The following is a 99342-nucleotide window of genomic DNA, read 5'->3' as shown; positions in this document are numbered from 1 at the left end:
AACTGATCAGGGGTGAACTCCACGACCGCCTCCACCAACGCCATCTCCTGATCCGGTGTCAGTTTCCGCAGCACACCCGCTTTACGCCCCGGCCGTCGCGACTCCAAACCAGCTACACCACCGAACGCGTAGCGGGCCTTCCAATTGCGGATCGAGTTCTCCGACACCCCGAACACCCGCACCGCCTCCGCCGCGGACATCCCCTCATCCAACGCAGCCACCACCCGCATCCGCAACGCCTCCTGCTGGCTCGGCGAAAGCCTGCGCATATCCACCCTCAGATCATCACCCACCCCGCGGGTCTACACGAACACCACCCACATCCGCAAACATTCAGTTCCGGGTCAATACTACTTACATGTCGTGCACGGAAACCGCAGCTGGAACCCCGTCGAGGGTATCTACTACTCTAAGTAGGAGCACGGCTCCAGCGGGAGAAGTCCAGACACTTCCCCTCGAAACGGCCCAACGACTACAGACGGAGAATGCGGCCCAGCGCACGCCGCACCAGATCCAACGGCATACCTTCTGTTCTCGCTATGTGACCGAGTAGGCCGATTGCCAAATCGGTTCTGGCAGGCGTGTTACGAATCGGCTCGATCGGTCGAACGCTGTCTGCGACTTCAGCACCAGGACGTCGAGGCCAATGTGCCTGTGGTGGTGGGTAACACCACGCCTGGACCAGGCTAGTCGTCGCGGTTGCCCCCGCGCAGTTGCTCAGCGACGTTTCGACGTGAAGGGTGCAGAGTCGGGCTGCTGAGGGACTGCGGGGGTACAGGATCGGATGGCGGCAACGTTGCGGTTCATGATGGGCCGGATGTGGTGGTTGAACAGCCATGCGCGTAGGCCGCGGACGTTGGTTCCGTGTTGGCGGTAGAAGGTGTCGGGATCGTCGTAGGTGCCGTAGTCGTTGTTGACGCCCGTGGATTGGATGGCGGTGTCGGTGCCGTTCCAGTCGATGGGTGGTTCGGTGAGATTGGTGGTGCCGACGCCGTAGCCGAGGAAGCAATCGCGTTGGTCGGGGAATCTGGCGCGCACTCCGCCGAGGTATGGGCGGTCGAGGATGACCCCTTCCAGACCGACCCACCCTCGCTCGTGCCGCACTTCGGCCCAGCTGTGGATGATGTCGCGGGGTGCGATGCAGTAGAACGCGCCGGTGAGGATGCCGCGTTGCAGGCTTTTGTGGATGGTCGCGCCATGGAAGCGTGTGGGCACGTCGAGGGCACGCAGCAGCGCCATGAGCAGGGTGGTTTTGGTGTTGCATTGGCCGTAGCCGTCGGCGAGCACGGTGGAGGCGGGGATGTCGTCGGAGGCGTTGTAGCCGAAGGGGATTTCGTCGCGGACGAAGGTGTAGACGGCGGCGATGCGGTCGGGTGTGAGCAGGTCACTCCAGCCGCGCTCGCCGATGAGTTGCTGTAGCCGGGGGTGGTTGTAGTCCAGAATCGGGGCGGGGCGCAGGTGGGGGTTCATGATCTGACCGTAGGTCGCGGCGGGTTGTCGGGGCTTGAATGTTGCGGTCGTTGTGGGTGCGTCCAGCTGCCGCCGAGGAGTGTGGTGCTGTGGAGCAGGGTCGAGGGTGCCAGCCCGAAATTGGTGCGGAACACCCGGCTCAGGTGTGCCGAATCGCTGAACCCGGCGTAGGTCGCGCCGGTGGTGAGGTCGGCGCCGCGGCACAGTTCGTCGACCGCGCGTTGGATGCGCATCCACAGCACGTAGCGGCGGAAGGGGATACCGATCTGCCGGGAGAAGGTGTGGGTGAGCCAGGTCGGTGAGACGTTCGCGTGCCTGGCGGCCGCGGACAACCGTGGTGTGCCAGAGATGTCGCCGCGGAGGTAGGCGAGGGTTCGTTCGACCGGCGGCGCGGGCGGTGTCGCCGGGATGGCGTCGATGCCGAGGGCGGTGATCAGACCCTCGCACCAGGCGGTGGCCTCTTCGGCGGTCATGTCGGTTTCGGGTGGCGCGAACGTCGCGAGCTGGTGCGTCAAATCGGTGCCCGCCAGGTCGACGGCGAGGTGCTGTAGCTCGGTGCCGTAGCGGCCGGAACGGTCGATCAGCACCAGGGCGATTCGCTTGCCGTGTGCGTCGAATCGATGTGCGGTGTCGGCGGGTACGAGGGCGGCTCCGACGTGGCTGCGGTGGTCGCCCAGTGCGATGTCGAACCCGCCGTCGAGACCCCAGACGAATTGGATTGCGTGATGGGCATGCTCGTCAGCGGACGAACCTGGGCCGAGATAAACGATGAGGCCGGGAGCGACGATGACCCGACCCGCCCACCTCGACGGGCAGCCGACGCGCCGGGTGGACGGCTCGTGCGGGCGGGAGGTTGCGGCAGGCCCGGTTGTGGCATCGCATTGGCCGCCTGTGGCGTGTGCGGTGGGCTGATCGGTCATCCGAGCCGGGGACGCTACCAGGACAACCGCTTGCAGCGTTCGGCCATGCTGGCGACTTCGACCTGCAGGGTGGCGTGGTTGAGGTGGTAGGAGTCGGCCAGGAGTTCTTGCGCCGCGACCAGCACCGCGTCCGGGTTGGCGTCCTCGTCGATCGCCAGGTGCGCCGAGGCCACCTCCATCCCGGACGTCAACGTCCACACGTGCAGGTCGTGAACCTGCTGCACGCCGGTGAGACCTTCCAGGGAGGTGCGGACCCGATCGACGTCCATCCCGGCCGGAGCATGCTGGAACAGGATCCGCAGCGCGTGCTTGCCCAGATTGTAGGCCCGGGGCAGGACGAACAGGCCGATGCCGATGCCGATGAGCGGATCGGCATAGCGCCACCCGAAAAGCAGGGTCACCAGGCCGCTGATCAGCACGCCGATGGAGCCGAGCATGTCGGCCAGCACTTCCAGGTAGGCACCCCGAACATTGAGACTTTCTCCCGCCCCACGGCGCAGCAGCAACAGGGCCGCGACATTCATCACCAGGCCCACCACGGCGACAATGGTTACCGGAAGGCCCGGTACCTCCGGTGGTTCGGCCAATCGGCCGATCGCTTCAAACAGCACCCAGCCCGCCACCGCGAACAGCAGCACCGCATTGAACAGTGCGGCAAGCACTTCTGCGCGGTACATCCCGAAGGAACGGTCGACCCGCAGGGACGCGCGGCGGGCCACCAGGATCGCCACCAGCGCCATCACGACACCGAACACGTCGGTGAACACGTGCGCGGAATCCGACAGCAACGCCAGCGACGAGGTCGACAACCCAACGACGAGCTGAGTCACGAGCGTGACCAGACCCAAGCCGATCGCCAAGATCAGCCGCTGCACATATTTCCCGGAGGCACTACCTGCATCCGCCACCGACACCCCGTGATCATGCCCTTGCCCCACGTCGACCTCCCGCTCACCCGTGCCGACATCTGTTGGCACATCGCTTTCATCGTGCCGCGACGGAGCACCCGCCTTCGATTCCAAACTATAGTAACATGCGCATACAACCATGTTTATGGTGGGTGTTCATGGGGGGTTCAGTGGCAATTCGCGGTCGGCGCTGCATTCCACCTCGCGGCATAGTTCGGCGACTACTCGCCGGGCATGGTCACCGCCGCGACGGTGTCGCTGCCGGTGGCGGTGTTCCATTCGCGTGGATGCGCCGCGACCGTGCGGTGGCCTTCCGCGCCGGGTGGGGTGACGGTAGCCTGTGCGCGTGCTCGCGAAATTTCCGATTTGTCCTTTTTATCGCGGTGGTATGTGGTGACCCGCCCGGCCCGTTCCTCTTCTCGTATGTTCCGGATCCTGACCACCCTGGCCGTGGTGACCGCGGTCGTGGTGACCGCGATCCTGCTGACGGATGCCCGCGAGGACGCCAGCCGTGGCAGCGGTGCAGAGGCGCGCGCCGGTGGGATGTCGGCGGTGGGTCCGGACAGCCATCGGCTCTCCACTGCGGCGGATGGGCGGGTGACACTGGTGGAGTTCCTGGACTTCGAATGTGAGGCGTGTCGAGCGATGTTCCCGACCGTGGAGCGGCTGCGTGAGCAGTACCGCGACCGCGTCACCTTCGTGGTGCGCTACTTCCCGATCCCATCGCATTTCAACTCCGAACGCGCCGCGCGCGCCGTGGAAGCCGCCGCGCAGCAGGGTCGGTTCGAGCAGATGTATCAGCGCATGTTCGAAACCCAGGCCGCGTGGGGCGAACAACGCGTCGCCCTGGACGGGGTCTTCCGGGGCTTCGCCGCCGAGCTGGGCTTGGAGATGGCCGCCTTCGACGCCGCCTACGACAACCCGGCCACCGCCGCCCGGGTCCGCGCCGATTTCGACGACGGGCTGGCCCTCGGCGTCCAGGGCACCCCCACCTTCTTCGTCAACGACACGAGGATCACCACCAATAGCTACCCCGACCTGGCCGCCGCCCTCGACACCGCACTGGGCTGATCCCAGCTCGCTCGCGCGAGCGTGACCGGCTCCGCGAAACTATCGACCGATGAAGCGGAAGAACTCTCGGATATCGGTGACGAGTTCGGTGGGAGCCTGGAGTGAAGCGAGGTGCCCTCTACGGGGTACTCGTTCCAGCGCACGATGGTGTTGGCCCATTCTGCGAGGCCGCGCACGGCGCGGTCGCCTTGGAAGTTCGCGACGGCGGTCGGCACACCTGAGGGCGCGGGCTTGCTGCCCCACGACGCCCCGGACGCCCGATAGATACGTGCGGCCGAACCAGCGGTGCCGGTGAGCCAGTAGGTCGTAACGTTGGTCAGGACGACGTCGCGGTCGACGGGCGCTTGGTCGGTGGCCGTCGGGTCCCAGTCGACGAACCACTCCAGGTTCCAGGCCAGCTGACCGCCCGGCGAGTCGTTGAGAGCGTAGGCAATGGTCTGCAATCGCAAGGCCATCTGGGTCGCATAACCATTGCGCCCGTACCACCACACCTGGTTCGCGATCGCCTTCGCTCGGTCCGCCTCCGACAACTCGGTGAGTTCCTGGCCGGAGCCGGTTGCTGTCGCCGCATCGGCGAGCGCATTCACATGCACGCCGATGACCTTGTCCGGTACGACCCGCCCCAGTGCGGGTGAAATGAGGCTGCCGTAGTCGCCGCCCTGCGCGCCGTAGCGCTCGTAGCCCAGCCGCCGCATCAATTCCGCCCAAGCTCGCGCGATCCGGGCCGCGTCCCAGCCGGTGTCAGTCGACCCCATAGGACCAGCCGACACCCGGCAGGGCATCGGGCCACCGGGTGTGGCCGAGTCGATCATTCAGCTCGTCGAGGTCTGCCTGCGGAATGTCGACGCAGAAGGGGATGATCGCGGAGGATGCCTCGGGCATAGGAATAGTCTCCAACCTGTATAGGAAAGATCGAGTCCTATACAGGCGGGATGATCGATCCATGTCGGAAACCGCCCCCACCCGCCTGCTGCGGCTGCTGTCGCTACTGCAGATGCACAAAGACTGGACTGGTACGGAGTTGGCCGCCAGACTCGACGTCACCACCCGCACCATTCGGCGCGACGTGGATCGGTTGCGGGAGTTGGGGTATCCGGTGCACGCGGTGTTGGGACCACTCGGGGGATACCGTCTCGGACCGGGCGCGTCACTGCCGCCGCTGCTGCTGGACGACGACGAGGCGGTCGCCGTCACGCTGGGCCTGCAGACCAACACGACCGGCAATATCGCCGACATCGAGGAAGCGTCACTGCGCGCGCTGACCAAAGTCGAGCAGGTGCTTCCGACACGACTACGCTACCGCGTCGACGCCCTACGTGGGGCGATCGTGGCCATGCCGCCCCGATACGACCCCGGTCCCCCGGTCGACGTCGACTCGCTCACTGCTATCTCCGCGGCCATCCGTACTGCCGAGACCCTACGCTTCGACTACCGAAGCCATACCGGCGACGAAACCCGGCGCACCGTAGAGCCGCACCGCATAGCGCACTGGAGCCACCGGTGGTACCTCGTCGGCTGGGACACCGTCAGGTCCGACTGGCGCACCTTCCGCATCGACCGAATGTCGTTGCGGACACCGAACGGTCGACGCTTCACCCACCGTCCTTCCCCCGACGGGGACGTCGTCGCCTATCTTCGCCGCACAATGGACTTCGCCGTCCGGCCCTACCAGTGCGTGGTGCGCGTGCATGCCCCGGCCGAGGAATTCGCCGGCCGCGTCGAAGGTATCGTCACCCCTATCGACGAGCGAACGTGTCGCCTCGAAATGGGATCGGACTCCTACGCGGTGGTCGCACTGGTGATCGGCATGTTGGACGTCGAATTCGAGGTCGAATCCCCACCGGAACTGGTTACCCACATCCAGAGTCTGGTGGGCCGGTTCACCCGTGCGACGAACCGAAAATAGCCAGCATCGAGCCCACGCTGCCTGTCACACAACCACATTCGCTTCCGACTCGTGTGCCGGCCGAGCCGGCTACAGCATGCAGGACACGCAACCCTCTACTTCGGTTCCCTCCAAAGCCATTTGGCGCAGACGAATGTAGTAGAGCGTCTTGATCCCCTTGCGCCACGCGTAGATCTGGGCACGATTCAGATCGCGAGTCGTAGCGGAATCCTTGAAGAACAGCGTCAGCGACAAGCCCTGGTCGACGTGCTGGGTAGCCGCTGCGTAGGTATCGATGATCTTCTCGTACCCGATCTCGTACGCGTCCTCGTAGTATTCGAGGTTGTCGTTGGTCATGTAGGGCGCGGGGTAGTAGACCCGCCCGATCTTGCCTTCCTTGCGAATTTCGATCTTCGACGCCACCGGGTGGATGGAACTGGTGGAGTGATTGATGTAGGAGATCGAACCGGTCGGTGGCACCGCCTGCAAGTTCTGGTTGTAGATCCCATGCTTCTTGACCGACGCCTCGAGTTCGCGCCAGTCTTCCTGGGTGGGAATGCGAACCCCGGCATCGGCGAACAACTGCCGCACTCGATCAGTTGCCGGCTCCCATACCCGATCGGTGTACTTGTCGAAGTATTCACCGCTGGCGTACTTCGATTCGGGGAAGCCGCCGAAGTAGCTGCCGCGCTCCTCGGCGATCTGGTTCGACGCGCGAATCGCGTGGTAGACAACGGTGTAGAAGTAGATATTGGTGAAGTCGACACCTTCCTCGGAGCCATAGTGGATCCGCTCGCGCGCCAGATAGCCGTGCAGATTCATCTGCCCGAGGCCAATGGCATGCGCGGAGTTGTTGCCGTGTTCGATGGATGGCACCGAGGAGATGTGAGTCTGGTCGGACACCGCGGTCAATGCTCGGACCGCCACCTCGATGGTCCGAGCGAAGTCGGGTGAGTCCATCGTCTTGGCAATGTTCAGCGAGCCGAGGTTGCAGGAAATGTCCTTGCCCACCTGCGCGTAGGACAGATCGTCGTTGAACTCCGATGGGGTGGACACCTGCAAGATCTCCGAGCACAGGTTCGAGTGCGTGATCTTGCCGGCGATCGGGCTGGCCCGGTTCACCGTATCCTCGAACATGATGTAGGGATAACCGGACTCGAACTGCAGCTCGGCGATGGTCTGAAAGAACTCTCGCGCCTTGATCTTCGACTTGCGGATCCGTTTGTCGTCGACCATCTCGTGGTACTTCGCCGAGACGTCGATGTCGGCGAACGGCTTGCCGTAGATGCGTTCGACATCGTACGGCGAGAACAGGTACATGTCCTCGTTCTTCTTGGCCAGTTCGAAGGTGATGTCCGGGATCACCACGCCCAGTGACAGAGTCTTGATCCGAATCTTCTCGTCCGCGTTCTCCCGCTTGGTGTCCAGAAAGCGATAGATATCCGGATGGTGCGCATGCAGGTAGACCGCACCCGCACCCTGGCGGGCGCCGAGCTGATTGGCATAGGAGAACGCGTCTTCGAGCAGTTTCATGATCGGGATGACACCCGAGCTCTGGTTCTCGATCTTCTTGATCGGCGCGCCGTGTTCGCGAATATTGCTGAGCAACAACGCGACACCGCCGCCACGCTTGGACAACTGCAGCGCAGAGTTGATCGAGCGACCGATGGACTCCATGTTGTCCTCGATACGCAACAGGAAGCACGACACCGGCTCGCCGCGCTGTTTCTTTCCCGAATTGAGGAATGTCGGCGTGGCCGGCTGGAACCGGCCGTCGATGATCTCGTCGACCAAGCGCGAGGCCAACTGCTCGTCGCCGGCGGCGAGGGTGAGCGCGACCATGCACACCCGGTCCTCGAACCGCTCCAGATAGCGCTTACCGTCGAAAGTCTTGAGGGTGTAGGAGGTGTAGTACTTGAACGCACCGAGGAAGGTCGGGAACCGGAACTTCTTCGCGTAGGCCTGCTTGAACAGCCTCTTGACGAACTCGCGGGCGTAGGGCTCGAGCACCCCCGCTTCGTAGTAGTTCTCGCTGATCAAATAGTCCAGCTTCTCGTCCAGGTTGTGGAAGAAGACGGTGTTCTGATTGACATGCTGCAGGAAGTACTGGTGCGCGGCCTCACGGTCCTTGCTGAATTGGATCTTGCCGTCCGGCCCGTAGAGGTTCAGCATCGCGTTGAGGGCGTGGTAGTCCAGAACCTCGCCGGCCTCGGCGCCGCGGACCGGTGGTTGCTCTAAGCGAGCTGCTTTTCCGGTCGGTGCTGACGTTGCTGTTGCCAAAACAATTCCAATCCCTCGCGGACGCGTTCGACGTCCTCGGCGGTTCCCATGAGTTCGAAGCGATACAGGTACGGCACACCACACTTGCGCGAGATCAGCTCGCCCGCGTAGCAGTAGGTGTCGCCGAAGTTGGTATTGCCCGCCGCGATGACGCCACGCAGCAACTGCCGATTGTGCGGATCGTTGAGGAACTTGGCGACCTGTCGCGGCACGAAGTCCTTGTCGGAGCGGACTGCGCCCAGCACATGCCTACCACCCCCGTAGGTGGGCACGATCAGCACATAGGGTTGGTCCACCCGCAGCGAGTCGGCGAGGTGTAGGGGTATTCGAGTGGCCGGTAGGTCCAACTTCTCGACGAAGCGATGAGTGTTTTCCGAAGCGCTGGAGAAGTAGACCAACGCCGCCGTCTCCGACATGATCCACGCACCCCTCTCGGCAGCATCGCGCCGGACCGCTTTCGGATCGAGCGCGTTCGGTGGAAGACTCAGGCCGCCACGGTGGCCAGCGACTTGATGCGGTCGGGCCGGAATCCGGACCAGTGATCGTCCCCGGCCACGACGACCGGCGCCTGCAGATGCCCCAAAGCCATCACATAGTCGCGCGCTTCGTCGTTCTCGGAGATGTCGACGACCTCGTAGTCCACCCCAACCTTGTCGAGCGCCTTGTACGTGGCATTGCACTGGACGCACGCGGGCTTGGTGTACACGGTGACGGTCATCGTTGTCCTCTCCTGGTGCCTGTTCCACGGCCGGTTATCTGTACGGATGCACGATCCGACGCACGTTGCGCAAACTCCTGGATTCGGACTCGACTTCCCGATCAGGCGCCGGGGGACCGACTCGTAACGATCGAGATTTCGTGTCGCCTTCCAGTACTCAAGACACTACACCTAGTGGCCGACAGAGTCACCCGACACGACATGTAGCGAGTCACATCGATGAAATTCCACTGATAGAAGTACCAGCGCACTCGATTCGAGCCGAAACAGACAGCGACACAGATCACATCTCTACACATCAGCTAATAGCTAGCAACAGCTGCGGGTCGAGATCCCCGGCGCCGGCCTCCCGCGGCGTGAACCGGGGGTGAAGCTTACACCGATACCCGGTCGCCGCCAGTGCCGACCCAACACGACCGAGCGTGCGGCGACGACCGAGCCCGGAGGGCCGAACGACACCCCAACCGCTCGTGATGTTGTCCGCCGTTGGATCGTCATTAGACTCGAGTGACATGCGGAATATGCGGGAACAGATCATCGAGGAGTTGGGCGTCCAGCCCACGATCGAGCCGAAGATCGAGGTGCGTCGGCGCATCGACTTCCTCAAAGACTGCCTGAGCGCCACGTCCGCACTGGGTTTCGTCCTCGGCATCAGCGGCGGGCAAGACAGCGCTCTCACCGGCCGACTCTGCCAACTCGCGGTCGAAGAGCTGCGCGCAGAGGGGAAGAACCGGACATTCCTCGCCGTCCGGCTGCCCTACGGGGTCCAGGCCGACGAGGCCGATGCGGAGATAGCGATGAACTTCGTCCAGCCCGACCGCCACGTCGTGGTGAACGTCCGCCCCGGCGCAGACGCCGTCGCCACAGAGACCGCGTCCGCACTCCACCTGGATACGCTGCGCGACTTCGTGCGCGGCAACATCAAAGCACGCGAACGTATGGTCATCCAATACGCACTGGCCGGGCAGGAGAATTTGTTGGTGGTCGGCACCGACCATGCTGCCGAGGCCGTCACTGGCTTCTTCACCAAATATGGTGACGGCGGGGTCGATCTGACTCCGCTCACCGGCCTGACCAAACGCCAGGGTGCAGCACTGCTGCAGGAGCTGGGCGCGTCCGCGAGCATCTATTCCAAGGTGCCGACCGCGGACCTCGAAGACGATCGGCCTGCCCTACCCGACGAGGAGGCCCTCGGGCTGAGCTACACCGAGATCGACGACTACCTGGAGGGTCGGAATGTCACCTCCGATGTCGCCGCCAGGATCGAATCTCTCTACCACACCACCCGGCACAAGCGAGCAGTCCCGGTGACACCGCTGGACACCTGGTGGCGCCGCTAGCGTCAGAGGCTCATCACGACCTGCCTGGCTGTCGTGAGCTGTGCTGTGGCGCACTCGAGATATCGCGCCCGCCGGCCTGCGGCGCTTCTGGACAGGCGACCACTTCTCCCCCGTCCCGATGACGATTCGACATGTGGACAAATTTCGCCGAAGGTACGGTGCCAAAAAAATTGATTGCGCACATGCCGGCTCCGTGATCCGGAGCCGGGTAGCGCGGCACTCGAGAAGTGGAATGGCATGAGGAATTCGAGAATCAAGCGACGAACCGGCATGCGAACCATCGCGGCAGTCGGCCTGGTGGCACTTGTCGCATCGGCAGCCGCAGCGTGCGGTTCCGGACGAACCGGCGACGGGGAAGCCGCAGGACTGGTGGTGGGCACCACGGACAAAATCTTCGCGCTCGACCCCGCAGCTGCATACGACAACGGGTCGTATACCGTCATCACGCAGATCTATCAGCACTTGCTCAATTTCGCGCCCGGCTCCACGACCCCCGAGCCGGATGCGGCCCGCAAGTGCGAGTTCACCGAGTCCACGGTGTATACCTGCGTCCTGAAAGAGGGCCTGACCTTCGCCAACGGCAATCCGTTGACCGCGACCAGCGTCAAGTTCTCCTTCGATCGGATGCAGCGGATCAACGATCCGAATGGACCTGTATCGCTGTTGGAGAACCTGGACAAGACCGACGTCGTGGACGAGCGCACGGTCACGTTCACCTTGAAGGAGTCCAACGACCAGACCTTCCCCTCGGTGTTGGCCACGATGGCCGGACCGATCGTCGACGAGCAGGTGTACTCACCGGACACGGTGATGCCGGACGAGGATGTGGTGCAGGCCAAGGGGTACTCCGGTCCATACACCATTGGAAGCTACGACAAGAACAAGTTGGTCGAATACCAGGCATTCGATAGCTACGACGGAATCCTGGAGGCCCCGAAAACCACGCGCGTATCGACGAAGTACTACGCCACTGCCGACAACATGAAGCTGGACCTGCAAAACGGATCGCTCGATGTCGGACACCGGTCCTTCACGCCCACCGACATCGAGTCACTACGCAACGACGGCGACGTCGACGTGCACGAGGGCCCTGGCGGCGAACTGCGCTACATCGTGTTCAATCTCGAGACCATGCCGGGCGACACACCGGAGCAGAAGCTGGCCGTGCGCAAAGCAGTCGCTGCGTCCGTCGATCGAGAAGCACTGGCCGCGGGCGTCTACAAGAATACGTATATGCCGGCGTACTCGTCCGTGCCGTCGGGCATTCCAGGGGCGGTGGAGCCATTCAAGGACATCTACGGAGCACAGCCGAACAAGGATCGGGCCGCGAAGTTTCTCGCCGATGCTGGTGTCCCGACTCCGGTCGAGCTGAACTTGCAGTACAACCCGGATCACTATGGTTCCAGCAGTTCCGAGGAGTACGCGGCGATCAAGTCGCAACTGGAAGCCACCGGACTGTTCCGGGTCAACCTGCAATCCACCGAGTGGGTCACCTACCAGAAGGAACGAACCCAAGATGCCTACCCGCTCTATCAGTTGGGCTGGTTCCCCGACTTTCCGGATCCGGATACCTACCTCACCCCGTTCTTCGGTCCGAACAACTTCCTGCAATCACACTTCGAAGACCCGGGTATCTCCGCCCAGCTGATCGCCGAAGTCACCCAGCCCGATCATGACAAGCGGATGAATCAGATCGAGCAACTGCAGCGTGATCTCGCGCAGAACTTCCTACCGATCATCCCGCTGCTGTCCGGCAAGCAGATCGCCGCATCGGCCGCAGGGGTACAGGGGGTGGAACAGACGCTCGACGCGGCGTCCAAGTTCCGCTATTCGGTACTGAGCAAGTGACTTCTGATCACGTAGCCGAGCCTGGGGCAACGGCTGCGGATACGAAGCCGAATCGGACCCCGACCCGAACCCGGCGTCCGATTCGGCCACGCTTGCGCAAGGGCGGCGGCGATTCGCGTCACTTGGCCTTGCTGCGCTACCTCGGTGTTCGACTGCTGTTGATTCCGGTGACTGCGTGGATTCTGGTGACAGTCGTGTTCTTCCTGATGCGGGTGATCGGCGACCCGATCAGCGCGGCGTTGGGCGCGCATTTGAATCAGCAACAGATCGAGGAGCGCAAGGAGGCAGCGGGACTGAACCGACCGATCCTGGTGCAGTACTGGGAGTACCTTTCGGGCCTCCTGCGCGGGGATCTCGGTCGTTCCCAGGACAACCGGGAGATCAGTGAGGTCGTCGTCACCTACGGCGCGGCCTCACTGGAACTGGTGTTCTGGGCGCTGATCGTCGCGTTCGCAATCGGCGTCCCACTGGGCAGGTATGCGGCCACGCACCGGGATTCGGCCGCCGACATCGGGTTGCGGCTGTTCGCCATCCTGGTGTACGCGGCGCCGGTGTTCTTCGTCGGCTTGCTGCTGAAGCTCGTGTTCGCGGTACAGCTGGGCTGGCTGCCGGTAGCAGGTCGGGCCAGCACCAACGTCGAGCTCCAACTGCAGCACGTCTCACCGAAGACCAACATCATGGTGATCGACGCGATTCTCTACGGCGATGCCGGATATTTGGTGGATGTGCTGAAACATGCCGTGCTGCCCGCGATCGCGCTGGGTCTGTTGGTCGCCGGCGTCTTCCTGCGGCTGGTACGGATCAACCTTATCCAGACCCTTCAGGCGTGCTACGTGGACGCTGCCCGGGCACGCGGCCTGTCGCGTCGAGTGGTGACCGGACGGCACGCTTTCCGCAACGCGATGATTCCGATCGTCACGGTGATGGGCATGCAAATCGCCACGATGCTCGGCGCCTCGGTACTCACCGAGACGACGTTCGAATGGAAGGGGCTCGGCTACCAACTCGCTGCCTACCTGTCGGCACGCGACTTCATCGCTGTTCAGGGCATCGTCGCGTTCATCGCGCTCATTGTGGCGGTGATGAGCTTCGTCGTGGATGCCCTGGTGGCACTGATCGATCCGAGGGTGAGGTTCTGATGAGTGCTACCGAACTGCTGACCGAACCGGCCACCCCGGCGCCGCGACGGCGCCGGGGTGTGCCCGGCCTGGGTCTGTTGTCGATGACCGCGGGAGCACAGCGCGTGACCCTGATCGTCGGCCTCGGCCTGGTTGGATTCTTCGTCCTCGCCGCGCTCTTCGCTCCGCTGATCGCGCCGTACGGGTTCGCCCAGACCAGCGCGGACGGCGTCGACTTCGTCCGCCAGCAGGCACCGTCGGCCGAGCACTGGTTCGGCACCTCCGTACGTGGGGAAGACGTATTCTCCAGAGTGATCTACGGTGCGCGCACCGCACTGTGGGTGATCGCGATCTCACTGGTGCTCTCACTGCTGATCGGCGTTCCGCTCGGGCTGCTGTCGGGCTATGTCGGCCGGTGGCTCGACCGCGTGCTCGTTCTGATCATGGACGCCATGTATGCGTTTCCCTCGCTGCTGCTGGCGATCGTGGTGTCCATTGTGGTCGCGGGTGGTCGCTCGACCAGCCTGGGCGGAATGCTGGCTGCGGCGGTGGCGATCACGGCGGTGTTCGTACCGCAGTACTTCCGGGTGGTACGCAACGCCACCGTCGCGGTGAAGCACGAGCCGTATGTCGATGCTGCACGGGTGACCGGGGCCTCGACCCCGCGCATCCTCTTCCGGCACATCCTCGCCAATGTCGCACAGTCACTGCCGGTGATCATCACGCTGAACGGATCGGAGGCCATCCTCACCCTGGCCGGACTCGGCTTTCTCGGTTTCGGTATCGAACCGACCCAGGCTGCCGAGTGGGGCTTCGACCTGAACAAGGCGCTGCCGGATGTCTCCAACGGCATCTGGTGGACCGGCGTCTTTCCCGGCGTCGCCATCGTGCTCGTCGTGCTCGGCATGACCCTGGTCGGCGAGAGCCTCAACGAGGTGTTCAATCCGGTCCTGCGCACCCGCCGTGCCGCTGCGGTGGGCGCCGACGAGGGGCTCGAAGGCGGGCCGAAAGCAGGAGACGAAGCAGACGTCGCCGAAAAGGATACGAACAATGCCTGAAACACCTGTGGCCGAGCGGGATCGTGCCGCTTTGACCATCGAATCGCTGTCGGTCACCTTCGCCACCGACGCGGGGCCGGTGCACGCGCTCACGAACGTGTCCTACGAGGTATATCCCGGCGAAGTGCTGGCCATCGTCGGAGAGTCCGGCTCGGGCAAGTCGGTGTGTTCGCGCACAGCGATGGGGTTGTTGCCCGAGACCGCTTCGGTGCGCGGCCTGGTGACCCTTGGCGCCGAACCGCTCACCGCAATGAGCAAGAAGCAACTCACCGCATTGCGCGGCGGCGCGATCTCGATGGTGTTCCAAGAGCCGGGCCTGGCCTTGGACCCCTTGTTCACCGTCGGCTTCCAGATCTGTGAAGCGCTGCAGGCGCATACCGGCTTGCGCAGGAAGGCTGCCAAGGCGCGCGCGGTGGAGTTGTTGCGCATCGTCGGTTTGCCCGATCCCGAGCACCGGGTGGACTACTATCCGCACCAACTGTCCGGCGGGCAGAAGCAGCGGGTGGTGATCGCGATCGCCATCGCATGCGAGCCGAAGGTGATCATCGCCGACGAGCCGACCACGGCCTTGGACGTCACGGTGCAAGCCGAGATCCTGGCGCTGCTGCGCGACCTGCGTGACCGGATCGGCAGTGCGATCGTCCTGATCACGCACAACATGGGCGTCGTCGCCGATATCGCCGACCGTGTTGTGGTGATGCGTGCCGGTGCGGTGGTCGAGCAAGCTCCTGTCGACGAACTGTTCACCAGGCCGACAGCGGAGTACACCCGTGCTCTGCTGGCTGCCGTGCCGCACCTGGGTACCGAACAGATCGGGCACGGCCCCGCCGAGGAGACCGAGGTCGCCGCCGATCCGGTGCTCGAGGTGCGCAATCTGGTGGTCGAGTTCCCCGGAACTCTCGGCCACCCACGGTTTCGAGCGGTGGACGGGGTGAGTTTGCGGATCGGGCCGGGCGAGACCCTTGGCGTGGTCGGCGAGTCGGGCTCGGGCAAGTCGACCATCGGCCGTTGCGTCGCAGCGCTGCAACGCCCGACTTCCGGAGCGGTCCTGGTGCAGGGGCAGGACATCGCGGGGCTGTCGCAGCGCCGGCTACGGCCGATCCGGCGACGCTTCGGCTTCGTGTTCCAAGACCCGGCCACCTCGCTGAACCCCAGGCTCACCGTCGGTGAGTGCGTAGCCGAACCGCTGATCGTGCACAAGGCGGGCAGCGCGGCCCAGATCCGTGCCCGGGTGCGCACGATGCTCGACGACGTGCAGCTGCCCGCTGGTGCCGAACGCCGCTATCCGCACGAGCTCTCCGGTGGGCAACGTCAGCGCGCCAGCCTGGCTCGCGCCTTGGTGCTGTCCCCGGACCTGTTGGTCGCAGACGAGCCGACCAGTGCGCTGGATGTCTCCGTGCAGGCGGCGGTGTTGGAGTTGTTCGGGCAACTCCAACACGAGTGTGGTTGGGCGTGCCTGTTCATCAGCCACGATCTTGCGGTCGTCGACACGCTTGCCGACCGCATCGTGGTCCTGCGCGACGGGGCGGTTGTCGAGCAGGGTGATCGAGATCGTGTCCTGCGCGCTCCGCAACAGCAGTACACGCGACGGCTCGTCGCTGCGGTTCCGGTACCCGATCCGGTGCAGCAGCGGCGGCGCCGGGAACAGATGGCCGAGTTGTCCGGCGAGAACGTGGTGGGCCGATAGTCGCCCAGGTCGAAAGTTCGGCTATCGCAGGAAAACTCGATCGACCGACGCCTCGCCCTCGATCAGTCGGAATGCCACGACACCGGGTCGGCGGTCGAGAATCGAGCTAGCCACCGGCGAACGGCGGAAGGACATCCACCGTGCTGCTCAATGGCGCCTCGGGGTCGCGGGTGAGTTCATCACCGATCAAATAGGCGCACACCGAGAGCATCTTGTCCACATCGGGGCCATAGGTGGCCGACAGGGTCGCACGCAGATCGGCCACCGTGGCGCCGGCGGGGAGATCGAGGGCCTCACCGGTCCTACCGACCGCTTCGGCGATCGCGGCGAAATAGCGGATCTCAACCACCAATAGCTCCCATCGTTCGCTCCGGAGGAACGAAGCCCACGGTATCGATACCGTGGCCCGCCCATTTGTTCCACATCGCGCCGCGCCAGATGGTTGCGAGCTCTTCGTCGTCGGCCCCGGAGCGCAATGCTCGGCGCACGTCGAACTCCTGATCACTGAACAGGCACGAACGCAGCATTCCGTCGGCCGTGAGCCGGGTACGGTCGCAGGTGTCGCAGAACTTCCGCGTCACGGTCGCGATGATGCCGACTGTGCCGGGCCCGCCATCGACCAACCATTTCTCCGCAGGCGCCGACGGGTCGGAGCGGCCCACCGCGGTGAGGTCGAACCGAGCGCCGAGTACGTCGAGCAACTCGGCTGCGGTGACCATGTTGTCGCGAGCCCATTCATGGTCCGCATCGAGCGGCATCTCCTCGATGAATCGGAGCTCGCAGCCTTCGTCCAAACACCAACGCAGCAGATCCGGTGCACCCGACAGCGTCGGGCGCATCAGCACGGCATTGACCTTGACCGGAGCCAACCCCGCACCTCGGGCGGCCCTGATCCCGGCGAGTACCGATTCCAGGCGGTCACGCCGAGTCAATTGCGCGAACCGAATCGGGTCCACGGTGTCCAGCGACACGTTCACTCGATGCAATCCGGCGGCAGCCAGCGCGTGGACACGACGGTCGAGGCCGACGCCATTGGTCGTCATGGCCAAGGGAACATGCGGCACCTGGGCATGACAGCCGGCGATGATCTGTTCCAGATCACGGCGCATCAGCGGCTCACCGCCGGTGAAGCGAACTTCACGCACCCCCAGTTCGCGAACTGCTAGGCACACCAGCCGGATGATCTCATCGACGGTGAGCAGCTCATGCCGGGGAATTTCTGGCAACCCTTCTTCCGGCATGCAATAGGTGCAACGCAACGAGCACTTCTCGGTGATCGACACACGCAGGTCCCGAGCCACACGACCGAAACGGTCCACGAGAAATGGAGTGTCGGGACGACCGTCCAGGTCCGGATATCCTGGACGCACAGTAGGAATTCCCATCTCGACCCGAGTCACACGCCTATTATGAGCGCGGCATTGTCGATCCGTCGAGCACCCGCCGGCTCACTGCGAGCACACGGCAACGGTGAGCCGGGCGTGTCCCTCGTCCGGACCGAGACGCCGAATCGTCAGGCCGCGCTGCCGATGACAGCAACCTCACCATCGAGGGCAGCGAAGCGGAATGCCGGCGCGGCGGGGCGCTAGGCTGACTGCTATGAAACCTCGGTCCGCGAGTGTCTCGGCAATTCCCGTCGACGACTACCGTGACAGTATCGAGCAGCTGTTACGCCCGCTGGCTGCACGCCCGGCCGAGGTGGTTGCGCTGGCACAGGCGCTGAGCCGCCAACTGGCCGAGGACGTGCACTCGCCGATCGACCTGCCGGTGTTCCGCAACTCCGCAATGGACGGATACGCTGTGCGCGCGGAATCGGTGCCTGTCGCGCCGGTCACTCTGCCGTTGAGCGCCGTGGTCGCTGCGGGTGCGACCAGCGCTCGCCCGCTGCCGCACGGGGCGGCGATGAAGGTGATGACCGGGGCCCCGCTGCCCCTCGGCGCGGACTGTGTGGTCCCGGTGGAACACACCCACGCCGACGATACGACGGTCACCTTCGAACGCCGTTGTCGTGCGGGTGAATTCGTCCGTGAGCCCGGAACCGACGTACGCGCCGGCGACCTGCTCGTACCGGCGGGAACCACCGTGGCGCCGCGACACGTCGCTGCACTGGCTGCGGTCGGCCGGTCGTCGGTGTCGGTGTTCGGCGCAATCCGTGCAGCAGTCATCACCAGCGGCGACGAGCTGGTACCCGCGGGTAGCGTCCTACGTCCCGGGCAGATCTACGACTCCAACGGCCTCGCACTGGCGGCGGCACTCACCGCGAACGGAGTCGATGTCGTCGCGGTCGCACACAGCACCGACGATCCGGTGCGCTTCCGCACGGCGCTTGCGGCCGCGACCGCGGCGGCGGACGTGGTGTTCACCTCCGGTGGAGTGTCCATGGGCGACTTCGAAGTGGTCAGAAACGTACTCGAACCGTTGGGTGGACATTTCGGCTCGGTAGCGATGCAGCCGGGCGGTCCCCAGGGACTCACTGTCGTCGATGGCGTACCGGTGCTCAGCTTTCCTGGTAATCCGGTCAGCACGATGGTGTCGTTCGAGGTGTTCGCCCGCCCGATCCTGCGCCACCTCGCCGGCCTTCCCGACGTGGACAGCTACGAGCTTCCGTTGCTCACCGGGCTGCCGCGCTCTCCGGAGGGCAAGCGACAGTTCTTGCGGGGCAAGATGATTTTCGCCCAGGAGGGGGACCAACCCGCGGTACACCGGCGCGCGAACGCGGTCGAGTTGGCATCCGGTCCCGGCTCACATCTGATCGCCAGCATGGCGAGGGCCGATGTGCTGATCGACGTACCCTCCGAGGTCACCGCATTGCCAGCGGGCGCACATGTGCGAGTGTGGTCACTATGAGTGAGCTGTCGCATGTCGACCGTGAAGGTCGCGCCCGCATGGTCGACGTGAGCGCGAAGATCGACACCACCCGGGTGGCCGTCGCTGCCGGCGAGCTGCGCACCACAGCCGAGGTGGTCGCCTTGGTGCGAGCCGACGATCTTCCGAAGGCGGATGTGTTGGCCACCGCGCGCATCGCGGGAATCACCGGAGCGAAGAAGACCTCCGAGCTCGTTCCGCTGTGCCACCAATTGGCGCTGTCCTCGGTCCGAGTCGAGTTCGGCTTCACCGACACAGCGATCACGATCGAAGCCACTGCCAAGACCAAAGGACCCACCGGCGTCGAGATGGAGGCCCTCACCGCGGTCGCAGTGGCCGGTCTCACCCTGCACGACATGGTGAAGGCCGTCGATCCCGCTGCGACGCTGAACGACGTGCGGCTACTCACCAAAAAAGGTGGCAGAAGCGGACATTGGGTACGTCCGGCCGACAGCACCCGCTCGAACGACACCCAGTCGGACGATGTCACGCGTGCGCACCCACGGGACGCCGAGAGCGACATCGGCCGGGCCGAACGTTCGGCCGTGGTCCTGGTCGCCTCCACCGGGGTCGCCGCGGGCACGCGTACCGATACCACCGGACCGGTTCTGGCGCAATGGCTCACCGGTCTCGGCTTCTCGGTCCGTGGCCCACTGGTCTACGCCGACACGGAGATCGCCCTGGGCCTGTCCGACGCGCTGCGCTTCGGCCCCGCACTGGTGATCAGCACCGGAGGAACCGGCGCCTCCCCGACAGACGCCACACCCGAAGCCACCCGGGCCGTGCTGGACCGTGAACTTCCTGGGATCACCGAAGCGATCCGGCAATACGGCGCGGCGAAGTTTCCGCTCGCCGCCCTGAGTCGCGGGGTGGCCGGACTCGCGGGCCACTCGGTGATCGTCAACCTGCCCGGATCACCCGGAGGCGTGAAGGACGGCATCACCGTGCTGGAACCGCTGCTGGATCACCTCCTCGCGCAAGTAGTCGGAGGAGGCCGACATGACGACAACTGACACCATGGTCCGACTCGCCCGGATCACCGATCAGCCGCTCGATGCCACCGAAGTCGAGCAGGCGGTGACCGACCCGACCTGCGGCGCCACTGTGGTGTTCACCGGCACGGTGCGCAACCATGATGGCGGACAGGCGGTCTCGGCACTGGAGTACTCTGCACATCCGCACGCCGAGCGATTTCTGCTCACCCTCTGCGCAGAACTCGCCGCGGCCCACAATGTGCCCGTCGCCGCCGTGCACCGAATCGGTGCGCTCGGCATCGGTGATCGCGCGGTCGTCGTCGCGGTGGCCGCCGCCCACCGCGATGCCGCTTTCGCCGCCTGCAGCCAACTCGTCGACCGGATCAAGCACGAAGTGCCGATCTGGAAACGGCAGTTGTTCGCCGACGGCTTGTCCGAATGGGTGAATGCCGGCGGGTGATCGGCCCCCGACACGCACGTGCGGCCTGGCGAAGTCACCTCAGTGCGGGATGTAACGCCAGACGCCGAGCATGCTCGGGGGATCCAGCAGACCGGTCGCATCGTGTACGGCTTCGCGCAGTCGAACTCGAATTGCCTCGGGGCGCAGGCCGACCCCGATGAGTACCACCTGCGCGCCTCGTCGCTCACCTCGAGACCATGCTCTGGGTTCGACAACGATATGGCGACCGACCAGCTGCACGACGAACTTCCTGCGCTCGCCTTCCACGCCGAACGTGACAAACCCCTTGGCCCGGAACACCCCCGCCGGCGGATCCTCCAGAAATTCGATCATCTTGCGCGGATCGAGCGCACGCTCGGTGCTGAAGGAGACGCTGGTGTAGTCGTCGTGCAGATGACGGTGGTCGAACGCGTCGTCGTGCTCGTCGTCAGCGAGCAGGGCGTCGAAGCTCAATTGCTCGGGTACTTGCCGCGGCGCGCGTAGCGGCTCGTCGAACAGCAGCCCGGGATCGATCCGCCCCTGCGTCGTGGCATACACCGGCGCCGGAGCGGCGATCGCGCCGATGTCCGAGCGCAGCCGAGTCAGCTCTGCGGGGGATACCCGGTCGACCTTGTTCACGACCACCAGATCGGCCAGTCGCAGGTGCGTGGTCAGCTCCGGATGGCGTGCGCTGCTGGCGGGGAACTGCTCGGCGTCGACCACTTCGACCAATCCCCCATACCGAATGCGCGGGTTCTCGGTGCCGAGCACCATCCGAATGAGATTGCGCGGTTCGGCCAATCCGCTGGCCTCGACCACGATGACGTCGATGTTCGCCCGTGGCTGGGCAAGCCGAGCGAACAACGCGTCGAGTTCGCTGACGTCGACCGCGCAACAGACACAGCCATTGCCGAGTGAAACCATCGCGTCCACGTGACCGGCGACCAGCATCGAGTCGATGCCGATCGCTCCGAAGTCGTTGACCACCACCCCGATTCGAGTTCCACGATTGTCTCGCAGCAGGCGGTTGAGCAGCGTCGTCTTCCCGGAACCGAGAAATCCCGCGACGAGCACAACAGGAATCGGGCCGACCATTCCGGCCACCCTACTGCCCCGCACACCGGCACGGCGACCGGACGCCGCCGGCGCGCCTCGGCGCCCGATGACGTCCGGCGTACCGACTAGCGCTCCGGGCCCAGCAACATCGCTACCACGCTGTAGGCGAAGTCGATCAGGTCCGCGGTGATGGTGGCGGTGTCGAGGCCGAGCAGCTGCGCCAGTGGCTGCAGCAACTCCATGACCGTTCCAGGGTCCAGCGGCATGCTCGGTGTCCCGTCGAGGTCCGGCGCATCCTGCGCCCCGGGCGGAGCCGGAACCGTCGCATCCGGAGTCGTGGCAGGCGGGGCTGCACCCGGCGGCGGTGGGATCGGTTGCTCGCTGCCGTGTCCCGTCGACCGATCGGATGACGTTCCCGGGATCCCCAGCAAGTAGTCGACGAGTCCGGTGGTCAACGCGATAGCGTGCTTCAATTGGCCTTGCGGGGTTTCCAGCAACGCCGCGTCCTCGGGATTCGCACCGTTGCCCATCTCGAGAAAGACGACAGGAACGGTGGTCAACGCCGGCCCGGCGATATCTGCGCGGGTCTGTAGCCCGTCCACGGCGCCACCATAGTCGGCAGGTGCGAAGCCCGCGTTCCGGTAGGCGTCACGCACCGATTTCGAAGCGGAGAGTCCGGACCCGGATTGTGCCCGATCGATAATCGTGTTCGGGATGGGCAGTTGCGGAACGATCAGATGAAACCCCCGATGCTGCGCAGGCGCACCATCGGCGTGGATGCTCACCGCGACAGCGGCACGGGACTGGCTCGCTGCCCGGGCGCGGTCGTCGATGCAGCCACCCCACCCCGAGTCGTCCTGGCGGCTCAGCACGACATGCGCACCGAGCCCTTCCAGCGCAGCCCGGACCAGCTGCGCGACGTTCCAGGTGATGGTGTGTTCGGGAACACCGTTCAGTGTGGTCATCCCCGTGGTCTGGCAATCTTTGGTACCGCCCCGACCATCACCGACCTGCCTGGTCAGGTCCTCGGAGTGGTTCGGCCCCTGATGTCCGGGATCGAGGAATACGGTCTTGCCGGCGAGTTGGTTCGACGCGGCGAATACTTTCGGTGCCGCCGGCGCGGTGGCACCGAACACGCCGGACAAGGTCATCGTGACCGCAGCCGCGACGGCGGTGCGGATGCCGGCCTGGACGATACTTGGCTTCATGTGCGGTCGGCGCCCCGCAATGGAGCACCCCTCCCTTCCCACGTGTCACACCAAATCCAGTAGCTGACGTTGGCAACACTCGTGCCGAGACGGCTCGTCTCGAGACCGTGCGTCTCGACAACGGCCCGCTCGACACCGCTGGTCTCGACAGAGCAATCGGTGTATCGCGATGGTGCCCGCATTGACGGCCGGATGCCGTCACGTACGCTGCGAAAGTTTGCGCAGAGATTGCAGAGCGTAATGCACGCGGGTCTTGACAGTGCCCACCGGCACGCCGAGATCGTGGGCGACCTCGCGATAGGCCCGGTCGTGCAGGATCACCTCACGCACAGCTGCACGCTGAGCCGCCGGGAGTACTGCCAGTAGCTGAGCTACCAGCACTCTGGCGACCAGGCCTTCGGAGAAGTCGGGGCACGCGTGCTGGGACTCGGCGACGTCACAGATGTCGTCCCAGCCGGAATCTCCCGGTCGCGCAACACGGGCGCGCAGCATGTCGATGAGAACGTTGCGCTCGATCGCCAGTAGCCACGTGCGGACCGCACCCTTGTCCGCGTCGAACTGTCCACACGAGCGCCATGCGCGCAGAAAAGTCTCCTGCACCGCATGCTCGGCCAGCCCGCGGTCACCGAGCGCCCGGACCGCACGCCATTGCAGTAGGGCACGGTCGGCCGTGAGTACAGCGCCGAGGCCATCGTCGGTGCACAACCGCGCGCATCGCCTGCCGCACCGCGCCGACCGGCGGATTACGCGAGTGGATTGCGCACCTGTCATACCCGGGATATCGCAGCGCACCGGCCCAATGACAACATGGCCTGTCGTCGGGCGACGATAGGCTCCTCGACCCACCCGCGGCGGCCGACGAATTCCCGAAAAAACCCGAACCGGGCAGATGCCGACCGCCGATCCGTGCGACGAACTCCATCGCGTTCACCGCACGGACAGAATTTCCGTGGCGCGCGCCACTCACACGATCGAAAGCCGTATACCAATTGTCCGAATTCATACTTTCTTAACGCCGATTACGCCAAATTTATATTTTTACTGGGGAGTTCGTTACGCTCTCGTAATAGATTGCCAGCAGTCTGCTATATGGCTCCACTGGTGAGCCACTCCGAGACAGATCCTCGGATCTCAAAGGTTGCTCCTGCTGAGGAAAGTGTTCGAGATCAATGAAAGCCACAAAACTCACCGCGGCCTCTCTGCTCGTCGTCGCGGCTGTCGGAATCACAAGCGGCGTCGCCTCTGCTGCACCGGGCCATATCCCGGCCACCGGCAGCAGCGCTCGGACCGACATGCAGCCCGGAATCCATTACCGGGCGAATATCGAAGACGATTCGGTGATTTTGCACACCGACGCGGGTTCGCTGACCACCAAGGGGACGCAATTCCAGGTCCTCGACGATGAAGGACGACTGGTCGCGGCGATGCCGCTGACGTACCTCAAAGACGGTATGGAATGGCCGATCGCCGCGGAGATCGACGGCAACACCGCGGCGTTCACCCCCAGCACCGACCCGACCGAAGCTCGGCCGGCGACCATGCTGGAACCGGTGGATGCCGCGTCGATCACCAACGCCGACACCAAAGCCAGCTCCAGAACCAAAGCCAGCGCTACCACCAGCTCCAGCGCCAAAGCCGGCTCCACCACCAAAGCCAGCACCGAGGCCGAGGCCGTCGCTGCCGACGCGAAAGCGATCGACTCTGCGGAGTACGACGACGCACTGGGCTCGGCGGCTACGCTGTTCGGCCTGGGCACAGCGGTCGGCACACTGCTGGGCACTCTCGCCGGCGGTGTACTCGGGTGTGTCGCGGGTGCAACCATCGGTGCGCCGTTGGCCATTCCCACGTTCTTCGCCGGTCCGATCGGGTTGTGCTTGACCGGTGCCGCCGCCGGCGCACCGCTGGGCGCCGCCGCCGGGATGGTTCTGATCGGTGGCCCGGTGGGCATTGCCAGCGCCCTCCAGTTCTTCGATCGAGTCAACTGACACGGGGCTCGAATCCGGTGCCCGGTCCCGCATCATGCGCGGGCCGGGCACCGGCATGTCGCACCACGCGCAGACACCGCATCCCAGTCCCCTTGGACGCTCACTTCACCATGGTGAACTGCATGACATTGATCCGACCGGCGCGGAACTGCTCTGCGGCGCCGGTCAAATATTTCAGATAGCGTTCGTAGACTTCCTCGGATGCCAGAGCGATCGCCTCGTCTCGGTGTGCCTGCAGCGACTCGGACCAGCATTCGAGGGTTCGCACGTAGTGCGGCTGGAGCTCCTGAATCTTCTCCGTACCCAGCCCAGCGCGCCCGGCCAGCCGCGTCACCTCCCCGGGCTGCGGCAGTTGTCCGCCCGGGAAGATCTCCCGCTTGACGAAGATGTGAAACAGCGCATCGTCGCGGTTGACGGGAATGTTCATCCGGTGCATGTCTTTGAGCGTGTAACCGATGATGGTGTGCAGCAACATCCGGCCGCCTGATGGCAACATGCGGTGGCACTGGTCGAAGAACACCTCATAACGCTCGCGCCGAAAGTGTTCGAACGCGCCGATGCTCACGATCCGATCGGCTTCGTCATCGAACTCTTCCCACCCCTGATGCCGGATCTCCACGCCGGTGAGGTGCTCGCGATCGATCAGGTCTTTGACGTAATCGTATTGGTTTCGGCTGAGAGTGAGCCCCACAACTTTGGCCCCGTATTCGGTCGCGGCGCGTAACATCGTTGCGCCCCAACCGCACCCGATATCGAGCAAGGTCATTCCCGGCCACAGGTCCAGTTTGTTCAATGCCAAGTCGATCTTGGCGCGCTGGGCTTGTTCGAGCGTCATGTCCGGACGCTCGAAGTAGGCACAGCTGTAGGTCATCGAGGGGTCCAGAAACAATGCGTAGAACTCGTTGGACAGATCGTAGTGTGCCTGAACTTGCTGATAGAACGGCTGCAAATCGGTCATCACGTTCTCCTGCTCATCGAGGTTACGAGCTGACACGCGAACACCTTCTCGGTAACCGTACGCCTCGACGCATGCCGAACCGATGCCCGACGCTTGTGTCGCGCGGCCGCGATGTGACCGGGCACCCGTCGTGGTCGGAACCCGACCATGACGTGCGAAGTAATCGACACGACGGGCACGATCGGTCAGGATCGCCCCATGATCGACGAACCGGGCACCGAACTCTTCCGTAATGCCATGCCCTTCACCGAACTGTTGGGCATCGAGGTCCTCGCGCACGAGCCGAAGTCGGTGCGCAGCCGCATAGCCTGGGCCGAGTCGCTGTGCACCCTCGGCGGTGTGATGCACGGTGGGGTATTGATGTCGCTGGCCGACGCCAACGGCGCGGTCTGTGCGTTTCTCAACCTGCCGGAGGGAAAGCAGGGCACCACCACCGTGGAGTCGAAAACGAACTTTCTGCGCGCGGTTCGTTCCGGCCATGCCACCGCGTCCTCGACGCCCCTACACGTCGGACGCTCGTTGATCGTGATCGAGACCACGATCCGCGACGACGCCGACTCGCTGGTTGCGAAGGTGACCCAGACCCAGGCATTGCTCTGAGCTGTGTGCAGTAGTTCGAACCGGTGATGTGTCCGAGTCGCTGCGGCGTGGCAACTTCCCGCTCAGCCGACGAGGACGACCACGCAGGCCAGGATGAAACCGCCTTGCACCGCTGCCCGTAGCGGCAGAGGCATGGTCGTGATTCCTCGTCCAGCGCGAGCGGCCCGGATATTGGCCGGAAACATCACGACCAACAGTGCGATCAGACCGGCAGCGGCCAGTGCAGCGGTGGCGGGGACGAGCAGACCAACCGCACCGACCAGTTCCAGCACACCGGTCAGCGTGACCAATGCCGACGGGCTCGGCAGCCGAGCCGGCACCATGGCGATCAGCGCACCTCGGCGCGGCTGGAGGAAATGCGCGCTCGCCGTGACGACGAACATCGCGGCCAGTCCGGCAGCGGTCGCGCCCGCCCATGAATCGAGGGGGTCGACGCCGGCCAGCCACCCGATGAGCCGGGTAATCGCAGCAGTCGTGACCAGGACGATCAGCGGCGCCATCGAATCTCCTTCATTGTGGAACCCAATCTTTCCACTGGAAAGATTAAGAAGGAGGCGTGCAACTTGTCAATGTCTAGATAATCGTCCATGATCGACACATGGCGAAGGATGGCTACCATCACGGCGATCTGCGTGCGGTACTTCTGACCGCGGCCGCGGAGCAGATCGCCACCGACGGCATCGGCGCGTTGTCGCTGCGCAACCTCGCGCGACGAGCGGGTGTCTCACACGCGGCACCCGCGCACCATTTCGGCGATCGCGCCGGCCTGCTCACCGCACTGGCCATCGAGGGCTTCGAGTTGCTGACCACCCGACTCGAGCACGTCGCCGGCGACTTCCGGGAGGTTGCGGTGACCTATGTGCGCTTCGCCCGCGAGCATCCCGGGCACTTCGACGTGATGTATCGAGGCGACGTCCTCGATGGCGACGACCCGACGCTGCGGGCGGCGCGGGAACGTTCGGGAATGGCGCTGCGTTCCGGTGTCTCCGCGCGTACGCCGGGACACAGCGGGCAACGCAGACGGGCAACGGAGCTCGCCGCATGGTCACTCGTCCACGGCTTCGCCTCGCTGTGGCGCGAGGGCGCCCTGCGCAATTCGGCACTGGCCACCGATTCCGATCCGGAGATACTCGTCCGAAAGATGCTGTCCACCATCCATTTCGATTGACCTCGACCGGTCGGGCGGGTCATCCGGATGCGCGACAGGCGCGCCCTCGATCCCGGGCGCGGCGTGCACCGACCATCTCCCCCGCATCCGGAACTGCGGTACCACCGAGCGATGTGCCGACAGTTTCGCGCAGGAAATACCAAGCGATCAAGCCGATCAGGCAGGCGCCGACCATATAGAAGGCAGGGAACAGCACCCAGCCGGTCGCCTCGATCGTGGCCTCGTTGACCAGCGGGGCAGTGCCGCCGAAGACGGCGGTAGAGACGTTGTAGCCGAGCGCGAAGCCCGTATAGCGGACATGGGTCGGGAAGATAGCGGGGAAGGTGGAGCTGATGGTCGACAGCTGCGCCACGTAGAACAGCCCCAACACGACGAAGCCCACAGCAGCCCACGCGGCGCCCCGACCCATCAGCGCGTACATCGGCACGGCCAGCAGGGCGAGCCCCACCAGTGACACCAGCCACATCGGTCGACGCCCCACCCGGTCCGACAACCGACCGAACAGCGGCAGAACCAGCATCATGACCAGTTGCCCGACCAGCATCATCGTGGTGGCGGCCGATTCGGTCATACCGATCGTGTTCTGCAGATACGTGGGTTGGTAGGTCAGCAGGGTGTAGTTCACCACATTGAGCGCGACGACCAGCCCCGCAAGTGTCAGGACCTCACGACGGTAAGTGGTCACCACTGTTCGCATGCCGCTCGGTGGATGGTCCTGCTGGTCCATCTCACCGAACACGGGGCTCTCGTCGAGTTTCGCCCGCAGATACCAGCCGGTCGCGCCGAGCGGAACGGCGACCAGGAACGGCAGGCGCCAACCCCAGTCGTACATCGCGTCCGAACCGAGAGTGAGTTGGCAGGCCAGAACGGTCGCGGAACCGCCGACGAAACCGGCCACCGTACCGAATTCCAGAAAGCTACCGACGAACCCGCGGTCCCGGTCGGGCGCGCACTCGGCCAGATACGTCGCGGCGCCGCCATACTCACCGCCGGTCGAAAATCCCTGCACCATCCGAAGCGCGATCAAGAGAACAGGGGCGAGCACGCCGGCGGTCGCATGGGTCGGGAGCAGGCCGATCGCGCCGGTCGCAGCGGACATGAGCACGATCGTGGCGGCCAACACCGCCTTGCGCCCCACTCGGTCTCCGAGCGGTCCCCACACCATTCCCCCGAGCGGTCGCAGTACGAACGACACGGCGAAGCCGAGCATGGTGCCGAGCGTGCCCAGCTCACCAGGGAAGAAGGCCGCGGTGAGATAGCTCGCGGTGGCGGCATAGACCCCGTAGTCGAACCATTCGGTGGCATTGCCCAGGGCGGAAGCCGCCACGGACCGCCGCAGTGGGAAACTTTGCGATGCCTGGTCGCTCACGTGCACGTCCTCTCCAGTCGGACTGCAGACCTCGACGCGTTGCACCCGCCGGGTGTCGAATCCGACGGTCGATCCGACACGAGGCACTGTTCAGTGTGGCATTTAGCAAATATCAGGCACCTGGCAGGATCCACTGTGGCTCGCCCGACCAGGTGCTGTGCGGTGGACGCGCCTACAGCGGCGTGACGTACGCACCTGCGATACCGCCATCGACGAGGAATTGCGAAGCGGTGATGAACGAGGCGTCGTCGCTGGCCAGGAAGGCAACCGCAGCGGCGATCTCCTCCGGCTCGGCGAAGCGCCCCAGTGGAACATGCACCAGGCGGCGAGCGGCCTGCTCGGGGTTCGCGGCGAAGAGGTCACGAAGCAGCGGTGTGTTCACCGGTCCCGGACACAACGCATTGACCCGAATACCATTGCGGGCGAACTGCACTCCGAGTTCGCGGCTCATCGCCAGCACCCCGCCCTTGGAGGCGGTGTAGGAGATCTGCGAGCTCGCCGCGCCCATCACCGCCACGAACGACGCGGTATTGATCACCGAGCCCGTGCCACGCTCGAGCATATGCCGGATGGCGAATTTGCTGCACAGGTAGACCGAGGTCAGATTGACCTCCTGGACACGGCGCCAGGCGTCGATGTCGGTGAGCAGGATGGAATCGTCCTCCGGCGGGGAGATACCGGCATTGTTGAACGCGATGTCCAACCCGCCGTAGGCGTCGACCACGGTCTGGAACAGCGATTCGACCTGCGCCTCGTCGGTAACGTCCACCGGAACGTATCGGCCCCCGACCGCTGCGGCGGCTGCGGCGCCGGTCTCGGCATCGATGTCCGCGACGACCACCGTCGCTCCCTCCGCCGCGAAACGGCGGACGGTGGCCAGGCCGATGCCGCTGCCACCGCCGGTGACGACAGCAACTCGATCGTGTAGGCGTCGCATCGGGCCTCCTCTGGGGTGGGGTCGGGTCACCGTGATGCAAGAAAGACGTTCTTGGTTTCGGTGAACGCCAGCGCCGCGTCGGGGCCGAGCTCCCGCCCCAACCCGGACTGTTCGAAGCCGCCGAACGGCGTCCAGTATCGAACGGCGGCATTCGAATTCACCGACAGGTTGCCTGCCTCGATACCGCGGGCGACTCGCAGCGCCCGACCGACATCTCCGGTCCAGATCGAGCCGGATAAACCGTAGTGCGTGTCGTTGGCGATGCGCACCGCGTCGGCCTCATCGTCGAACGCGAGCACCGCGACCACCGGGCCGAACACTTCTTCGGTGAGCACCCGGTCGGTGGGACCAGCGGGCAGCACAACTGTCGGTGGATACCAGAAGCCGGGGCCCTCGGGAACGCTTCCGGTGAAAGCCACCGCTGTCGTCGGTGGCACGAATCCGGCGACGCGCTCACGATGCGCTGCCGAGATCAGCGGTCCCATCTCGGTGGACTCCAGGCCCGGATCACCGACTCGAACCCCGTGCACCGCGGGTTCCAACAGCTCGAGAAACCGATCGAAAACACTGTTCTGCACCAAAATTCGCGACCTGGCGCAGCAGTCTTGGCCAGCATTGTCGAACACACCGTAGGGCGCCGTCGCGGCCGCCCGCTCCAGATCGGCGTCGGCGAAGACGATATTCGCCCCCTTGCCGCCGAGTTCCAGCGTCACTCGCTTCACCTGCTGGGCGCAGCCCGCCATGATGTGCCGACCCACCTCGGTGGAGCCGGTGAACACCACCTTACGAACCGCGGGGTGAGTGACGAAGCGCTCCCCGACCACCGCACCCCTGCCGGGAACGACCTGGAATACGCCTTCGGGTAGGCCTGCCTCGAGTGCGAGCTCGCCGAGCCGCATCGCCGTCAGCGGAGTGAGTTCGGCCGGCTTCAGTACGACGGTGTTGCCCGCCGCGAGCGCGGGCGCGAACCCCCATGCCGCAATGGGCATCGGAAAATTCCACGGCACGATGACCGCAACCACGCCGAGCGGCTCGTGAAAGGTGACGTCGACCCCACCCTCGACCGGGATCTGATAGCCCAGCAAACGTTCTGGCATTCCGGCGGCGTAGTGCAAGACATCACGGACATTGCCTGCTTCCCACCGGGCATTTCCGATGGTGTGCCCGGCATTGACCACCTCGAGCTGCGCGAGATGCTCGAGGTCGCCTTCGACCGCTTCGGCGAACCGACGCAGGAGCCGACTTCGGTCGCCGGGCGACACCTCGCGCCACGCCAACCAGGCCCGCCGGGCCCGGGCCACGGCCACGTCGGTTTCCGCCGGTCCGGCCAGCTCGACGGCGGCGATCACTTGCTCGGTCGCCGGGTTGACCACCTGCGCTGTTGTCACGAGTTCCGCTCCCTTCGGTAGCAGTCCGCAACCCGCCCCTTGGATGGCATCGAGTGTGCACCGGGTCGACGGCCGGCCGTCAGGGGGCGACCGCACACTCAGAATCGCTCGAACCCACGAACGCGCTCCCAGTCGGTGACCACGGCGTCATAGGCATCCAGCTCGACCCGAGCGAGGTTGCAGTAGTGCTCGACGACATCGTCGCCGAACGCCTCGCGCGCCACCGGGCTGCTGCCGAAGAGTTCGGCCGCCTCGCGCAAGGTACGCGGCACTCGGGGTCGCTGCGAGCGGTAGGCGTTGCCGTGGAATTCCGGTTCCAGAGGAAGACATCGATCGATTCCGCGTAGTCCGGCCGCGATCACCGCGGCAACTGCCAGATAGGGATTCACGTCACCGCCGGGCACGCGGTGCTCCAATCGCAACGAACGGTCCTCGCCCACTAGGCGAATCGCACACGTGCGATTGTCCCGGCCCCAAACGATCCTGGTAGGAGCGAAACTTCCGGACGTGAAACGCTTGTAGGAGTTGATGTTCGGAGCCAGAAGGTAGGTGAACTCTCGCAGGCAGTCCAACTGACCAGCAATGAAGTGCCGCATCAGAGTCGAGGTTGCGCTCGGTCCGTCCCCGGCGAACACCGCCTCGCCCGAGTCGTTGCGCAAACTCAGATGGATGTGGCACGAATTTCCCTCCCGGTGATCATATTTCGCCATGAAGGTGAGGCTGTGCCCCTCCTGCATCGCGATCTCCTTCGCACCGGTCTTGTAGATGCTGTGGTTGTCGCAGGTGACGAGAGCATCGTCGTAGCGGAACGCGATCTCGTGTTGACCCGGATGGCATTCGCCTTTGGCCGACTCCACATACATCCCGGCGCCACCCATCTCGCGTCGGATGCGTCGCAACAGCGGTTCGACCCGCGCGGTGCCCAGCATCGAATAGTCGGTGCTGTAGTAGTTGACCGGCGTCAGGTCACGATAGCCACGGTTCCAGGAGTCTTTGTAGCTTTCGTCGAAGACCATGAATTCGAGTTCGGTGCCCACGAGCGCTCGCAGTCCACGCTCGGCGAGCCGGTGCAGTTGCTTGCGCAGAATTTGGCGGGGCGACACCGTGATCGGCCGCCCCTGCGGGATCACTTGCTCGACATCACACAGCACCAGCGCGGTATCCGGCCACCAGGGCGCCATACGCAGCGTGTCCAGATCCGGTCGTAGTACGATGTCGCCGTAGCCTGTGTTCCAGGACGACAGCGCGTAGCCATCGACGGTCGCCATCTCCACGTCCACCGCGAGCACGTAGCCACAGGCCTCGGTGGCGTGTTCGACCACCTCGTTCACAAAATATCGTGCCGAGCACCGCTTTCCCTGTAGTCGTCCTTGCATGTCGGTCATCGCGACGAGGACGGTGTCGATCTCCCCCGCATCGACCCGGTCACGCAATCGGGCCAGACTCAGCATCCCGCTCCGCATCCACCACCCCTCTCGACGGCGACCGTGCTCACGGTAGAGCACGACGACCGCGAATGTGCCGGGACGCACGAATCTCGATCCCACCGCAACGACCCGAACAGTCGTGGCTGCTCGGCATGGGCAGAGCTCAGAACGACGACGTAGGCACGGCCACCGAGCGAAGGGACGGGCGAGGCGCGTCGGAACGCCGCGCCCCCGTCGAGCGTGGGGCGCGAATGGGCAAACCGAGTCCCATCCGGACGAGCAGGGTGGCGAAACGCATGTGACCGGTCACACCGACTCGGGTAAGAGCAAGCGACCAGACCGTCTCGGTTCCGGCGCTGGACAACTCCCGGCCGGCGAAACGCGCCGCGAGCCAATCCACCATGACCGGCAATGCCAGAAACTGCAGCAGAATATGGGTACTGAGTCGATCACGCAGGTATTGCACGTGAACTCCAGCGCTGGTATATCGCGCCACGTGCTCGTCGACATCCTCGACCGCGATCACTTCGTCGTTCACGCCCTGCAGCATGAGCATCGGCATGGCGGGGGCCTGCCGGCCCGGGCGAATGTCATCGAGGATACGTTGCAGCACTGGATGAGCGAGCAGGGCGTCCACGCCTCCTCCGATATGTTCGTCGACATTGCGCCGGGCGAACCGGTACAACAGAGGGAAAGTCGCCATCGTCTCGGTTTCGGCCAACCAGCGCAGATACTGCGGACGCAGGTGTGCACGGAGTAGGCGATCCAGGTCGGAATACCCGCGACGAAGCCCCGCGGTGAACACAGCGGCGAATCCGGCGAACCAGGTGGCGTTGAGACGCACGAATGCGGCAGCGGGGTCGCCGACCGGTGAGCCGGCGACCGCACCGACGATGTTCAACTCGGGTGCATACTCGGCGGCCACTTCCGCCGCCCAACTGGTAGCCAATCCGCCACCCGAATACCCCCACAGTGCAACGGGCGTCGTGGCCTCCAGTTCCAACGGGTCGAAGGCAAGGCAGGCCCGAACACCGTCGAGCGCACGGTATCCCGGTTCCGTCGCAACGCCGAACCGGTTGGCCGTTCCGCCGTGATCCGGGACCGACACCGCCCAGCCCCGCGCGAGCGCGCTGGCGATCAGCGGAAGTTCGATCTGCGGAATGGACCCGGCTGCGCGAGCCCCACGCCGCAGGGCATAGGAAGGAAGGCATTGTTCCGCAACCGCGTCGATAGCACACTGGAACGAGACCACTGGCCGCTGCTCGGCGAGATTCGCCTCCCACGGCAGCAGGACGGTGGTCACCGCCACTTCCGGCACACGGTCGAGATCACAGGTGCGAAACAGCAATTGCCACGCCGAAACGCGCTGAGGCACAAGCCCGAAGAACCCGATCTCCACTCGACGCGCACGCACGATTGCGCCGGGCCGTAGCCTGTCGAGGTTGGCCGGCGGGAGGTAGAACGGATCGTCGTGCGGCACCACAGGGCGCGGCACGAACGTGGGCGGATCCGGTGAGACCGCATATTCGTCCCACGCACGCTGGGCACTCATTCCGATTCATCCTCTCCGCCGACGCCGGGGTTGTTTCGGGCTCCGCTGCCTGCGGAAACAGCGGAGCCCATTCCAGCAAACCAAGATCGGAGCCGGAAGAGAATTGTCCCGAGCACCAATTAGCCGACCGTGGATTCTCCGGTCGATGCAGTGACAACGCCCTCACAGGCCGCCGCCACCCCCGATCAGCCAAGGATTGAAGCTACAGCGCAATGCCGGATGACCGATCGGGTCGAGCGCACGCAGAACGATGGACACCGCACGCGGGGAGTACATCATCGTCAGATGGTCGGACAAATCCCGTTCACAGCCGTCCTGCAACGTAACGTTGTCCACTGTGGCGCCGGGGCCTGCCTGGAGGAAGGTCCAATGGTATGGGTTGGTGATCTGGTCGTATCGGGAGCCGATCGACGTGTAGGCCACGCCGGGTACGGTGTCGCCCCGAGCATTCAACGTGGCATAGAACGGCGACCCCACCGCCTGCTGGACATTCGCGATCCCGACGACGGGTTCGCTGAACCCGAGAATGTCGACCCCGAGGTTGTTGATGGTCCGGCCCAATGTCGCGATTCCCAGCAGGGAGGTGCCATGGTGCGTGGAGCCGAGGCTGACCAGGTTGCCGACGTTGCTCGCGCCTGCCTCGAATTTCAGGTAGTGGTTGGCGACGGTGCCGCCTTGGGAGTGCGCGACGATATCGACCTTTCGTGCGCCGGTCGCCGCCAACACGCGGTCGACGAATTCCCGCACCTGACGCGACGAATCCTCGATCGGGCCGACCCCGTAGCGGCCGGGGAGAAGCGGACCCACCCCACCACCATCGAGCAGGCCGGACCGTCCGAAATTGACTGCGAACACACAGTATCCGGCCCGAGCCAAACGCGGGGCCAGGTAGGCAAAGCTGTCGTAGGCGTTCAGCCAGGAGCCGTGCAGCAGGACCACAGGCCGCGGGTATCGGGGTGATGGGACACAGTCCCATCGGTTGGCGCCGGGGGGCGCCGCGTCGGGATGAGTGAGGCCATAGGCGAACGCAGGCAGATACGCGGACATCTCCGGACCCTCCCCCCGGGGGTCGGAAGCCACGCTGGTCGGCCTGCCCGCCGAGCCACCGACGTCCACGATCGCGCGCGGCTGCCTACCATCCGGAGCGGGGTCGAGCCCGGCGCTGATGTAGTCCGCGAGCGCTTGCTGGGTCGGCGCGATCTCCTCCTGCGCCTGCGCTGTTCCGATACCGAGCGCCATCGCAACGGTCATTCCGGTGATCAGTGCGACCCCGAGAATGGCCCGCCCCACGTTGTGCGTCATTGCCAACATTCAGTTCACTTCCACTCACGCCGAACACGGGGGCGCGCGGACAGCCCACTGTCACAGTCTGTTTCTCATGCCACATTCGAATAAATATGTGATCAGAACCACACTCGCATCCCCCAGTTCGAATGTATTCCGGGCGCGAGGCATATGTCACTGCACTCCAAGGAGAAGATTCAGGATAGATCATTGTCATCAGAGCCAAAGTTCGCGCTCGGTGATCCAGCGCCTTGCCGCACGTTCTGTGGTCGGAAACAATCGCCCCATGTCCGTCGCGTTGTCCCCGATTGCCGGAGGGTCCCCGCTCGTCACCCGGTTGCTCGCCCAATGGCCACAGATCGCCGAGCGTATGTTCGTCGCGGGGCTGGGCACCACACCGCCGGCGGCGGACCTCCCGGACGGCCACTTCACTGCCGAGGTACTGCCCGCGATCTACGCGTGCGGCCGAGCCGTGCTCCAAGCGATGGCCGACCAGCGCAGGTTCACCAAAGCGGAGGTCGCGACGTTCGTGGCCCCGGTAGCCGAACGGCATGCCGAGGACCGATTCCCGTTGCCCGTTCTGATCGAAGCCATCCACGGTTCCGCGCAATCGGTGTTGCAGGAGGCCGCCGCCGTCGCAACCCGTGACGAACTCGACGACCTCGTCCTGCTCGGCCGGCATTTGCTCGACCTGCTGATGCAGGTCAACATCATCGTGGTCGAGACCTACACCGAAGTCGAGCAGTCCATCTACAACGCTGAACGCGAGGCACGACGCGCGCTGTGCTCGGCGCTGCTGCACGGGGCGGCCGCATCGGAGCTCGCCGCGCGCGCAGATACCACCTTGGCCGAGCGCTACACCATCCTGGCCATCCACATCCAGCCCAATGATCAGCCGAGCACCGTGGCGACCCTCGTCGGGAGACGCCGCATCCGTATCCTGCAACGCGCCTTGGATACCCTCGCCGGCACGACCGCGCTGGCCACCTTCGACGGCTGGACCGGCACCGCACTGTTACCCAGCCCCGGTGCCGCCGACCACGATCACGCACAGTCGACCCACGCACAGTTGACCGCAGAACTGACCGAACGCTTCGGTGTGCCGGTGTTCATCGCCGAATTTCCCTCCGTCCTCCGAAGCGACATACCGGAGATTGCCCACGAGGCAGCCGAACTAGCCGAACTGGCTCGACTGCTCGGCCGGCCCGCAGGCGCCTACCACCTCGATGACCTGCTGCTGGAGCATCAACTCACCCAACCGGGCATCGCTCGCGACCGTCTGGCACGACTCATCTCCCCGATCCTGGACTCTCCACATCTGCTCGAAGCGCTCGATGCACACCTTCGCCACGGGTCCGATCGCAAGACGGCGGCTGCCGAGATCCATGTGCACCCGAATACGTTCAGCTATCGCTTACGTCGTATTGCCGAGCTCACCGGCGTCGATCCCACCGATCCGCACGATTCCCGACTGCTCGCCGCCGCATTGACGATTCAGCGCCTGCACCCCGATCAGCCGACCACGGCTCTGGGGCACGCACAGCCCGCCGAGTCCACGCGATCGAACCCCCGTTATTAGCGCGGAATGCGACTCCACACGGGATTGCCATCCGCAGATGCGGATATATGCTGCTATTCATGTCGAATCTGCGGATTGGTGAGGCGGCTGCACTGCTCGGGGTGAGCGACGATACCGTGCGGCGCTGGATCGATCAGGGCAAGCTGACCGCGGTCCAGCTCGACAACGGGCGCATGGCCGTCACCGGTCGGGAATTGGCCCAGTTCGTTCAGGCGGACGCGCAACCGCCGGAGCCGGGCTCCTCGTCGGCCCGCAACCGCCTACGCGGGATCGTCACCCAGGTGGTGAAGGACACGGTGATGGCTCGCGTCGAAATGCAAGCCGGACCGTTCCGCCTGGTCTCGCTCCTGAGCCGGGAATCGGTCGACGATCTCGGACTCGAGGTCGGCAGCGTCGCCGTGGCGTCGATCAAATCGACGCACGTCGTTGTCGAAGCACCGCAATCGTGACGGGCGCGCGAATGCTCCGATCGCTGTACACAGCAGTCGCGGTCACCGCCATGGTCGCGATGGCGGGCTGCGGCTCGATCGACACCCCCGTGTCCGCCGGTTCGAAGGAAATCGACGGCAGCATCACCGTGTTCGCCGCTGCGTCCCTGACCGAAGCGTTCACCGAACTCCGAACGCACTTCGAAGCGGCACACCCCGGGGTGACGGTGGTCTACAGCTTCGGCGCCAGCTCGACCCTGGCCGAGCAGATCACCCGCGGCGCCCCCGCCGACGTCTTCGCCTCGGCCTCGGTCACGAACATGGCGCAGGTCGTCGACAACGGCGACGTCAGCGCGTCCCCCACCATCTTTGTGCGCAACAAGCTGGAGATCGCGGTGCCCAAAGGCAACCCCGGTCGCATCGTCGGGCTCGCCGACTTCGGCAGAACCGAACCCACCATTGCCCTGTGCGCGCAGCAGGTGCCCTGTGGCGCGGCCGCCGAAACGATCTTCCGCACAGCGGGTATCGAACCCGCGCCCGACACTCTGGAAGTCGATGTGAAGGCCGTACTGGCCAAAGTGCGACTCGGCGAAGTCGACGCGGCCCTGGTCTACCACACCGACGTACGGGCAGGTGGCGACGAAGTGGACGGGATCGCTGTCGCCGAGGCGGCCCGCGCGGTCAACGACTACCCGGTCGCCACGCTGACCCACGCACCGAACGCCGCGGCGGCAGACGCCTTCGTTGCCTTCGCGCAGTCCGACATCGCACGCGAGGTATTCACGAAGGCGGGGTTCGACGCACCGTGAAACCGCAACGGCGCATACCGTCGCGACGACCGCTCGTCTTGGTGGTGCCCGCGGTGTGCGCGCTGGCCTTTGTGGTTGCCCCGCTGCTCGGACTATTGCTGCGCACTCCCTGGCAGATCCTGCCCGATCGGCTGTTTACTGCCGAAGTCGGTCAGGCGCTGCGACTTTCACTCGTGTGCGCCAGCTTGGCCACGCTGCTGTGCCTGATCGGCGGGGTGCCGCTGGCGTGGCTGCTCGCCCGAGGTGCGGTGCCCGGGCGTGGGGTCATTCGGGCACTGATCACCGTGCCACTGGTCCTGCCTCCCGTAGTCGGCGGGGTGGCGTTGCTGTTGGTGCTCGGCCGACGCGGCATGGTCGGCCAGTACCTGTACGAATGGTTCGGCGTGACGTTGCCGTTCACCACTGCCGCGGCAGTGATCGCGGAAACATTCGTTGCGCTGCCGTTCCTGGTGATCGCCGTGGAAGGCGCACTACGGGCGGCGGATCCGCGGTTCGAAGAGGCGGCCGCGACCCTGGGCGCCTCACGATGGCTGATCTTCCGGCGGGTGACGGTGCCCTCGGTCCTGCCCGGAATCGTCGCGGGTGCGGTTTTGTGCTGGGCGCGGGCGCTCGGCGAATTCGGCGCCACGATCACCTTCGCCGGCAACTTCCCCGGTCGGACCACGACCATGCCCTTGGCCGTCTATCTGACGTTGCAGACCGATCCCGACGAAGCGATCGTGCTGAGTTTGTTGCTGCTCGCCGTCTCTGTGGGGGTGCTGATCGCATTGCGCGAACACTGGATTCGGGGCGTCGCATGACATTGGAGGCCCACTTGTCGGCTCTGCGGGGCCAGTTTCGGCTCGATATGGCGCTGAGGGTCGCGCCCGGAGAAGTGGTCGCCGTCCTCGGACCCAATGGCGCCGGCAAGACCACGGCGTTGCGTACACTCGCCGGCTTGACACCGCTCGCCGAAGGATGGATCCGACTCGACGGCAATACCTGGGACGCGCCGCCGACGGTATTCGTACCAGCCGAACACCGACAGGTCGGAGTCGTCTTCCAAGATCATCTGCTGTTCGCGCACCTGAGCGTGCTGGACAATGTCGCATTCGGCGTGCGTGCGCGTGGACACAGCCGTAAAGAAGCCCGCGCTCGTGCTGCACGCTGGTTGAGCCGGGTAGGTCTCGGCGAGCACGCCGACGCCAAACCGCGGACCCTGTCCGGTGGGCAATCCCAGCGAGTCGCGCTCGCCCGAGCACTGGTCACCGACCCGAAGCTACTGCTGCTCGATGAACCTCTGGCCGCGCTGGACGCGAGCACGCGGGTGCGGGTCCGATCGGAGCTCACCCGTCATCTCACCGACTACCGCGGCCGCACCGTCCTGGTCACCCACGATCCGCTCGACGCCATGGTTCTCGCCGACCGTTTGGTGATCATCGAGCAGGGCACGGTGATCCAGGAAGGCCCACCCGCAGACATCGCCCGGCGCCCCCGCACCGACTACGTCGCCGACCTGGTAGGTCTCAACCTCTACCGCGGCACGGCGCGGGACACAACGGTCGAGCTCACCGACGGCGGCATCCTGACCGTAGCCGAGGTCTGCCAGGGTCGGGTCCATGTCACGATCGCACCGAGCGCGGTGGGACTGTATCCGGCCCGGCCGGCGGACAGCCCGCACAATATGTGGCCGGTCGTCGTCGCGGGTATCGAACAGCACGCCCACACTGTCCGGGTCCGACTCGATGGCGTCCCGACGGCATTCGTCGACATCACCCCCGCCGCCGTTGCCGATCTGCACCTACGACCGGGCATCGGATTGTGGGCCGGAGTCGAGGCCGCCGACGTGCACACCTACCCCGCATGAGATCGGTGGGTATCCAAAAGAATTCAGCGCCCGCCAGAGCACATGGCGGGCGCCGAACGGACGCTCAGAGGTAGGCGCCACACACGGGCCACGCGCCTGGGCCCTGGGTCGCGAGTACATTCTCCGCGACGCGGATCTGCTCGGCCCGGCTGGCATGAGCCGGGTTGCCGATGCCGCCATTGGCTTCCCAGGTGCTCTGTGTGAACTGCAGACCGCCCGCGAATCCGTTCCCGGTATCGATGCTCCAGTTTCCGCCGCTCTCACATTCCGCGACGGCATCCCAGTTGTGTCCCGCGGCAGTAGCGGTGGCAGTGGACAGACCGAACAGAACTGTGACGAAGGCGCCGATGATCATGGCAAGGCCGAGGACACGAGTGCTGAACTTACGGTTTTTCGACATGTGAATTTCCGCCTGCGCCCACCGACTCGGCACAGTTCGCCGCGTCCCTGCCCCCAGGAAGGTCGGGGATATGCGAATCGTGGGGCAGGGTTTCCGGCGTTCAACGATTCGGACTCGATCTCAGAATGTATCCGAGCCGTGACCGACGGTAGCGGAAAGTTCGCTCTGGATCACGGTCAGATAACGGTCTGCGACCGGAAATCCAGCAATGGCCATGCCGGCGGGCATTGAGCTTCCGCTGGTCAAAGGCGGAAATTCGCTAGCGCTGATTCAAATGTTACTTTTCTGTTATGTGCCCGAGATCACTCCGAAATTCGGCATTGGGCACCCCGGAGAACCTCGCACCTTCTGGGCCACAGCGGACCGCGCCATCCAGCATCGGTGCTGGTCGACCGCACGAAGTCGATCTTTCCGACCGGGACGAGGCCGAGCGTCACCCCCGAGGTGACGAAGCCCGCCGCCTCCCACGGAGCGAGAGGAAGCGGGCCGCGCAAGCCACGACCGCTTCCACTACCGACCGTGTGCCCTCAACTGATAGAGCCCTTCGGTCTCTGCGACAACCACGCCGTCGGCATCGGTGACCACAGCGCGCAGGGTGAAGTCGGCCTTCCCCTTCGCGGCCGCCTCTGCTGCAATCCGGGTGATCTCCTCCTGCGAAAGCGTCGCCTCCGCCCGCACGTCGGTCTTGGCCGCCTTCCGGAAGAAGATGTGCAGATCCTTCACCAACGGATAGAAGGCCGAGTTGTCGAAGCTGGCGATTGCTATTGCTCCACCCAGAATTTCGGCAACAGTGAACAGCACGCCCGCATACATTGCACCGAAGTGATTGCCGTTGCTTTCGACGGGCACCGACGTGGCGGCGAACCCCGGCCGTACATCGACTGCCTGGACCCCCATCCGGTGCACCGGCGGCATAGCGGATTCCAATGCCCCGTTGATCATGTCCTTGAACGGAGGAGTTTCGACGTCGCTCATGCGCAACAGCCCTTCTCGACGGAGGTGGCCAGCACCTCGATGTTCTTGCCTCGTCCACTTCGGCGAACCTCACCGAAGCGTAGGCGCTCACGGTCAGCGCAGTCAGATTACTGGCAGAACGCCAACAATCTGTCCAGGGACATCCCGGCAGCCGCTATCACTGGGTCGTCGAACGAACTCTGGTGGCCTGTAGGGCGGACCGGCCAGCACGCGGAACGTTCTCGACCGCCATCGTCCATGGCTACTCCGGATCCTCAGCGAACCAAGCGCGGGCAGTGACCAGGATCGCTATGTCAACGAGAAGACCGCGCGCGCTTCATCTGCCATGAACTCGCCGCTTTGCCCTGCTGCTGTAGGGCTTTGATCCAATCTCGCGCTATCCGATGCGGCACGTCGTAGTGTTTCGCGACCTTCGCGGTACTGCCCAATCGCCAGTAGTTGACTGCGAAATCTGCTGGCATCCCCATTTTTTCAGCACGTGCAGCGGGGACTGTCGTGTGCTGAGCAGCCATAGCCGGTGCCGCCGATTCAGGCGCCGCCGACGCTGTGACAGCGTCCTCGCTTTCCTCGATGGATTCTGGCTTCTTCGGCGCCTCGACATCGATGGCGTCGGGCTCGGTCTTTGTTCCCGACAAGACAAGTGCGGTTCTGACGAACAACGAGAAGTCGATCGTCCCCAATTGATGCGGCACCACCGTCCCTGCTTCGACGGACGTGTGCACTTCGACGATACGAGCCTTGCCATCGACTATCTCGACAGTCGCGGTCGCGAGAGCATCGTCCGAGTTGGACTCGGAGATCCGGATCGTATACATATCACCCATTTCTCCCATGCCATTTCACTTCGACAATGCCCCTACCGTCCCTCAGCGCTGATTTCGATCTTTTTCAATCGGCCGACCCATCCTTGAGCGGTGTGACGAGGTACGTCGTAGAAGCGCGCCAGACCGGTGACCGTCCCGATTCGGTCGAGATTGTTGCGCAATTCCTTGGGATCGGGCATCTTCCGATACCTGCGCCCGGCGCCAGCGAGCTCATTTGGCCTCGACTGTGCGGTGGGCATGGCAGTCGCGGCGGACGAAAGGTCGCGAACCGAGTCCGACCCGGGTGTAGAAGGAATCGACGATTCCGGAATCGACTGCATGACACTCGACGATTCTTTCGCTGCGCTGTCGAACAGCGCCAATTGAGACTCGGAACTCCGTGCGGACGCGGTCTCGGCAAGGGCCGACACTATCGCCGCGAGGTCGATGGCCGGAAGGTTCTCAGATGTAAGCCCGTCAGGACCGTCGAAGCGCACCGATGCTCCGGTCACGCGCGGTCTCGGCTCACCAACTCTCACATACAGAGTCATCCGAGGTTCGCCTCCGTTCGTGCCGCGCCCCTCGCCCTGTGCCCGGACCGCACGGCGAGAGATCACCACGGTGTACTCGGTGTCGTCCATCGATCCTCACATCACGTCGGAACCATATGTCCCCCCTCGCGCTGACCGAGCATCCGCCGGTCCGGGCTAGAGTACCCGCTGCCTCCGACACATCGACCGGCAGAGAACTCCGCGTATCGCCGCGAAGCTGCCTTGTACGTCTGTCCAGAGCCATCCACGGCAGCGACCACCCGCAGATCCACGACATGAGACCGAACCGAGCACCGACCGGCCGCGTCCGATACCTCTGAAAGCGACGGAGCGCAGACCCCGCACGGGCGGCGTCACTGTGTCTGTGGATCGATGGCGAGCTCGGGCAATCCCGCAACGATGGCAGCGAGGTTGTACCCGGAGCGGTGGAGACGGCCGGTGTCCCGATCGATACGCGCGTACTCCGAATGCCCCGAGGCGCTGGTGTACGTCGTTCCGTCGAGCACGGTGATCGCCTCGGTGCTGAGCGGAATGATCCAATCCATCTCGTTGGGGTTGTCTCCGAAGCCGTCGAGCTCCGCGAGCCGATCACCGGGCGCAGTCATTTGATACACCCGACCCGCATCCACCTCGAGATCCGCTGCGGAATCGACAACCTCGCCGAACAGAAGTTCCCTTCCAAGTCCTGGCGACCCGTAGAACACGACATCGTCGACCGCACGCCCGCGTTCCTGGAGTGCCAAGCTGGTCACCAACGAACCATACGAGTGCCCCAAGGCCGTGATGTGCGGATCGTTACGAACGCTCGCGACATCGAGACCCTCGAAGAACGACGCCAACGCTGACGCTGCCTCCTGGGCCCGCACCTGGAATGCGGCATGAACGAGATTCTGTGGTGGGTCGTAGCCGATCCACGCGATCGTCGCAACCGCCTCCTCTCGACGCCCTGCGTCGATCAGTCGAGCTTCGGCTTCGGTTTTGAGGGCGTCGGCTTCGTCGAGCATGCCACCCAAGGAATCCCGTACCGTCGTGTTCAGTCCTGGGGTGGTGACCGACACATGGGCGGCGGTGTCCGGGTCACCGACAGCCGCCACGACGCGTACGTGCCGACCGGATTCGACATCGAGCGCCATCAACACACGGGATGCACCGTTGCGCCGTGGTGCGATCGCACTGTCGATGGCGTCGAGGTCGGCGAGCCGTTGTCGCCTGTCCTCGAGGGCGTCGCCCGGATTTCGAGCCCGCGTGACCGAACCGTCCGCCTCTAGGTGGCCTCCCGACGACGGTGATGCCTGCTGCAATTCGTCGATTTCACGTGTGAGACGGGCGTGCTCGAGCGACAGTGCGGTGCGGTTGGCTCGGTCGCGGGCCGAGGCGGGCACACCGTCCAAGCCGCCGACCGCTATCGGCTCCATGGTGATCATCGCTTGCTGGTGTCGAGTGGTCAGCGAGTCCCACCAGCGGCGGTTTTCCGCCGGACCACCGTCCACCGGCGGCGGCACGACCGGCACACCGGGTGGGGTCGTCGCATTGCCGAACGAATCCGATGCCGGCAGCACGGCACAAGCCTCCTCGATCGCGGTACATGTCCGATTGTCCCTCTCGGCAGCTTCCGTAGCCCGGTAGTACCGCCTGCCCCTTGGCATACACCTGGCCGAAGCGTTCACGCATCACATCGGCAGTATCGCCACGAAAGGTGTTGTGAGAGTTGCCCACATTCCAGTTCTGCGTATCCAGGTGCGCGCCCGACTCCAGCGCCTGCCGATCCCACTCTCGAGCCAGAGCCGTCAAAGCATCAGCGCGCCACGCCAGTACCCGTGACACGGAATGCCCCCCCGCTCGCGCTACTCGGCGCCCCGTCGATGCGGAGAGTCCTCCGGTGCACGATGACCGTCGAGAAAAGCGGCGACAAGGGACCTGGGGTCGAACTCCGAAACGACCATGTCGGCTCCCGCGCGCGACCACAGCCCGAACACCATCAGCGGCGCAAGGAGCGTCACCAATTGTTGCAGCGGATCACCGGGCGCGAGTCGGCCTCGATCTTGGTGAGTTGTGATCACCTGCACCGCGTTGAGCACCTGCGGCGCGAGCGCAGCGACGGCGGCGCGTAGCTCCGGATGACGCGGCATCTCGACCAGCAGGGTACCGACAGCGCCTCCATATCTGCGGTTGGTCTCGGCGTAGGCGGTCACCAGAGCGACAAGATCGGCCGCGACGTCGTCGGAGGCGGCCACTCGAGCGAACGGCGCTGTGGTGAGCACTCGAGTCAGCGCAGTGTTGATCAAGGCGGCCTTCTTGCCGTAACGACGAAACAGCGTCGCCTCGTTGACACCGGCTCGAGTGGCGATTTCCAGGGTTGTGGTCGACCGGTACCCGCGCTCGGCGAAGACTGCGACCGCCGTGTCGAACAAGCCGTCGACATCGATGTATCTGGGCATACGCCTCCAAACCTCGTATCCGTAGCAGATGGTCGCCGACCTATTGCAAGTATAGACTTGCAATAGGGGGTGGCCGGATGAGGTCGGAGGATCGGAGGTGGACGATGACTCGGCCGGAGCAACTACTGCGCGACCATGACAGGTTTCCCACCGAGAAGTCGCGGCGCTCGCTGCTGTGGCATACAAAGCTGCGGCTGCAGTTCACGGGCTGGCTTCAATATCTCCCGACCGGCATTGTCGCGATCGCATTCCTGGCCGCCGCAGTCGTCGGATGGCTGCTCGGAGCCTGGCCTGCATTGTTCTGGTCGACACTGTCGATCGGGGCGCTGGTGCTGGCCGCGACGGTCTTCGATGTCATCACCGTGAAGTACGGAGTGCGCCCCAGTGAGGCACTGCCGCAGCGCAACGACGACCTCGACATCTTCGACCTGATCCGCGCACGACGCTCGTGCCACTCCTTTCAGAGTCGTGCGCTCACCGCCAGCGACCGAGGCGAACTACTACATGCAGCGTACGAACACACTCGACCCAACCGCCTGATCGGCACCCACCCGATTCGACTCGAATACGTCGCGGCCCCGATGAGAATCTGGCCGGGCTCGGGTGCGCAGGAATTCCTCGTCGCTATTGCACCGCGACACTACGACCGCCTGACGCTGATCGACGTCGGCCGCAGCCTGCACACCGTGGTGCTGTATGCCACCCGCCTCGGCATCGCCACCTGCTGGATCGGGCCGGGCGCAGACCACAGCAGCGTCATCGAACACTTGGGTGACCGATTCGATCCCGACCGCGATCACGTGGTCTGCCTCTGTGCAGTGGGCTACCGATCATGGTTCACGCCATTGTTCGTCCGTGTCATGGAGCGGTTCACCCATCACCGCTTGCCGCTGTCTGCACTGTTCTTCGCCGATCCCCACTGCCAGCTGCCGCTCGCGGTTCAGGTCGCACCTTTCGCAACATTCGGACGCTGCTATGAGGCGTGTCAGTGGTCGCCGTCGTCCTACAACGCTCAAACCACCCGGTGCGCCGCGATAACCGCACCGGTGGGTACCGCATCGAAAGTCGTGCGATTCGACTTCTACACCACCACGACCTCGCGGTTCTATGCACCTGTGGCGCTGGGAATCTGGTGTGCGAACTGGGAAGCCGGCTGCCGAGGGCTCGGCATCCCAGGCCATTTCGCGGTCATACCGGGTGAGAGCGGCGACCATTGCGATATTACGGAACGTCCACACTACGGCGTGAGTTGGATTGCCGAGCGACGATAGTCGCGGTCCTTGCCGGCGCAGCCGAGCAATGTGCTCGAACGGACCACCGACATCACCGCACCGAAACCACCGCGAGATAGCACCGGCCGGCCGATGACCAGGGAAAGTTGACGTTCTCACATTCATGGGCGTGCGCAGAGTTCGTTGTCTACCGTCGGGACGCATGACCGAGAAGACGATCCCAATGCTGATGGCTCCGTCGATCCAGCCCGTAGCCGACTTCTACACAGCGCTGGGGTTCGAGATCACGTTCCAACAGACGGCGCCATACCAGTTTCTGAGTGTGCGGCGTGGAGGGATCGAACTGAACTTCTACGGAGATACGAAGTTCGACCCGACGACCTCCACGCATGGCTGCCTAGTCGGTACCGACGACGTGGACCAGCTCTATACGCTCTTCACGGCAGGCCTGCAGGATGCCTTCGGGTCAGTGCCCGTACGCGGGGTTCCGCGGATAGGCGCATTGAAGGACATGAGCTACGGGGTGCGACAGTTCCTGATGATCGACCCCGGTGGGAACACAGTCCAGATTGCCCAGCCGATCAGCGAGGACCAGCGTCATCGACCGTTGCCGAAGGGCACGTTCGACCGAGCGATCCACATGGGCGCACTGTTCGCGGATGCCAAGCAGGACTTGGACTTGGCGGTGAAGGTTCTGGACCGGGCACTGCATCGGACCGACGAAGAGCCGACCGCGATCCAGCTGGTGAACCTGCTGGTGCTGCGAGCAGACGTCGCGGTCCGCCAAGATGAGCAGGAACTGGCCCGGCAACTGCTGACCCGCGCCAAGGCGGTTGGGGCCAGTGGACCAGAACTGGCTGATGCCCTGCGGCGGGCAACGGAGCTCGAAGCCGGACTGTAAGTAGCAGCTAGGCAAGCCCGGCCTGAGCATCGTATTGGTCCCACACACGCCGAGAACCGCGCGTACACGGGTCTACTTGGATTGTTGTTCAAGCACTTGGCGATTGACGACCACGCCGTATCAGGGCTCGATCTCCAAACCGGTCACGCTCTCGTCGACGCTCCCACCCGCAGGTTCACAGCCATTCTGAGCAAGCCGGGACCCGCGGCTCCGGCGAATGCCGCGCCACCCGCGAATACGACCCCGATACGGGCCGCGCGGTGGGGCATGCCGTTCCGGCGGGCGACGATCACGACTCCAGCATCGACGAGGTCCATCGCAATCCCCGCCCGCAGCGTCGCGCTCCGAACCATCTCGTCGGAGTGCAGAGCGGCCGCGCCGAGCCGAGTGCCGTGGTCACACCCCACAATATCCGCGCGACACCCAGGATGGCGAGCACACGGCGTTCAGCTTCAATGCGATCCATACCCCGATCCTTCGTATGGCCGACGGCGGGCGCAACTGGCTGCCAACGGGACAGTTCCATGTCGCCCCGCCCGAATCTGGACACACCGAAGTAGCGGCATCCGAACCTCGAACTACGTGCGCTCAGGCCGATCACCGCCCGCGAGGGCCATCGCAGCTCGGTAGCCTGCTACCCGTGCCGTATACGACTGTCATCGACGTTCTGCTGCTGCTCTCCCGCGACGACCGAGTCCTACTCGCTCGGCGCCACAACACCGGCTATGCAGACGGTCAATGGAACCTACCGAGCGGCAAACTCGAAGACGGGGAAGATGTCGTAGACGCGATCATCCGCGAAACTCACGAAGAGATCGGGATCGAGCTCGACCGCGACGAGGTGCGATTTGTTTCCTCGATCCACTACAAGGCTCCTGAAGGACACAGCCGCATCGGATTCGTCTTCACGGTCGAGCGGTGGAACGGTGAACCCGCAAACCGCGAGCCCGATAAGTGCTCAGCACTGGGATGGTTCCCCCTTGACCAGCTACCTACCGACACCGTCCCTTACACCGCCGCGTGCGTGGAGCTGTTTCAACGCGGTGAGCACTTCGGGCTGCCTGGGTGGGAAGCCGCGACCCGACCACTGATGAAGTGAAGCACCGTGGCATGGGCAGACCGTTGTGTGATGCACCATGACCCACCGCGCCGCCATCGGCATTGTCAGCGAACCGAATTAAGTATGCGAGGGGCTGATGTGGTTTCTCCTGCCCTCTTCTCCCGCAGACGCTCCGATCGGGTTTTGTACCCGCCGATCCGTATCGTTCCAGTGCGGTGAAAATCGCTGCATCAGAGGGGGGATCGGTCGGTTGGGGCGGTGGTCAACGATCGACTGGAAAAGCGCGTCGCGGCGATCTAGCGGCCGGATTGGCAGTAGTTGGCCTCACCGCGTCCAGAGGGCCGCAACAGGGACGGCGCAAACGACTACGCGGAACATCGATGAGATCATCGTCCACAACGTCTGGCGCGATCCCGGCATCAGCGATCAGATACTGATCGACGCCGGGCTGGCTGGACCCGGCCACCAAGAGCGCGTTCACCGACCCACCCACCGGCGTATCCAGCTTCCGGATCCGCATCTGGGACCCGATGGATGACCGATACGGGCCAATGAGCTATCGGACCGGCGTATGGTCCACTTCCTACACTCTCGAGAAGGCCCGGCACAAGGAAAGCGCAAGCATCCTCCGAGAGACAACCTCAGCGGTCGCCAAGGGCACTACTCCCAGAGCCGACATAGACCGCAAGAACGCGCCGCTGGGGTACCGGCCGCCGGTGCATGGGCGAGGATTTGTGTCGGTGGCTGATTGTACTGTGCGGCCCATTGTTTCGGCACAACTAGATCAAAGGGATGGGATGAATGGTTGATCCGAGCACGTTGGTAGAAGCGATCCGAGTCGCTCTGGGGGACCCGTCTGTGGCGGGTATTGCCATCGAGCATGACCTAGAGCCCATTGATGGTCGCGGCTCTGCGGTGGCTCCACCGACCTATCCGTCGGCTGATGGTCCAGCGCATCCGTATTCGCCAACAGGCACGATGCCGGTAGCTTCCGAGCAGGGGTGGCTCACCGGTGTCGCGACCGGGGAGGACGGGCGCGCAGTGTCGGCGCCGTTGGTGATCCTTGACGACGTCCAGGCGCAGTCCGCGCGGGCAAGTCAGACCCTGTGGGAGTATCGCGTCGAGTTGGGTGGGTTGCCCGGGTTCGTGCTCGGTGGCGACGATGAGAATCGTCGCGCCACGGGCGCCAATTCTGTTGAGGCATTGATCGATGATGTGTCTTTGTCGTCGTGGACGGCTTCGCATCGGCACGCTGATTCGTGGATCCAGATGGCTGCGGCCAAACCGGGGGGTGAACCGGTTTGGAAGTCGAACGATGGGGGGTTGGCCGATTTGCTGACCGGGATCAACAGCACGGTCGATGCCACCACGGCGTTCACCCACGCACCGAACTCGCTGTTGTACGGCTTCTGGCTTTCTGCTGGTGTGGCCCGGATGCACCGGCAGGCCCGCGCCTACCGCACCCGCATCATCGGCTATGGCGCCGAACCGGTGTACAGTGGCGCAACCAAGGTCGATCCGCTCCCGATATCCAAGGAGTCCCGGGTAGATCGCGCGGCGTTCGGGTTCGGCGTCGCCAAGTCCGGCGGCGGAAAAGATAAGAAAGAGCGGACGGACAAGCCCTCCAATCTTGGGTTCGGCCCGAATCCCGGCAGGGTCGGGGTCCTCGGGTTCGGGTGTGAGCGAATTGCTGCGCGTGGTGCGATTTCGTTGTCATTGCTGCGCAGCCTCCAGTACGGCGGTGATTCGGCGAAACAATCCGCAGGAGCGGCAGCGCTGACCGTGCTGGGGCTGGCCGGCGATGCGCTGCTACGCCGCCGGACCTTTCTCCGGTCGGGCTGTGATCTCGTGTCCACGGCCAGCCGTTACGGATTGCGCAGGCACGGCCGCGCGGTTCCGGACTCGTTGCCGGTTGATATCACGACCGAACCGACCTGGTGGGGCGAAGCGCTCGGTGCGGCGCTAGAGGACTGTCGGGCAGCGGGCCTCCAATTCGCTGAGCCCGTTCAGCTGTATCTGTCCGAACCAGAACGAAAACTTCTGAACGAAGCGGCCAAGGCGTTGCGCACAGGAACTCCTGTAGAGGACGGTTCACAGTGATCCGAGTTCGTCTGCACAACCCCGGGCTGTGGTGGACCGCGGCACACCGGATCCCTGGAGGTGTCGAGGTGCAGTGGCCGCCATCTCCTTGGACCGTGCTGTCCTCACTGGTCGCCGGCGCCCACGCGACGCCCGATCCGGACCCTGCCCGCCAAGCGATTCAGTTGCTGGCCGCGGCATCTGATCCGGACATGTGGCTTCCCGCGGTACACCGCCATCCGGTGCAGGGTGTGTTCGTCGGAAAGACGGGTCCGCACGACGCCGAGACCCAGTGGGAACTGTTGGACGGTTCACGGGCCGTTGCCGGGCTGACCGACCAGCGAACGAAACACAAATGGCTCACCGCCCGGGCCGAATGGACCCATACCTGCGCTTTTCTCGATTTCTCGGTCGACTTGGATGACGAACAAGTTTCCGCGCTCGCCGAAGCTGCGCTGGCGACCTCCTATGTAGGCCGGGCCACAGATTGCGTCATGGTCGGCGTACTCACGCCGCACGCTGCAGGTTGGGTGGACCACACATGCGTCGACGGCCGCGCCGATCCCGAGCTCACCGAACCGGCTGCGCCGCATGAACTGTGGCAGTCGACAAACAGGTCGGGTCCGGTTCGCGCGGCCACGCCGGACATCTTGCAGGTGCTGGACCTCTGTCACGAACGCCGTCACCGCTATGGGTTGCCCAGATTGCCGGACCACGTCAAGGGTCGCCTCGTGACGTACGTGCGCCGCGAACCGGCCGACTCGACCCCCTCGACACGAGTTGTGCTACTGCTGAAGAAGGGGCGCTCCCATCAGGAAGTGATGTCCGCGCTGCCCGGCGAGCCCCTATTGCTGGGCGGAGAGAACCCCTGGGCAGTGTCGTTCGACAGCCGCGACGATGCCACCACGGCAGAAAGATCTGCGCCCAAGCTGTTTCGTGACGGACAACCGCATCCTCGCCACATTGACCGCTACTACGGTCGCCCTGCCTGTTCCTGGACATCGGTGGTGCCGCTGGTGGCTCATCCCAACCGTCGCATCGCCGAGCACGAGATCACAACGGGCCTGCAGAACCTCGACGCGCACGGGAACGTGGGGGCGCTCCGGCCGTGCGGTCCATGCCCAGAACTGCCGCATCTGACCTTGTGGCGTGCACGGCTACGCCTGAATCAACCGTATCCCGGACCGCTTCGACTCGGACACGGTCAGCAGTACGGATACGGACGATTCCACACAGACGAGAACAAGGAAGGCTGATGGGCTTCCCGACCTTCGCTGAGTTCCACGAAGCGCTGTACGGCACAGAACCGTTTCCCTGGCAGCAAGCGCTGGCCGACCGTGTAGTCGCCGAAGGCTGGCCCGACACGATCGATATCCCAACCGGCCTCGGCAAAACCCGCACCATCACCGTCGCGGTGTGGCACCTCGCCGCCCAAATCGCTGACGGCGGGGCACGGACGGCGCCGCTACGAGTCCTGCACGTCGTGGATCGCACCACCATCGTCGACCAAACCCACCATGATCTCCAGAACCTGCACGAGGCACTGCACCGCACCTACGACGGACCCGTAGCCAGAGTGGCGTCGGTGTTGCGCGAGGCATTCGGTACACCGTTGGTGATCACCAAACTGCACGGCGGCGCGGCCGGCAACCAGGAATGGGTCGCGGTGGACAAGCCCACTGTCGTCACCATGACTGCACACCAAGCCGTGTCACGCGCCCTGTTCCGAGGCTTCGGTGTCTCGCCCGCCATGGCGCCGGTTCACGCTGCGCTGCTCGGTATGGATTCCCTGATCTTGCTGGACGAACCACACCTTTCGGTCGCCGCGCTCTCGACTCTGCGTGCGATGAAAGAACACCAGCAGGGGCATGAGCTGGGTGTGCCAACAGGCAAGACCGTGCAGATCGGCGCCACCGTCCCACCTCTCGAAGGCGGCACCGTACATCGGATCACCGACACCGACCGAGCACACACCGCTGCCTCGACGCGGCTGGAAGCGCCGAAAACCCTCGCACTGCACCCATGTAGCGGGACCGACAAGGCCGTAACCGACACCGTCGTCAGGGTCGCACGCATCGCCCTAGCTGGTACCGAGGGATCTGTCGCAGTGGTTGTGAACACCGTCGATACAGCTCGCTGGGTTCACGCTGCACTGACCTCCGGCCGTAGCCCGGCTGCACCGGAGAACGGTTCGTTGCTGGTGATCTCTCGTATCCGTAAGCACGAACGAAAGCACCAGGACGGCCGTCTCACCAGCCATATGATGCCGCGGCTGTTGGTGGCCACACAGACGGTCGAAGCCGGAATCGACTTCTCCGTGCCGACGCTGGTCACCGAGATATGTGACTGGCAAGCTCTGACGCAGCGGCTGGGTCGGCTAAACCGACACGGTGAATTCGACAGCGCTACAGCACATGTCGTGATACCTGAAAAGCCTCGCCCGGGGACCAAAGCAGTATATGGGGAAAAGCCCGCCACCGCGCTCGCCGCACTGCTGACGAACCTCGGGGAAGGAACCGATCTGTCGCCCCGTGCACTCACCGACATCACGACAATGCAGGCGAACGCGGTCCAGCACGCAACCCGACCGGCGCCACCGACGCCGACGCTCATCGGCGAACTTCTGCCCACGATCGCGCATTCTCGTCCGGTTCCGGCGGCCGATCTGGCTGTACAGCGTTACATCACCGGTATCCCGGACACCGAACGCATCACCGACGTGACCGTGCTGTGGCGCAACACCCTCGACCCTGAGCTCGCCCGCTGGATGCCACCCGACCCCGATGAAACCGTGACCGTGCCTCTGGCCGCGGTGAACGCGCTGATCGCCAACCGAACTCCTCGGGGGAAGCCTCGCGTCTCCGTGATCGCCGATGACGGAGAATCGGCCCTCGATACCGCCCCGTCCACGTGGTTCGTCCACCGGACCCAGCCACCACCGGCTCTGGTCTTCGACGGCAAAGCGTGGGTGGGGGTGTACTCGCACCGAAACATCGCCCCTGGCGCCACCGTCATCCTGCCCAGCAGCATCGGCGGCCACGACGCCACCGGGTTTCATCCTGCCTCCACCACACCTGTGTCGGACTTGTCCGCGATATTGCGATGGCAATCAGGACGATGGTGGCACGCCGACAGCAACAGTCTGCCAACCCTCGGCATCGACGTCGAGGGCATCGACCTGGACGAACTGACCGAACTCTGCGGTCGGAACCCCGACGAGATCGATGAACTCTTGCCTCAGCTCCTACCGGAACACCAGTTGGGGCCCGTACAGTACGGTCCGGTCACCGACACAGGTGTGTGGCTTCGCGCACCCGTGGACGAACGCGACGAACACCTGGTCACCCTGGGTGACCATGCCGCGCAAGTCGCCACCGAAACCGACACCGCCGCAAAGCGAGTCGGGTTGGCGTCCGATACCACCGCACTGCTGGTCAACGCCGCCTACCACCACGACGACGGCAAGCTCGAGCCGATGTTCCAAGCCGCCCTGGGCGCAGAACCGGACGATCCACCGCTAGCGAAACTCGCCCCCGGCGCCACCTTCCGCAGACACCTGATCCCGCCGGGCTGGCGACACGAGTCTGCCTCCCTCGCCCGCAACCATCAGGAAGCGAATCCACTGGTACGGCACGTGATCGCCGCACACCATGGCTGGGCCAGACCCCTGCTCCCTGCCGCCGAAGGCCCAGATCAAGCGCTCCCCACCGCCAACGACTTCGCCCTACTCAACCAAAGGTATGGCGTATGGGGCCTGGCGTGGCTGGAAACCGTCGTGCGGCTGGCCGACCACCGCGCCAGCCGACACCCAGAAAAGGGGCACACCCCGTCCGACTATGTCTGCACCCACGCCACACCCCGTATCGACGCCGTGAACAACCACTCCCCGATCGAACTGACCGGAATACCGGTCGACTCCGCACTGGCCTGGTGGGCCACGGCCGGGGCACTGGCCGCCGCCACCGACCTCGACCCCCATGCGGCCATCACCTACACGCCTGGCCTCGTCGGCCCGATCGCGACAATCCACACCACAACAGCCCTGGACAGCATCGCCAACCAAACCACCGTAATCGTAAGCGAACTGGGCGCCTACCACGATCGGCTGGCGATCAAGAACGAGAAGCCCTCGGCGGACTGGGTGCGAACCACTCTCGCCGGAATCGACACCACCGGACCGGCGCGACAGATCCTTGCCTCGCTCCTCAACGACACCGCCACGGCCGATGAAAAAGGCAAGACCCCACTACGGACCGTGTGGATCCACAACAACTCGACTCTTATCGGCGCTGTCGTGAAAGCCAGCCATACAACCGAGCAGATCACCGACGTACTCACTCGACAAACACCACACCAGTACGACGGCGGCCACCACTTCGGCATGACCCCCCAGTCCGGCACCACAATGATCATCTCAGGCATCCCCGAGAAGAACATCCGCTCACCACTGCAATCGCTGCTATTCGCCGCCACCGCACGCCTCCCCGCCACCGGAGGCGCGCGACCGGCAGGACAGACATACACCGGACGAATGCACCTACCGCTACCACAGCGACAGACGAGCTGGATCGAACTCATCGCGCTGCTCCAAACACTCAGCGCCGACAAACGACCCTGGCGAAGCGTCAGCGTGGACCACTTGCCGTACCAACGCACGGCACTCGACCACGCGAAAAGCCACGCCTGGGAACTCGCCGAGGAGACGACGTGACCGCCACCGACCACTTGATCCGCACCACCTCGCACATTGCCGAGGAAATGAGCATCGACCGGGAAACCGGACACCGCATGACGATGTCTCTGTTTCCTCATATCGACAACCCTGCCGCCCGAGCCGCCTGGAACGTGCTCTGGACCGTCCTCCCCGGCTCGACAGTATTGATCCGCACCACATACACCGGAACACTCCGGCTGCCCGACTGGGTCAAACAGTACAACCAGCGCGCCACGACCCAACGCTCCACCGGCGATCATGTGAACTTCACAGTCGAACTCGCCGCCCTCCGCACCCCACACGTCCATGTGGATCCGGCCGTGCACACCGAACTCAAAGCGGGCGCCGACGGCACACCAAACCCACCCGGCCAGGGAAAGGCATACCGAGCCAACAAGGTCCCGGTGTCCCGCGGCGAACTCGACAAATGGCTGGCCACGAAACTCGCCCGCCACGGGGTCGCGCCCAAACACATCCAAATCCACTGGTACCGCACCATTCGACTAGCAGCCCACCGCGACTCACTCCCCATCGCCCGAATCCACACCACCGGATCCATCACCGACGCAGACAACTACAACCAGACCAAACAGGCAGCCCGCAACATTGGCAAAGGCAAATCCTACGGCGCAGGACTCATCGCCGAAGACAATGAAACTGAATGAAAACCCCCTATCTCGCCAGCATCAGTGCAGGTCAAGAAGTGTCGTTCCCGCGTATGCGGGGGTCGTCCCTCGTGAAGGGCGGTACCACTATCGGCCTCAGCGATCAGGTACTGATCGACGCCGGGCTGGACCCGGCCACCAAGAGCGTGTTCACCAACTTGGCACGTCGCGGCCGAGGGTACGGCCGATCAGGTTGTCGTAGCGGCCACCGCTAGCGACCAAGCTCGACATACCCGCACAGGACATTCCGAAGATCTGGCTGGTATGCAACACCCACACCAGTGCGCGGGTCGAAACACCATTTGTTACAGCACGTTCCACTGCCAGGGTTGCGGGATGTGGCCGCGGAGGCAAGCGATCCGATGGGCAGCCTCTGCATGAGCAGCTGGTTTGTGGTGGGACAGGCTGATCGCGAAAGCAGTCCAGCGGAGTTCCTGGATGTCGGCGTAGATCCGGAACTCCGGCGTTGCGGTCATGTCGTATCCGCCGTAAGCGGTGACGAATGCTTCGTAGTCGTCGGTGTCGATGCGGGTGAAGTCGGTGTGGTCGACAGCGAGTTGGACGAGATCCCATTCGGGGCGGCCCAGGGAGACCTTGTCCAGGTCGAGGAATGTCGGTGTGTCGGAGCGCGGGACGACGAGGTTGCCTTGCCAGGCGTCGCCGTGGATGACCGAAGCTCGGGTCGCCAGCGGAATCTTCTCGAAGCGCTGCCGGAGTGCGGTGTAGTGCTGGGTCAGCCATTGTCGGTCGTCGTCGTTGAGGGTGGTGGCTGTGGTGATCCGGTCCTCCAACCCGGCGAAGGGCTGGTATTCCGGCAGGTCGAAAATGGCCGGTGGGGTGAGGGTGTGTAAGCGGGCGAGGGCGGTGCCGAGTTCCGCAGGGGTGGCGGGGCGGTGGTCGGGGATGAGCTGCCACCAGGTGACGGAGTGGTTGTCGACAACCACTGGCTGCGGCAGTGTTTCCACGGCTTGGACGGCGGGGATGCCGGAGTGGTTGAGCCAGCGGGAGATGCGTAGCTCGCGGCGTGCGGTGTCTGCGCTGCCGGGTTTCCCTATGCGGGCGATGATTCCGCCGTCGAGTTCGAAGATGGCGTGGGTTCCGGTGCGGAGCGGAGTTGCGGTGGATATGTCTAGACCGGCGTAGTTGGCAGCCTCTTCGAGGATGCCGGCTATCGGGTCCGGGATCACGGGGTCGCCTCGAGTTTCGGTAGGGCGGCTATGGTGTGGCGGAGTTCGGCGGCCTCGGTGATTCTGCGGTGCGGTGTCGCGGCGGCGGCGAGGCCGCGGAGTTCGTCACGGATGCGTTGGGAGTGGAAGTGCGCGGCGTCGGTGACGGCTTGCATGCCGAGCGCGGTGGCGGTGCGTGGGTCGCCGAGTTGCATGGTGAGGGTGGCCAGGCGGATGCGGGAGAAGGTGCGGGAACGGGGGTAGTTGTCGCCTTGCAGTTGTATGGCTTGGCGGATGCGGGGTGCGGCCAGCTCGATTCGCTTGCGTACGACAGAGACAGGGATGAGGGCTTTGCCGGTGCTGCCGAGGTGTTCGGCGTGGTCGTAGTAGCACATCCAGGCGGAGTCTTCGGCGGGGTTGCGGGCGGCGAAGTGTTCGTCGGCACGTGCGACTTCGGAGAGGGCGTCGTCGGTGCGGCCGAGTGCGGACAGGAATTGGGCACGCAGAGCGGCGAGCATGGCACGGGTGGTGGCGGTGAGGCGGTCGGCGCGGACCTGGGCCAGTTCGATCAGGGAGAGGGCTCCGTCGGAGTTGCCGACGTAGGCGGTTTTGCGGGCCATGTTTCAGCCAGGGTCGCGGCGCGTAGTTCCCATGATCCGGCGGCGTCGGCGCACCATAGGGCGAATCGGAAGCGTCGTTCAGCTTCGGTGTGGGCGGCGATGTCGAAGGCAGAGTATGCGGCAATACCGCTGAGGTTGCCGACCGCCTCGCGTAGCGCCTGCCGTGTGCTGGGTGCGGCGTACGCGCCCAGCAGTCGGGCGAAGGCACGGAGATGGTTGGCCGCGCTGTCGGATGCCGATCCACCGCCGTGCAGGTTCTCCGCCGCAGCGACCACGGCATACCGGACCTTGTCTACGTCGGACCGTCCTACGCGGCCTGCAGTCTTCGATCCTGTCAGGTAGTCGGTGGGGATGTGTTCGGGATCAAAGGGGCTGAACAGATTGACCGCCAGCATATCTCGTGCGCGGGCTTGGTGTCGGCGGGCGGCGGCGAAGCCAGGTTCGGTTTCGGTCGCGTTGAGTACCGCGCACAGGGCCTGGCGGTATTCCTTGCCGGGCCAGCGCACCGCGCCGCGTTCGTAGCGGGCGATCGTGTGCGCGTCGAGTTCACGGCGCCGACCGGTGGTTCGCCACAGGTGGTCGTTGACGGCTTCGGCTAGTTCGGCGCGGGTCATCGACCGCTTCGCCATGGTGGGTGACGGGGTCGCTTCCCGACGCTGCCGCAGTTTCAGGTTCGGTGTCTGCACCTTCGATCCCCTCGATAGGCCGCGCCCAGTCTATCGACCTGCCCGAACCCCGGACCGGTCCACGCCAATCTGCCCCACAATCTGCCCTCCTGGAATTCCGCGCCGCCCAAGAGTCTGGAGGAACAGTTCGACGCGCACGCCGGACCAGCGAGACTCCGATTCTCGCGCGGCGGGAGGAGATGACGATGAAACCACTTGTCTACGGCTACCTGCGACTCGATGTCGCGGGCGAACACATCCGGGAATGTTAGAGACGGATTGAGCAGTTCGCCGATCGTCAGGGCTACGACCTGGGCATGGTGTTCCATGAGCGCACCTACGGGCGGTCGGGATTGGATGCGCTGATCGCGGAACTGGTTCGCGCGCAATGCCGCAATGTCGTCGTGCCCGGTCTGGAACATCTGACTCGGCAGGCCGCCCTCCGGCAGGCGGTAGAGACACGGCTCTGGTGTGAAGCCGGCGCAGGCGTGCTGGTTGCAGGGGCATCGGTAGGGGGTCCGGATCGGGAAGTGACAGGGGCTATCAGATGACGGCACTCGACTGTGCCCGTGTGCACCAGACCCCCGAAGTTCCGACGGGTGGCGCGGCGACATCGCCACCGCCGGTGGCGGCTGCGTGATCGACATGGGTTACCACGTCATCGACTTGGTGCTGTGGTACTTCGGGCTCCCGGATCGCATCACCGCGGATCTGTCAGTTGCGGCCCGCCCGGGCCGCGAGTACCACGCCGAAGACACCGCACTGGTGCACTTCTCCTACGACTCCGGTCTCTACGGATCAATCCTGCTGTCCCGTTTCATCGGTCCCAAGACCGAAGACCTGTGCCTGGTCGGCTCCAAGGGCATGGTCCATCTCGAACGTGGACGCATCCGCCGCCTCACCAACGACGGCGAGTCGTCGAGTCCCTGCTCCGGGAGCAAGCCTGGCCCTCGGCCGCGGCCACACAGATCGACTACTTCCGCCGGGTGACCGATGGTGAACGCCCCAACCTCAGTGGCCCTCGCCAGCACCTGGCACACCTGCGTTTCGTCACCGCTTGCTACCAAGCCGCCCGCACCCACACCCCCGTCAACCCCAAGGAGCTCCGTTGAAATCACCGCTGGCCTTGCTCGGCGGCACGCCCGCCGTCACTGCCCCGGACCCGCACTTCCAGTGGCCGCCGACCGACCACCTCACCCGCAAAGCTGTACTGGACCAACTCGGCGACACCATTTCCATCTACGACCGCTCCGGTGTCGTCGCCGACCTCGAAGACGCCCTCGCCGCCTACTTCGGCAGCCGATACGCCGTCCTCACCAGTTCCGGCACCGCCGGCTTGTTCTCGATGTACGCGGCCTGCGGCCTGCGTCCCGGCGACGAGGTCATCGTGCCCGCCTACACCTTCTTCGCCACTGCCACTCCACTGCTGCAGCTGGGCGTAATCCCGGTCTTGGCCGACTGCGACGACACCGGCAACCTCGACCCACGCGAACTTCCCTACCACATCACCGAGAAGACCAAAGCCGTCGTCGTCACCCACATGTGGGTCATGCCCGCACAACTCCGCAGTCTCACCGGCCTCGCCGAGGTCTACGGGCCTTAGCTCCTCGAAGACGGTTCCCACGCCCACGGCGCCACCATCGACCATCGCAAGATCGGCACATTTGGCCGCGCCGCCGCCTTCAGCTTGAACGGCCCCAAACCGCTCTCGACCGGCGAAGGCGGATTCGTACCCACCGACGACGAAAACCTCTATTACCGCCTACCTTTGCACGGCCAATACAACAAACGCTGCCGCACCGAAATCCCGGAGCACCACTCCCTGCACCGCTACGCGGTGACCGGCATGGGCCTCAAACATCGCATCCACCCGCTGGCCGCCGCCATCGCCCTCGATCAACTCACCCACCTCGACGACTACCTCACTGGCCGCAACCGCATCGCCGCCTACATCACCGACCACCTCGACCGCCTACCCGGGATCGTTGCACCTCAACCTGGCCCCGAGACACAGCCCGCCTGGTACGGGATGGCCGTGCAATACCGGCCCGACGAACTCGGCGGCATCACCGTCGAACGCTTCCCTCAGGCGCTACTCGCCGAAGGCTGCCGCGAAATCGACCGCCCGGGCTCCACCTGCCCCCTCAACTTCCTCGAACTCTTCCAAACACCCGGTATTCTCTTCCCCGAATAAGCTGGCGAATTCGGCTATCGCCCGGGCGAATTCCCGCGCGCCGAACATCTGCACCACCACACCCTCAAGCTCCCGGTGCGGCACCGCGAAAACGACCTCCCCCTCGTCGACCGCTACCTCGACGCCATCGAAAAAGTCATCCACCACGCCGACCACCTGAAAGTGTGAACGCATGACGACCCACCTAGAAGACCTCACCACCGAAGCCGAACGCGACGGCGTTCAGCAACTCGTCGTCGGCGCGGTCGTTGAACACGACGGACGCATCCTGCTGCTGCGCCGCCCCGGCAACGACTTCATGGGCGGTATCTGGGAACTGCCCAGCGGCAAAGTCGAACCCGGCGAAAGGCTCGACCAGGCACTCGCCCGCGAAGTCGCCGAAGAGACGGGCCTCCACGTCACCGGCATCGGCCACTACATCGACAGCTTCGACTACCGCTCCGGCAGTGGAAAACACAGCCGCCAATTCAACTTCGCCGTCGAATGCGCCGCCCCCGAACCCGTCCGACTCACTGAGCACGACGCCTACACCTGGACCCCACTCACTGAAGAGTCCCCCGTCACCGACGCCATCAGACAAACCCTCACTGCCTATCGAAACGCCGACTGAACACGCAATCATCGTGGACATGACGACGCTGGATGGGCGCTGATGGCGGCCGTCGCGTCGCCAACCGGGAAAACGAGGAGACAGGTCTCATGGCAGCACGCGTCACTATAGGCCCGGGTCTGATCTGCGAAGGAGTCTAATCGTTCATGGCGAGACCATCGGCGGTGCCGGCGGAGGAGAAAGCCAGGATGGTGTTGTCGATCCTGGCCGGCGAGGTGACTGTGGCCACGGCGGCGCGGCGGGCGAAGGTGTCCGAGCAGTCGGTCGGTAACTGGAAGCGGCAGTTCCTCGTGGCCGGCCGCACCGGTTTGTCGGCGGGGAAGTCGGGGCCGGCGACGCGGGAGGCCCAGCTCGAAGCCGAGATCGCGGACCTCACTCAAGCTTTGGGCGAGGCGCATCTGGCTGCCCAGGTGTGGAAGAAGTCCGCGGAGGGCCGGTCGGACCCTTCGAGGACCTCGAGGTGATCCGTGTCGAGGCGGGCATGCCGACCATGAGTTCTGCCAGATTACGGGTGTGCCCGAGCGGACGTAGCGGCGACGGCAGGCGCGCGCCCGCACCGGAGTGTTACTCCGGTCACAAGCTGCAGGTGGACCCGTTGTCGAGACCCCGGTCAGGTGACCACCACACCGACACGAAAAGACCCCCACACCAGTGTTGCGGTGTGAGGGTCACTGTCGTCCGATATTTGGCAAAATCCGACATATCGGACATATCAAACGGTTATAATCACTGGTGGGGCTAAGAGGACTCGAACCCCTTAGTTTTTCAGCGTTTTCACTCCTTGAACTGGCGCTTTGCGATTCTCACTGACTTCTCGCCGACCACTCGCGACCTGCTGGTTTACCGAATCGGTGTTGATGGCATCAACACTTGACTGGCCCCCAATCGCGCTGATCCATCAACATGATCGTGGTCGGCGAACGAGCGGCCAGTTCCACGAACTTCACCCGATTTCCCGACAGGCCAGCGGGCAAGTACGTCTGCGATGTCAGCGAGTTGCGCTCTGGCTCAAGGTAGGCTGCGCCTGAGTCGAGGGAAGGGGCGGGGATGAAGCGCGTCGCGGCGATCGTAGCGGCCGTGCTGGCAGTAGCGGGCCTCACCGCGTGCGGTGACTCCACATCTGGGACGGCACAACCGACTACGCGGAATATCGACGAGATCATCGTCTACAACGTTTGCCGCGACCCCGGCATCGCCGACGACGTACTGGTGGGCGCCGGGCTGGACCCGGCCACCAAGAGCGTGTTCACCGATCCGCCGACCGGCGTCTCGAGCTTCCGTGTCTGCAGTTGGGGTCCAATCGATGACAGGTACGGGCCTATGAACTACCGCATCGGCGTGTTTTCGACCAGCCACACCCTCAAAGAGCATACGAACAAAGAGAGCGCGACAATCCTGCGTCAGACCACAGTCAACGGTCGACCAGGGCACGTGTCGAAAGAACGAAACGACCCCGAAGGCTGCTATGTGTCGTTCGACGCCGAACAGGGCATGTTTCAGTTTCGCGCTGGCTGGCTGAGTGAGTACGAGTCCAAGGACGGTGACACTTGCGAGATCGCCGCACGGCATGCGGCTGATCTCGAACCGCATCTACCTCGCTAGCTCACCGGCCGGAATCGATACACAGGGAGGGATCGAGATGACCAACCCGGTCGCGGACCAACACGGATACTGGACTGCGCTTGCCCAGCAAGCCGTTTCCGGTGATCTACGCCTGGAACCCGAACTCGGCGAAGCGCTGCGCGCCGCAGCCAAAAGATATGCCGAGCGGCTGACAGCAGCAAAAGACGAAACCCAATACCTCGAGAACCTGTCGGGTTGGGGGACTCTGCCGTCGGCGGTGGCGATCCGCAAGAAGTTCGAGGCGAAGGCTGTCGCTGGTGGCGCCCACGATCCGAACGATTCTGCTGCCCACCGGATCCAGGAACATATCGACATTGCCTGGCTGCAGCACGACACCTTCGCGGCTGCGATCGGGAAGCTTGAGTTGATCGATGAGGAGCGCGCCGCTGCGCTGCGAGTTACCGGACAGGACATCTGATGGGGTTCTCGTTCGAGGATGTGGTGGCCGCGGTTGCGACCTCGATCATCGGGCCATCTGCGGCGCTCGCCATTGACGGGCACACCGCCTCCCACGAGGCCGCCGCAAAGCGGGGCCGGATGGACGACGATGCATCGAGCAGGTGGACGCCGGACCGCGCCATCGTCAACGACGAGTACACGCGGCTCAGCAATGACTTCGATGGAATGCCTGCACCCAAGGAAGTGCAGCCGGAGGCTTTCGAGACCTGGTCTCATCGGGACATCTTTGACGCGCTCAACGGCGCCGATGGTGGTCCTGGAGTTTCCGCGTCCGACGTCAATGCCGGTGCCGATGCCTGGCGGCGACTGACCGCTGCTGTCGATGATTCCATTACGGAGTACGACGCCACGATCCAGCGGGTCGTGGGCGAGATGTGGTCCGGGCAGGCGGCGAACGCCGCGGTCGACGGGGTGCGTGAGTATGCCTCTCGAGCGCAGCAGCTACCGACCGCGTTCCAGATGGTCGCCAATGGCATCGACCTGATGGAGGGCTATCTGTCCCAGTCCAAGATGTCGATCCCCGAGCCGGAAGAGCTCAATGGTTTCGATGAAGTCGTCGGTCACGTCCCCGGTAACGGCGTGTTCAAGATGGCCAAGCACCGCGCGAACGAGGCCGAAGCCGCTGCGCAGCAGGTCATGACCAACATCTACCAGCCGGGCTCGGTGACCGTCGATTCCCAGACACCGATCCTGCCCGTTGCGAAGAACACGATCGGGCTCGGTGACCTCGGCCAGGGGTCGCGCGGCACTATCGGTCCCGAACCAGGCAACACCGGCAACGACCCTGGCGCTATGAATATCGAGAATCCCACCAGCAGCCAGACCGGCCATAGTCCCACCGGCACAGATACACCATGGGACCCGGGCGAGCAGTCCACCGACCCGGCGTCGGTCACCATGGCCGCAACCCCGCAGACCACTGCCCAAAGCGCGACCACCCCTGGGATTGGATCCCCTGGTGGGGCTGGTTCCGGCGTGCCGGGTTCCGGTGCATCTGGGATGGGTGGACTCGGTTCCGCAGTGCCCGGCACGGGCGCCGGGGGATCCGGCACCGCGGGTCCGGGCCGAAATATCCCGAGTCCCCGCGGCAGTGGTACCTCCACTGGTCCCGGCGCCGGCGCTCGTGGAGCTGGGACCGGTATGCGGGCGATGCCCGGCACGGGTGCTGGGGGATCTGGCGCTGGAGGTCCGGGCCGAAGTGTCTCCGGTCCGCGTGGAGGTGGTGTGCTTGCTGGTCCGGGCGCTGGGAGTCCCGCCGCCGCGGCTCGTGGCACTGGGGCCGGTATGGGGGGAATGCCCGGCATGGCGGGTGGTGCGCCCGGGCGGGGTGGCGGGAAGGATGACGAGGTCGAACGCACAACTCCCGATTACCTGATTCAGGAACGCGAGACCGAGCTGATCGGCGAACTACCGAAGGTTCTGCCGCCGGGTGGGGCGATCGGCGAATGACCCGTCTGCCTATCGGTAAGCGGTACCGCTTCGGCGTCACTGCTTTCCAGATCGCGCTGGAAGCCAACGGCCGTGACCGCGCACCGTTCCCGCTGAGCTACCGCCGCGAGCGCGTCGACCATCTCGACGACGACCTGCACTCACGCAAACAGGCCGCCGAGCGTCTGCAGGCGGGCTACGACGAAACCTTGCACGACGTATTCGGTGTGCTCTTGGAGCCGCAGACGCGGGTGGAGATCACCGGCACCCACGGGCAACAGCGCCAAGACCTACGCATCTTCGCCGGCATCAGTGGACCGTCCGCGGTGCTGGCAGTCCAGGAACCGGGGCGCACTCCCGCACACGGGGGCGACATCGTATTGACCACCCATGCCGCTACCACCATCGCCGCCGATATCGTCGCACGGCTACCCCAGTCCGCGCCCGGTCGCGCACCGCACTTCGAGGGGCGCCGTAGCGATCTCACCACACCGGTCTACGCCCAGCACCCGACTCGGTTGTCCCCGGTCGAGCAGGTGCGGCAGTTCTTCCGTCGCCGCCGCGTCGGCAGCGGTGAGATCACGACCTACCCCGGCTACCAGCTGGATTGGCGGCCCACCGACGACGGGCGTGGGTTCTTCTGGCTCGACTACCCCGACGGTCGATACCTGCTGACCAACCACGACGCCGAGAACTTCACCGTCCTGCCCGCAGATCCCGAAACGCTGATGCGCCAACTGTCGCACAACATCACCGCCTGCACACAGCCACGAGCCTTCTCTTGATAGCGCATGACGCTTCGGCGGATGGACCGTATCCTCGTGGTATGGCAGCGGATCTCGGAGACCGCCGCGCGTCAGTGCGTAAGAGTTGCGAGCGTTCGAACAATACACCATGGGCCCGGACGGACGCGAACAGCTCGTGGCGACATCGAACTCTGCCGGGATGCACTCCGCACTCGAAGCCGATGGCACCATCCACACCACCTACCCGGATGGTCGAACAGCGCGGACGGTGCAACTCGCTGATGGGCGCGTCGTCGCCGAGTTCGAGGACGGCTCTGGTCTTTCCTGCGACCCGGAGTAGGCCGTCGGCGGTGGGCCGCAGCGGTATCCGTGGGATGTCGTGAAGGTTTGGTCCGGTGATCATTTGGGGGCAATGGTCGAATCCGCAGCTGGAACCGCCGAAGCCCATCCGTCTGCAACCGGTGCTGGTCTGGCAGCGAGCGCGGCGAGTGAGCTCGTCGCGCACGGCGGGGTTTCGATGGCGGAGCAGGCAGCAATCACGTCAGGTCGATCCGTGGAGGCTTCGTCACGAGCATTCGATTTACTCCATGCCGGCGATCAGGGTGCGGGTCGCGCGATGGGGGAAGCCGCTGACCTCGCTGCTGACGCGGCCGCGAAGAGTTCAACAGCGGATATCCTGAAAAACACCGGCAAATACGGCGGTTGGGCGGCAACTGCGGGAATCAATGCGTACGTCAACTGGGACGACTGGGCCCACAACGGAAAGCCTGGTGACGAAGCGATCGGCAATGCCGTGGGCGGCACTGCGGGCGGCATCGGCGGAGCATGGGCAGGTGCACAGCTCGGCGCATTGGCTTGTTCATGGGCGACGCCGGTAGGGGTGGCCGTCTGCGCCGCGGGTGGCGCAGTTGTCGGTGGCTACCTCGGCGGCACGGCTGGTGCGCATGTTGGAGAGCAGCCGTTCAAGTAAGTGGACCCGAACACGAGAGGAGTCGCATTGTCGGGGAGTGGAATCAATCGCGATGTCCCCTTGACCCCCTGGCCAGCTGGATGGGGGAAAGAACGGCCGCCGGGAGCGATCGTATTCGCCGCTGTGTTCTTCAGCATCGCCGCACGCTCCAGATCCGCTGCGTTGAACATAATCTGGCGACTCTGTTCTCGCTGGCACGGATGCCGCGGGCAGGCAGCTCGTCGGCGATGAATCGGTAGCCGAAAGCCGGGTCGTCGGCATGGATGTCGAGAGCGGCGTTGATCAGATGGGCGTCGTCCCAATCACGTTGCGAGACAGGGCACCGTTTCCATTTATAGAACGCTTGGGTGGAGAAACCGAGCACCCGGCAGGTCACCGTGACGGGGATACCGTCAGCGGCCAGGTCGAGGACCAGCGGGTAACTCATTTTGGGTTGATGTCACGCGAGAAATAAGCGACCGCGCGGCGCATGACCTCGGCTTCTTGTTCCAGCTGGCGGATCCGTTTGCGCGCTTCGCGCAGCTCGGCCGACTCATCACGGGTGACGCCGGCCCGATGTCCGTCTTCGATATCGGCTTGTTTGAGCCAGTTCTTCACACAGCTCTGCGAGATTCCGAAGTCCTTTGCGATCTGAGTCAATGAGATCTCGCCCTTACGGGCGACCGCGACGACGTCGCGGCGGAACTCCTCGGGATACGGCTTCGGCATAGGGGAACATCCTTCCAGCGAGGAGCAATCCTCACAGGTCAGGAGTCAACCAACCCGGGGGCAGTCCCTGCCGTCCTTGCGCGTCATGACGCGGACACTGGCCATGCGGAACTCCGCTCAGAGCCGAATCATGACCTGACCGTGTACCCCGATGACCCCCGGTGTCCAGATCAGATGTTGACGGCTCGTGTTGATGGCTGATCGAATTTTCAGCCATCATAGCCCTGACCTGCATGTTTCCGGTGGAGCTAAGGGGACTCGAACCCCTGACCCCCACACTGCCAGTGTGGTGCGCTACCAGCTGCGCCATAGCCCCTGGTGGGTTGCGCTCCGGACTTCCTTCGCGCTGGAATGAAACTACACCAACGGTGTGTCGGCAACCAAATCACGTGGATCCCGCGGTGACGCCGGTACGGAGGTCGAACATTTGTTTGACAAACGAGGGTCATCACAGGCGATGCCCCTCGGTAAGCGGTTCAGCCCGTGACGGAAACCACCCAGTTCTCATCCCTGATATCGATCTTGGTTTCGCCGTCGAAGACCGACGGCGTGGCCGCGGCTCCCCCCAGTGCCTCGGCGAGCGCCGCTGTCTGGGCTTTCGCTGTGGTGCGCGCGAAGTCGACCTTGTCACCGTTCGAGATGCAACGTGTCGCCGATTCCGCCGCTCCGGTGGTGCGGGCGATTTCGGCAAGTTCGTCGTTGCTCAGATCGGAACCGCCCTCACTGGGGCGGCTGCCGGTGAAGACTTCGGCGTGGAACGAAGACAGCGCCTGCCCGGAGCCTGTCTCGGCGACACACTGACTCGCAGCGATAGCCCGGGTGGAGTAGTCCTTGCTCGGCGACTGACGGTCGAGGAAGTTCACCAACCGGTAGCGGACCGCGAGTGCACCAGTATCGATGTTCCGCGCGATCTCCTGCCCATAGATTCGCTCCAGATTGCCGCAGGCCGGGCACAAGGGGTCCTCGAACATCTCGATGGTCTTCTTCGCGTCCGGGTGACCGAGCAGCATCGAGCCGTCGGATTCGAGTACCGCTCGCACACCCGGATCCTGAACCAGCCCATAGCCATCGACGCGCACAGCGGTCGGTGTGGCATCGCTGGTGGGCCGCCATTGGAACACCGCGACGACGATCACCACGACCACTGCCAGCGCGACCCCGCCCAAGGCAATAGTGGTGGTATTGGACATCGGCCGCGGCGTGTAGTTCGAACGCGATTCGCTCACAACGACAGTCTGACGCAACAGACCGCTCACCCGATACGCGGGCTCGGCCATCCTAGGCGCGGGGCAACCTACAGTTCGATCGGTCTGATCGTGATGACTCCGAAGTCTCCGTCACCGCTCCGAACCACCAGCAGCCAGCCCCGGAGTAGGTCGAGGCGCACCGGGCGCCGAGCCGTTGGATTCGGGTGACACGCTCACGCTGGGCATGACCGAGGTCTGATCGTGTCGGGCGGTCTCGGCGCTGTCGGCGCGATCGGACGCGAACTCCGGATGTACCGAATGTTGGCGACGCAGTGGCTCGGGAACCATAATCCAGACGAGAGCAGCGAGAGTGAGCAGCGCGCCGGTCACTCCAAAGGCGAACCCGTAGGACATCTGAGCCAGGGCGCCGATGACAGTCGGTCCGATTACAGTGCCGAAATCGGCGGACATCTGGAAGCCGGCCAGAATGGGGCCGCCGCGCGCCTTCGGTCCGATGATGTCGGCTATCGCGGCCTGTTGGCTCGGGGTGTACATACCGGAGCCGATTCCGGCGAGGAACGACGTGGCCAGCAGCCACAGCAGACTCGTCGTCAGACCGAGACCCACGGTCCCCACGGCACATACCAGCAGGCCGGCGATCAGAAACGGCTTTCTCCCCCACCGGTCGGACCCTCGTCCGGCGGCGAACAGGACCGCCACAGTGCCGGAGGCGAACGCCGTCAATACGACACCCGCCATCGCCGGTCCGTAATCGAGGACCTCGACGACGAACAGCGGAACCAACGCCATTCGCACGCCGAAAACGGCAACGCCGTTGGTGAAATTCGACAGCAAAACGGCGCGATATTCCGGTCGCGCCCATCCGTCACGGAACGACAGCAGGCGAACACCGCCGACCGGCTCCGGCACGGCCACCACCGAGTTCCGCAAGCTGAGATGCACCGCGACGGTCACGACCAGAAGTGCGACGGCGTAGATCACGAACGGCCAGCGCAGCCCGAGCCCGGACAACGCGCCGCCCAACAGCGGCCCGCTCACCGCGCCGATCAAGAAGCTACTCGACCACAGTCCAGATACTCGACCGCGCTGCTCTGGCGGAGACAACCGGATCACCAGCGCCAGCGACGAGACGGTGAACATGGTCGACCCGATGCCGCCGAGTGAACGCAACACCATCAGTTGCCAATAGCTCTGCGCCACAGCGCACGCACCGGTGGACAACGCCACGATCAGCAATCCACCGAGATAGACCGACCGTTCCCCCAACCGCTGCACGAGCCGGCCACTCACCGGCGCGAAGATCAGCCGCATCATGGCGAACGCCGAAATGATCGCCGAGGCGGCCGCCACGCCTACGCCGAAGCCACGGGCGAATTGCGGCAAAATCGGGGCGACCAGCCCGAATCCGATGGCGATGACGAACGCGCCTGCGATCAATACCCAGATCTCGCCGGGCAAAGCCTTTGTTCTCTTGCTCACGTGAAGCTCTATCCGTCACCACGGCTCTGTCGGCCACCTGCGGACATCGCCTGACCGACCATTTCCTCCGCGGCTGTCCGCACCTCGGCCAAGTGTTCGGGACCGTGGAAGGACTCCGCATAGATCTTGTACTTGTCCTCGGTACCGGAGGGGCGAGCGGCGAACCACGCGTTCTCGGTGGTCACCTTGAGTCCGCCCAGCGGCGCGCCATTGCCGCGCGCCCGGGTGAGCACGGCGGTGACCGGTTCTCCGGCGATCTCCTTCGTGGTGATCATGTCCGGAGTCAACCTCGCGAGCACCTGTTTCTGTTCCGCGGTGGCGGGCGCGTCGATTCTGGCATAGGCGGGGCTGCCGTAGCGGCGTTCGAGTTCGACATACCGCGCCGACGGACTCTGTCCGGTGACTGCGGCGATCTCGCCGGCGAGCAGCGCCAGCAAAATTCCGTCCTTGTCGGTGGACCAGACGCTGCCATCCATCCGCAGAAACGAGGCGCCGGCGCTCTCCTCGCCACCGAACGCCAAGCTCCCGCTGAACAAGCCGGGTACGAAGAACTTGAACCCGACCGGGACTTCGTGCACGTCCCGGCCGAGCACGGAGACCACTCTATCGATCATGGACGACGTCACCGCAGTCTTACCGATCTTGGTCAGCGCATCCCACCCTCTCCGGTTGGCCACCAGATATTCGATGGCCACCGCCAAGAAGTGGTTCGGATTCATCAACCCGCCGTCGGGGGTCACGATGCCGTGGCGGTCGGCGTCGGCGTCGTTGCCCGTGGAGATGTCGTAGTCGTCTTTGATCGCGACCAAGGAAGCCATCGCATGCCGCGAGGAGGGATCCATTCGGATCTTCCCGTCGCTGTCGAGAGTCATGAACCGCCAGGTGGGGTCCACCGATGGATTCACCACCTCGAGCTCGAGGTCGTAACGCTGGCCGATCTCCTCCCAATAGTCCACGCTCGCGCCGCCCATCGGGTCGGCGCCGAGTCGGATGCCCGCGCCGCGAATCGCGTCCAAATTCAGCACCGAGGGCAGGTCGGCGACATAGTGGTGGAGGTAGTCGTAGCGGTGCACTGCGGTTTTCAGCGCGCGTTGCACAACAGTGCGTTTGACCTCGGTGAGTCCGTCGCGCAGTAGCTCGTTGGCGCGAGCGGCGATGGCATCGGTGGCGGTGTTGTCGGCTGGGCCGCCGTGTGGTGGGTTGTATTTGAATCCGCCGTCGCGCGGCGGATTGTGCGACGGCGTGACCACTATGCCGTCGGCCTGACTCGCGGCGCCGCTGCGGTTGTGCCGCAACACAGCATGACTCAGTGCGGGTGTCGGTGTGTATCGGTCTCGGGCATCGATGACCGCGGTGACATCATTGGCCGCGAGGACCTCCAACGCGGTGGTCCATGCCGGCTCCGACAAGGCGTGGGTGTCTCTGGCCAGGTAGACGGGTCCGGTGATGCCTCGGGTAGCGCGGTACTCCACGATCGACTGGGTTATCGCGAGGATGTGCGCCTCGTTGAAGGAGTTGTCCAGACTGCAGCCGCGATGTCCAGATGTACCGAAAACGACTCGCTGGGCCGGGTCCTGGACATCGGGGACGTGACTGTAGTAAGCCGTCACCAGGTGCGCAATATCTTCCAAGTCGGTGGCACGCGCGGGACGCCCGGCTCGATTATGGGCCATGCACGGGTCTCCCTTCCGTATCGGCTGCGCCCTGCTGGTCATCAGAATCATGTCGATGACCACCCGGTCGTCGCTGACCGCACAGTCAGGTCGATGCCACCATCTGTCGGCCGAATCCTCCGGCCGGCAGGGCCGCCGGTCGCGATCGACGCGATGCCGCAGTTCTTTCTCACACCAGCGAGCCACGAAGCATCGACCATCGCTCCGTTGTGATCGAGGCGCGCCGAACGGACAATGATAGCGGTCGACCGGCGCGAACCCATCATCGTGCATCTCCCTGCCGCAGCTTGTCGGCCGCCGGGGTACACGCATCGACCCGAGGTTCGCCTACTCGCCGTAGTCCCAGACGGGTGACTCGGGAGCGGCACGCGATCCCCTCGTCGAGGCGCCTACGCTGCGCCGCTGAGAACCTCTGTCCCGCTGTTGGAGCATTCGTTCGCGAACTACTCATTGCCGGAGCCCTTCGGTCGTGCCGTTCCCGTCGATCGCCGAGCCGAACCATGCAGCCACCGGCGGTGCCCGCGCCATACTGCGGCGCCCGGGCATCGCCGTACCTCGGCGCGGACAACCGCCATAGGCACCGCGCCGACCCGAGGAGTCTACGAACCGTCCCGGCAGAGCACCCAAGGTGGTGCGGTCGGCGAACACCACCTGGACCTCGCCCGGAATCACGACTCACCACGAGCCGAGCCAGAAGGTCACGACGTCCGGACATTTCGGCGTTGCTGTCGGTAGCGGGTGCAACGTTGTTGTCGGTAGCGGGTGCAACGTTGTTGTCGGTAGCGGGTGCAACACTGCCGGCGTGACAGAAGTCGATCTGGTCCAGACGGATGAGCACTACTACCGGGCCGATCCACAACCGGCAGTTCGGACATTCACCGCGTACAGCTATGTTGCGGTCGACGGAATCGGGGCGCCGAACGGTCCGACCTACACCGCAGCGGTACAGAAGCTGTACGGCGCCGCGTTCGGCGCGAAAGCGGCGGCGAGCGCAGCCGGCCACGACTTCGTGGTACCTGTGATGGAGGGTCTGTGGTGGGTCGAACCCGACTTGCCGCCGATGACGGTTCCCCAGGATCAATGGCATTGGAAACTGTTGATCCGCATTCCGGAGGTGGTCACCGCCGACATGGTCACCGGCGCGTCTTTCGAGCAGGTCACCGAAGGCGAAGCGATCCAGGTGCCGCATCGCGGCCCGTTTTCGACCGAACCGGAAATCCTCGCGCGCAAGGACCGGATACCCGCACGATCCTGCGGCAGCCGGTGCGCCGAGCGCAGTAGCGCTTCCAGCCGCTCGATGTTCGGATAGAAAGTTGTTTCGCGTGGACGACAAGGTTCGGATGGGCCCGGCCGCAGGTCGATTCCTCACCCCCGGGTATTCCTGCAGGCAACTCCCCGGCGTCGCGACTCGGTCGTGCTGATTGTGCCGCCGCCGACACTTGGAGTCAGGGCTCTGAACCGCGCCCTGCTACACCGTCAGTTGTTGACGTGTCGGGCCTCGATTTCGGCCGAAGATGCTCTGGAGCACCTGGTCGGCATGCAGGCCCAGGCAGTCAACCCACCGTATGTGGGGTTGTGGACTCGGATTTCGGATTTCGATAGGCACGATCTGGGTGCCCTGCTGGTTCGACGACGAGTGGTGCGCATCGCGCTGATGCGCTCCACTCTTCATCTGGTCACGGCGCGCGACGCGCTCGTCCTGCGCCCTCTGCTGGCAGACATGCTGGCGCGCACTGTGTCCGGGCTGCTGCGGCGCCACCTCATCGGTGTGGACCCGAGCGAATTGGTCTCCGTCGCGACAACGCTGATACAACGGCAGCCGCTCACCTTCGCCGAACTGAGCAAACTCCTGGTGCAGAGATGGCCCGACCACCACGGGAACACCATGGCGCAGACTGTGCGCAATATGGTTCCTTTGGTGCAGATCCCGCCACGCGGGCTGTGGGACAACAACAGCAATGCCTCCCACACCACGATGGCACACTGGCTGGGTCGCGAGCTCGACGACGAACTGTCGACCGAAGACTTCGTGCTGCGCTACCTGGGCGCATTCGGCCCGGCGAGCGTCAAGGACATGCAGAAATGGTCGGGGACCACCAAACTTGCCGCCACCTTCGAGCGGCTCGGATCACGCCTGCGCACCTACCGGAACGAGCGCGGCACCGAACTGTTCGACATCGCCGACGCCCCGATCCCCGACGCCGAAGAGGAAGTTCCGGTCCGCTTCCTCCCGGAGTTCGACAACATCCTGCTCGCGCATGTCGATCGTGACCGCATTATCGCTGCAGAGCATCTGCCTTTGGTGGTCACGAACAACGGTATCGTTCGCTCCACCATCCTCGTCGATGGATTCGTGCGAGGACGATGGCGGATCGATCGAAGCAGGGATCTGGCGAGGCTGTGCATCGAGCCGTTCGTTCCCTTGACGACACGGACGGTTAGGGGTTTGACCGAGGAAGGTATGGCCCTGTTGGATTTCGCCGCACCCGAAGTCGAGCGCCGTGACATCCGATTCGAGCCGCCTGTGGCTCACCTCGGTACGGTGTGAGTCGAATCGTCTCGGAGTCCGAGTCGGCAGCGCCGCGACACCACACGAGATCAGTGGGCAAGTACCGGTTCGCCTTCGGCCGGAGCCGGTGCTGTGCTGGGCATCAGCAGTGCGGTGACGATGCCGCCGGCTGCGAAAATCGCGGCTGACCACCAGAACGTGGCGATATGACTCTCGATCACGGACTGCGCGATGGTCTGGGGCTCCGGCGTGCGGTTGGCCAGGTAGTCGCTGGCTGTGGAGGCAGCGATGGTGCTCAGCAGTGCAATGCCGATGGAGCCACCGACCTGCTGGCTGGTGTTGACCAAGGCCGAGGCCACGCCGGCATCCTCGTGCTTCAAGCTCGAGGTCGATCCTTGGAACGCGATCACCATCGCGCTGCCCAATCCGAGACCCAGCAGAATCACGGGGGGCAAGATATGGGTGAGGTATGCGCTGTCCATACCGATTCTGGTCAGCCAGACCATGCCTGCGGCTGCGACCAGGAAGCCACCGCTGACCATGATCTTCGGACCGAGCTTCGGCAGCAGCGGGGGGACGGTTGTCGAGGAGATCACGAACGCAACGACGAACGGCATGAACGCAACGCCGGTCTTGATAGGCGAATAGCCGAGGGTCAACTGCATGTAGTAGGTGAGGAACAAGAACATCGCGAACATTCCGACGCCCATGATGAACAGGGTCAGGAACGATGTTCCGCGCATTCGGTCGAACACGATCCGCAGCGGGAGCAGCGGATGGGCGATCCATGTCTCCAACCAGATGAACAGCGCCAACAGCGCGGCGCCCCCGATCAGGAAGCCGAGGGTGACGCCATTGGTCCACCCATCCGATTCTGCGTGTGAGAAGCCATAGACGATGCCGAACAAACCCGCGGTGGCCACGACGGTGCCCGGGAAATCGAGTTTGGGGCGCTCACCGCTCTGGTGCCTTGCCAGCAGCAACACCGCACCCACCAGTGCGACACCCGCGAAGATCAGGTTCACGAACATCACCCAGCGCCATGACGCCCACTCGGTGAGCATGCCGCCCAGCAGCAGACCAACAGCTGCGCCGGCGCCGGAAACCGCACCGAACAGGCCGAACGCTTTTGCCCTCTCGGAGGTTTCGGTGAAGGTCACGGTCAGTAGCGACAAGGCAGCCGGTGCCAGCAGCGCGGCGAAAACACCCTGCCCCACACGCGCCGCGACCAGCAACTCCAAGCTCGTCGCGGCTCCACCGACGGCGGAAGCCACAGCGAAGCCGATCAGACCGACGACGAAAGCGCTCCGTTTACCGAACAAGTCACTCAAACGCCCACCGATCAGCAACAAGCTGCCGAAGGCCAAGGCATACCCGGTCACCACCCAGGACCGGTCGGCATCACTGAAGCCGAGATCGCGCTGCGCTGCGGGCAACGCGATGTTCACCACGGTCGCGTCCAACACGACCATCAATTGAGCGACGCTCAGCGTGGCCAGCACCCACCAGCGCAATGCGTGTGAGCCACGCCGACCGCTCCCCGTGTGTTCGGGGGCGGATGCTCCGTCGTCGAACGTGGTTGTCATGTGTCCCCTTCACCTCATCGAAAATGAATAAGCGGAGAAATTCTCTCCGCTTATGGCACGCTATCACGCTAACGGAGCCATCCCCTCCGGTTAATCCCCGGAAGTTGCTAGAATAGGGATGTGAACAACGCCACTGTCGCCTCACCACCTCGGCGCCTGCGGGCGGATGCCGCGCGAAATCAGCAGCGGATCATCGCCGCGGCGCGCGAACTGTTCGCCGACCACGGACTCGAGATCACTCTCGATGACGTGGCCGACCACGCGGGAGTCGGTGTCGGCACCGTCTACCGGCGCTTCACGAACAAGAAGGAACTCATCGTCGAGGTCTTTCACCAGACCCTGAACGAATGCGCCGACGCAGCCGATACCGCCTACCAGCACTCGGATCCCTGGCTGGGGCTGGTGGAATTCTTCGAATACGCCTGCCGCCGGATGGCCACCGACCGTGGGTTCAGCGAGGTGATGCTCGAATTCGAAGACACCGAGGCCGATCGCCTCGGGGTTCGCGAGCGAATCGAGGCCGCAGTTACCGCGATCTGTACCCGCGCGCGCGATGCGGGAGCGCTTGCCGAGGGTGTCGAACCGGGGGACTTCTTCGCGCTGGTGAACATGGTCGACCGCGTTGCCGACTTCGCCCGGCCGGTCAACCCCGACGCGTGGCAGCGGTACATGGCCATCGCACTCAACGGTATCCGCGCCCAATGCATGCCTCGGCAACCTCTCAGCACCCCACCGCTGACCGACGACGAGGTCGAACGCGCCAAACACCACCTCGCCTGCGCAAGTCGAAGACGGTAGCGCCTCGAATCTCGGGTAGCGCCCCACCTACGCGCTCCCGTAAAGTTGGTCACATGACCAACTCGTGGGTGAACTGGGCCGGCGATCAGCGATGCCAGCCTGCGGCCTGCGCGACGCCGAATTCGATCGCAGAGCTGCCCACGCTGCTCGCCAGCGCCGAAGCCAACGGACAAACCGTGCGTGTCGCTGGCGCGGGCCATTCGTTTTCCGAAGCCGTGCTCACCGACGGCCTGCTGCTGAATATGGCGAAGCTGAACCGCGTCACCGACATCGACCGCGCATCCGGCTTGGTACGGGTCGAAGCAGGCGTCACCTTGAATGCCGCGAGCAACGCCCTGCACGAGTCCGGACTCGCCTTCGCGAACCTCGGGGACATCGACGTTCAAACCGTGGCGGGCGCAACCGCCACCGGCACGCACGGCACCGGTGCGTCGTTGCAGAATCTCTCCGCCGCACTGCATTCGGTCGAGCTGATGCTGGCCGACGGCAGTCGAGTCGAACTGAACGAGCAGACAGACCCCGATGGATGGCGGGCGGCGCGAGTGAGCCTCGGCGCGTTGGGGGTCGTCACCGGCGTCACCGTGCAGATGGTGCCTTCCTTCGTCCTGGAGGGCATCGAACGTCCGGTTCCGATCGACGATGTGCTCGCCGACCTGGATTCGTTCATCGACGGCAACGAGCATTTCGAGTTCTATATGTTCGCCCACACCAGTCTGGCGATGACCAAACGAAACAACCGCGTGCCCCTGCCGGAGCAACCACGCGGCAAGGTGGTGGACTGGTTCGCCGACATCGTGGCGTCCAACTATCTGGCCGAGACGTTGTGCCGGCTGGGCCGACGACGGCCTCGCCTGATCCCCGCGCTGCAACGGCGCGCGGCATCCATACTCAGCTATCGCCGCCAAGTGGACCGGTCCTACCGAGTTTTCGCATCACCCCGGCTGATCCGGTTCACCGAGATGGAGTACGCCATCCCTCGTGAGCACTCCGCCGATGCGATCCGCGAGATCAAAGAAGTGGCAACCAGATTCGATACACTGATGCCCATCGAAGTGCGATGGGCTGCGCCCGACGATGCGTTCCTCTCACCGGCTCACGACCGCAAAACCTGCTACATCGCGGTGCACCAGTACCGCGGCATGGACTTCGAACCGTACTTCCGCGCCTGCGAAGCAGTATTCGACCGTTACCACGGCCGCCCACACTGGGGCAAGCGCCACTTCCAGACTGCGGCCGCCCTGCGCGACCGCTACCCCGAATGGGATCGGTTCGCCGAAGTGCGCCGTCGTTTCGACCCGAAGGGGCGCTTCGCCAACGCCTACCTCGATCGCGTGCTCGGTCCGGTCGGCTGAACCGAATCCCCCACGCCGGCGAACGGTCGGCACGATCAGGCCGACGAGATCTCCGCAACCAAACGCGGCACGGCGGTACCGATGGGATCGCGAATCACCTCGGTGGCCATGCTGTCGTAGGGCGTCGGCTCGGCGTTGACGATGACCAGATCGGCGCCGGCGTGGACGGCGATCGAGCACATCGACGCGGCGGGTTCGACCTGCAGCGAGGTGCCGATGGCCATGAAGATGTCACTGTTTTCGGCGACCATGGTGGCCTCCGCCATGGTGTGGCGGTCCAATTGCTGCCCGAACATCACCGTCGCGGATTTGAGAATGCCGTCGCACTCCGGGCATGGCGGATCGGGTTCGCCAGCGGCCACCCGCGCCAACGTGGCGACCATCGTGGTCTGGTACTGGCATTCGATGCAGACCACGTCGAACATATTGCCGTGGATCTCGATCACTCGCTCCGGTGAAGTCCCGGCGCGTTGATGCAGGCGGTCGATGTTCTGCGTGATGATGGTCACCGGCCGGCCGGTGCGTTCGAGATCCGCCAGCGCGACGTGTGCTGCATTGGGCGCTGCCTGCCAGGCTGGATTGTCCCGGCGCGCCAACCACGCCCGCGCTCTCAGGTCGGGGTCGCTGACATAGCTTTGGTAGGTCGAAAGCATCTCGGCGATAGGATCTTTCGTCCACACCCCCCGAGGACCCCGAAAGTCGGGGATCCCCGAATCCGTGGAGATACCCGCACCCGTGAGCACCCCGATCCGGCCGGGACGACGACGCCACTCAGTGGTCATATGCGCCAAGCATAGAGATCATGGCGGGCGTGACACCAGGATCACCACGGCTGCGGGAGAACGATTTCGAGTCTGCGAGCGGCGAACGGATAGCACCCATGCGTGGTAACCACATGGCTCGTGCCGCCGATGCACGGCACGCTGGTATACGTATCTCGAACGCTACGACAGCGTTTCGGTCTCGACACACCGATCGACAGATCCGGTGGCCGGCTCACTCTCGCTCTACCTGCTCATCGAAAGGCGCTCCTATGCCGCACAAACCCAGTGTGCTGTTCGTCTGTGTGCACAACGCGGGACGTTCACAAATGGCCGCAGGGTTTCTCACCGCCCTCGCGGGTGACCGGTTCGACGTACGGTCGGCGGGCAGCGCACCCGCGGAAACGCTGGACGCGACGGTGGTCGAAGCCATGACCGAGGTCGGCGTCGACATCTCCGGCAACACTCCCAAGCCGCTCACCATCGACGCGATCGGCATCTCAGATGTCGTCGTAACCATGGGATGTGCCGACGCCTGCCCGTTCTTTCCGGGCATCAGCTACCGTGACTGGGTGCTGCCCGACCCGGCCGACCAGAGTCTCGAGCTGGTGCGTTCCATCCGCGACCACATCCAGATTCTGGTGGAGAATCTGATCGCCGAATTGGTCCCCGCGCCGACGCGCTGAGCGGTGTCCGTTTCGTTCAAGACTGCTGCGCGGCGGCTATCTAGGCTGGCGAAATGACCCCACAACTCGACTTCATCGGCATCGTCGTGTCCGATATCGCTGCTTCCGTCGCCTTCTATCGCCGTCTCGGGCTCGAGTTTCCCCCAGACGCCGAGCAAGCAGGTCACGTCGAGGCCACCCTGCCCAACGGCGTGCGACTCGCACTCGACACCGAAGCCGAGGTCAAGTCGTTCCTGCCCGAATGGACGCCGCCGGTCGGCACGAGCCGCCTCGGAGTCGGCTTCCGCTGCGACGATCCCACAGAGGTCGACGCGGTGTACAACGACCTGGTGAACGCCGGCTACCACGGAGAAAAGAAGCCCTGGGACGCACCCTGGGGGCAGCGTTATGCAACGGTGCACGACCCGGACGGTACGGGCGTCGACCTGTATGCCGTCCTCTCCACCTCCCCCGCCTAAGTCGCCAGGCCGAGGAGCACCAGCACGCGGAGGTCCCCCTCGGCCGACTGCTCGAGGGGCTGGAGTGAAATGTTCTAGGACCGCGTGAGCAGCTCCGCCAATGACATTCCGGCCAGGGCGCGCACCTCCCTGGACAAATGCGCCTGATCAGCGAACCCGTCCAGGGCCGCAATGTCGGCGAACGCCACGCCGCGACGCGCTGATGCCACAGCGCGTTGCAGACGGAGCACCCGCGCGAGGGTCTTGGGGCCATAGCCGAAGGCGACCAAGGAACGCCGGTGCAGGGTCCGTGCACCGAGCCCGGTCGCTTCGGCGGCCGCCCCCACCGACCGCCCCGCTTCCAGCGCGGTCACCACTCGCCGCACCATAGGATCGATCGGTCCGGCACCCGCCGCACGGCGCAGCACGATACCTTCGAGAACCGCTACCCGATCATCTGCGGCCGCGAGCCGAGCCGCCAGCGCCTGGACTGTCGACGAAGGCCACAGCTGCGCAAGATCGACCCTCTGGTCTCGCAATTCGTGTGCCGGGACACCGAGCACCGCGGGGGCCGTCCCAGGGGAGAATCGGACACCGACATACCGACTGCCTTCCGGCTCCGACGCCTGATACGCCCGCGTCGCCGGTCCGGCGACGATCAACCGCCCGGTGGCCCAGAACAGATCGATGCAACCATCGGGCAACACAGGCGATGTCGGACGGCGGCTGTCGCTCGCCACTCTCGTCCACAACACTGCACCGTCATACCGCGACGGTCGCTCCTGATAGCCGCCCGCGACAACAGTCTGCACCTCGCCGACGCTAGCCCCGGCCACCGACAATGCCGCGCCGCCCCGATTTCACCGAACATATCGACGTGGCACTGCAAACCAGGTCACCGGTAACGAGTACAGCCAGCCGTGAGTGATCTGCACAACTGTTGCTATCCGGGTGCACAAAATGTGTACCCGCGCCGCGTGAGGCAATGGTGGAGCGATTTGTCCGGCAGCACGCCCGCCCCAACCGAACCCGCAACGCTGGGAGGTGGCTGGGGCTGTTGGGCAGCGTGTCCGGCATCGGGATCGCCGCATGGAAGAGCGATCGTATCCGTCGCTTTCTGGACCAGACCATTCGATGTTCTGATCAACGGTGTGCACCCTGACATAGCCGCACCCGCTGTCGGAAGTGGCCGACCGGCGACCGTGGACGATTTCGGATAGAACAATCGGAAGGTAGGGACGAAATTGCGCCAATGATTTCGAATCCATCTTGTTACATTCGATCGTCGACGCAGAAAAAGTTCCCATATCGTCATCCATTCGATATTGCGGTCGTTGCAGCCTTCGAGGCCAGAGACCGCCATTCCGCCTGGAGTCGTCGTAGGCGCAGTGAATACCATCGACAGCGCCGCCGCAGGACTGCGCCATGACGTCGTGAACGCGACGATGCAGCTGCTCAGGCGCCCGAATTCCGCCCACACAAATCGCATGGAATTACGATCCGCACCGGAGCCCCGGCGGGGCTTGCACAATGAATATCTCGGCGCCGAATCGGTTCGAACAGAACCGACGCCACGCCGAGTGACGGTTTTTCGGTAGATTTCCGACGAATCGGACGATTCGCGGTAGGCTCCGGCTGTCGTCTTCGATCCCTACGGAAGGCACACCATGGCGCAAACCTCTCTCATGGTTCCTCTGGGTACCGCACTACCCGACTTTTCACTGCCCGACCTCGATCAACGAATCTATTCCCGCGCCGACTTCGAGGGCGCACCATTGCTGGTCGTCTTCGCCTGCAATCACTGTCCGTATGTCAAACATATCGAGGCCGCTCTGGGCGAACTGGTCGACTCGTTGGCGCCGCCTACTGTGGCGATCTGCACCAATGACGCGACCGCCTATCCAGACGACGCACCGTTGCGGCTGCGCGATCAGGCGATCCGAGCCGGCTGGACATTTCCGTATCTGGTCGACCAGGACCAGAGCGTCGGGCGAGCGTTCAACGCGGCATGCACCCCGGATTTCTTCCTCTACGATGCGGAACTCGCATTGGCCTACCGGGGCGCTTTCGATGAATCGACGCCAGGCAATGGCAAACCATTGACCGGCAGTGACCTGCGGACCGCGATCGAAGCCGTCATGGCGGGCCGGCCGGTCCCGGAACCACACCGGCCGAGCATGGGCTGCTCGATCAAGTGGCGAGACGACTGAACCTGCGCGCAGCGGGAAGGAGTATGCAGTGACAACACCCGACGCCCCGGGTTCGGTCGCGCGGCGCTATGTCGAAGCGATCGGCGATCAGGACTGGGACACTGTCACGGCCTGTTGGGAACCAGGGGCCCTCGACGAGTTCGTCGGCATAGCGCAGTTGCGCGCACCCGACGAAATCGTGGCCTACTTCCGTGATGTCCATGCTGCGATCCCAGACCTCGGAGTGGAAATCCTGTCGGTCACTGCCCAGGACGATCGCGCCGTGGTCCATTGGCGGATGCGCGGCCGGTTCGACGGCACCGCTGCGCTGCTCGGAATGGCGCCGAACGGAACACGGCTCGATATCTTGGGCACCGACGTGTTCGTCGTGCGCAATGGCCTGATCGTGTCGAACACCGCGATCGTCAACGGCCTCGACCTTGCCAGGCAGATCTCCGTCCTTCCGCCGCAGAATTCGATCGCCGAACGGGTACTGTTCGGGCTCGTCAACTCCACTGCTCCGCTGGCAAAAGCGCTGCGCTCGCGCCATTGATCCGCACGATCGCCGCCTCCTCTGGCTCCGACGGTGAGCGTCATCCGCCCGGCGACGAGCCGGCCGCGCCGGTGCAGCAGTACTAATCGAGGTCGGCCCACCCGGGCCACGGACGCATGCCCGAATCGCCCCGAATGTAGGCCAAGCGGCGCACCGCCTGCCGCTGGAACACCTCGTTGTCCGCGGCCGCGGACAATGCCTGCAGGGTCAGCCGAAATTCCTGGATGTCGCGCAGCAGGAAGAAGCCGTCCCAGCGGGTCACGTCGCAGCCATACCCGTTGCAGAAGTCGGCGTACTGTGCGGCGCCGATCGATGCGGCCGTCCAGCATTCGATGGCGGCGTGGACCAGGTCCCACTCCGGCGGCCCGACCGCCGTCCACCCGAGGCCGGCCAGCATTACTTCTCCGTCATCGGTAACCACGACATCGTCGTCCCAGTCGCCGCCATGAATCACCGACCACGGCATGCCCTGCGGCAACACTTTCCAGCGGCCTCGCAACTCGTCCAGGTGCCCCTGAAGCCACCGGCGGTCGTCCTCGGTGACCGAGCGCGCCGAGGCTATCTCCCGCTCGAGTCGAGCCAGAGGTGCTATTCGGCGCAGTTCGAACCCGGGCAACGGCAGCTGATGCAAACGGCGCAGCGCCCGTCCGACCTCTCCGGGCGCTCCAGGGTGATGCGGCGGCAGATCCTGCCAGAACGTCACCGCGCAGCCGTCCACCATCACCGGCTGCGGAATGTTCGGGACCACACGCGTCGCAGACACACCGCACGTGTCCAGCCAACGCGCGAGGGCCACCTCACGACCGGCTGCCAGCTTCTGGCCGCGTCCGCCGATTCGCGCCACCATCCCGTCGTGCAGCCGGTACGCCGTACGCGGCCCCACGACCTCAGCCTTCCCGGTCTCGATCCCGACGCTTACGCAGGCCGCACGCAAGATCGACCGCGTACCGTTTTCCGCAACGCTTGTCATGTCGGCCCCTCACGTCCCCACCGGCCTGTGCTCCGTATCCTGCGGCTGCAATACCGCATCTCGGCTTCCAGTGTCATAAGAGCCATCCAGATACCAGGGGGCTACTACCCCATTCCACTGCTCGACAGAAGCTACCACCCAAGATTACCCGTCATTAGCAACCAATGGGAATCCGCCGGATTTGCCGGAATTGCCTGCTTTGCACCAGTCCTCGGCTTGCCGGCAGCGTTCGGCGCCATGCTCGCCGATGAGCGCGGACGGACCGCACGCCAGAAGCACCGTCGGCCGACCGAGCGCACCATTCCCGGCCGTTGTCGGACGAACCCCGATCGACCCCGATCCCGCTGAGATCGCTCCCGGCGCCACAGCACAGGCGGACCTGTAACGTGTTCTACTCAGTGGCGTCCGACAAGGTCGGCTGGAAGGGGATTCGGCTACATGTTCAGCTTCTTCACCAGGAGTGGCAACCATCTCGTAGCGGATGAGTTGGCGCTGAGCCGGTGGAGTTCGGCGCAGCTGAGTGGGCCTGCCGTCTGCGGTCTGCTGGCGCGCCAACTCGAGACGCACCACCCCGACGGGTTCGTCCCGGCCCGCCTGACCGTCGATCTGTTTCGACCTGTATCCAATGCCCCGGTCGAGGTTCGAAGCGAGGTGGTGCGTCAAGGCCCTCGAATCACCGTCGCGGATGCTTCCATCGTGCAGGATGCGCGCATCTTGGTGCGCGCGTCGGCGATGTTCCTGGCCACCGGCGCCGAGCCGCCGGGGCAGGTGTGGAAGCCGGTGTCGGATCTACCGGCGCCGCCCGAGGGATGCATGTCCGCCAGTGGAGGGCCTCCGCTGTTCAAGAGCGGAGATCGCGACTGGACGCACGACTTCGCGGCCAACCAGAACGCAGACCGCAAGATTTCCTGGCACAGCATGCCCCCGCTCGTCGCGGGTGAACCGCTGTCGCCGTTCCAGCATGTGGCCATGGTCGGCGATACCACCAACCACGTGTGCCATTGGGGCTCCGAAGGCGCCGGGTATATCAATGCCGACATGACGCTGGCGCTGTCGAGGTTGCCGCTCGGCCACGAACTCGGCTTGCGCGCGGACAATACGATTGCCGCGGAGGGAATTTCGATCGGAACCGCCGCCATGTACGACCGCAGCGGGCCCCTCGGCACCTGTGTCGTGACCACGCTGTCGAACACCCGTCGGCTGATCGACTTCTCCTCGCCGGTAGAGGCAGACAGCCCCGCTTCCCGCTGAAGCCTCCGACAACAGCCACGTCCATGAGGAGTCGCCGCCTTCCACGGCCCGCTTCCAGCACCCATGACGCGAGCGCCGTATCGCTCTGCACAGTCCAGCCTCTCGCCCTCCGGACCACGGCCCGCAGCATCCCACCCGTCCGTCACCATCGTGGTAGCCGATGGTGACGGACGGAAACGTACGCCAGCATCGAGACCGGTCGGTTGTTGACATATTGGAATCGATACGCCAGTGTTGTGCCAAAGCAATGTAATTCAGATATTTCTCCTTAAATCGACACTCCCACAACGGAATCTACCTGGTTGCTGTTCGTCGTCGAGGCCGGCAGGTCAGGCTGCTCTGCAGTCCTACCTGCCGAATTGCCGATTGCGCCACTCGACGACCGAAAAGTAGGAGCATGTATGAGCCACGTATTCAAGCGCGTGTTACAAACCGCATCGATAGCATTCACCACCTCGGTCTTCATGGCCGGACTGTCCGCACCGAACGCGTTCGCCGCGGAGAACGAGAACACCTGGATGAAAAACCTCTGGAGTGGCGAATGCGCCACCGCCCTGGACAATGGGTCGGTGTTCTCCCGAGGCTGTAAGAGCGGCAATTTGGCGCAACTGTGGGACCGACGAGACGATAGGACCATCCGCAGGGCATTCTCGGAACAGTGCCTCGACAGCAATTCCGATGGCCATGTCTACTGGCTGCAGTGCAACGGCGGGAACTACCAGAAGTGGCTGTACGAGGGCACGAAGGTAAAGAACGTGGCCACAGGCAGATACCTTTGGTACGACGTGGAGTGGGGTCGCCTGTGGGCCTCGCCCGACCCGAGCCACCACACCTCGGATTGGGAGTTCTCCGGCAGCGTGTAGACCTTCCGGGTGGCAACCACGACACGGTGGGTGCGCAGGATGTAGTCGGCAGTCACGGCGATCTCGGATCACCGAAGCGATGGAAACACATCGAGTTGGATCCGCCTCTTGGTCTGTCTGCTGATTGCGCATGGCTAACCGCCTTCGCTCAGGGCGAGTTGAAGGCTTCCTTGACTCCGGACCGCCGTTCCCGGTGGTGAAGCAAACTTCACTATCGCACCGCCGCAACGGAACCTGTCTGGTTGCTATCGACCATCGAGGCCAGCGGTCGACGCACCCGTGATCTCACCTGAAGCAACGCTGGAATTACTCGTCCCACGAACATTAGGAACATTTGTGAATCAGATATTCAAACGTGTTTTGAAGGCAGCATTGCCGGCAATCACCACCTCGGCCCTCATGGTTGGACTATCCGCACCGAACGGGTTCGCCGCCGAGAACGAGAACACCTGGGTAAAGAACCGATATAGTAAGAAGTGCCTGTACGCAGCGAACGATGGAGCCGCAAAGGCCGGTACCTGTAGGAGCGGTCAGTTGAATCAGCTGTGGGACCGACGAGACGACGGAACAATCCGCAAGGCCTTCTCGAATCAGTGCCTCGACAGCAATCACACCGGACAGATCTACTACCTGGAATGTAATGGCGGAGCCTACCAGTTATGGGAATCGTTTAGCGGGACGACCAAGGTAAGGAACGTAGCCACGGGCAGATACCTCTCCTATGATGTTTCCGGAGTCGTGCACACCTCCACCAACGCGAGCAACAGCCAGACAGATTGGACCTTCGGCGGCGGCTCATAGAGGTCGCGGCCGACCTCCGAGACGAGGACGGCTATTCAGCAGTTGTGACCTGAAACCGTCGGCATAGCAGCTGGGCCATATCGACGAGCTTCGCGGCCCGTTCCAACGGCCGACAATGTTGTCTTCGAAATATCCGAAACAGAATCCGTCTCGTTGCCAGTACCTTCGGGGCCAGCAGTGAGGCTGCATTCCTAGCTACATCCGTTGATTTGTAGATCGGGCGACTCGTCGACTGAACATTAGGAAAATTTGTGAAGCAGATATTCAAACGGGTGCTGCAGGCCCCATCGGCGGCATTCGCCATCTCAGCCCTCATGGTCGGACTTTCCGCACCCAACGCGTTCGCCGCAAAGAATGAGAACACCTGGATGATGGCCATGGATGGGTACTGCGCCACAGCCAGGGGTGGGGAGGTGTTTCAAGAAGCCTGCCGACACGGTGATACAACACAGCTGTGGGACCGACGAGACGACGGAACCATCCGCCCTGCTTTCTCCGGTGACTGCCTCGACAGTAATTCCAACGGCGACGTGTACTTACTGGGATGCAACGGCGGAGACTACCAGAAATGGAAATCCTACGGCGGGACCACCAAGGTAAGGAACGTAGCCACGCATAAATATCTGAGCAGCAGATGGATTAGACTACGTACCGAACGGTTCTTCGTATCGGACAATCTCATACTGTGGCGTTTCACAGGACCATAGAGCATCTAGGGGGCATGACAATCGGGGTTGCATTGCAACCTTGGAATCGAATAATTGTCCAACACCAGTCGATTCGACCATGGACAATGTCATCCGTCTACTAATATTCAATTGAACGCAACGCGATTCAGTGTCGAATTCCTCATAGGTGCACTCGCGCGACGGAACTCGCCTGGTTGTAGCTTGCCGTCGAGGCCAGTGGTTGGGGACAATCTTGCCGCCCAATCTGCTGAATGGCTGATCGCGCCACTCGACTACCGAATAGTAGGAAAAGGTATGAATCAGACATTCAAACGGTTGTTTCAAGCCGCGTCGATATCATTGGGCACATCGATCCTTATAGTTGGACTATCCACACCGAACGCGTTCGCCGCCGAGAACGAGAATACCTGGATAAAGAACCAGACCACCGGGGATTGCATCACCGCCGCAAGCGATGGACGCGTGATAGCCATCACGTGCAGGAGCGGTCAGTTGAACCAACTATGGGACCGACAGGCCGATGGAACCATTCGCAGAGCCTTCTCGGAACAGTGCCTCGACAGTAATCACGACGGCACGGTGTATTGGTTGCAATGCAACGGCGGAAGCTACCAGAAATGGACATACGAAGGCGCAAGGGTGAAGAACGTAGCCACAGGCAGGTACCTGAAACAATTCATAATCGGAGATAGTGTGGAAACCGACCCCAGCCCCAATGGCTACACGACGTGGACTTTCGCTGGCGGCGGCTCGTAGGAATGACTACCGGCGGCCATGACAGGATCGATACTCTGGAGTGATCTCCCAGCGATTACGACGTATCGTTCGAGGCGGGCACAGCAACTGCGCGACAATTTTCGTTGTCCACGATAGTTCGAAACAGTAGTTGTGCCCACGGTCTCATCGAATCTCGACCGCAAATCACGTTCCACAAGTCGACCGCCTCGAATCGGGCCGAACTCGCTATCGCTGCAGCAGGAACAGCCGAGTCCACGCTCGGTTCCATTGATGGTATGTGTGCACGAGGATTCCGGATCGGGATCGGCACCGTCGACCGTCTCTGCGTGTGCAGAGTCTGTCGGGGTCAAAGCCGTACTCGCGAGTGAAACAGCAGCGCAGTCGAGTGCACTGTGCAGCACGTGAGAATGCCTCGGAGACAAACCGTCTCACGGGTCGGTATGGGGGCTAGTTCGACGTCGAGCCCTGCCCTGCTTTTACCACTGCGCTGTCGCAAAGGAATCGGCCTGGTTGCCATCAACCGTCGAGACCGGAAGTCGAGAATCTACCGCCGCATTTGCCGAATGGATATCACCCTACTCGGCCGCTACTCAACACTAGGAACATTGTGAATCAGATATTCAAACGGATGCTACAGGCCACGGTGGTTGCGCTCACCACTTCGGTACTCATGGTTGGACTATCCACACCGAACGTGTTCGCCGCTGAAAAACTCCCGCAACAACAGCGTTGAACGGCTGGATCAAGAACTTGGGAACCGGGAGGTGTATCGAGGCCGACGGAGGAGGAGGCGTGGGAATGCAGAACTGCAGTAACGGTCACTTGAATCAGTTGTGGTCCAAACGGGAAGACGATACCATCCGCAGGGCCTTCTCGGCGCAGTGCCTCGATAGTAATGATGCTGGCGCAGTCTACTGGCTGGAATGCAACGGCGGAAGATACCAGAAATGGATACATTCCGGAACGAAGCTACAGAATGCACAGACAGGCGGATACCTGCAGGAGTGGTATTGGGGCACGGTGATCACCACCCGCAACCGTATAGCGGATGACACGGACTGGGTGATCGGAGGTGGCTCGTAGGAATAGCGCCTGACGCACACGACCCGACCCGTCCGTGAGTACGAGTGCAACGCGTGAGCATCCTGAAGCTGGGTTCGATCCTGCTCGACACCGAGTCCTGCTCTGCGAGTGGCAGAACCGCTACTGAAAGACCTGATTCCAGACCGCGCGGCTCTTGACACACCGAATCCGATATATCAATGTTGAATAAAAGCAACGCGATTCAGGCCAATTCCTTCGATACCTCTTTGCCGCGACGGAATTCGCCTGGTTGCCAGTGACCGTCGAGACCGGCAGTTCATGCTCCACTCATCTGCCGAATGGCTGATCGCGCTACTCGACTAGTGAACATTAGGAACATTTGTGAATCGAATTTTCGAACGGGTATTGCAAACCGCATCGGTAGCGTTCACAACGTCGGTGCTCATGGCCGGCTTGTCCGCACCGAGCGCCTTCGCCGCCGAGTCGGAGAACACCTGGATCAAGAACCAACAAAGCGGGAGTTGCGCCACCGCCGACAACAATGGGGAAGTGACTGCCAAAACCTGTGCAAGCGGTCAATTGAATCAACTATGGGACCGCCAGGACGACGGGACCATCCGTAGAGCCTTCTCGAATCAGTGTCTCGACAGCAATCACGGCAATGTGTACTGGCTGGAATGTAATGCCGGACTCGACGGTTTACAGCAACCAGTCAGATACCATTGCGCCAGTGCAGCGTAAGGAGTTCTACCTGAATCGCGTTGCGTTCAAGTAACATTGGAGCATCAGATCGGATATGTCAAGAACCAACCGGTCTCGACGCAGGCGGCGCCGTCGATAGCGGTTTCACAACGCGCAGAGCAGGACTCGGTGCCCAAGGACATCGCATTCCCCTGCAGACTTTGTCGTACTGAGCCTCGTACTCCGCCTGACCGAAATCGACCGCCCCGGCCTGAATCGACGGATGACTTCCCGGTTTCCCCTCACAGTAGTTCCGCCTGCCGCATGCGATGGGGCAAGATCGATCGGTTGAGCGGCACTCACCGGGTGGTCGACGCGAAGATTTCGTGCGCGGCACGTTGCCCGGATTCGACCGCGCCGTCGATGTATCCGGCCCAGCGGGTCGCCGTTTCGGTGCCCGCCCAGTGCAGCGGGCCAGTTGGCCGGCGCAACTCCGATCCGAATCGCGTCAATGTCGATGGGGTAGCGAAAGCACCGTAGCAGCCACGCGTGTAGGTTTCGGCAGCCCAGTCCTGCTCGATGTATTCCACCGGATTTCGGGCTTTGGGACCGAAGTACGCTGCGAGGTCGTCGAGAACCACATCGCGGCGTTGTTTCGGTGCGAGGCGCGCCGCGGTCTGAGCATGCGTGGCTTCGAGGAAGCCGACCAGGACCGCGGGGTCGGTGTCCGGTGGACTGGCATCGAAGACAGTACCGAGCGCCCGACGAACACTATTGGCCTGACCGGACAGACCCTGTGTGCGCCAAAACGGCTCGTCGTAGACCACGTTGACCTTGATCGTCCAACCCATCGGTAGGCGTTGCAGCAACTGGGCACGCTCGGCGGGCAGGTCCGGCGCGAACCGTATGCCCGCCACGAGCGGGGGCGGGACCGCGACGATCGCGTGCCGCGCCCGCCACTGCCTCTTGCCGGCCCGCACTCGGACGCCATTGTCGCTCCACTCGATCTCCGACACCGCGGCGCCGAGGACTATGTGCTCGCCCATGTCCTCGGCCATGGCAATGGACAGCCGTTGGGTCCCGCCGGCAACCCGGTCCTGCTGTGCACCGCCGCTGGTGCTGATCATCGAATCGATGCCGCCGCCCGAATGGATGTAGAACTGCGCCCACAGAGCCGATATCTCGGCCGGCTCGGCACACCAGATCGCTTGGGTGACCAGCCGGAAGAACTCGCGCCCGGTCGAGGTGTGCGAGTGGTTGCGCAGCCATGTATCGAAGGTCTGACCATCGAGCGCACTCGCGTGCGGCGCTGTCCATGGCGCATCGAGGGGTATCCGCCGGGCCGAACGATCCAGGCGCAGCTGTGTGAGGGCGAGATCGGCGAGCACGAGTGGGTTCAGTCTCGGCATACGGCCCTGGTAACGGACGATGCGGCCGTCGAATTCGCCAATTCTGGAACCCTGATCGAACGTGGGGTAGGTAGTGAGCCCGTGTTCGTTCAGTAGCGCCAGCACCCGGTCCTGGCCTGGGCCGACCCACATGCCACCGACCTCGACATACGCGTCGCTGCCGGGTACCTCGACATTGAGGGTTCGCCCACCTACACGCTCCCGAGCCTCCAGGACCAGGACATCGCGTCCGGCCGCCGCGAGCGCGCGGGCCGCGGTCAGCCCGGCTACCCCGGCCCCCACAACGATGACGTCTCTCGATTCGGACATTAGCATACGCCTAACATCTCAGATACATTATGTATGTGAATGTAGTCTTGTCGACGTGAGTGTCAAGGGACGACGCGCGGAATATGCCGAAGCCACCCGGTCCGCCCTCGTGGAGACAGGTCGCCGGCTGTTCATCGAACAGAGTTATTCCGAACTCTCCGCCGACGAGATCGCTCAGGCGGCCCGCCTCACACGAGGCGCCGTATACCACCACTTCGGCGGCAAACAAGGACTGTTCGAGGCCGTGTTCGAGCAGGTCGAACACGAACTGACCGAACGTCTGACAAGCGCGATCGGCGCTCCGGGCGACGCCTGGGACACCGCCATTCATGCCTTGAACGTGTTCCTCGACGAATGCAGCGACGCGGCCTATCAGCGCATCGTGCTGCAGGAGGGACCGTTCGCACTGGGCTGGGACCGCTGGCGCGAACTCGACGAACGGTACACGGTCGGCCTGATCCGCGCCCTGGTCGACCAATTGATCCGAACCGGTGTTTTCAAACCACGTTCGACCGAGCTCACGGTCCGTGCCGTCTACGGGATGCTCACCGAACTGGCCTCGAGTATCGCCGATACGACCGATGCGAGCGCGCGGCGTGAAGCGGGGCAGATCGCGCTCGACATGATCGCGTCGCTACGCCGCGCAGCCGAGTGACGAGACTACGAACGGTTTGCTCTCCCGCTACACTGCCGCGGTATGGACGGCCTGTTGGTGTTCGTACTGTCGGTAGGGCCGATTGTTCTGATCGCCGGCGGCTTCGCTTATGTTGCGACGCGTGCGCGACGCCGCGGTCTGGGCGCTTCGGTTATCGGTCCGTTCCAAGAAATGTGGGATCCGGGTGCGGTCCGAACTCGCGTCGAGATCGAGATACGGGCCGAACACCGAGCACCGGCCCCGTCACCGGGCGATCCACTGTCCTCATGAGGTGAAAGTGGTCGGTACCAACGAGCTACACGGTCGTACGGATGCGCCCCGAACCTCGGATCGGCAGGGCGAGGTCCTCGACGCGTCACCGCTGCGTCTGCGCAGCTCGACGTCCCGGCACTGCGTGTGCTTCTTTCGCATCGGGTGTCGGCAAGATTCGAATCTGCGGTCGTCGAACGCCCTCGACCACAGCCGAAGCGACGGAACTGGGGTGAGAAGTGGCGTCGGCCAACTTCTCCATTAGGCTCGAAAACCTCTGAGTAAGAGCACGTTACGCATGAAGATCTGACTTCGGATATAGGGGAACCGGATGCCGACCACCCGAGAGCGCTGGCCAGCCGTCCTACGCGGCTGCGCCTACGGCGACGCATGGGGCAACCTCAACGAGTTCATGTCCTACGGCCAACTCACCGCCCACGACAAGCGCGGCCCGGACATGCCCACCTACCTGACCATCACCGACGACACACAGATGACGTTGTCGCTCGCGCGGGCACTCGACGGCGCCCCGGACCGGACCGCCCAGCAGACTCGAGACCAGGTGATCGCCGAATGGGTCGAATGGCTCGATGATCCCGACAACCACAGGGCTCCTGGTACCACCTGCCTGCGGGCGACCCGAGCGTTGAAAGACGGCTCCCCGTGGTTCGACGCAACCGTCATGTGGTCCGACGGCTGTGGCACCGTCATGCGAGTCTCGCCGTGTGCTTTCCTGCCCGACGGCGTGCGCCAACCCGCCGCCTTGTGGCAGGCCGCGACTACTCACGGCGGCCCCGGCGGCCTGTTCGCTTCCGTCATCGCCGCCGAGGTGATCCACTTCGCCGCCGAACTGACACCGGGCCGGGTCGTCGAGTCTGCCCTCGACATGATCCACAGCGCGGAATCTTCATGGAAGGACAGGGTGACCAGCTGGGTCGAGGACAAGCTGCCCGTCCCAGACCGTGAACTGGGGACGATCCCACTGCTCCAACACATCGATATCGGTCGCGCTCAAGTCGTCGATGCGCTGACCAACGCGCAGCGGGCCGTGCCCGCCTTCCAACAGAATCCGTTCGGAGACGATCCGTGTACTTTCGGCGGCGCCGGTTGGCGCGCCCACGAATGCCTGGCCACCGCATTGCTGTGTGTGGACGCGGTGCCGGACGATCCCAAGGAGGCGCTGCGGCGCGCCACCGTCACGGACGGTGACAGCGACTCCATCGCCGCCGTCGCCGGGGCGATCCTCGGAGCTCTACACGACAACCCGTGGCCAGCAGAATGGTTCGATCGTCTCGAACCGCGCTACCGCGACTGGATCAGCAAGGCCGACGGCTACCGCTTCGACGCGGAGCACGCTGGCGCTGTCGGCTGACGCCGCGCATCCACTCTTGCATCGAGGCCCACATGTCCGGGCCTCCGGGCGACCTCGATGCATTGGTGGCGACGTCGTTGCCTACACCGATCCCGCCGATGGGCGGTACCTACGTCGCCTATTCCGACATGCTCGGGACGCCGCGGGAGAAAGCGTGTTTCGACGACGCTTGGGACGGTGGACGTAGTCCTTCCACAAGCGCACAGCTGCGCCGACGTCTCGTGGCTGCAGATAGTGACGGGTGTGCTCGAGGCGGAGGACTTCCCACAGCGCGTGTGAGGACAAACCGTCGATGAAGTCGCATGATACGGCCCGCCGGAACCTCGGCGGCGCGGTCCCAGTCCAGGTGCACCGCAGCAGTGAAAAGACTGCGCTCGCGTTCGGTCATCACCGCGACCGACCGGTGGTGATCAAGGTGCTGCGCAGCACTGAGCCATTCTGGCGGGCCCGGTTCATCCACGAGATCGGTATCTACCGGGCATTCGCCGAAAGCCCACCGCCCGTGCGAGTACCAGAGCTGATCAGTACCGACGGTGAGTCGGTCTTGGTGATCGAACGCATCGATGCCGAAGAGCTCGATAGCGAACGCTACCCGAAGCAGACCGTGGCTCCACAGTTGTTCGATACAGCGCTGGCCACGACTACCGCCTTTTCGACCTGGTCTGCGCCGCCGGCGAGAGTAGCACCGGTATTCGACTACACCGCCCGGGTCGAGCGCTACCACCATGCAGGATTCTTCGACAGCACCGACCGAGCCCGGCTGCGTGTGCTCCTGTCCGAAATCAGACCCGAGTGGCAGGTGAACCACGGCGATCCGGTCCCGGCCAACCTGTTGTTCACCGGTGCCGGTGAGTGCGTGTTGACCGACTTCGAGTTCACGGGACTGTTCTTGCCCGGCTTCGACCTAGCGGTGACCAGCATTCTGCTCGCCGGCAATCCTGCCCAGGTCGACACCGTCGCCGCGACGGTGTCCGCGGCCGGAATCGAGGTTCCTTTTCTCATCAATCAGGCAATGGTGCTGTCGCGGGAAATCCGCCTACACACCGAGCTGGACGACAGCCCACTACGCCGACGTCGTCTGGCCCTGCTCGACGCCGAGTGGGAAATAGTTCGAGCCCGCCTACACGACGCCTAGATGTTGTGGGTGATGAGGTTGTTGACACTCGCGCAGGGGTGAGCTGAGGGGACGGATCTCCCTGGCGGCAGGATGGAAAACACCACATCCTCCGTCCGCTCGACCAGGAAGACCCGTCCGTGACCCACCGTAATGCCCCGTTGTCCGTCGAGGGCCGTCGCCGTCTGGTGCAGCGCTGCCGTAACCGTCCGATCGCTCATGTGGCCGCCGAGATGGGGATCTCTCGTCAGTGCGCGTCGAAGTGGGTCACCCGCAGGCAGCGCAGACGAGTGCTCCCGTGCGGCAGTGATGTGGCCGCTTGCGGCTTCGAAGGATCCCAGCCGACGGTAGTTGTCGGCCAGGTTGAGGTGGAGGGAGGCGTAGAAGCCAGCGATATGCAGGCTGGCGTGATGTTCCTGGATGCGCTGCTCGGTGACCACGTCGGCGGCTTCTCCGAACTAGGACACGATCAGACCTATTTCATGCATATTATCGCTCTCATCAGCGAATCGATGGAGGAAATACGTTGATCAGCAATACTGCCGAGCACGTGCCCGACGGCTACGCGACCGTGACGCCGTGGATCAGCGGACCGGATACCGGTGCGCTCATGGACTTCCTGACCGAGGCGTTCGAGGCGCAGGAACTGGCGCGAATTGCCAACGCGGACGGCAGCATCGGACATGCGGAGGCGCGAATCGGCGACTCGGTGGTGATGGCTTTCGACTCTCGACCGGGGTGGCCGGTGACGCCCTCGCTGATCCGGCTGTTCGTCGCGGATGCCGATGCGGTCTACGAGCGGGCGTTGAGGGCCGGGGCCACATCGGTCACCGCGGTGACGGAACTGTTTTTCGGGGATCGAGTCGGGCGGGTGCGCGATCCGTTCGGCAATATCTGGTGGATCCAGGCGCATATCAAAGATATTCCAGCGGAGCAGTTTCCGGCTGCAGCGAGCGATCCCGGCGCGATCGAAGCGATGACCTACCTGCAGACCTCGCTCGATGCGGAGCTTCGCGGTCGATCTCACTGAGAGTCGTTGCGCCCGGTCTTGCTCCCGCGTTCAGCAGCGGGAGCAGGGCCAATCCACTCGCTGATGTTGCATCCGCCCAACCCGGATGTGTATACCCGCCCGCCAAGCGCACTGTATTGCCGCTTATACGGCGGTTTCGTGGACCTACTGATCATGGTGGCCCAGCATGGCCTCTTCACGCGATGAACTGATCGAGCGTCGGTATCTCTAGGAAGACAGGTGAGTCCTTTCGCTCTTGTTGGGCGTCGAGTTGGGCAAGTTTTTCCTGCCTCGAGATCTCGATGCAGGCCCAAGCCCAGAATGCGGTCCGTTCCTCGGCCGCTAGTGAACGTCGACGACCTTCGCTGTCTCGAGCGCGGGTGGGACGTCCGTCGACGCGGGTGCTCATCGTAGCATAGGACCTGAATCTTGATGGCAGTCGCGCTTTCTCGCGGTTCAGCGACCTCCCGTGTTGTAGCCATCGGGCATGCGCTTGCGCACGATTTTCGTGGCCAGCCGTGTCTTCCATGCAGTGCTGACCTCGACTGGCAGCCGAAGGGAATCGATGCCGGGATAGTGCTGTTCCAGGTCGGTCCAGAAGCGAAGCGCCAGCGCGGATGCGAGCTGGTTCAGTGTGGTGTAGTCCAGCGCGACCGCTCGCGTGGACAGATAGGCGACCAGCACGTCACGGACAGAGCGAGACCGCAGGCGATATCGGTCCACCAGCTGAGCGGGGGTCTGCTGCCCGGTGCGCTGTGCGATCCAGAAGAGAATGTGGGGCGCGTCCGCTGGGAAGGGGCCTCGATTGCGGAGCAAGCGGTAGGCGAGAAGTGATGGGCTGCTGCCCGGTGCCGGGTTCAGCTGATTCCAGAGCAGCAGGTCACCGACGACCGCTCGACGAGGCGCCGGCGCCCCTCCATCGTGAGGGGCGCGTTCTTATATGTCACGCGCCTGGAGCCGAAGCACGGACCGCGGTGTGCCGATTCTCGATGTCCATGGTCACCTCGTCGATCGCGGTACGTATGAGATCGCCGTATGAATCCGCAGGCAGCGCAGACGAGTGCTCCCGTGCGGCAGTGATGTGGCCGCTTGCGGCTTCGAAGGATCCCAGCCGACGGTAGTTGTCGGCCAGGTTGAGGTGAAGGGAGGGGTAGAAGCCAGCGATATGCAGGCTGGCGTGATGTTCCTGGATGCGCTGCTCGGTGACGGCGTCGGCGGCATCGAGTGCACGCACATCCCAAGCCAAAGCTTGTGCCGGGTCGCCGAAGAGGTCGGCGAGGTAGTGCGCGAGTGTGCAGCGGTGCAATGGGTCGCCGCTGACTCCGATCACCTTCCACAGATTCAACAGTTGCCTACGGGCCTCGACCGTGTTTCCACTGCGGCCCTCGGTAACGGCCTTCCCGATCGCGTCCATCATCGGGTCCGTATCGGCCTGTTCCGTCATTCGTCCTCCTCCTTCGGCTCCGTGTTCTCTTCTGCTGGTCGAGGCTTGGTCGGCATGACAAGCGTGGTGAGATCCCTGTTGTCGGCCGAGCGAACGGTGGCGGGTAGCTCGGGGCCTGCGAGATCGAGCAGCACGTCCGCGCCGATTGCGGTGCTGATCGCGGGATAGAGCGTGGTCATCTCGAACCAGACCTCGACCGAGGTTCCACTCACGCGGGCCGGCAGGCATATACCTGTGCCAGGTCCATTGCAGTTGTCTCCCACCGTGACCTGCGCCTCGGTGGCGTGTATCGAGATAAGGCCGGCCGATCGCTCCTCGAGTGCCCGCAGGAGCAGTGTCTTCGATGCCTGGATACGGGTCGTCACCGCTGGAAGTGCGCCGAGCATCGACCGGAAGTCGGGAAACGGCTCCGCCAGGAGTCGGCAATGCCGGTCGGTCCGGTCCGGCAGCCGCATCCAGATCCCGTGCTCTGTGGCTTCGATCCGAGCCAGCGGGGCGCGCCGCAGGTCGGTAAGGCAGCTGTGTAGATCGTCACCGCTCACCGTCGCCGCCCAGGTCACCGAATGTGCATTGTCGACCGCGAGGGTGCGAGTGGACAGACGGTAGCGGTCGGTGGCGGTCACAGTCACCACGCCGGAATCCGCCTCGAAGCGCACACCGCCGAGAACCGCGATGTCCGGGTCGTCTGTGGTGGCAGTCAGAACCTGCTCGATCGCCGCTGCCAACACCGGACCGCTCACGGCAACAACCACCGGTGCGGGCGCCGCGGCCAACGCTGCCTTGATGATGGCGGCCTGTTGCCGCGCGGCTCGGGCGCCGCCGACCACTGTGTCCAGGTGCTCGTCGACCAGAAGAACTGCGTCGTCGCGTCCAGCGCTGAGAACGGATTTCGCCGTCGCGAGCGGCATACCGATCTCGCGTAGTCGCCGAAGCAGGACGGCCTGCTCGAGTTGCGCGTCCCGGTAGAACCGGTATCCGGAGACCGGGTCGACCTCCGTCGGCAGCAGCAGTCCCGCGTCGGCGTAGAAACGCAACGCGCTCGCCGTCAGGCCACTCCGCCGTGCGAACGACCCGATCGACATCAACCCGAAATTCGCCACCCCGACATCATTCGGCTTCGACCTACCTGAAGGTCAACCGAGTGATGCCACGAAAACGTCATGACCCGCGACAGCTGGACGATTATGCGCTGGGACGCGGTCTCGACGTGTTGCGGCATCGTTGGCCTCGCCACGGCTCCACAAAAGCGGACACACCATGACGCGACGCAGGTGTTCGATGGCTCCAGAATTCGTTGGTCGGATACTCTTGATCCACACGCTGACCATTAGCTACTGCCTCGTTGAGGCAGGCAACGACTGGACGGACTCGTCGGCGTTGCCGAACGCCTCGATGTATACGTCCAACCCGTAGGAATCCGACCTTGATAGTTGACCCTACTGCGTTCACCATCTTGTGCTTCGGTGACTCCAACACCTTCGGCCAAATCGCCGAAAGGAGCGGCCGGTGGCCAGCCGACGTGCGCTGGACGGGGCGGCTACAGCAGCTTCTGGGTGCTGGATATGCCGTAATCGAAGAAGGTCTCGGCGGCCGCACCACCGATTTGGACGACTCCGAATGTGATGGCCGCAATGGCCGTACCTATTTCGAACCATGCCTGCGCAGCCACTCGCCCCTGGACATGGTGGTGATCATGTTGGGGATCAACGACACCAAGATCAGGTTCTGTCGAGACTCGGACGCCACCGCTACTGCGCTCGAGGGCTATATGGACATTGTCGAGCGTATTGCCTGGACCCGCTCCGGTGGAGTACCTGAAGTACTGCTGGTCAGTCCGATCCATCTCGATGCCGACCAGCCTGCGTTTGCCCAGCACAGTTCCAAGTACGACGCCGAATCCGTACGCAAATCATACGAACTCAGCGCGTCGATCCATCGCGTCGCTGAAAAGCGCGGAGCTCTGTTCGTCGACGCCGCTGCTGTCGCATCGACGGGCATCGACGGTCTACACCTGAGTCGCCGGTCACACGAACATCTTTCGGAACTGATCGCCCAAACGATCAAGGCGAACCACGAACCTCGTGCAGAATCAGGCTGACTCTGATGGGTGCGGCGCGTGCAGCGGGTACCCGAGGGCCAGCTCCTCATCCACTCCAGATGGTCAGAGCATCGTCGGTGCGCCGAATGTGCCCACAATGGGTCCACAACCCAGGTCCTCACCCGATGATCCGGTCAGGCGGGCACGACTCCCACCCGCCGGGCCAGTCGGCCGAGGTCACCCGTGGTGAGGTCTCGGCGCGCTGTCCGCATCATGTGCCCGACCAGCTCTCG

Annotated in this window: 99 protein-coding genes, 1 tRNA gene and 4 pseudogenes; 58 read left to right on the top strand and 46 right to left on the bottom strand. The window is 64.1% G+C overall.

Annotation, left to right across the window (positions count from 1 at the left end):
• From K940_RS30525 to K940_RS0125920, 4 genes are all read right to left on the bottom strand, one after another.
• Positions 1-293 (bottom strand): helix-turn-helix domain-containing protein (locus tag K940_RS30525; protein ID WP_196812364.1); only part of this gene is annotated, 293 nt, incomplete at its 3' end.
• A 424-nt stretch (positions 294-717) separates the two neighbouring features.
• Positions 718-1470 carry a transglutaminase family protein gene (locus K940_RS30520; RefSeq protein ID WP_051407556.1) on the bottom strand — a complete coding sequence of 251 codons (753 nt, stop codon included), beginning with the start codon at positions 1468-1470 and terminating at the stop codon, positions 718-720.
• Positions 1467-2390 carry an AraC family transcriptional regulator gene (locus tag K940_RS31275; protein WP_051407555.1) on the bottom strand — a complete coding sequence of 308 codons (924 nt, stop codon included), beginning with the start codon at positions 2388-2390 and terminating at the stop codon, positions 1467-1469. Before K940_RS31275 ends, K940_RS30520 begins: the two co-directional genes overlap by 4 nt.
• Before the next feature lie 14 nt (positions 2391-2404).
• Entirely contained in the window at positions 2405-3328 is a 924-nt protein-coding gene (locus K940_RS0125920; protein WP_028479849.1) for a cation diffusion facilitator family transporter, read from the bottom strand.
• A gap of 393 nt (positions 3329-3721) precedes the next feature.
• Between K940_RS0125920 and K940_RS0125915 the strand changes: the two genes are divergently transcribed.
• The gene (locus K940_RS0125915) at positions 3722-4369 is read left to right on the top strand and encodes a thioredoxin domain-containing protein (RefSeq protein ID WP_028479848.1); all 648 of its coding nucleotides are present in this window, start codon (positions 3722-3724) and stop codon (positions 4367-4369) included.
• On the opposite strand, the gene K940_RS30510 is transcribed toward K940_RS0125915, so the two are convergent.
• Together K940_RS30510 and K940_RS33875 are read right to left on the bottom strand one after the other, a co-directional pair.
• Positions 4327-5124 carry an alpha/beta fold hydrolase gene (locus K940_RS30510; protein WP_051407554.1) on the bottom strand — a complete coding sequence of 266 codons (798 nt, stop codon included), beginning with the start codon at positions 5122-5124 and terminating at the stop codon, positions 4327-4329. The two genes, K940_RS0125915 and K940_RS30510, sit on opposite strands and share 43 nt — an antisense overlap.
• Complete coding sequence (locus K940_RS33875) at positions 5111-5251, bottom strand: epoxide hydrolase N-terminal domain-containing protein (RefSeq protein WP_231390519.1); 141 nt, start codon at positions 5249-5251, stop codon at positions 5111-5113. Before K940_RS33875 ends, K940_RS30510 begins: the two co-directional genes overlap by 14 nt.
• A 61-nt stretch (positions 5252-5312) precedes the next feature.
• Here K940_RS33875 and K940_RS0125905 point away from each other — a divergent pair, with 61 nt between their 5' ends.
• Positions 5313-6275: a YafY family protein gene (locus tag K940_RS0125905; RefSeq protein WP_028479847.1), complete on the top strand. Its 963-nt coding sequence runs from the start codon at positions 5313-5315 to the stop codon at positions 6273-6275.
• A gap of 69 nt (positions 6276-6344) precedes the next feature.
• Here the strand turns inward: K940_RS0125905 and nrdE are convergent, their stop codons facing one another.
• From nrdE to nrdH, 3 genes are all read right to left on the bottom strand, one after another.
• Entirely contained in the window at positions 6345-8426 is a 2082-nt protein-coding gene (gene nrdE, locus K940_RS0125900) for a class 1b ribonucleoside-diphosphate reductase subunit alpha (protein WP_231390523.1), read from the bottom strand.
• A 62-nt stretch (positions 8427-8488) separates the two neighbouring features.
• A complete protein-coding gene (nrdI, locus tag K940_RS0125895) occupies positions 8489-8950 on the bottom strand; it encodes a class Ib ribonucleoside-diphosphate reductase assembly flavoprotein NrdI (protein WP_028479845.1) in 462 nt (153 codons plus the stop codon).
• A gap of 68 nt (positions 8951-9018) precedes the next feature.
• A complete protein-coding gene (gene nrdH / locus K940_RS0125890) occupies positions 9019-9252 on the bottom strand; it encodes a glutaredoxin-like protein NrdH (RefSeq protein ID WP_028479844.1) in 234 nt (77 codons plus the stop codon).
• A gap of 512 nt (positions 9253-9764) precedes the next feature.
• On the opposite strand from nrdH, the gene nadE reads away from it, so the two are divergent.
• The 5 genes from nadE to K940_RS30500 all read left to right on the top strand — a co-directional run bounded on the left by nadE (position 9765) and on the right by K940_RS30500 (position 16303).
• Positions 9765-10592 (top strand): ammonia-dependent NAD(+) synthetase, encoded by an 828-nt coding sequence (nadE, locus tag K940_RS0125885; RefSeq protein ID WP_028479843.1) that lies wholly within the window; start codon positions 9765-9767, stop codon positions 10590-10592.
• Between the two features lie 237 nt (positions 10593-10829).
• Positions 10830-12440 (top strand): ABC transporter substrate-binding protein, encoded by a 1611-nt coding sequence (locus K940_RS0125880; RefSeq protein WP_081706689.1) that lies wholly within the window; start codon positions 10830-10832, stop codon positions 12438-12440.
• A gap of 128 nt (positions 12441-12568) precedes the next feature.
• Positions 12569-13579: an ABC transporter permease gene (locus tag K940_RS0125875; RefSeq protein WP_231390522.1), complete on the top strand. Its 1011-nt coding sequence runs from the start codon at positions 12569-12571 to the stop codon at positions 13577-13579.
• A complete protein-coding gene (locus K940_RS30505) occupies positions 13579-14616 on the top strand; it encodes an ABC transporter permease (RefSeq protein WP_081706687.1) in 1038 nt (345 codons plus the stop codon). Before K940_RS0125875 ends, K940_RS30505 begins: the two co-directional genes overlap by 1 nt.
• Positions 14609-16303, top strand: a complete 1695-nt coding sequence (locus K940_RS30500) for an ABC transporter ATP-binding protein (RefSeq protein ID WP_051407551.1) — start codon at positions 14609-14611, stop codon at positions 16301-16303. The genes K940_RS30505 and K940_RS30500 overlap by 8 nt, the downstream gene beginning before the upstream one ends.
• 106 nt (positions 16304-16409) lie before the next feature.
• Here the strand turns inward: K940_RS30500 and K940_RS0125855 are convergent, their stop codons facing one another.
• The gene (locus K940_RS0125855) at positions 16410-16652 is read right to left on the bottom strand and encodes a MoaD/ThiS family protein (protein WP_028479840.1); all 243 of its coding nucleotides are present in this window, start codon (positions 16650-16652) and stop codon (positions 16410-16412) included.
• Positions 16645-17703: a GTP 3',8-cyclase MoaA gene (gene moaA, locus K940_RS0125850; protein ID WP_028479839.1), complete on the bottom strand. Its 1059-nt coding sequence runs from the start codon at positions 17701-17703 to the stop codon at positions 16645-16647. Before moaA ends, K940_RS0125855 begins: the two co-directional genes overlap by 8 nt.
• A 199-nt stretch (positions 17704-17902) precedes the next feature.
• On the opposite strand from moaA, the gene glp reads away from it, so the two are divergent.
• The 3 genes from glp to K940_RS0125835 are packed head-to-tail and all read left to right on the top strand — an operon-like array spanning position 17903 to position 20602.
• Positions 17903-19150 (top strand): gephyrin-like molybdotransferase Glp, encoded by a 1248-nt coding sequence (glp, locus tag K940_RS0125845; protein WP_028479838.1) that lies wholly within the window; start codon positions 17903-17905, stop codon positions 19148-19150.
• Complete coding sequence (gene moaCB, locus K940_RS0125840) at positions 19147-20181, top strand: bifunctional molybdenum cofactor biosynthesis protein MoaC/MoaB (RefSeq protein ID WP_028479837.1); 1035 nt, start codon at positions 19147-19149, stop codon at positions 20179-20181. Before glp ends, moaCB begins: the two co-directional genes overlap by 4 nt.
• Entirely contained in the window at positions 20168-20602 is a 435-nt protein-coding gene (locus K940_RS0125835; RefSeq protein WP_028479836.1) for a molybdenum cofactor biosynthesis protein MoaE, read from the top strand. The genes moaCB and K940_RS0125835 overlap by 14 nt, the downstream gene beginning before the upstream one ends.
• Positions 20603-20641: 39 nt before the next feature.
• Here the strand turns inward: K940_RS0125835 and K940_RS0125830 are convergent, their stop codons facing one another.
• The 3 genes from K940_RS0125830 to K940_RS0125820 form a co-directional block, all read right to left on the bottom strand.
• Positions 20642-21676, bottom strand: a complete 1035-nt coding sequence (locus tag K940_RS0125830) for a GTP-binding protein (RefSeq protein ID WP_028479835.1) — start codon at positions 21674-21676, stop codon at positions 20642-20644.
• Positions 21677-21762: 86 nt separating this feature from the next.
• Positions 21763-22845 carry an N-acetylmuramoyl-L-alanine amidase gene (locus K940_RS0125825; RefSeq protein ID WP_028479834.1) on the bottom strand — a complete coding sequence of 361 codons (1083 nt, stop codon included), beginning with the start codon at positions 22843-22845 and terminating at the stop codon, positions 21763-21765.
• A 198-nt stretch (positions 22846-23043) separates the two neighbouring features.
• The gene (locus K940_RS0125820; protein ID WP_036530355.1) at positions 23044-23550 is read right to left on the bottom strand and encodes a sigma-70 family RNA polymerase sigma factor; all 507 of its coding nucleotides are present in this window, start codon (positions 23548-23550) and stop codon (positions 23044-23046) included.
• A gap of 464 nt (positions 23551-24014) precedes the next feature.
• Here K940_RS0125820 and K940_RS32765 point away from each other — a divergent pair, with 464 nt between their 5' ends.
• A complete protein-coding gene (locus K940_RS32765; protein WP_036530443.1) occupies positions 24015-24830 on the top strand; it encodes a hypothetical protein in 816 nt (271 codons plus the stop codon).
• 100 nt (positions 24831-24930) lie between these two features.
• Here K940_RS32765 and K940_RS0125810 read toward each other — a convergent pair whose 3' ends face one another.
• Positions 24931-25788: a cyclopropane mycolic acid synthase family methyltransferase gene (locus K940_RS0125810; RefSeq protein ID WP_028479832.1), complete on the bottom strand. Its 858-nt coding sequence runs from the start codon at positions 25786-25788 to the stop codon at positions 24931-24933.
• Between the two features lie 198 nt (positions 25789-25986).
• On the opposite strand from K940_RS0125810, the gene K940_RS0125805 reads away from it, so the two are divergent.
• Positions 25987-26388: a PaaI family thioesterase gene (locus K940_RS0125805; RefSeq protein WP_028479831.1), complete on the top strand. Its 402-nt coding sequence runs from the start codon at positions 25987-25989 to the stop codon at positions 26386-26388.
• 62 nt (positions 26389-26450) lie between these two features.
• On the opposite strand, the gene K940_RS0125800 is transcribed toward K940_RS0125805, so the two are convergent.
• A complete protein-coding gene (locus tag K940_RS0125800) occupies positions 26451-26888 on the bottom strand; it encodes a DoxX family protein (protein ID WP_028479830.1) in 438 nt (145 codons plus the stop codon).
• Positions 26889-26986: 98 nt separating this feature from the next.
• Between K940_RS0125800 and K940_RS0125790 the strand changes: the two genes are divergently transcribed.
• On the top strand, positions 26987-27556 hold the full coding sequence (locus K940_RS0125790; protein ID WP_028479829.1) for a TetR/AcrR family transcriptional regulator: 570 nt from the start codon (positions 26987-26989) through the stop codon (positions 27554-27556).
• A 19-nt stretch (positions 27557-27575) separates the two neighbouring features.
• Here the strand turns inward: K940_RS0125790 and K940_RS30490 are convergent, their stop codons facing one another.
• The 6 genes from K940_RS30490 to K940_RS0125760 form a co-directional block, all read right to left on the bottom strand.
• Positions 27576-28925, bottom strand: coding sequence for an MFS transporter (locus tag K940_RS30490; RefSeq protein WP_051407563.1), 1350 nt, complete (start codon positions 28923-28925; stop codon positions 27576-27578).
• Positions 28926-29097: 172 nt separating this feature from the next.
• A complete protein-coding gene (locus K940_RS0125780) occupies positions 29098-29862 on the bottom strand; it encodes a 3-oxoacyl-ACP reductase (protein ID WP_028479828.1) in 765 nt (254 codons plus the stop codon).
• Between the two features lie 26 nt (positions 29863-29888).
• Complete coding sequence (locus tag K940_RS0125775) at positions 29889-31250, bottom strand: aldehyde dehydrogenase (protein WP_028479827.1); 1362 nt, start codon at positions 31248-31250, stop codon at positions 29889-29891.
• Between the two features lie 98 nt (positions 31251-31348).
• Positions 31349-32701, bottom strand: coding sequence for a glutamine synthetase family protein (locus tag K940_RS0125770; protein WP_028479826.1), 1353 nt, complete (start codon positions 32699-32701; stop codon positions 31349-31351).
• Between the two features lie 139 nt (positions 32702-32840).
• The gene (locus K940_RS30485; protein WP_081706685.1) at positions 32841-34229 is read right to left on the bottom strand and encodes a lipase family protein; all 1389 of its coding nucleotides are present in this window, start codon (positions 34227-34229) and stop codon (positions 32841-32843) included.
• A gap of 162 nt (positions 34230-34391) precedes the next feature.
• Positions 34392-35531, bottom strand: coding sequence for a triacylglycerol lipase (locus K940_RS0125760; protein WP_028479825.1), 1140 nt, complete (start codon positions 35529-35531; stop codon positions 34392-34394).
• Between the two features lie 268 nt (positions 35532-35799).
• Between K940_RS0125760 and K940_RS30480 the strand changes: the two genes are divergently transcribed.
• From K940_RS30480 to K940_RS0125735, 5 genes are read left to right on the top strand one after another with little or no spacing between them, the layout of a single operon-like run.
• Positions 35800-37092, top strand: coding sequence for a CdaR family transcriptional regulator (locus tag K940_RS30480; RefSeq protein WP_051407550.1), 1293 nt, complete (start codon positions 35800-35802; stop codon positions 37090-37092).
• Positions 37093-37151: 59 nt separating this feature from the next.
• Entirely contained in the window at positions 37152-37541 is a 390-nt protein-coding gene (locus K940_RS0125750; protein ID WP_028479824.1) for a molybdopterin-binding protein, read from the top strand.
• 11 nt (positions 37542-37552) lie between these two features.
• Positions 37553-38329 carry a molybdate ABC transporter substrate-binding protein gene (gene modA / locus K940_RS0125745; protein ID WP_028479823.1) on the top strand — a complete coding sequence of 259 codons (777 nt, stop codon included), beginning with the start codon at positions 37553-37555 and terminating at the stop codon, positions 38327-38329.
• Positions 38326-39129 carry a molybdate ABC transporter permease subunit gene (modB, locus tag K940_RS0125740; RefSeq protein ID WP_028479822.1) on the top strand — a complete coding sequence of 268 codons (804 nt, stop codon included), beginning with the start codon at positions 38326-38328 and terminating at the stop codon, positions 39127-39129. The genes modA and modB overlap by 4 nt, the downstream gene beginning before the upstream one ends.
• Complete coding sequence (locus K940_RS0125735) at positions 39126-40175, top strand: ABC transporter ATP-binding protein (RefSeq protein WP_028479821.1); 1050 nt, start codon at positions 39126-39128, stop codon at positions 40173-40175. Before modB ends, K940_RS0125735 begins: the two co-directional genes overlap by 4 nt.
• 67 nt (positions 40176-40242) lie before the next feature.
• Here the strand turns inward: K940_RS0125735 and K940_RS0125730 are convergent.
• The 6 genes and pseudogenes from K940_RS0125730 to K940_RS0125700 all read right to left on the bottom strand — a co-directional run.
• Positions 40243-40575 (bottom strand): annotated as a pseudogene (locus tag K940_RS0125730) (transglycosylase family protein); the annotation flags it as partial.
• 510 nt (positions 40576-41085) lie between these two features.
• Positions 41086-41550, bottom strand: a complete 465-nt coding sequence (locus K940_RS0125720) for a YiiD C-terminal domain-containing protein (RefSeq protein WP_028479819.1) — start codon at positions 41548-41550, stop codon at positions 41086-41088.
• 293 nt (positions 41551-41843) lie between these two features.
• Positions 41844-42374: a hypothetical protein gene (locus K940_RS0125715; protein ID WP_028479818.1), complete on the bottom strand. Its 531-nt coding sequence runs from the start codon at positions 42372-42374 to the stop codon at positions 41844-41846.
• Between the two features lie 32 nt (positions 42375-42406).
• Complete coding sequence (locus K940_RS31270; protein ID WP_028479817.1) at positions 42407-42994, bottom strand: hypothetical protein; 588 nt, start codon at positions 42992-42994, stop codon at positions 42407-42409.
• A 263-nt stretch (positions 42995-43257) separates the two neighbouring features.
• The gene (locus K940_RS30470; RefSeq protein ID WP_051407549.1) at positions 43258-44463 is read right to left on the bottom strand and encodes an alpha/beta hydrolase; all 1206 of its coding nucleotides are present in this window, start codon (positions 44461-44463) and stop codon (positions 43258-43260) included.
• Between the two features lie 285 nt (positions 44464-44748).
• Positions 44749-45342 (bottom strand): TetR/AcrR family transcriptional regulator, encoded by a 594-nt coding sequence (locus tag K940_RS0125700; RefSeq protein WP_028479816.1) that lies wholly within the window; start codon positions 45340-45342, stop codon positions 44749-44751.
• A 104-nt stretch (positions 45343-45446) separates the two neighbouring features.
• Here K940_RS0125700 and K940_RS0125695 point away from each other — a divergent pair, with 104 nt between their 5' ends.
• Together K940_RS0125695 and K940_RS0125690 are read left to right on the top strand one after the other, a co-directional pair.
• Positions 45447-46613, top strand: a complete 1167-nt coding sequence (locus K940_RS0125695; protein WP_028479815.1) for a nitroreductase family protein — start codon at positions 45447-45449, stop codon at positions 46611-46613.
• A gap of 163 nt (positions 46614-46776) precedes the next feature.
• Complete coding sequence (locus tag K940_RS0125690; protein ID WP_036530348.1) at positions 46777-47475, top strand: VOC family protein; 699 nt, start codon at positions 46777-46779, stop codon at positions 47473-47475.
• Positions 47476-47618: 143 nt separating this feature from the next.
• On the opposite strand, the gene K940_RS30465 is transcribed toward K940_RS0125690, so the two are convergent.
• On the bottom strand, positions 47619-47882 hold the full coding sequence (locus K940_RS30465) for a hypothetical protein (protein ID WP_155981127.1): 264 nt from the start codon (positions 47880-47882) through the stop codon (positions 47619-47621).
• 233 nt (positions 47883-48115) lie between these two features.
• Between K940_RS30465 and K940_RS0125675 the strand changes: the two genes are divergently transcribed.
• The 5 genes from K940_RS0125675 (at position 48116) to K940_RS0125650 (ending at position 55993) form a co-directional block, all read left to right on the top strand.
• On the top strand, positions 48116-48574 hold the full coding sequence (locus K940_RS0125675) for an NUDIX domain-containing protein (RefSeq protein ID WP_028479812.1): 459 nt from the start codon (positions 48116-48118) through the stop codon (positions 48572-48574).
• 762 nt (positions 48575-49336) lie between these two features.
• A complete protein-coding gene (locus K940_RS0125665; protein WP_028479810.1) occupies positions 49337-50635 on the top strand; it encodes a type I-U CRISPR-associated protein Cas7 in 1299 nt (432 codons plus the stop codon).
• Positions 50632-51870, top strand: a complete 1239-nt coding sequence (locus tag K940_RS33375) for a hypothetical protein (protein ID WP_196812377.1) — start codon at positions 50632-50634, stop codon at positions 51868-51870. Before K940_RS0125665 ends, K940_RS33375 begins: the two co-directional genes overlap by 4 nt.
• A complete protein-coding gene (gene cas3u / locus K940_RS0125655; protein ID WP_028479808.1) occupies positions 51870-55325 on the top strand; it encodes a type I-U CRISPR-associated helicase/endonuclease Cas3 in 3456 nt (1151 codons plus the stop codon). The genes K940_RS33375 and cas3u overlap by 1 nt, the downstream gene beginning before the upstream one ends.
• The gene (locus K940_RS0125650; RefSeq protein ID WP_028479807.1) at positions 55322-55993 is read left to right on the top strand and encodes a type I-E CRISPR-associated protein Cas6/Cse3/CasE; all 672 of its coding nucleotides are present in this window, start codon (positions 55322-55324) and stop codon (positions 55991-55993) included. The genes cas3u and K940_RS0125650 overlap by 4 nt, the downstream gene beginning before the upstream one ends.
• A gap of 305 nt (positions 55994-56298) precedes the next feature.
• Here K940_RS0125650 and K940_RS0125640 read toward each other — a convergent pair whose 3' ends face one another.
• Genes K940_RS0125640 through K940_RS31260 form a run of 3 tightly spaced genes read right to left on the bottom strand, consistent with a single transcriptional unit; the run spans position 56299 to position 58465 of the window.
• Complete coding sequence (locus tag K940_RS0125640; protein WP_231390518.1) at positions 56299-57180, bottom strand: phosphotransferase enzyme family protein; 882 nt, start codon at positions 57178-57180, stop codon at positions 56299-56301.
• Entirely contained in the window at positions 57177-57779 is a 603-nt protein-coding gene (locus K940_RS31265) for a hypothetical protein (protein ID WP_051407548.1), read from the bottom strand. The genes K940_RS0125640 and K940_RS31265 overlap by 4 nt, the downstream gene beginning before the upstream one ends.
• Complete coding sequence (locus K940_RS31260) at positions 57728-58465, bottom strand: transcriptional regulator (RefSeq protein ID WP_051407547.1); 738 nt, start codon at positions 58463-58465, stop codon at positions 57728-57730. The genes K940_RS31265 and K940_RS31260 overlap by 52 nt, the downstream gene beginning before the upstream one ends.
• Before the next feature lie 296 nt (positions 58466-58761).
• Between K940_RS31260 and K940_RS32760 the strand changes: the two genes are divergently transcribed.
• The 11 genes and pseudogenes from K940_RS32760 to K940_RS32755 all read left to right on the top strand — a co-directional run bounded on the left by K940_RS32760 (position 58762) and on the right by K940_RS32755 (position 66474).
• Entirely contained in the window at positions 58762-58995 is a 234-nt protein-coding gene (locus tag K940_RS32760; RefSeq protein ID WP_155981126.1) for a hypothetical protein, read from the top strand.
• Between the two features lie 94 nt (positions 58996-59089).
• The gene (locus K940_RS30455; RefSeq protein ID WP_028479803.1) at positions 59090-59434 is read left to right on the top strand and encodes a Gfo/Idh/MocA family oxidoreductase; all 345 of its coding nucleotides are present in this window, start codon (positions 59090-59092) and stop codon (positions 59432-59434) included.
• 67 nt (positions 59435-59501) lie between these two features.
• Positions 59502-60638: pseudogene (locus tag K940_RS33870) on the top strand (DegT/DnrJ/EryC1/StrS family aminotransferase).
• A gap of 172 nt (positions 60639-60810) precedes the next feature.
• A complete protein-coding gene (locus K940_RS0125610; RefSeq protein ID WP_028479802.1) occupies positions 60811-61248 on the top strand; it encodes an NUDIX hydrolase in 438 nt (145 codons plus the stop codon).
• 146 nt (positions 61249-61394) lie between these two features.
• Positions 61395-61712, top strand: coding sequence for a transposase (locus K940_RS0125605; RefSeq protein ID WP_028479801.1), 318 nt, complete (start codon positions 61395-61397; stop codon positions 61710-61712).
• Positions 61713-62295: 583 nt separating this feature from the next.
• Positions 62296-62850: a DUF3558 domain-containing protein gene (locus K940_RS0125600; protein WP_028479800.1), complete on the top strand. Its 555-nt coding sequence runs from the start codon at positions 62296-62298 to the stop codon at positions 62848-62850.
• 37 nt (positions 62851-62887) lie between these two features.
• Positions 62888-63289, top strand: coding sequence for a hypothetical protein (locus K940_RS0125595; RefSeq protein WP_028479799.1), 402 nt, complete (start codon positions 62888-62890; stop codon positions 63287-63289).
• Positions 63289-64779 (top strand): PPE domain-containing protein, encoded by a 1491-nt coding sequence (locus tag K940_RS31255; protein WP_028479798.1) that lies wholly within the window; start codon positions 63289-63291, stop codon positions 64777-64779. Before K940_RS0125595 ends, K940_RS31255 begins: the two co-directional genes overlap by 1 nt.
• Positions 64776-65543, top strand: a complete 768-nt coding sequence (locus K940_RS0125585) for an ESX secretion-associated protein EspG (protein ID WP_028479797.1) — start codon at positions 64776-64778, stop codon at positions 65541-65543. The genes K940_RS31255 and K940_RS0125585 overlap by 4 nt, the downstream gene beginning before the upstream one ends.
• A 160-nt stretch (positions 65544-65703) precedes the next feature.
• Positions 65704-65844: a T-complex 10 C-terminal domain-containing protein gene (locus K940_RS0125580; RefSeq protein WP_196812375.1), complete on the top strand. Its 141-nt coding sequence runs from the start codon at positions 65704-65706 to the stop codon at positions 65842-65844.
• 276 nt (positions 65845-66120) lie between these two features.
• Positions 66121-66474: a hypothetical protein gene (locus K940_RS32755; RefSeq protein WP_155981125.1), complete on the top strand. Its 354-nt coding sequence runs from the start codon at positions 66121-66123 to the stop codon at positions 66472-66474.
• A 142-nt stretch (positions 66475-66616) separates the two neighbouring features.
• Here K940_RS32755 and K940_RS32750 read toward each other — a convergent pair.
• The 5 genes and pseudogenes from K940_RS32750 to pgm form a co-directional block, all read right to left on the bottom strand.
• Positions 66617-67182, bottom strand: a pseudogene (locus tag K940_RS32750) (transposase); the annotation flags it as partial.
• A 243-nt stretch (positions 67183-67425) separates the two neighbouring features.
• Positions 67426-67498: transfer RNA gene (locus tag K940_RS0125560), tRNA-Ala, on the bottom strand.
• A gap of 160 nt (positions 67499-67658) precedes the next feature.
• The gene (locus K940_RS0125555) at positions 67659-68408 is read right to left on the bottom strand and encodes a thioredoxin domain-containing protein (RefSeq protein ID WP_028479794.1); all 750 of its coding nucleotides are present in this window, start codon (positions 68406-68408) and stop codon (positions 67659-67661) included.
• Between the two features lie 111 nt (positions 68409-68519).
• A complete protein-coding gene (locus K940_RS30430; RefSeq protein ID WP_081706678.1) occupies positions 68520-69869 on the bottom strand; it encodes an MFS transporter in 1350 nt (449 codons plus the stop codon).
• Between the two features lie 8 nt (positions 69870-69877).
• Entirely contained in the window at positions 69878-71542 is a 1665-nt protein-coding gene (gene pgm, locus K940_RS30425) for a phosphoglucomutase (alpha-D-glucose-1,6-bisphosphate-dependent) (protein ID WP_036530399.1), read from the bottom strand.
• An 802-nt stretch (positions 71543-72344) separates the two neighbouring features.
• Between pgm and K940_RS0125535 the strand changes: the two genes are divergently transcribed.
• Complete coding sequence (locus tag K940_RS0125535) at positions 72345-72851, top strand: GyrI-like domain-containing protein (RefSeq protein ID WP_028479792.1); 507 nt, start codon at positions 72345-72347, stop codon at positions 72849-72851.
• Positions 72852-73025: 174 nt separating this feature from the next.
• Positions 73026-74090: a winged helix DNA-binding domain-containing protein gene (locus K940_RS0125530; protein ID WP_196812374.1), complete on the top strand. Its 1065-nt coding sequence runs from the start codon at positions 73026-73028 to the stop codon at positions 74088-74090.
• 50 nt (positions 74091-74140) lie between these two features.
• On the opposite strand, the gene K940_RS0125525 is transcribed toward K940_RS0125530, so the two are convergent.
• Positions 74141-75637: an MFS transporter gene (locus K940_RS0125525; protein WP_028479790.1), complete on the bottom strand. Its 1497-nt coding sequence runs from the start codon at positions 75635-75637 to the stop codon at positions 74141-74143.
• A gap of 120 nt (positions 75638-75757) precedes the next feature.
• Here K940_RS0125525 and K940_RS0125520 point away from each other — a divergent pair, with 120 nt between their 5' ends.
• Both K940_RS0125520 and K940_RS0125515 read left to right on the top strand, forming a co-directional pair.
• Complete coding sequence (locus tag K940_RS0125520) at positions 75758-76435, top strand: TetR/AcrR family transcriptional regulator (RefSeq protein WP_028479789.1); 678 nt, start codon at positions 75758-75760, stop codon at positions 76433-76435.
• A gap of 53 nt (positions 76436-76488) precedes the next feature.
• Positions 76489-77787: a D-arabinono-1,4-lactone oxidase gene (locus K940_RS0125515; RefSeq protein WP_028479788.1), complete on the top strand. Its 1299-nt coding sequence runs from the start codon at positions 76489-76491 to the stop codon at positions 77785-77787.
• Positions 77788-77822: 35 nt separating this feature from the next.
• Here K940_RS0125515 and K940_RS0125510 read toward each other — a convergent pair whose 3' ends face one another.
• Positions 77823-78569: a Sir2 family NAD-dependent protein deacetylase gene (locus tag K940_RS0125510; protein WP_028479787.1), complete on the bottom strand. Its 747-nt coding sequence runs from the start codon at positions 78567-78569 to the stop codon at positions 77823-77825.
• A gap of 251 nt (positions 78570-78820) precedes the next feature.
• Here K940_RS0125510 and K940_RS0125505 point away from each other — a divergent pair, with 251 nt between their 5' ends.
• Both K940_RS0125505 and K940_RS0125500 read left to right on the top strand, forming a co-directional pair.
• Entirely contained in the window at positions 78821-79234 is a 414-nt protein-coding gene (locus tag K940_RS0125505) for an arsenate reductase ArsC (RefSeq protein WP_028479786.1), read from the top strand.
• A 53-nt stretch (positions 79235-79287) separates the two neighbouring features.
• Positions 79288-79692 (top strand): VOC family protein, encoded by a 405-nt coding sequence (locus tag K940_RS0125500; protein WP_028479785.1) that lies wholly within the window; start codon positions 79288-79290, stop codon positions 79690-79692.
• A gap of 74 nt (positions 79693-79766) precedes the next feature.
• Here the strand turns inward: K940_RS0125500 and K940_RS0125495 are convergent, their stop codons facing one another.
• Positions 79767-80483 carry a DUF6597 domain-containing transcriptional factor gene (locus K940_RS0125495; RefSeq protein WP_028479784.1) on the bottom strand — a complete coding sequence of 239 codons (717 nt, stop codon included), beginning with the start codon at positions 80481-80483 and terminating at the stop codon, positions 79767-79769.
• 855 nt (positions 80484-81338) lie between these two features.
• Here K940_RS0125495 and K940_RS0125490 point away from each other — a divergent pair.
• Together K940_RS0125490 and K940_RS30420 are read left to right on the top strand one after the other, a co-directional pair.
• Entirely contained in the window at positions 81339-81881 is a 543-nt protein-coding gene (locus K940_RS0125490; protein WP_028479783.1) for a thioredoxin family protein, read from the top strand.
• A gap of 28 nt (positions 81882-81909) precedes the next feature.
• Positions 81910-82413 carry an ester cyclase gene (locus K940_RS30420; protein ID WP_051407545.1) on the top strand — a complete coding sequence of 168 codons (504 nt, stop codon included), beginning with the start codon at positions 81910-81912 and terminating at the stop codon, positions 82411-82413.
• 82 nt (positions 82414-82495) lie between these two features.
• On the opposite strand, the gene K940_RS0125480 is transcribed toward K940_RS30420, so the two are convergent.
• On the bottom strand, positions 82496-83383 hold the full coding sequence (locus tag K940_RS0125480) for a phosphotransferase (protein WP_028479782.1): 888 nt from the start codon (positions 83381-83383) through the stop codon (positions 82496-82498).
• 438 nt (positions 83384-83821) lie between these two features.
• Here K940_RS0125480 and K940_RS0125470 point away from each other — a divergent pair, with 438 nt between their 5' ends.
• The 8 genes from K940_RS0125470 to K940_RS0125435 all read left to right on the top strand — a co-directional run bounded on the left by K940_RS0125470 (position 83822) and on the right by K940_RS0125435 (position 89510).
• Positions 83822-84634: a thioesterase family protein gene (locus tag K940_RS0125470; protein WP_028479781.1), complete on the top strand. Its 813-nt coding sequence runs from the start codon at positions 83822-83824 to the stop codon at positions 84632-84634.
• A gap of 401 nt (positions 84635-85035) precedes the next feature.
• The gene (locus tag K940_RS30415; RefSeq protein WP_036530334.1) at positions 85036-85497 is read left to right on the top strand and encodes a ricin-type beta-trefoil lectin domain protein; all 462 of its coding nucleotides are present in this window, start codon (positions 85036-85038) and stop codon (positions 85495-85497) included.
• Between the two features lie 336 nt (positions 85498-85833).
• Positions 85834-86298, top strand: coding sequence for a ricin-type beta-trefoil lectin domain protein (locus K940_RS32115; protein WP_081706672.1), 465 nt, complete (start codon positions 85834-85836; stop codon positions 86296-86298).
• A 251-nt stretch (positions 86299-86549) separates the two neighbouring features.
• Positions 86550-87005 carry an RICIN domain-containing protein gene (locus K940_RS0125455; RefSeq protein ID WP_028479780.1) on the top strand — a complete coding sequence of 152 codons (456 nt, stop codon included), beginning with the start codon at positions 86550-86552 and terminating at the stop codon, positions 87003-87005.
• 276 nt (positions 87006-87281) lie between these two features.
• Entirely contained in the window at positions 87282-87743 is a 462-nt protein-coding gene (locus K940_RS31245) for an RICIN domain-containing protein (RefSeq protein ID WP_028479779.1), read from the top strand.
• A 589-nt stretch (positions 87744-88332) separates the two neighbouring features.
• Complete coding sequence (locus K940_RS34015) at positions 88333-88458, top strand: hypothetical protein (protein ID WP_255342628.1); 126 nt, start codon at positions 88333-88335, stop codon at positions 88456-88458.
• Positions 88455-88808 carry a ricin-type beta-trefoil lectin domain protein gene (locus K940_RS34235; protein WP_081706671.1) on the top strand — a complete coding sequence of 118 codons (354 nt, stop codon included), beginning with the start codon at positions 88455-88457 and terminating at the stop codon, positions 88806-88808. Before K940_RS34015 ends, K940_RS34235 begins: the two co-directional genes overlap by 4 nt.
• A 342-nt stretch (positions 88809-89150) precedes the next feature.
• Complete coding sequence (locus tag K940_RS0125435; protein WP_028479776.1) at positions 89151-89510, top strand: RICIN domain-containing protein; 360 nt, start codon at positions 89151-89153, stop codon at positions 89508-89510.
• A gap of 299 nt (positions 89511-89809) precedes the next feature.
• Here K940_RS0125435 and K940_RS0125430 read toward each other — a convergent pair whose 3' ends face one another.
• Entirely contained in the window at positions 89810-91168 is a 1359-nt protein-coding gene (locus K940_RS0125430; RefSeq protein ID WP_028479775.1) for an FAD-dependent oxidoreductase, read from the bottom strand.
• 55 nt (positions 91169-91223) lie between these two features.
• Between K940_RS0125430 and K940_RS0125425 the strand changes: the two genes are divergently transcribed.
• From K940_RS0125425 to K940_RS0125385, 5 genes and pseudogenes are all read left to right on the top strand, one after another.
• On the top strand, positions 91224-91823 hold the full coding sequence (locus K940_RS0125425; protein WP_028479774.1) for a TetR/AcrR family transcriptional regulator: 600 nt from the start codon (positions 91224-91226) through the stop codon (positions 91821-91823).
• Positions 91824-92403: 580 nt separating this feature from the next.
• Entirely contained in the window at positions 92404-93444 is a 1041-nt protein-coding gene (locus K940_RS0125410; protein ID WP_028479772.1) for an ADP-ribosylglycohydrolase family protein, read from the top strand.
• 292 nt (positions 93445-93736) lie between these two features.
• The gene (locus K940_RS0125400; protein ID WP_028479771.1) at positions 93737-94579 is read left to right on the top strand and encodes a phosphotransferase; all 843 of its coding nucleotides are present in this window, start codon (positions 93737-93739) and stop codon (positions 94577-94579) included.
• Positions 94580-94698: 119 nt separating this feature from the next.
• Positions 94699-94833, top strand: a pseudogene (locus K940_RS32110) (leucine zipper domain-containing protein); the annotation flags it as partial.
• A 251-nt stretch (positions 94834-95084) separates the two neighbouring features.
• The gene (locus K940_RS0125385; protein WP_028479768.1) at positions 95085-95588 is read left to right on the top strand and encodes a VOC family protein; all 504 of its coding nucleotides are present in this window, start codon (positions 95085-95087) and stop codon (positions 95586-95588) included.
• 175 nt (positions 95589-95763) lie between these two features.
• On the opposite strand, the gene K940_RS33360 is transcribed toward K940_RS0125385, so the two are convergent.
• The 4 genes from K940_RS33360 to K940_RS30400 all read right to left on the bottom strand — a co-directional run bounded on the left by K940_RS33360 (position 95764) and on the right by K940_RS30400 (position 98111).
• Positions 95764-95976, bottom strand: a complete 213-nt coding sequence (locus K940_RS33360) for a hypothetical protein (RefSeq protein WP_196812373.1) — start codon at positions 95974-95976, stop codon at positions 95764-95766.
• A 47-nt stretch (positions 95977-96023) separates the two neighbouring features.
• Complete coding sequence (locus K940_RS32745) at positions 96024-96383, bottom strand: hypothetical protein (protein ID WP_155981124.1); 360 nt, start codon at positions 96381-96383, stop codon at positions 96024-96026.
• Positions 96384-96510: 127 nt separating this feature from the next.
• A complete protein-coding gene (locus K940_RS0125375; protein WP_028479766.1) occupies positions 96511-97011 on the bottom strand; it encodes a hypothetical protein in 501 nt (166 codons plus the stop codon).
• Complete coding sequence (locus K940_RS30400) at positions 97008-98111, bottom strand: MerR family transcriptional regulator (RefSeq protein ID WP_051407544.1); 1104 nt, start codon at positions 98109-98111, stop codon at positions 97008-97010. Before K940_RS30400 ends, K940_RS0125375 begins: the two co-directional genes overlap by 4 nt.
• Positions 98112-98434: 323 nt before the next feature.
• Here K940_RS30400 and K940_RS0125365 point away from each other — a divergent pair, with 323 nt between their 5' ends.
• Positions 98435-99109: a GDSL-type esterase/lipase family protein gene (locus K940_RS0125365; RefSeq protein ID WP_028479765.1), complete on the top strand. Its 675-nt coding sequence runs from the start codon at positions 98435-98437 to the stop codon at positions 99107-99109.
• Positions 99110-99342 lie beyond the last annotated feature (233 nt).

The sequence above is a fragment of the Nocardia sp. CNY236 genome (assembly GCF_000482385.1).
In the GTDB taxonomy this organism is placed as follows: Bacteria; Actinomycetota; Actinomycetes; order Mycobacteriales; family Mycobacteriaceae; genus Nocardia.
Note: the sequence above shows the minus strand (reverse complement) of the source record. Positions and strands in the feature narration are given on the sequence as shown.

Excerpts from the sequence above, each read along its gene's own strand:
- K940_RS33875 (WP_231390519.1), bottom strand. The coding sequence starts at position 5,251 with ATGCCCGAGGCATCCTCCGCGATCATCCCCTTCTGCGTCGACATTCCG.
- K940_RS0125595 (WP_028479799.1), top strand. The coding sequence starts at position 62,888 with ATGACCAACCCGGTCGCGGACCAACACGGATACTGGACTGCGCTTGCC.
- K940_RS0125515 (WP_028479788.1), top strand. The coding sequence starts at position 76,489 with ATGACCAACTCGTGGGTGAACTGGGCCGGCGATCAGCGATGCCAGCCT.
- K940_RS0125830 (WP_028479835.1), bottom strand. The coding sequence starts at position 21,676 with ATGGTCGGCCCGATTCCTGTTGTGCTCGTCGCGGGATTTCTCGGTTCC.
- K940_RS30415 (WP_036530334.1), top strand. The coding sequence starts at position 85,036 with ATGAGCCACGTATTCAAGCGCGTGTTACAAACCGCATCGATAGCATTC.
- K940_RS0125375 (WP_028479766.1), bottom strand. The coding sequence starts at position 97,011 with ATGACGGAACAGGCCGATACGGACCCGATGATGGACGCGATCGGGAAG.
- K940_RS0125700 (WP_028479816.1), bottom strand. The coding sequence starts at position 45,342 with ATGCCCAGATACATCGATGTCGACGGCTTGTTCGACACGGCGGTCGCA.
- K940_RS30510 (WP_051407554.1), bottom strand. The coding sequence starts at position 5,124 with ATGGGGTCGACTGACACCGGCTGGGACGCGGCCCGGATCGCGCGAGCT.
- nrdI (WP_028479845.1), bottom strand. The coding sequence starts at position 8,950 with ATGTCGGAGACGGCGGCGTTGGTCTACTTCTCCAGCGCTTCGGAAAAC.
- K940_RS30500 (WP_051407551.1), top strand. The coding sequence starts at position 14,609 with ATGCCTGAAACACCTGTGGCCGAGCGGGATCGTGCCGCTTTGACCATC.
- K940_RS0125825 (WP_028479834.1), bottom strand. The coding sequence starts at position 22,845 with ATGAAGCCAAGTATCGTCCAGGCCGGCATCCGCACCGCCGTCGCGGCT.
- K940_RS0125600 (WP_028479800.1), top strand. The coding sequence starts at position 62,296 with ATGAAGCGCGTCGCGGCGATCGTAGCGGCCGTGCTGGCAGTAGCGGGC.
- K940_RS31275 (WP_051407555.1), bottom strand. The coding sequence starts at position 2,390 with ATGACCGATCAGCCCACCGCACACGCCACAGGCGGCCAATGCGATGCC.
- K940_RS0125480 (WP_028479782.1), bottom strand. The coding sequence starts at position 83,383 with ATGACAAGCGTTGCGGAAAACGGTACGCGGTCGATCTTGCGTGCGGCC.
- K940_RS0125580 (WP_196812375.1), top strand. The coding sequence starts at position 65,704 with ATGCACTCCGCACTCGAAGCCGATGGCACCATCCACACCACCTACCCG.
- K940_RS0125605 (WP_028479801.1), top strand. The coding sequence starts at position 61,395 with ATGGCGAGACCATCGGCGGTGCCGGCGGAGGAGAAAGCCAGGATGGTG.
- K940_RS0125800 (WP_028479830.1), bottom strand. The coding sequence starts at position 26,888 with ATGGCGCCGCTGATCGTCCTGGTCACGACTGCTGCGATTACCCGGCTC.
- K940_RS0125905 (WP_028479847.1), top strand. The coding sequence starts at position 5,313 with ATGTCGGAAACCGCCCCCACCCGCCTGCTGCGGCTGCTGTCGCTACTG.
- nrdE (WP_231390523.1), bottom strand. The coding sequence starts at position 8,426 with ATGCTGAACCTCTACGGGCCGGACGGCAAGATCCAATTCAGCAAGGAC.
- K940_RS0125770 (WP_028479826.1), bottom strand. The coding sequence starts at position 32,701 with ATGCTGAGTCTGGCCCGATTGCGTGACCGGGTCGATGCGGGGGAGATC.
- K940_RS0125585 (WP_028479797.1), top strand. The coding sequence starts at position 64,776 with ATGACCCGTCTGCCTATCGGTAAGCGGTACCGCTTCGGCGTCACTGCT.
- K940_RS30505 (WP_081706687.1), top strand. The coding sequence starts at position 13,579 with ATGAGTGCTACCGAACTGCTGACCGAACCGGCCACCCCGGCGCCGCGA.
- K940_RS0125510 (WP_028479787.1), bottom strand. The coding sequence starts at position 78,569 with ATGACCACTGAGTGGCGTCGTCGTCCCGGCCGGATCGGGGTGCTCACG.
- K940_RS31270 (WP_028479817.1), bottom strand. The coding sequence starts at position 42,994 with ATGGACGACACCGAGTACACCGTGGTGATCTCTCGCCGTGCGGTCCGG.
- K940_RS0125750 (WP_028479824.1), top strand. The coding sequence starts at position 37,152 with ATGTCGAATCTGCGGATTGGTGAGGCGGCTGCACTGCTCGGGGTGAGC.
- K940_RS31265 (WP_051407548.1), bottom strand. The coding sequence starts at position 57,779 with ATGGCCCGCAAAACCGCCTACGTCGGCAACTCCGACGGAGCCCTCTCC.
- K940_RS0125610 (WP_028479802.1), top strand. The coding sequence starts at position 60,811 with ATGACGACCCACCTAGAAGACCTCACCACCGAAGCCGAACGCGACGGC.
- K940_RS0125735 (WP_028479821.1), top strand. The coding sequence starts at position 39,126 with ATGACATTGGAGGCCCACTTGTCGGCTCTGCGGGGCCAGTTTCGGCTC.
- K940_RS32760 (WP_155981126.1), top strand. The coding sequence starts at position 58,762 with ATGGTGTTCCATGAGCGCACCTACGGGCGGTCGGGATTGGATGCGCTG.
- K940_RS0125410 (WP_028479772.1), top strand. The coding sequence starts at position 92,404 with ATGCCGACCACCCGAGAGCGCTGGCCAGCCGTCCTACGCGGCTGCGCC.
- K940_RS30520 (WP_051407556.1), bottom strand. The coding sequence starts at position 1,470 with ATGAACCCCCACCTGCGCCCCGCCCCGATTCTGGACTACAACCACCCC.
- K940_RS0125790 (WP_028479829.1), top strand. The coding sequence starts at position 26,987 with ATGGCGAAGGATGGCTACCATCACGGCGATCTGCGTGCGGTACTTCTG.
- cas3u (WP_028479808.1), top strand. The coding sequence starts at position 51,870 with ATGGGCTTCCCGACCTTCGCTGAGTTCCACGAAGCGCTGTACGGCACA.
- K940_RS0125500 (WP_028479785.1), top strand. The coding sequence starts at position 79,288 with ATGACCCCACAACTCGACTTCATCGGCATCGTCGTGTCCGATATCGCT.
- K940_RS0125430 (WP_028479775.1), bottom strand. The coding sequence starts at position 91,168 with ATGTCCGAATCGAGAGACGTCATCGTTGTGGGGGCCGGGGTAGCCGGG.
- K940_RS0125780 (WP_028479828.1), bottom strand. The coding sequence starts at position 29,862 with ATGCGACGCCTACACGATCGAGTTGCTGTCGTCACCGGCGGTGGCAGC.
- K940_RS30485 (WP_081706685.1), bottom strand. The coding sequence starts at position 34,229 with ATGAGTGCCCAGCGTGCGTGGGACGAATATGCGGTCTCACCGGATCCG.
- K940_RS30455 (WP_028479803.1), top strand. The coding sequence starts at position 59,090 with ATGGGTTACCACGTCATCGACTTGGTGCTGTGGTACTTCGGGCTCCCG.
- K940_RS0125470 (WP_028479781.1), top strand. The coding sequence starts at position 83,822 with ATGTTCAGCTTCTTCACCAGGAGTGGCAACCATCTCGTAGCGGATGAG.
- K940_RS0125400 (WP_028479771.1), top strand. The coding sequence starts at position 93,737 with ATGAAGTCGCATGATACGGCCCGCCGGAACCTCGGCGGCGCGGTCCCA.
- K940_RS0125505 (WP_028479786.1), top strand. The coding sequence starts at position 78,821 with ATGCCGCACAAACCCAGTGTGCTGTTCGTCTGTGTGCACAACGCGGGA.
- moaCB (WP_028479837.1), top strand. The coding sequence starts at position 19,147 with ATGAGTGAGCTGTCGCATGTCGACCGTGAAGGTCGCGCCCGCATGGTC.
- K940_RS0125490 (WP_028479783.1), top strand. The coding sequence starts at position 81,339 with ATGGCGCAAACCTCTCTCATGGTTCCTCTGGGTACCGCACTACCCGAC.
- K940_RS0125665 (WP_028479810.1), top strand. The coding sequence starts at position 49,337 with ATGGTTGATCCGAGCACGTTGGTAGAAGCGATCCGAGTCGCTCTGGGG.
- modA (WP_028479823.1), top strand. The coding sequence starts at position 37,553 with ATGCTCCGATCGCTGTACACAGCAGTCGCGGTCACCGCCATGGTCGCG.
- K940_RS32755 (WP_155981125.1), top strand. The coding sequence starts at position 66,121 with ATGGGGGAAGCCGCTGACCTCGCTGCTGACGCGGCCGCGAAGAGTTCA.
- nadE (WP_028479843.1), top strand. The coding sequence starts at position 9,765 with ATGCGGAATATGCGGGAACAGATCATCGAGGAGTTGGGCGTCCAGCCC.
- nrdH (WP_028479844.1), bottom strand. The coding sequence starts at position 9,252 with ATGACCGTCACCGTGTACACCAAGCCCGCGTGCGTCCAGTGCAATGCC.
- K940_RS0125720 (WP_028479819.1), bottom strand. The coding sequence starts at position 41,550 with ATGAGCGACGTCGAAACTCCTCCGTTCAAGGACATGATCAACGGGGCA.
- pgm (WP_036530399.1), bottom strand. The coding sequence starts at position 71,542 with ATGGCCCATAATCGAGCCGGGCGTCCCGCGCGTGCCACCGACTTGGAA.
- K940_RS0125760 (WP_028479825.1), bottom strand. The coding sequence starts at position 35,531 with ATGACGCACAACGTGGGGCGGGCCATTCTCGGGGTCGCACTGATCACC.
- K940_RS33360 (WP_196812373.1), bottom strand. The coding sequence starts at position 95,976 with ATGAGCACCCGCGTCGACGGACGTCCCACCCGCGCTCGAGACAGCGAA.
- K940_RS0125525 (WP_028479790.1), bottom strand. The coding sequence starts at position 75,637 with ATGACAACCACGTTCGACGACGGAGCATCCGCCCCCGAACACACGGGG.
- K940_RS30480 (WP_051407550.1), top strand. The coding sequence starts at position 35,800 with ATGTCCGTCGCGTTGTCCCCGATTGCCGGAGGGTCCCCGCTCGTCACC.
- K940_RS0125810 (WP_028479832.1), bottom strand. The coding sequence starts at position 25,788 with ATGACCGATTTGCAGCCGTTCTATCAGCAAGTTCAGGCACACTACGAT.
- K940_RS31255 (WP_028479798.1), top strand. The coding sequence starts at position 63,289 with ATGGGGTTCTCGTTCGAGGATGTGGTGGCCGCGGTTGCGACCTCGATC.
- K940_RS0125690 (WP_036530348.1), top strand. The coding sequence starts at position 46,777 with ATGACCGAGAAGACGATCCCAATGCTGATGGCTCCGTCGATCCAGCCC.
- K940_RS0125695 (WP_028479815.1), top strand. The coding sequence starts at position 45,447 with ATGACTCGGCCGGAGCAACTACTGCGCGACCATGACAGGTTTCCCACC.
- K940_RS0125880 (WP_081706689.1), top strand. The coding sequence starts at position 10,830 with ATGAGGAATTCGAGAATCAAGCGACGAACCGGCATGCGAACCATCGCG.
- K940_RS0125805 (WP_028479831.1), top strand. The coding sequence starts at position 25,987 with ATGATCGACGAACCGGGCACCGAACTCTTCCGTAATGCCATGCCCTTC.
- K940_RS0125715 (WP_028479818.1), bottom strand. The coding sequence starts at position 42,374 with ATGGGTGATATGTATACGATCCGGATCTCCGAGTCCAACTCGGACGAT.
- glp (WP_028479838.1), top strand. The coding sequence starts at position 17,903 with ATGAAACCTCGGTCCGCGAGTGTCTCGGCAATTCCCGTCGACGACTAC.
- K940_RS31245 (WP_028479779.1), top strand. The coding sequence starts at position 87,282 with ATGAATCAGACATTCAAACGGTTGTTTCAAGCCGCGTCGATATCATTG.
- K940_RS32765 (WP_036530443.1), top strand. The coding sequence starts at position 24,015 with ATGAAAGCCACAAAACTCACCGCGGCCTCTCTGCTCGTCGTCGCGGCT.
- K940_RS0125835 (WP_028479836.1), top strand. The coding sequence starts at position 20,168 with ATGACGACAACTGACACCATGGTCCGACTCGCCCGGATCACCGATCAG.
- K940_RS0125915 (WP_028479848.1), top strand. The coding sequence starts at position 3,722 with ATGTTCCGGATCCTGACCACCCTGGCCGTGGTGACCGCGGTCGTGGTG.